Source organism: Pedobacter alpinus, from assembly GCF_042684645.1.
Taxonomy (GTDB): Bacteria; Bacteroidota; Bacteroidia; order Sphingobacteriales; family Sphingobacteriaceae; genus Pseudopedobacter; species Pseudopedobacter alpinus.
Genome location: NZ_JBHULV010000051.1, coordinates 57,672 through 158,217 on the forward strand (window position 1 = coordinate 57,672; position 100,546 = coordinate 158,217).

Here is a 100,546-nt window from a genome sequence, read left to right on the forward strand (position 1 = left end):
CTTTATCGTTTGTTAGTTCGTTTCCTTTTAAAATTATTTTATTGATGGTGTATTGTGGACCTTCGTAAATTCTAATCTCTAAATCAACAGTATCATTATATATACGAGTTTGAACTGGGTCTGCGTTAAAAGTTAAATAACCATCATTCAAATAAATGGAAGAAACATCATCACTTGATGGGCTGCTTCTTAAAGTTTTTTCCAGTTTTGCTTCAGAAAAAACTTCTCCTTTTTCAATTTTTAATATTTGCTTAAGTAAAGAAGATGGATATTTAGCATTACCCGCAAAGGTTACATTACCAAAATAGTATTTATTTCCTTCGTTAAGTTTAATGTCAATATTTATAGATTTTTCATCGTTTTTATAAACAGAATCTTTAATTATCTCCGCATCACGATAGCCTTTTTCTCTCATTTTGGCTATCATTAATTCTTTGTCTTCTTCGTATTTGTCTCTTAAAAACTTACCCGAACCAAAAACTTTATACCATGCTTGTTCATGAGTTTTTTTCATAAACTTTTTAAGCTTGGCGTCGGTAAAATCTTTATTGCCATCAATGTTTATAGCATTAACTTTTACTTTGCTCTTTTTATCAACTTTTATATTTACAATTCTACTATTTGCATCAGATGTATCATTTACAGCATCTATGTTAACAGTTGTGTTTAAAAATCCTTTTTCGTAAAAATGTTTGGTAATAATGGAGTTAATATTATTGTTAAGATTTTCGTTAACAATTTTGCCTTTCTGGTTATTCAGTTTTTCTTGAATATCTGTGGTTTCACTTTTACTTAAGCCTTTCAATACCACCTTAGATACTCTTGGTCTTTCTTCTAAATTCAAATCAAAGAAAATAGTATCGTTACTGGTGCGGTTAATTTCTAAAGAAACATCATCAAACAAGCCTTGTCCCCATAAGTTTTTAACAGCATTTGAAGTAGCATCTCCAGGAACCATAATTCTTTCGCCAACTTCAAGTTTAGCTATGGTAATTAAAACAGATTTATCTAAAAATTCAACTCCTGTTATATTTACACCTCCAATAACATATTCTTTAGGATTTAAATAATCTAATTCCTTTTTGTCATTTACTTCTGATGAATTTGAAGTTCTTAATGTTGGTCTTAATTGTGAAAACCCTTTAAAACAAAGGGTTAAAAAAAATATAATTATAAAAAAATTCTTCATTTACTTTTTTAAAGGCGCTAAATTACTGCTATTCTTTGTTAATTTTTGTTAAAAGTAAAATTAGCCTAATTGTTCGCTGGTTAAACCAAATCTGCGTTCTCTGTTTTGATAATTAAAAACAGCTTCGTGTAGGTCTTCTCGTCTAAAATCTGGCCATAGTTTTGGTGTAAAGTACAGTTCGGCATAAGCCAATTGCCATAACAAATAATTACTTATACGGTGTTCTCCACTGGTTCTGATCATTAACTCAGGGTCGGGTAGGTTATGTGTAGATAAGTAAGATTCGAATAGTTTTTCAGTAACATCTTCTTCTTTAATTTTATTGGCAGCAACATCTTTAGCTATATTTTTGGTGGCATTTAAAATCTCCCAACGAGAACTATAAGACAACGCTAAAGATAATGTTAAGCCTGTATTGTTTGCTGTTTTAGCTATAGCTTCTTGTAATTCATTATAGCATCTTTTGGGTAAGGACGCTAGGTCTCCAATTGCATTTAACCGTACATTGTTTTCCATTAAAGTTTTAGTTTCCTTATTAATAGTACTTACTAAAAGTTCCATTAATGCAGTAACTTCTAACTTTGGGCGGTTCCAGTTTTCTGTTGAAAAAGCATAAAGTGTTAAAAACTTGATTCCCAGTTCTGCTGCGCCCTCTACGGTATCTCTTACAGCAAGTACACCATTTTTGTGTCCAAATACTCTGAGTTTCCCTTTTTCTTTAGCCCACCTGCCGTTACCGTCCATTATAACAGCTACGTGTTGTGGTAATTTATCAAGATTTAACTTTTCTTTAAAACTCATGTATTGATTAGGGAATTTTTTATTTAAAAATAACAGTTTTGGCTCACAAAGGTATAAGATAAGGTTATACCCACAAATACATAGCTGTCCTTTTTTCTAAAATCGCCCCGTTGAGTACCAGGAACGCCAATATTATTAGCAGATCTATCTGCCAAAGCTAATCTTAAAGCTGTTTTTTCTGGTGTATTGTCTTGCAAACTGACTGCAGAAGCATATACTCCGCTAACATCATCCAAATAATCTGTATTTGTATTTCTATATCCAATTTCTCCAGAGATGTTAAAATATCTACCAAAATTATATTTTACACCTGCTCCAAACGGAATAGAATAAGCTAATGTTTTGTAATCGGTTTGCCCTTCGGTTAGGTAGTTTTTAAGTTCGTAAATTCTACCACCAAAGTCAGTTTTAGGATTAAAACCTGTAAGCGTTACGCCGGTAAATAAATAAGGTGTAAATCTTTTTTGTGAGTAATCAAACCCATAGTCGAAAAAATTAAATTCTACAATTAAACCACCTTCTGTTATGGGAGAAAAGAAGCTTAAATTTCTATCAATTTCTTGTTGATATTTTGATTTAGACTCGTCTGCACTTATTTTACCTTGAAGTGCTGAAAGTTTTAAAGACCAATAACTGTCGAAATTTCTTTTCACAGAAAAACCAAAAGCTGCTTGATTTAATTTTAGTGCATTATTCTGATTTAAATCGCCCATATAACCCATTGCGCCAGCTGTAACTCCTACCTCCCAAGTTTGGGCATAAGAATTAAGTGTTGTTCCTAATATCAATAATATAAATACTTTGATTTTTTGAGTCATTAAGATGGCTTAGTAATTTCTGGTATCTATACCCCAAAGCAATTTATTTCTTAACGTAGATAAATAAGTTTCATTGTTTAGCCTAACTAAATTGATATCAAAATCAGATCTGCTGACTTTTAGTTTTATATCTGGGCCTATAACTTCGGTACGAGAATCACAGCTTACTAAATATTTAGAACTACGGCCTTCTATCTCAAAAGTAAGTTCGTTTTCATCGGAAATAATTATTGGCCTAACGTTTAAATTGTGCGGAGATATTGGTGTAATTACCATATTACCAGAACGAGGAAAAATAATTGGACCACCACAACTTAAGGAATAAGCTGTTGACCCTGTGGGTGTTGCAACAATTAACCCATCTGCCCAGTAAGAGTTTAAAAATTCTCCGTTTAAATAACAGTGAATTAAAATCATGGCAGAAGTATCTCTTTTTAAGATTGTAATATCGTTTAAAGCAAAGTTTAAATCGCCAAATAAACCAGAAGTGGTTTCTATTTTTAACAATCTTCTGGTATCTAAAGAAAATTTACGTTTTACTAAACATTCAATGGCACTTTTAATTCCGTCTTTATTAATACTTGCTAAAAACCCCAACCTGCCAAAATTTATACCTATCATTGGTATGCCAGAATCTTTCACTAAAGTAACGGTATCTAACATGGTACCATCGCCACCAAGGCTAATCATCACTTCTACTTCTTGGTTTACTAAATCTTGGTGAGTTTTAAAAGAATTGAAGGTGTGCGGTAAAAAAAGTTTGTCTTTTAAGAAATCGTAAAAATCCTGATAAATCAAAACTTCAACATCCCACTCTACTAAACAATCAAAAACCTGTTGTATGTATGGTATAACGGTATTATTAAATTGTCTGCCGTAAACGCCTATTTTCATTAGTTTGTTTTAAAAGCTAAGATAGTTCATTAAAGAATCGTACCTATCTGCGTTGCCGTTATTGTTATTTGTGGTGTTAAAAGTAGCAACTACTACATAATCATAGCGTAAAAAAGATGCTACAATTTGGGTAATATCTAATTTATTAACCTTAATGGTGATGTTTAGTTTAGTAGAATTAGGCTGAGTATCGACATAAGAACTTAAAATTTGCGCATTATCAGATTCAACAATTTGAGCTATATGAGCCAAAGAATTATCTCTGTTATTAATTTCTAAAACAATAATACCACCAAGTGAATTTACTGCGGTAATGTTTGCAAAATAAGCTACAATACTATTGATGGCAATTAAGCCCAAATAATTCATTTTAGCATCAAGTACTGGTAAAACAGATACCTTTTGCTCATAAAATGTTTTTATAACATCGTAAATATGTTGATTTTCTAAAACGTAGGGATTTATTAAAGACAAGCTTAAAGAACCAACTACTGATGAATGATCAGAAATCTCAATGAGATCTTCTTCTGAGAGTAAGCCAAAAAACTGTTCTTCATTTACAATTGGCAAGTGGTCAACTTTAAAATCTGCCATACGCTCTAAAACCTTCTGTACAGTATCAGAGGTTTTTAGGGGCGGAATTACATCAGATATGAGTTCACTTGCAATCATTAACCTTTAATTTTCAATAAAAATTTTTCAAGAATTTCATTAAATTGTTCAGGATGTTCCATCATAGGAGCATGTCCACATTCGTCTATCCAGCTTAATTCAGAATCTGGCAACAATTGATTAAACTCTACAGCCACTTCTGGAGGTGTAATTTTATCGTTTTTGCCCCAAATTAATGCTACGGGCACTTTTATTTTAGAAAGGTCTTTACCCATATTGTGTCTGATAGCAGATTTTGCCATAGCCAATATTCTAATCACCTTGTGTCTATCATTTACAGTTTCAAAAACTTCATCAACAAGTTCTTTTGTAGCTGTTTCTGGATGAAAGAAGGTGAATTCCACCTTTTCTTTTATAAAATCATAATTCTCTCTTTTTGGAAAAGAACCTCCAAAAGCATTTTCATATAAGCCAGAGCTTCCGGTTAAAACCAAAGATTTAACATATTCTTGATGAGCCAAAGTATAAATTAACCCTACATGGCCTCCCAAAGAATTACCCAATAAATTAACTTTTTGATACTCCTTAAATTTAACAAATTTATGTACGTATTTAGATAATGTTTTTACGCCTGTGGTTAATAAAGGTAAATCATAAATGGGCAACATTGGTATTACAACGGTATAGCGTCCTTTAAAAGCTTCTATTACACCTTCCCAGTTACTTAAGGCACCCATTAAACCATGAAGCAAAAGTAAAACCTCTCCCTCACCTTCTTCAATGTATCTGAAACCTTTTTCTTCTTTTATTATATATTCCATAAAATATTACCAGCAATGTTGTGCATTAGTTATGCTAAATTAATAGTCTGTTTTGATATTGAGTACAAAAACCGAACTATTTATCAATTAAAATGAATTAAATATTCAAAGAGCCTGTTTAAAATTTATCTAATAATTTGTTTATGCTTCTTTTTGGCTAAAACTTCGTTAAATTTTTCAAGATAGCTTCCGGCTATCTCTACAAAATTTGCCTCGTTTCGCTCAAAAATAAGCTAAAAACATTTTTATAATTCAAATTTAAACAAGCTCTAAGATAATAAGCTTTTTATAGTTTCTGATATTGCTTTACCATCTGCTTTGCCAGAAAGTTCTTTGTTTGCAAGCCCCATAATTTTACCCATTTCTTTAACGCTTGTTACGTTTAATTTTTCGATTAAGCCTTTAATATAAGTGTTTAATTCTTCTTGAGATAATTGTTGGGGTAAATATTTTTCAATTACCTTAATTTCATCAACTTCTATTTGATATAAATCTTCTCTTTGTTGGCTTTTATAAATATCTGCCGATTCCTTACGTTGCTTTACTAATTTTTGTAAAACTTTAATCTCCGCATCCTCAGTAATTTCTTGCGAGGCACCTTTTTCTGTTTTTGCTAAAAGCAAAGCTGCTTTAACTGCTCTTAAACTTCTTAAAGTTATTTCTTCTTTAGCCAACATGGCTGTTTTTATATCTTGATTGATAATGTTTTCTAACATAATATTTTTTTCAAATTAATGGTTTTTAAAGTTAAAATTTCATAAATTCTATATCTAATTATCTTTATTCCAGTAAAATGCTGATGCTTGCGCAATAGGCATTATTACTAAATCATTAATATTTACATGTACTGGTCTGCTAGTTGTAAAATAGATGGTTTCTGCAATATCTTGCGCAACTAGAGGTTCATAACCTTCATAAATTTTCTTTGCCTTTTCTTTGTCTCCGTGAAACCTTATGTCAGAAAACTCTGTTTCAACAGCACCAGGATGAACTGCTGTAACTTTAATGTGATGAGCACCTAAATCTATACGCATGGCTTTACTTAAAGCATCAACCGCATGTTTTGTAGCGCAATAAACGTTTCCGTTTGCATAGACTTCTTTACCAGCAATAGAACCTAAATTAACAATATGTCCTTTTTTGTTTTTAATCATCCAATTTGAAACAATTTTAGATACATAAAGTAAACCTTTAATATTGGTATCAATCATAGTTTCCCAATCATTCAAATTACCATTTTGTAAGCTATCTAAACCTAAACTTAAACCAGCGTTATTAATTAAAACAGCTACATTTTTATATTCTGGAGCTAAATTTTCTAAATTATTACTCACCTCTTCTTTATTTCTTACATCAAAATTAAGAGTGGTTACTTTTATAGCGTGTTTACTTTCTAAATCGTTTTTTAATTCATTTAGCCTTTCTAATCTTCTGCCTGTAATAATAAGATCGAAGCCATTTTGTGCATAAATAGTTGCGCAAGCTTTACCGATTCCCGAAGTGGCACCCGTAATGAGCGCTATCTTTTGATTTGATAACATTTTGTGAAATTATAAATTTTAAATGGAAGCGTTATTCGAAATATAAACTAAAAACAAAATTTCTTAGGTATAGTTTTTCAATTGGGCTGGCATAAGGATGGTCTTCTCTTTTTAAGATATTATTTACAGAATTGCTTAATTTAATTTCGGGAGAAAGCTTAAAAAATTCAAAATATAAATCGAAGCCAATCCCCGCTTCATAAGATAAAATTCCTTTATTATTTTTTAGTGTCCTGCTAATTGCTATATCGCCTAAATCATCAGCATTTTTTTTTGCTGCAATATCAATCCCGTATTTAGCACCACCAATAATGTAAGCTCTAAAATTATTTCTTCTGTCTGATTTAATCTTTATAGACAATGGAAATTCAAACATGGTGGAAGCAACTGTTCTTCTGGTAAAACCTTCGGGAGATTGTACGCCACCTCTATCGTATGATTCGCCATCTGTAAACTCGTAATCAATAATTCTATCTGCAAATACAAAAACTGGTGTAAAACGGAGGTTAACATTTGGGGCAACATACAAATCAGATACAAAACCAATTCCGAAGCCAGGGTTTTGAATGGATCTGATACTTTTTAAGCCTTTTGTTACTTCAACACCGTTTTCTACAAATGGGATTTGCCAATTGGTAAATTTTTGAATTTTATATTCTGAACTTAAATATTGAAACCCGAAACCAAAGTGAAGATTTTCATCATCAACACCTCCGCCATAATTACCTTGTGCAAAGGAATTTATAAAACAACTTGAAAGTATAAAACAAATAAATGTTTTTATTTTAATCATTTAATGCCTGTGTATATAGAACAAATTCCAAACGCTAAAGGCCTACATTTGGTATTTTTATAGCCAACTTTATCCATTAAATCTACAAATCTTTGTCCATCTGGAAAAGCGTTTACAGATTCTGGCAAGTAAGAATAAGCACTTGCATCTTTTGAGAAAACCTTACCAATTGTTGGGGTAACATAATGAAAATAGAAATTATACAACTGTTTTACCGGGAAAACTTTAGGTTTAGAAAACTCTAATATTACGGCTTTGCCACCGGGTTTTAATACCCTTAACATATCGGCAATACCTTTTTCTAAATTTTCGTAGTTTCTAACGCCATAAGCTACGGTTAAGGCATCAAAAGTATTATCTTCAAACAATAGTTTTTCAGAGTCGCCTAAACGCACTTCAAAAACATCGCTTTTATTTCTTTTAGTAATTTTTTCTTGGGCAATGGCTAACATTCCCTCAGAAATATCAACACCTATAATTTTTTTAGGTTTTAAAATCTCTAAAGCTTCAAAAGCAAAATCGCCAGTGCCGGTGGCAACATCTAAAATGGTTTGAGGTTTATCTTTTAACAGTTCTTTGATAGCCATTTTTCTCCAAACAATATCAATCCCTAAAGACATAAAGTGATTTAAAAAATCATAAGTTTTTGAGATATTATTGAACATGGTGGCTACCTGTTCTTTTTTTGAAAGCTCCTGATTTTTGTAGGGCGTAACGTTTTCTGACATCATTGGCGCAAAGATATATTTATTTTTATGAGATTTAAGCAAAAAGCTTAAGGCCGAAGGCTTAAAACATAGAACAACTTACAATAAAAATGGTTTTTATTTTATTGCTTAATCGTTTGCTAAAACATCGCACCAAATAAATTTTTTGGTCATTATCCCTCTTGGGTGCTCCGCTCCTATTTTAAAACCGAACCAATTTTTTGGGGCATAAACCATATTGTTTTTTGGAGATAAATAGGTTGCCCACCAAGCAAATGTGCTGTTAGAAATGATGCTTATATCGGCATTTTGGATGATTTGAAAATCTATGATTTCGTTATTTGAAGAAAAAGTATAGTTGTCTTTTTCTGGAAAAACCTCTTTAACATGCGCAATATCATCACTCACAAAAATCACCTTATAGTTTTCTAAATTCTCAATAGCCTCTAACCTAGTTTTGAAATAAGCCATTGGTAAAGAAATATCTCTTTTTCTACGTTCGCCGTAATTCATATAATCTGTACGGCGTATGTGGACTACCACTATTTTATTTTGCTGATATAAATTACCATAAAGTGCATTAAATTGTTCTTTAAATTCTTTTTTAAGGTTGAAACTTGGTTTGATTTTTAGTTGTTGGTAATAATAATCAGATTGAAAGTAGCCAATATATAAAGACCAGTTTTTAATATCAAACTCTTTTGGGATAATCCAATTGTGAATGTAAATGCTTTTAAAACGTAATATGCTGGGTAAAAATCTGGTAATTGCCGAATATGCTTTAGAACCCATTAAATAATTATCAGCATCTTCTAAATCAAAATATTTATGGATGTAAGCATGGTGTGGATTTGTAAAAAACACCAACAATTTGCCGTTACGCTGTTGTAGATATTTCAAAAAAACATACTGAAATAACTGATTACCTAAACGTCCATCAAATTTTACCGCTATCATGCTTTTGATTTGTTTTTAAATTTTAAAATCTGAGGTTTTACAAAATGAGAATAAAACTCGGGATAAAAACGATAAGCGTAAACAAAAGTGTGATAAAACTTTACACCCAACTCTTTTCTTAAAATATATTGAGCAATAATAAACCCTACAATATTTGAAATTAAGGTTGCGTAAGCGGCACCCAAAACACCAAAATTTACTATAAAAATATAGTTTAGTCCCAAATTCAAACTCGCTGTTATAATTACTATATAAAAAGTGGTTTTCGTTTTTCCGATAGAATCTAAAATAGTGCCGAATTGGCGACCAAATGGGATTAGCAAGGTATATAAAAGGGTTAATCTTAATAAAGGCGCAGCATCTTCGTATTTATCTCCAGCTAACAAATACAATACAAATTCCGGAAAAATATAAATAAAAATTACCCCTGGAATTAATATGGCCAAGATGGTTCCTACAGATTTTTCGTACAAATATTTAATAGCATCTTTTCCTTCTGTTTGAATGCGGGCAGCACTTTGTGGAAATACAATATTTGCTACTGCGCTGGTGGGAATATCTATTAAATTAACCACTTTAACCGCCACATTAAAAACACCAGAAACATCCGGAGATATGATGCTAGATATCATCATTTGATCTACACTTCCTGATAAAATAGAACTTATTGAGGTACCAAAAGCATATTTACCGTAATTAAAAAGCTTAACCATCCACTCTTTATATATACCTATTGCAAAATTAAGGAATGGTTTGGCGTAAAAGTAGGCAATAATCATACTTACTAACGAGCCGAAAATTTGCACAAATACTAAGTTTTTTAGCTCAATATTTACTTTAAAAATGAAACAATAAAATACGAATGCAAAATAAATAGCCTGAAAAACTGTATTAGAAACAAATACACCTTTAAATTTAAAATGAGCTTGTTCTATACAATTAAACTGCGTTAAAAAACCATTTAATATGTAAACAATATTGAATAAATAAAAAAGGTTTATGAGCTCGGGAGAGTTTAACAATTTGGCTAACAGTGTACCTAAGCTTAGGTTTAGTATAACTATAACTGCCGTAATTATAATATTAATGGTAAATGCTGCCGACATTATCTGTGGCTTTTCCTCTTCTTTGGCACCTGATAAAAATTTGATTAAAGCATTCTTAATTAAGCCGTCTCTTAAAATATTTAGAATGGTTATGGTGGTCATATAAACCGTCCAAACGCCAAATTCTCTTATTGTTAAAGAACGAACTAAAAAGAAGAAACTACCAATACCGAATAACACGCTTGCCATGTTTTGCAAAACGTTTATAAAGCCCGATTTTAACCAGTAATTATCTTTCATTTAATTTTAAGGAATGTAAAAATGCTGTACATAATCTTTTACATCATCATCATTTTTTGCATGATGTATTTTTGCTCCTGAAAGCTTTGGAAAAAGTGTTTGGAAACACCCAAAATGATGCTCAGGTCCTTGTTTTGATAAAATGATATTTTCGCCTTTAAAGCAACTTGCTAAAGCAGCTGTGCCGCCATGTATAGACATAAATTTTGCAGCATTTGCATAAACACTCATTTGGAAATGATTAAAATTATTGGCCTTAATCTTATTTTCAGTCCATAAATCTTCCATTAAAATTACTTGAGGATAATCAGTTTTTATTAAATCATATTCGTTTAAATCGTTTACCTCGCTGGTATCGGAAGTAATTTGATGCGGACGAGGTCTGTTGTATATTATACTATAATATGGACTTAAATTATCGAATATGAATTTTAATATTTCTATGCTAAAAAAGCTAATTGGTGGCCCATCCCACTCGGTATTATACCTATTTGCAATTACTAAAATGGTTTTATCGTAAACATAAACATTGTTTGCAAAATGTTCTTTAAAAGGAACTTGTTCCCACTTTTTTATATCGTAATTATGGCTATACAATATGCGTGGGGTTTCGTAATTATAATTTCCTTCGTTGGTTCTTACATCGTATACTTCTTCATGGTTTTTTGAAAAGAAGTACATTTCTTTGGTAAACTTAGCTCCTTCCGTTTTTAATAAAGTGCCGTTTTTATAGTGCCAATAAGCAAACGGAATTACAAATTCCAACTCGGGTGCAAACTCGCCGTCAAAAGAAATTACCTTATATTTTTTCTTAAAAAAGTAATCTTTAAAAATGTATTTTAATTGAATAAACTGGCAGTAATAAGTATCTCTGTAATAATATCTTACATCCCAGTGGAGTTTACCAAATTTTAACCTAACATATAAACTAATCAACTTGGTTATGATATTACTGGGAACTTTATGCTGTTTCAAATTTTTTTACCGGTTAAATACTCTGAAATTCTTTTGGTGTGCAATTTAAATCTGAATTTAAATGCTTTTACAATTCCTCCCTCAGCAATCAATCTTCTTGATGATGTAAACACCCTAGCTTTAGGAGTTGAAATTAATTTTAGTTTACCTGTTTTCATTAGGTTTACTGCCATTCTACCATCCTCAGATTCATCTACAAAATAATCGCTATCAATGGCATTATCAAATTTTCTTACTTCTTTAACCTTAAAACCTCCATTTGCTAAGCCAATTTCGGCAATAAAACCCATATTAAAACCTAAAAAGTTGATATGCTCTCTTCTGCTTTTACGTAATCTGATAATTATTCCTGCCATTCGTTCATACATCCAAAAGAAAATTCTTTCGTAAGAATTTTCTGGTATAAATGCATAACGACCGTAAACACCAACTATATTATCATCATTTTCTAATGGCTTAACCATCGCATCTATCCAACTTGGTGGGTAAAATGTATCAGAATCGGCACATAAGTGATATTTTCCTTTAGCTTTTTCCAAACCTAATTGGCGGGCAAATGTAATGCCTTGCTTTGGCTCAAAGTAACTTTTTACACCCAAAGTATCTAAAACCTGTTGTGTTTTATCTGTAGAATTATTATTAATTACAACAATTTCAATTTTGCGTTGGGTATTTGTAAAAGATAAAGAAGATAAAGTTCTGAAAATATTATTTTCCTCGTTCCAAGCTGGTATAACAATAGAAACTTCTGGTTTTGGGTGTTGTACGTTTTTAATTTTTAACTGTAAATCTTTAATTTGTTGTTCAGATAAATCAACAAAAAGTTTGTTAATAAACAAATGCTTTTTTAACCAAAAAGGTAATTTTAATAAGGCTACCGGCATTATTTTTTTGGCTTTATTTTATAAATAATTAATTCTAAATTAAACCTTAAATATCTATAAATTGCTCTTGCTACATGTGCATAGGCTGCATCATTGTTGCGAAACATATTTCTTTTAATCGTACTTGGTTCAATATCTGTATTTACCTGATCTAATAGTTCGTTAATGTTATCATAAAAATAAGCTTTAGGATTTTGAGCTAATACTTTCATCATCATATTATACTCTGTTCTATCTGGCTTTACTCCTTCATCATATCTACCAAATCTATCAAAAAAATTAGCTCTTCTTAAATGAGGATGGTCACTATAAACATAAAACTTACGGTAACCTTGCCAAAATTTTAAATGGCTGAAACTCATTTCAGAAAAACCATCACTAATTTGTTTAAGGTTTGGAAACTTGTAATAAGCATAAAACCTTACAAAGTCTAACTCCTTGTTTTGCTGCATAAATTGATGTGCAACTGCTAATTTTTCTACAAATAGTGGGTTGGGGACAAAATCTTCTTGAATATATAAAGTGTATGGCGTTTTTATAACATCTTGCCCTTTATTAATATTATTACCTAATCCTTTATTTTTTGGGGCTTTTAGAATGGTTAAAGGATATATTTTCCCTAGGTTTTCTAGCTGTTTAATATGTTCAGGATTACTACCGTCATCAGAAACAACAATTTCACGAAATTGTAGGTCTAGTTTTTTAACTCCTTCTAATAACCTAGATAAAGATACCGTTCTGTTGTAATTGGTAATTAATAAAGAGATTTCACTAAAAACGGGCATATTATTTTGAAGCTAATTTATTTAACCTTAGTTAAGAAACTAAGCTAATAAATTTCTTCTTAAATTTAATAATTGCTTTACCTAATAATCTACTAAAATCACTTTTTAAGGAAATTCCTTTCCAAGGAGTCATTTCGAGGTATTTAAAAAACTCTTTTTGTAAAACAATATCTGAATTATATGATTTGAATATTGGCTTAATGTCTAAATAATGAATACATTTTGGATTTGGATGATAAATATTAGCAAACCAGTTCCAAAGCGGATCAATAGCTAACCATTTACCAGTAAAAACTACGTTTAAACCATATTGATCTGCAAAGTTTACATGTTCTATATTATCTCTCATGGCTTTAAAAACCATTTCGGGGATATTTTCATTTCTCCACTTTTCGCAATCAATAATCATCATGCCCGAATTGAAGTATTTAGCATTTGCATCTATTCCTAATTGTTTATAATTTGGAATACCGCCCCAAGGTGTACCTGCTGTTTTACCTACATCTAAAACAGCTGCCATGGTGTAGCCTTGCATATTCATGTTCCATAATTCTGAAACATCTTTACGCACCACCATATCAACATCAAAATAAATTAATTTTTTAACGCTTTCCTCTACTACAAAAGGTGCAAACAATCTTAAATAAGCGGTAAATGGAAATGCAGAATTATCCATCGGGAATTTAACATTTTTGGGAAAAACACTATCAGCGTTAATCCATTTGATGGTAATTTCGGGAGAATTCTTTATTAATGAATTTATTTTATCTTGATTGGAAGATGATATTTTATCGTTTAAAACATAAAACGTGATATCTTCATCTGTGTGATGATTAAAAACAATAGATTTTATTAATACCGCCATTAAAATAGCGTAATTGTTATTACTTGCTACTGCTATTGAAATCATTAATTGTTTTTAAAAGATAATTAAGTTCAAAATTAGAAAATAACCGTTAAGTTTTTAGGAATAAAATGAACGCTAACAAAACCAACTACCTCACCTGCCCATTACCAATTACCACCCACTTTTCAGTTACTAATTTCTCTAAAGCAAATGGTCCTCTGGCATGTAATTTTTGGGTTGAAATTCCTATTTCGGCACCTAAACCAAAAACGCCACCATCTGTAAAACGAGTAGAAGCATTTGCATAAACTGCTGCGGCATCAACTTGGTTTAAAAATTCTTCAATTTTAGCTGCATCTTCACTTACAATAGCTTCAGAATGCTTTGAACTAAACTGTTTGATATGATTTAGCGCTTCCTCCGTGTTTTCTACTACTTTAACAGAACACTTTAATGCTAAAAATTCTCTTCCAAAATCTTCCACATCGGCTTGAGCTAAATATGGATAATTAATGGATTTTAAAATCTCAAATGAAAAATCATCTGCAAACATTTCTACTTGATATGCTCCTAACAAAGTTGCTATTAAAGGCAAAGCTTCTTTTGCTATTTCTTTATCTAAAACAATGGTATCTAAAGAATTACAAACAGAAGGACGAGTTACTTTTGCATTACAAACTATTTTAGCGGCTTTAGTTAAATCGGCAGTTTTTTCTATATAAGTATGGCAAACCCCTGCACCTGTTTCTATTACAGGTACTTTAGCGTTTTTTCTAACAAACTCAATGAGTTGTTGCGAACCACGAGGAATCAAAATATCTACATACTTTTCTGCAGTTAACAATTCTTCCACATGTTTACGGTCTATAGGTAAAAGCTGTACAATATTTGGATTTAAATTATGTGATTTTAACACATTCTGTATCATATTTACCAAGCAAATATTTGTAGCATCCGCATCAGAACCGCCACGCAACAAACAAACATTACCAGAGCGAATGCACAATGCAGCAACATCAACCGTTACATTGGGGCGGGCTTCATAAATAACGCCTACCACACCTAAAGCAACCGTTTTCTTTTGTATAAATAAACCATTTTCCATGGTTCGCTCTAAAATTATTTTACCAGTTGGGTCTTCTAATTGTGCAACATCTCTAACGCTAATTGCCAAACCAGCAATTCTTTCTTCGTTTAATAACAACCTATCCTTTTTAGGGTCGCTATCATTCATTCTATTTAAATCTTTTAAATTTTCTTTGATGATGTGCTGCATATTAGCCAACAAATCATCAGCTAAAGCATTTAAAACAGCTTGTTTTTTTTCGGCCGATAAAATCCTGATTTCTGAAGTGGCGTTTGAAGCGTTAATTAATAGCTCTTGTATATTATCCATATTCATATTTTTGATGCTGATGTTGATATGTTATATTAAAACAATATCATCTGCATGGGCAATTTCTAAATTTTGTTTATTGTCTTTTTTGAACGATTGCGAATCGATTTTTGATTTAGCGACAGCTATAACCATTTGATTTGCATCTAAAATTTCAAAAACTTCACCAGCCTCAAAATCTCTAATGATTTTTTGTACACCAACGGCCAATAAGCTGTGTCTTTTTAGCAAAGCTTTTACGGCACCATCATCAACCTGCACTTTTCCTTTAATTAAGCTGCCACTTGCCAGCCATTTATTACGAGCAGATATATTGCTAATTTGTGGTAAACAAACTGTTCCGGTTTCGCCATTTACGGCATTAATAATGGCGTTTTCTGTTTTTATTCCGAAGATGATGGCTTTAATTCCCATTTGTGTGGCCAAACGAGCAAATGTAAGTTTTGACGTCATTCCGCCTAAACCAACACTTGATTTTTCTTTTTTAGCTAATGACAATGCTTGTTTATCAATTACATCAATTTGTTTAATGATAGTTCCATTTGTATCATAAACACCCGGAACGGAAGTACAATACAAAATCATACTTGCGCCAAAACCAACAGCAATTAAGGTAGCGAGTTCATCATTATCAGAAAATTTAATCTCTAAGTTACTTACCACATCATTTTCATTAGCAACCGGAATAATGTTACTTTTCCATAATTCTTCGTAGGTTTTTTTTAATTGTAAAAACTGGTTACGGTTGCTAAAATGATGTCTTTCGCACAAACTTTGCGCTATTGCAATACCATAAGGCGCAAAATATTGAGAATACGTTTGTAATAATAGTGGGTTACCGATGGCTGCTGCTGCCTTTTTTTCGCTTAAAGTTCCTTTGTAGTTAAGTAGTTTTTTTTTGCCCGCAGCTACTGCACCAGATGATACCAGTACAATATTGTATTGTTTACTTAATGCAGCTACTTGTTTGGCAACAGTTGCAATCACATTTTCATCAATTTCGTGATTTGCTGTGGTTACCGAAGCCGAACCAAATTTTATAACGAGAATAGGTTTTTTCAAAATTTTCTATTAAAGCCCTAAATTATGAATAGCAGACTGAAATATTAAATTTATTAAGGTATTTATTGATTTTACTATTGTTTATCTATTGATTTTAGAAATAAATTATTAGCGTGTTTTTTTTTAAAAAAAATGGTTAAACTTATACTTTGATAAATTATTAAGGATAGAAAAAGAGAAATAACCACAAGAACTACAATTATCTATGGATAACAAATGAGGGGTTGTAATTTTAATCACTTATCAATTTTATACTTCAATAAAGAATTAGATAGATGCCCTAAGTGTTAAGTAAAATGGAACTTCATGATGTTCGCTTTTATGATTTTTAATCATATCTGCCGCTAAAATACCTATCCTTTTAAAATCAGTAGAAATTGTGGTAATGCCGTTTAGTAAAAGTTTCTTCAACGGAGTTTCATTATATGAAATTAACCCTACATCTTCACCTATTACTAAATCTAAAGATATCATACGTTCTATAAGTGCCACCAAATCGTCTTCCATTAAATTGATATACACCTCACCTTTTGCAATAGGTTCTAACTTAACATTACTTACCACAGCGTGGTTAAAAGCATATTGCTGACAAAACTTTTTAAACCCATGTAAAATTTCTTTTGGGAAATAACTTCTTTTTGGGAATACAATTTTTAAGGTATGATATTTTGATAACCTTTCTTTTGCCTCTGTTAAAGCGTTGTAGATATCTTTTTCAAAGTTTTCATAAATAGCAGCGTAATCTCCATTTACTCCTGGTAATTTTTTATCTAATAAAATTAATTTTTCTTTAGGTATGGTATTAATAACTTCGTAAGCATTTTCTCCGCCCTCAAAAAAATGCGGCACAATTACATAATGAGAATACTCTGTTTGTATATTTTGAATAAGTTTTTTAAAAATGGTGTAATCATTATTATAGATGTAAAAATCTATTGCTGCCTCAGTGCCTAACGCTTCAACAAAATAATCGTAAATGATTTTTTTATGGGCAGATAGCTTGTTGAATAACAAAAAAACCTTAATTTTCTTTTTAAATTCTGCATTACCAACATAATAACCCCTACCCGGCACAGAAAGAATTACGCTCAATTTTTTTAAATATTTATATCCTTTTTCAGCGGTATCTCTAGAAATTTCAAGCATATAACTTAGCTCGTTAATGGAAGGCAATACATCGTTTTTCTTTAAGTGACCACTTTCTATCGCTGAAATAATAGAATCTCCAAGTTGTAAATATTTTGGAGTTGCCGAGTATTCATCTATCTGTATAAACTTAAAAAAATCGCTGGATTTCATAATATTAAAATTAAGAACAGTAAATTAAAGCATTAAAATTGTATTTATGCTTCATTTATCAAATTCTACTTCATAAAATTTAAAAAACCCTTAAACCCTCATGAATTTAAAAATTCATTTATTAATGTGTAAACCAAAGCCACATTAAACGCTTAAGAGTAAAATCATCAGTTTACACTAATAAGATTTTAATTATTAGTTACTGATGAAATTGCATAGGATAGAAGCTGTTATACAGCTTATGTAATTTGTGAATTTTCGCCTTTTTTAAATTAATAACTATTTTTTTAAGCCCATTGCATATTTAATACCTCCCAATAAGTGTTCAAGAAATAAGGGTTCTTCGTAAGATTCATCCGTATGTCCTAATGCAGTATTAAAGGATCTACCACCATCAAAATCGTGATACCACGCCATAGGATGATTAGCGCCCATTTTCTTAGGTCCAGCATCATAACTGGTTTCATCAATGGTTATCAGCACATTTAAATTGGGTGCCATCCATTTAAAGTTATACCATTCATCAAACCTTTTCCATTCTTTAGGTAAGTTTTTTGTTGAGAGGTGGTTTTTATCTACTACATTTAAAATAGCATTTTGCTGTTTTGGGTGTGCGCTAAAATACGCACCAACCAAATTACCGTACCATTCCCAATCAAATTCACAGTCTGTAGCAGAATGTATGCCTACAAAACCACCTCCAGTTTTAATGTATTTTTCAAAGGCTTTTTGCTGCGTATCATTCAATATATCGCCAGTTGGGCTTAAGAAAATGACAGTTTTATATTGCTTTAAATTACTTTCTGTAAAAAATTCTGCATTTGTTGTAGTATCTGCTATAAAATTATTTTCTAAAGCTAATTTTTTTATTGCAGCTATACCTGCCGGTATTGATTTATGTTTAAACCCCTTCGTTTTACTAAAAACTAAGACTTTGTTGGATTGCATGGCGCTTACGCTGTTGGTAACAGATAGCAAGATGATAAAAACCAAACTTAAATGCAGAATATTAAAACTCTTTTTTGCTTTCATTTTTTATTTTTAAAAATTTTAAACCTTTTTTTCTTTATAACTGACTAAGGATAAAAAACAGGTTGTTAACTCACCAAATCCTTTAATATTTTTTTAACCAACCCTGGTCCTTCATAAATAAAGCCAGTATAAACCTGTACTAGGCTTGCTCCGGCAGCTATTTTTTCTTTAGCGTCTTCAGCCGAATGAATACCTCCTACTCCAATAATAGGGAATGATTTATTTGATTTATCAGCTAAATATTTAATTACTGCGGTTGATCGTCTTGTTAAAGGCTTACCACTTAAGCCACCCATTTCAGCTTTTAAATTTTCTGGCGATTGCAAATTATCCCTAGATAAAGTGGTGTTACTAGCAATTACACCAGCTATTTTTGTTTCATTAACAATTTCTACAATATCATCTAATTGCTCGTTTGTTAAATCTGGTGCTATTTTTAATAATATAGGTTTTGGACTTTCCTTTTTTAAATTGCGTAGCTGCAAAGTGTTAAGAATGTGCATTAAAGGTTCTTTTTCTTGCAAAGCCCTTAAACCTGGTGTATTAGGAGAACTTACATTTACAACAAAATAATCAACCACCTCAAAAAGCACATCAAAACATTTAATATAATCATTTACAGCCTCTTCATTTGGGGTATTTTTATTTTTACCAATATTACCACCAATAATTAAACCATCACGGTTAACTGTTTTTAGTTTACGAGCTAATACCTCAACGCCTTTATTGTTAAACCCCATTCGGTTAATTAAAGCGTCATCGGCTTTTAGCCTAAACATACGTGGTTTATCATTACCGGGTTGTGGTAAAGGAGTAACTGTACCTACCTCAATAAAACCGAAACCAAAATTTGCTAACTCCTCAATATATTCTCCATTTTTATCAAATCCAGCTGCTAAACCTACCGGATTTTTAAAATTCAAACCAAATACATTGCACTCTAAACTTTTATGCTTAAAGCCATAAACAGATTTTAAAAGACCGGGTAAGCCCCAAAATTTCTGAACTATTTTTAAAGAATCTGTAACCGTATAATGAATTTTTTCAGGGTCGAATTGAAAAAACAGAGGCTTAATTAATTTATACATGCTGCAAATTTAATATTAAAGCTTAATAGGTATAAAATTTGTAGTGTTTTATTTAAACTAAAATATCATGGAAACATTTTTTGAAATTACTATACATTTAATGGGCGATGTAAAGCCTACAAAAGCCCATGTAGCTTACATAAAAGATATTAATGAATTTGAAATTAATATCGCTGACAAAGAAGAAAAAATTAGGGTTAAACTTTTTGATAATGGAAGTTTAGTACAAACTGTTGGAACCCCATTAGATAGTAATACCATGCATCACATTAATGATGAAATAAAATCTAAACATCATATTAACCGATAAAATTTAACGATATGACATTTCAGGACAGAAAAGACAAAGGGAAAGATTGGAACAAAGTGAAAGAAAAAAGGGAAGAACTACATGAACGAGACGAAAAACTAGCTAACCAACCTGATGCTGTGTTAAAGCAAGATCAAGAAACTGCGAAGGCTAAAAAAGAAGAATAATTTGTTCGCTATAATCAATTTAATAATAAACACATTTAATTGAATGAAATCATAAGGTGGGCAACTAGTAAACTAATCGTTGATAATTGCTACCTTTGCGCCCAAATGATTGCAATAAACGACTTAACATTCTTAATTGGCTCTAGAGCCTTATACGAAGACGCTAACTGGCATATTAAACCAGGAGAGAAAATAGGATTAATTGGTGCTAATGGTACTGGAAAATCCACTTTATTAAAAATAATTGTTGGTGAATATGCCCCTTCTTTGGGTACTATTTCAATGGCTAAAGATTTAAAAATTGGTTATTTAAACCAAGATTTGTTGTCTTACGATTCTCACCATAGCATTTTACATGTGGCCATGGAAGCCTTTGAGCGCCAAAATCAACTGCATGACGAGATTGAAATTTTATTAAAAAAGATTGAAACTGACTATTCTGAAGAGATTTTAAATAAACTGAGCGATAAGCAACAAGAATTTGAAGCTTTAGATGGTTATAGTATTGAATACCGAGCGAATGAGATTTTAGCCGGTTTAGGTTTTAGTACAGAAGATCAACATCGTCCGCTTAATACCTTTTCTGGAGGTTGGCGTATGCGTGTTATGTTGGCTAAAATTTTACTGCAAACACCTGATATTCTTTTACTGGATGAGCCAACCAACCACATGGATTTACCATCTATTAAATGGTTAGAAGCTTATTTAAATGGTTTTGATGGCGCAATAGTAATTGTATCTCACGATAGGTACTTTTTAGATAAAATTGTTAACCGTATTGTAGAATCTAGAAAAGGAAAACTGACGATTTACTCTGGTAACTATTCTTTCTATTTAGAAGAAAAAGCTTTAAGAGGAGAAATTCAGAAAGGCGAGTTTAAAAATCAGCAAGCTAAAATTAAACAAGAAGAACGTTTAATTGAGCGTTTTAGAGCCAAAGCATCTAAAGCCAAAATGGCACAATCCCGTATGAAAGCTTTAGATAAAATGGAGCGTGTGGATGATGTGGATGATGATAACCCAACGGTAAATTTCAGATTTAAATTTAGCAAACCTTCTGGAAGGCATGTAGTTAGAATTGAAGAAGCTTATAAAAAATATCCTGCAATTGATATTTTAGAGAATGCAGATGGTGTAATTGAAAAAGGCGATAAAATTGCTTTAATTGGTGCAAATGGTAAAGGTAAATCAACACTTTTAAGAATTATTGCTGGCACAGAAACCTTTAAAGGAATGTGCGAAACTGGGCATAATGTAACTACAACATTTTTCGCACAACATCAGTTAGAGAGTTTGCATTTAGACAACTCTATTTTAGAAGAAATGCAATCTTTTGCACCAAAACATAGCGATACTGAATTACGTTCTATTTTAGGCTGTTTCTTATTTACTGGAGATGATGTTTTCAAAAAAATTAGGGTATTATCAGGAGGCGAGAAATCAAGGGTAGCTTTGGCAAAATCATTAACCACTGATTCTAACTTTTTGATTCTGGATGAGCCTACCAACCACTTAGATATTCAATCTGTAAATATATTAATTCAGGCTTTACAGCAATATGAGGGTACTTTTATTGCCGTTTCTCACGATAGGTATTTCTTAGATAACGTTGCCAATAAAATTTGGTTTATAGAGGATAAAGACATTAACGAGTATCCAGGCACTTATGCCGAATACGAAGAATGGCAGGCAAAAAGAGAAAAAGCTGGTGAAACAGGTGGAATAAAGCCTGCAAAGGTAGCTAAACCTAAAAAAGAAGAGCCAAAACCTTCTGAAATTGAAGAAAAGAAAAAGCAGCTAAAAAAACTTAACCTGCAATTACAGGTCCTAGAAGATGAAATTGCAGAAAAAGAAAAAGCGGTAAAAACTTTAGAAGCAGATATTGCTAAAGAGGAAATTTATAGCAATCCAACAAAACTTAAAGAAGTAAACGAGCGTTATAACGTAGCTAAAGAAAGCTTAGGAGCAGTACAATTACATTGGGAGCAATTGGCAGAAGAAATAATGATTTTGGAAGGATGATTTGGTGGTTAGTTTGTTAGGTGTTTAATTGTTGGTAATAGAATTTATGAAATAATAATTTTATAAATATGTAAGTTAAAATAGAAATTATGAAGAAAGGGAGTGTTTTAAATAAATTACAAGTTTCTATAAATATAGTTCTTATTACTTGCTGCCTATTATTTGTTACATCTACTATTCACGCTCAAAAAAAGCAGAAAAAACAAAAGAAAGAACGTGAAGTTGTTGTAGTTGCCCCATCATCTGAGTTAATTTATGACGATGTAGATTACATTCCGGAAATTAAGACTGTTACTTTTTTTAACGCACAAAAGGAACAATCTTTCCCCATCTTAAATTTAGGAAGTTCGGAACAATTGATTTTGAGGTTTGATGATCTACGAGGTGGAAGACACAATTTGTATTATACGATTGTTCATTGTAATGCAGATTGGACGCCTTCTCCCATTACATCAATTGATTATTTAGATAGTTATAATGAAGAGTTTGTAAATAATTATAGAGTTGCCAACAATACCTACCAAAACTATACGCATTATCAAATAAACTTACCCAATTTAAGTATTATCCCTAAATTATCTGGCAACTACTTGGTTAAAGTTTATGAGAACGGAGACCCTACAAAATTGCTATTATCGCGTAGGTTTTTTATTGTAAATACAAAAGTAAATTTGCAAGCAGAAACAGTTTTCTCTAACGCTGTTTCTGAAAGAGATGCTAATCAAAAAATAAACTTTACCATATTTCATCCTAATTTAAATATTCAAAACGTTTATCAAGAAATTGTGGCGGTGGTAATGCAAAATGCAAGAACCGAAACAATTAAAAGAACAATCAAACCGCTTTTTATAAGAAAAGACCAGTTAGTATATACAGATATTCTGACTAATGATTTTGCGGGCGGAAATGAATTTAGACGTTTTGACACAAGAAGTTTTAGGGTAACATCTGAAGGGGTTTATCAAATTATAAAGGATTCTCTTTTTAGGGTTAATTTATTTACAGATTTAGATAGAAGTAAAGCTAAATACACCTTTCAGTTTGATGAGAATGGAAACTTTTACACCCTTAATCAAGATGGTTTTGACCCACGTTATGATGCCGATTATGCAAATGTTGGTTTTGCATTAAAAGCCACTCCACCAGATGATAAAGGTTACGCTTATGTTGTAGGTAAGTTTAATGCTTATCAACGTAATAAAATAAACAGAATGCAATATGACGCTACAAATAATATATTTAGCTTAAACACACTTATAAAGCAAGGTGTTACAGAATATAAATACGTTTGGGCTGATGAAAATGGTAAAGTGATTAAAGAAAACGCTTTTGAAGGTGACTTTTTCCAAACGGAAAACGATTATCAAATTTTGATTTATTACAAAGCACCCGGCTTCCGTTTTGATCAATTAATTGCTTTTACAGAATTAAATACGGTAAATAATCCTAAGAATTTTTAATTTATCTAATTGGTTTTGTGAAATAATTAGAATTTATTTTTTTTTAGACTTATCTATAATAACGTTTTTAATAACCTGAAACACTTGTTAAGAACAAAAAAAATCAACTAATCAGTGGGTCTTTTTCTTTTTTAAAATGATTAAACACCATTTTATCTAAAAATTTGGGAATAAATTTTTGAAGCGTTACTGTTAATTTACCTTGGCCAGTCATAATTAATTGTCTTTTTCTTGCTTCAACACCATCAACAATTCTAATGGCCACCTCTTGGCTACTCATCATTTTCTCTTCTACCATTGAAGACTCTCCTTGAGGTTGAGCACTGTTGTTTAAAGCAACATTTCTAATATTTGAAGCTGTAAAACCCGGACAAGCAACCATTACATGTAAATCGTTTTTTAGGTTTTCTATCCTTAAAGATTCAAAAAAGCCATTAACTGCAAATTTAGATGCAGAATAACCCGTACGCCCTGGTAAACCTTTAAAACCCGCAATAGAAGAAATACCAACAACAGACCCACTCCTATTTAAAAGTTCGTTTATTGCATATTTTGTGCAATAAACAGTTCCCCAAAAATTTATATCCATCACTTTTTTCAGCACTTCTAAATCCAGATCTTTAAACAAAGCCCGCATAGAAATACCTGCATTGTTTACTAAAATATCAATTTGCCCAAAAGTGGCAATGGTTTGTAGCATTAAATGCTTACAATCATCCTCAACACTTACATCTGTTTGTACAGCTAAAGCTTTCACTTTATATTTTTGGTGAATATCTTGTGTAATTTCGCAAAGCTTAACGTACTGCCTTGCCGCTAAAACTACATTTGCACCCCTTTTTGCAAATTCATAAGCACAAGCCTCTCCTATTCCGCTAGATGCGCCTGTAATAACTACAACTTTACCTTTTAAACTCATGTTAAAATTTTAAAAAATGCTTTCTTACAAAAATGAACATTGATCCGTAGAAACTCTGCAAATATTTGAAACTAAATTTACGCGTACTTTGTCCTTTGAAATGTGTAATGTATGTTTCGGGGAAATAATAATTTTTAAATCCTGCTAATTTTAAACGATACGATAAATCAATATCTTCTCCATACATAAAAAAATCTTCATCAAACAAACCCACTTTTTTTAAAGCTGATGCTCTTAAAAGCATAAAAGCTCCCGCAATAACATCAACCTCTGCCGTTTCAAACTCGTTAATATAGCCCAGATAATAACTATTAAACAGTTTAGATTTTGGAAACAAACGGTTTAAACCAGATAATTTACAAAAGGAAACCCAAGGTGTTGGTAAACCTCTTTTTGATTCGGGTAAAAACTCACCTTGTCCGTTTAACATTCTTACACCTAAACAACCTACATCTTCTCTGTTATTTAAAAAATTAATGGTTTTGCTTAATGTATCTTTATTTGTAATGGTATCGGGGTTTATTACTAAAATATATTTGCCTTTTGCTTTAACTATTGCCTGATTGTTAGCCACAGAAAAACCTTCATTTTTGGCGTTTTCAATTAAATTCACCTGCGGAAAAAAGTTTTTAACCATTTCCACGGATTTATCTTTAGAACTGTTATCTACCACAAAAATCTCAGATTTTATATCCTCAGCTGCAACCAATAAAGAACTGATTGCCTGCTGCAATAAATCTTTAACGTTGTAACTAACAATAATGATAGATAATTCCAAGGCTATTTAGTAAGAGAGTTTTGATAAGGTACTCTTGTGGTAATAGATCTACCCAAAGTTAATTCATCGGCGTATTCAATTTCTCCACCAAAAGCAATCCCTCTGGCTAATGTACTAATTTTAATGTTTTCTGTATTTAGCTTCTTGTTTAAGTAAAAAATGGTGGTATCGCCCTCCATTGTTGCACTTAGTGCAAATATGATTTCTTTAACATCCGTGTTTTCTGCCCTATTAACCAATTGGGCAATAGTTAAATCGGCAGGGCCAACGCCATCCATTGGAGATATTAAACCATTTAAAACATGATATAAACCGTTATATTGATGCGTGTTTTCTATAGCCATAATATCACGACTATCCTCAACCACGCAAATAATACTTTGGTCTCTTTTATGCGATGTGCAAATTTCACACAATTCGGCATCAGATATATGATGACAATTTTTACAAAATTTAATATTGTTTTTTAGTACAGTTATACTTTCGGTGAATTTAGAAACTTGGCTATGTTCTTGATTTAATAAATGCAAAACCAAACGCAAAGCAGTTTTTTGCCCAATTCCGGGTAGTTTTCCAAATTCTGTTACTGCATTCTCTAATAATTTAGAGGAAAAATTCATTTTGCTAATTTAAAAATTAAATGCTAATTAGCGATTGGTTTTAAACCGAAGCTATTATAAATTACATAGCCATTAAATTTGTGTTTATTAAAAAATAAAACAAAATTATATTTAGAGTCTTTTATTAAATAACAGATTGGTTACATTTAATAGAAAATACATAATCTACCATAGAAAAGCATAAATTGCTTAATTAAATAAAAGAGTATGACGAGTGAAGATAAAATAAGAAGTGCGTTTGAGAACAAAACTTGGCAAGAAATTAAAGTAACAGATTCTTGGCAAATTTTTAAAATAATGGCCGAGTTTGTTGATGGATTTGAGAAGTTGGCTAAAATTGGTCCTTGTGTTTCCATATTTGGTTCTGCCCGCACAAAAAACGAAAATAAATATTATCAAATGGCTGTTGATACTGGTCGTTTATTAACAGAAAGAGGTTACGGAGTAATTACTGGTGGTGGCCCTGGAATAATGGAAGCTGGAAATAAAGGTGCTTTTGAAGCTGGTGGAAAATCAGTTGGGTTAAACATTGAACTACCTTTTGAGCAATTTCATAATAGATATATTGATAGAGACAAAATTTTAGAATTTGATTATTTCTTCATCAGAAAAGTGATGTTTATGAAATATTCTCAAGGTTATATTGTATTGCCAGGAGGTTTTGGAACTATGGATGAGCTTTTTGAAGCCATGACATTAATACAAACTGGTAAAATTGCTCGTTTCCCTATTGTTTTAGTTGGTGTTGATTATTGGAAAGGCCTAATTGAGTGGATTAAAAATACCATGTTAGAATCTGAAAGAAATATTAACCCCGAAGATTTAAACCTTTTTAGATTAGTAGATACTGCTGAAGAAGCTGCAGAACATATTTTTAGATTTTATGAGAAATATGTGCTTAAACCTAATTTTTAAGATTTATGATAAAGCCAGTTAGTCTTACTTAGCTGGCTTTTTATTTCAGTATTATCCGGTTCTAAAATAACGTTACTAAAAAAAATTCAATAAAGTCTTTAGGAACTTTAAAGTATATTTTATCTACTCCTCTAACAAAATCTCAACTTCTACCTTTAATATTGGAATATGCTTATTCACTATTCCCCAAATTGTTTCGTCCGAAACTGAATCGTAACCATGTATAACACGATTTCTTACGTCAACCAATTTTCTTGAATTTGTTATTGTAAAGTCTGGATTTTTCTTTAAAATTCGGCTCATAGCTTCACCAATAATCTCTATGTTTCTTTCAACAGCTCTTTTGGTTCTAATATCGGCTTGATTGACCTTAAAATCTTTTGGTCTATCCGCAAAGAAACTTTCAATTTCAGAAATAGCTGTTAAAATATCAAAAAGCCAACTTTTGATTTCAATGTCCATAAATCAGTTGCTTATGTTCGCTAATATTTTTTTTGAAATAAGGGTTTTTAATTGCCTGCTCTTCCAATAAATCAACCTGCCTATTTAAAACACTTTGTAATGCAAACTTAAATTCAAAGTAATTATCGGCATATTCTTCTAATTGAACGTTTTCAAAATCAACAATTAAATCAATATCACTTTTGGCGGTAAATTTATTTGTCAAAACAGAACCAAAAGCATAAAGAGACTTAACGCTGTAACTGCTACATAACTTTTTAATTTCGGGAATATGTCTCTCTAAAAATGTCATTCTATAAATTTATTAAAATTAGTAAAATTCATTCATATCAACGCTTTTGCTATTAAAAAGTATTTTTTAACATTTTTATAATTAGATTGAAACATATCTTCTATCAAAAAATTCATCGTAATTCAAAAACTACCCTGCCTTCATTATCGTTTATTTAAAACAATGACTAAAAAAACTATCCTCGCTAATTTTATTATATTTTATTCAATAAGTTCATTTGCCCAAGCAAACGATTCGCTCAACTTACAATTTATAGAACGTTACAAAGAAAACAGGCAATTATCTTACACATCGCCTTTAAGCGAAATTGGAGCACCATCTAAATATATTTTATCGGGTAAATTAACAACTACTTATATGCTGTTAGCTTCAAAAAAATTGCCTGTTGCTTTTGCTGTTATTCCCGATTTTACGGTAAGAGTAAGAAATGAAAAATCAGCCGGAGTAAGAACACCAAGTTTTAGATTAGGCGGAGCAACTTATGTAAGATTGAATAACAACTTAAATAACTATAAATACGCAGAAATTGGTTTCACCCATCACTCTAACGGACAAGATGCAAACGCTATAAATACAGATGGAACAATAAATACTTATAACGGAAACTTTAGTACTAATTATTTAACAGCTTCTTATAATTTTGGGAATTTCACAAACCATGCAGCAGGTAAAAATTATAGTTCTTACAATCATAAAGTTGGATTAGAGTGGCATAAATGGTTTGCTTATGAAAAAGCATTAGAAGATAATTACGGTTTTACACGCTTAAATTATAATTTTTCTTTGAGAAAGTATACTTTTTATAAACCAAAAAGCAAAGAAAAGACTCAATTAGAAAAAGAGTATTTAAGGTTAAATGCAGATGTATCTTATGCTGTAAACTCTATAAGCAATAGTCCAATTAAAGGAATAAAAAAGAGGTTAAATGCAGAACTTACCGCTAATTATAGTTTGCCATTTATGCAAAATGTTTTTTTAATGGCTACAGCCGGATATTATGGAGAAGACCCGTATAATATCTATTTTTCTGACCATTATGGCTTTTTACGCTTTGGTATTTCTACCGGATTTTTAAAGTATAAGGTTAAACCTTAATGTATAGAACTCACCCCGCCAGACACAATAAACTTCATAGCCTGTGCAGATGAAATATTTAATGGCTTCACTTGTTCTGCCTTAACAATATAAACTTGCCCTGCAAAAGAATAAGACCAAGGAAAATATACAGCAACATCGCCCTTTAGGCCGAAAGAACTCATATCTTTTTGCGTTAAAAAACCTATTCTTTTAAAGCCATGACTATCTTCAACCAATACAGGTTCGTTTAGTTTTTTCTCGTCCCCAACAAAAGCTTCGGTTAAATCTTTAATAGACGAGTATATGAATGTGAACAATGGTAGTTTATTTAACCATTTGCTAATCCAGTTATAAATAGGCTCTGTTATTAAATAAGTTACCACAATACCTGTAATTAGGATCAAAACAATAACAGATAATATCCCAAGTCCTGGAATATATAAAGGCTGCCCTGTGTAAGGATTAATCAAAAACCTTTCACTTAAATTTAAAGCCTCATCAACAGATGAAAATGCCCAAAACATTAAGAAAAAGGCTGCTCCTAATGGCAAAACCACTAACAAACCTTTTATAAAGTAATTAAGTAATGCTTTTAAAATCCTTTTCATCTTCTTATTCGTAAAAATATATTCTTTTAACCCTTTGCGATATGTTTGTGATTACCTCATAAGGAATGGTATTTAATTGTTTAGCAACATCATAAACAGATAAATCTTCTCCAAAAACAATCACATCATCGCCTTCATTTGTATCAATCTCACTTATATCCAACATGGTCATATCCATACAAATATTGCCAATTGTTGGTACTAACGTATTATTAACAAGCATAAAACCTTTTCCGTTGCCTAAAGCTCTAGGGTAGCCATCTGCATAACCAATTTTAACTGTAGCTATTCTGCCATCATGCGTCATTACACCAGAACGGCCATAACCAACAGTTTCCCCTTTTTTTAAATCTTTAATTTGAGATATCGTAGTTTTTAATGTTGCAACGTTTGCTAAAGCTTGCTTCTCTTCTTCTACACTTTCAATTCCGTATAATCCAATTCCCAACCTCGCCATATCAAATTGTGCAGTTGGCCATTTTGTAATTGCCGATGTATTAGCCAAATGCTTTATAAAAGGATATTTTAAATTTGATTCTATTTGAGCAGCTATTTGTGTAAAAGTACTGATTTGAAGTTCAGTAAATTCTTTATGTACATCATTATCACTAGCTACCAAATGAGAAAAAACACTTTTAATCTTTAAAACAGATTGTTTTTTTAAAAATGACCCTAATTTTTCTATCTCATTTGGATTAAAGCCTAAACGGTGCATCCCGGTATCTAATTTTATATGGACAGGATATTCTTTGATGTTTTGATTTTCTAAGTATTCTGTAAAAGCCTCTAAAATTCTGAATGAATATAATTCGGGTTCTAAATTATATTTAACTAAAGCCTCAAAAGAAGAAACTTCCGGACTTAAAACCATTATCGGAATTGTAATTTCAGCCTGTCTCAAAGCTACTCCTTCATCGGCGTAAGCTACAGCTAAATAATCAACCCGGTGGTGTTGCAATAAATTAGCAACCTCATCACTTCCACTACCGTAAGCAAAAGCTTTAACCATTGCCATCATTTTAACACCCGGCTTAAGTTTAGCCTTATAATGTTTTAAATTATTAACTATCGCATTTAGGTTAATTTCTAAAACGGTATCATGCACTTTTTGAGTTAATACTTTACTTATTTTTTCAAACTCGAAATCTCTTGATCCTTTTAATAATACCGTTTGGTTTTTAATATTTGCTGTATTAAAATTCTTTAAAAAATCATCAGTATCTTTAAAAAACAAACTATTTGTACTAAACAAATTTTGATGTTTCATAATTTGCCCACCAATACCAATAAATTGGTGAACCCCTTTGTTTAAAAGTAAACTTGCTAATTTTTGATACAATTGAGAAGTTGAAATACCTGATTGGTAAATATCGGATAAGATTAAAGTTTTTTTAGGATGCTGATTTTGCTGATTTAAAAAATCGAGTGCAATATCTAATGAAGAAAAATCTGAATTGTAAGAATCATCTATGATAGAAGATTGGTGAATGCCTGTTTTAAGTTCTAAACGCATTTTAACCACCAATAGCTTTTCCATTCTTTTGGCAATAATATCTTGCTCAATCCCTAAGCTTAAAAGTGTAGCCCAGCAAATGATGGCGTTTTCTACAGAAACTTGATTTGTAAACGGAATTTTAATACTTACAGATTGCTGCAAATAATTGGCTGTAATAACAGTATGGGATAAAGAACTTTTTATATCGCTAATCTTTAAATCAGCTATTTGCGTTAAACTCCATGTAAAAACATTTTTATCTTTAAAGTCTGTATGGTTATATTGGCTGTTTAAGATTAATGATTCGGAATCTTTAAAAAGTAAAAGCTTTTCTTCCAGTTTTTGTTGTCTGCTTTCAAAACCTTCATCATGTGCAGATGCTATATTTGTTAAAATTCCAATATTTGGTTTGATGATATTAGCCAAAGCTCCCATCTCCCCAACCTTAGAAATTCCTGCTTCAAAAATTCCTAAATTATAATCATCTGTCATTTGCCAAACAGATAAAGGCACACCTATTTGTGAGTTATAACTTTTCGGACTTCTTACTATATCAAAATCTGGTGAAAGCAATTGATACAACCATTCCTTAACAATGGTTTTCCCGTTACTTCCTGTTATTGCAATTACAGGATAGCTAAACTGCGCCCTATGCTTTGCCATTAATTGCTGCATTGCCTTTAGGCTATCATTTACCCAAATAAAGTTTGCATTTGGAAAAGGCGATGTATCAAAATCTAAATTGGTTAAAACAAATGTAAAAACACCTTTACTGTAAACAGAAGAAATGTATTGATGAGCATCTTTACTGCCTTTTAAAATAAAGAAAACAGATTCTTTGGCATCGGTAATTTTCCGACTATCCGTTAACAAATGTTTAACAATTTGATTTGGACTATTAAGTAAAGACTTAGTAGCTATATTTTTTGCTAACTCTTCGGCTGTAAAAGAAAATTGAGACATCTTTCGCAAAGTTGATGATTATTCGTGAATATCACTAATTTTATGGCTCATGCAAGAAAAAAATGAAACACCTTTAAGTTATCAGGCGGCATTATTAAAAGCCGAAGCTTATTGTGCATACCAAGAAAGAAGCCAATACGAGGTAAGAGGCAAGTTAATTACTTTGGGAATAAGAGGTTTAGAGTTAGAAAACATTATAATAGAGTTAATAGAAAATAACTATTTAAACGAAGAGCGTTTTGCTTTGGCTTATGCCCAAGGTAAATTAAGGATAAAAAGCTGGGGAAGAAATAAGATTTCTCAGGGTTTAAAATTCAAACAAGTATCAGGTCCTTTAATTAAAAAAGCTTTAAAAAGTTTAGACCAAGATGAATATTTAGAAATACTTAAGAGCTTAATAGAGAAAAAACGCCCAACTATAAAAGAAAAAAAAGATTATCAAATTACTTATAAGCTCGGCCAGTATGCAATCAGTCGTGGTTTTGAAAGTGATTTAGTTTTTTTCTTACTGAAAACTAACGATTTATAAGAAAGTTTGATTTTTTTTTAATTCACCTCTTGCAAAGAATAATATTCTGTCTATATTTGCAACCCGCAAGGGGAACAAAGTTCTTTAAAAAATAAGCGAAAGTAGCTCAGTTGGTAGAGCACAACCTTGCCAAGGTTGGGGTCGCGAGTTCGAATCTCGTCTTTCGCTCGATAAATATCTCAGGATATTTATTAGTAAGCGTTAAGCTTGCTCAGATGGTGGAACTGGTAGACACGCAGGACTTAAAATCCTGTTCCTGTTAAGGGAGTGCGGGTTCGATTCCCGCTCTGAGTACAAAACTCGAGTCAAATCGAAACAAAAACCCCTCAAATCAATGATTTAAGGGGTTTTTTCATTTTGAGCCTAATCAAATTATCTAAATAAACGGATCAAGCGTAAAATATGGGGAGGATTATTTTTTAATTTTTTAGAAATCAATATTTTGGATTCTACATTACTATCACTAATACTTCCTGAAGGGCTTAGCGAGTACTTTGATATTTTTTATTTCGTTAAGCTCATCACATAACTATAACTATAAGTTTTGTCCTTAAGCAGGTATTGCTCATGCGGGTAAGCTCCCCAGCTATTATCGCCACCTAATCCCCTTTGTTTTAAATCGATATGAATATAAACTTCATTCCTTATTTTTAAATCAGTAGGATGTTGTTGTCGTTTTTGTAACCCAGGATCTAAATCTTCGGTGCTATAATTAATTGCACTAAAACAAACAGGTTGTATACCAACGATTTTCAAACCTTTGCCTGCTGCATTAGTAAGAGAAAACCATCTTACATCTGTATGATAACCACTTTCTTGTGGCCTAATATAGGTTGTGGCATATTCATTTTTTATGTTATTACTGTAACTACCTATAAATGATGCAGATTTACGGTCACTATAATTCTCATAAGGTCCACGACCATAATAATTTAAATTTTCAAATTCGCCAGGTAACTGCATTCTCATCCCAAAACGAGGTAGCTCGGCAATGTTTTTACCTTCCATATTAATGGATGCAGAAACTTCTACAGAACCATCATTTTTAATATTGTAAACAATGCTGTACGGTACATCAATGTCGTTTAAAACATAATCAACTTTAATAGACTGTCCGTCTTTAGTTTTATCAGCAACAGTTACTTTCTTCATAGTTTTATTGGCATGGGCGGTTCTCCAAATGCCTAAACGCTCTGGCATTCTATTACCAAAATCATTATCAGTTGGTGCTCTCCAAAAGTAAGGTTCGGGCATTCTATTAATCATTCTCCTATCTCCATTAATGCGGTAATATGTCCAATTTCCATTAGTCTTATTAAAACTTCCTTCTATATCGCCAGAAGAGAAATTTATCATGTTGTCTTTTTTGCTAACAGTTAAATTGCCTAATGACGATTCTGTATTGACAAAATATTTGCTATTTAAAATAAACTGCTCTTTTGCCACCTCATGTCCAGCGTCTAATAAAGGCTCTGCTCTTATTAAAGTGGCACTAAAGTTTAAAGTATATTCTTCTCCGTTTTTACTAGATAATTTTGGGATAGGTAGCGAAACTACTTTTGATTGGCGAGCATTTAACGCAACTTTAAATTCGCCTTCTTTTTCTATAATTCCGTTTTTGAACAAACTCCATTTGAAGTTATAATTATCTAAATTTCTAAAGCCAAACTGATTCGAAATGGTTATTTGATTTTTATCTTGATTAAAGTTTGAAAAGAAAATATCTTGATAAACTTTTTTTACTTCATACAAACCTGGGTGAGGAATTCTATCTGCAGAAACCAATCCATTTGCACAAAAGTTTTCATCGTTTTGAATGTTAAAACCACCTAAATCACCTCCATAAGCAAAATAATCTCTACCATAAGGTGTTTTAGCTTTTAAGCCTTGATCTACCCAATCCCAAATAAAACCTCCTTGCATTTTTTTGCTAGAATTGATGATATCCCAATATTCCTGAAAATTACCACTGCTGTTTCCCATTGCATGTGAATATTCGCACATAATAAAAGGGCGATTTTTATCGGATTTAGCATAATATTTCATATGATCTATACCAGGATACATTGGGCTAACGATATCTGTATTCCAATCTTCTCCAGCTTGTTCAAACTGAACAGGACGTGTTTTATCTTCATTTTTGATCCATTTATAAGCATCATGAAAAACATCTCCGTTCCCGCACTCATTTCCCATAGACCAAATAATTACCGAAGGATGGTTTCTATTTGTTTTTACCATTCTGTAAATTCTATCTGAAATAGCTGGTGCCCATAATGGTAAATAAGCTGGGTGAACACTTTTATCAAAATTACCTTGCAAAGATGCCCCCATACCATGAATCTCTATATTTGCTTCATCTACAATGTACATTCCATATTCATCACACAGTTTGTACCATAGTGAGTTATTTGGATAATGGCTATTTCTTACTGCGTTGATATTAAATTGTTTCATCAATTTAATATCTTTTATCATAGATGCTCTATCCAAAGCATGACCTGTGTTCATGTCATGTTCATGCCTATTGGTACCATGAACAATTAGCGGGACACCGTTTACCATCAATTGGCTATCTTTAATCTCTACTGTTCTAAAGCCGATTTTAGAACCTGTATAAGTAGTTTCGCCATTGTTAGTAAAAGCTAAAATCAAACTATATAAATAAGGATGTTCGCCATTCCATGGTTTAACATTTTTAATTTCCTGATTGATTTTTAGCATCACAGAATCGGCATTTAGCTCATTTACAGGTAATTTTTTATTAAAAATTGTTTGACCACTAGCATCTTTAACCATCACATTTAATGATGTGTTTTTAAGTTTTGCATCTTCAAATTTTCTAAGATTTACTGAAAGATTTAGTATCCCATTTTTGTAGGTTTTATCCAAATTTGCATCTGCCACAAAATCCCAAACTCCAATTTTTGGTTGTGCATAAATAGCAACATCTCTTTCTAAACCGCTTAATCGCCAAAAATCCTGATCTTCTAAATATGAGCCATCATGCCACCGGGTGATTTGAACAGCTAATAAATTATCTTCTTTTTTAAGGTAAGGAGTGATATTGAATTCGGATGGAGTTTTTGCCGCTTTGCTTAAACCTACCTCTCTTCCGTTTACAGTAATAGTTGCAAACCCAGATATCGAACCAAATCTTAGAAAAACCTCTTTACCGTCCCAATCTTTTGGAACATTGAATTGCCTCCGATAAGTTCCTACAGGATTATCTGGACCAACAAAAGGAGGTTTTTTTGGAAACACATAAGTAACATTGGTGTATATAGGAATACCAAAACCTTCTATTTCCCAATTAGACGGTACTCTTATTTTTTTCCAATCACTATCATCTAAATCTGTTTTAAAGAAATTTTGATTCCTGTCTGCTACTTTAGCTACATAGTTGAATTTCCATTCACCGTTCAATGATTGATAAAATGGAGATTGGGATTGATCATCAATCTTTAATTTCTGCTCACTATCATAAGTTGTAAAATAAGCATGAGGTTGTTCCATATTTTTTTGAAAAACAGCTGGGTTTTCCCAAATATTTTGCTGTGCAAATAAAAGTGTGGAGCTTGTTAGCAGTATCAAAAAAAGAAATTTCCTCATTTTATTATTTTAAAATTATTAAAATTTAATCGTTTATAAACATGTCGTAATCATCATAGCAAAATCTTATTCGGCAGTAAATACTACTTTATAAGTTTTTACAGTACCATTATAATCAAAAAGTACCGTAGCAGTTCCTGATTTTGAATCGCTTTGAGTAATTGCTATTTTAACAGCACTATTACTAGAAGATGCCGAGACAGTTGGAATGGTAGTTAAACTGGAAGGAATTTTATAGTTAGCTTCATAAATATCAACCCCTAAAATACCATTAGTATTTGTTGATCTTACCGGATGATTAGGTAAATCTAAATCAACTCCATTAACTTTAACACTTACTGTAGGTGAAACCGGACGTACAATTTTCTTTTTATTGGAGCTAAATCCTAAACCAATTAAATCAAAAAGATTTTGTGAGTCAGCACCCTCTGCAACAAGATAAATAGCGTGTTTTTTATCTAAATTATCTACAAATTTAGAAACGTCTACAGTAAACTGAGTTGTTTCTTGTGTAGCGTTGGCAGGAACATTGATGACTCCGATTTTTTTACCTTTCCATGTCGTATTATCCCATGGCCCGTCTAACCAAACGTTTACTTTAAATGCGCTTTTAGTTTTTGGCGTTATAAAAAGGTTAAAAGCTGTTTCATTTTTTGGTTTTACTCCCTCAAAACTTTTCAACCCTTTTTTATCTTTGTCAAGTCCTCCAAATCCAAAATATTTATATCCAACAATGTTTCCATTTTTTACATTGGTAATTGGCATATTATTATCCCAAATATCCCAAGAATCCTGTTGGCTGTTGATGTCGGAAAGGTAACTTGCGTATCCGGCTGAATAATACTGATAAGGATCAAGTCCGTAAATGTAAAAACCTTCTGAAGTTACTTCTGCGCCAGTGTATTCTTTTCCTTGGCTATCCTTAGCTGTCCAAGCGTTATCTTTAGCATAAGGGTCGTATGCACCAATTGTAACCTTACCGCCATCTGCCACAGATTTCTCATCCCATTTTATGGTTACTGGTGCTACGGTAGATTGACGAGCATTTCCAAATCCTCTTGGCGCTCTGTGATAAAACACATACCATTGATCGTTAATTAACTGTACACTACCATGTGTGTTATGCCCGGCATAGGTTGTCTGCAATTTGGTTCCGTTTTCATTAAGCACCACAGCTCTTGAATCAACCAACACACCTCCACTTTTCCATGGGCCCAATGGCGTATCGCCATAAGCGTAACGTAATGCGGAATTGGTACTACTTAATCCATATTCAGGACCTGAATAGCCGCTATAAACCCATATAAATTTATTGCCAATTTTTCTGATAGATGCAGCTTCAAAAAAATTAAATGAACCCAAATCCTCACCTGGAAAAAGGTTAGGATAAGTTGTTCCTTCCGGATCTTTAACAACACCGTATCTAGAACTTGCAGGAATAAAATAGCCAATAGATTCTGTTCCCGGTCTAATCGAATACATTGTTTTCTGATCTAATTGCCCAGCTGAAGACCTTTGGAAACCCCAATAACCATAAGCTCTAAAACCTTTATCATAATCAGGGTCTTTAGAATCTGTGATGTAATCAATATAAACTGAAGGATCAAAACCCATAATACTTCCTGGGAGTGTTTTTGTTCCGTCTTCATTCATGTTAATTGGTGTAAAGGGCCCGTCAGGACGGCTTCCTTTAACCACCATTTCTAATCTGTTTCGACCGCGACTATGTGGATATAGATAATACTCTTTTTTACCATCTTTTCCTTTAACCTCCACCAAATCAGGAGCATACATTACATCCCATTGTCCATTTATTGGATAGGTGAAAATAGCTCCATCATCACGCCAGTTTGATAAGTCTTCCACTGGTGCAGACCAAGCTCTAATATCGGGTCCGCAATAACTTGTGAATCTAACATCATGAGATCCTATAATATAAATTCGATATTTCCCCGGACGATCTGGATCTTCAAAAACACGTGGCTCTCCATCAGGTAAATGCTCCCATAATGGTAAATATGGATTAGCTCCTCCTACATAGTTTGATGGTGCAACCCATGGGCTTTTTTTAGGTTGATTGACCTGCCCTTTTGTTTCAACAATAGAAAAAAGAAACATCGCTATAAATAATAGCATTACATGTAATCGTTTAGAGAAAAAAATAATCTTCATCTGTTATTTTTATTATTAAAATTTATAATTTTTTAAAAAATAGTGATTGATTTAACTATCAAAATTTAAAATCATCCTCGTATTTGCTTATCTACCGATATAAAAGTGTAATTCTGTTGTGTTGAACTTTTTCCAAACTTTCTTAGCTCTAATAATTAGCTGAACAAAACATGATAAAGCAATTATTATTTAGTCACGCTAGCCTCAATAACTGCTTTATAAGCAGGTTTAGGGTTCAAATCTCCATCAAACAAAAGTGCATCTTGCCCCCTACGCCATGATCTGGTATCGCTTAAACCCCAAAAAGTTACGCGGTCTATTACGTCTGAATGACGCATAAAAATTTCGAACAGTTTTTTATATACATCAGCCTGTTTCTGGTAGTTTTCTGCAGGAATTTTTCTGTCGCCTTGATTTACACCCATAGCACCACTATTATCACCTGTTGCTGTAACGTCAAGTTCAGTAATAGAAACTTTAAGGCCAAGAGATGCATAATTTTCAATAGCTTTTTCAACATCTGCAAGGTTGGTATTTAGGTGCCAATGTCCTTGAATTCCCACACCTGAGATTGGCGCACCTTCGGCAATAAGTCGTTTTAGCAATAACATGGAACTAGCATGTTTACCTTTATTCTCCACTGCACCTTGCTCAATATTGTAATCGTTATAGTATAGCTGAGCTTTAGGATCGGCTTCATGTGCCCACTTAAAAGCCATCGTAATTACTTCGGGACCAACTGCTTTGTACCAACTAAAAGTCCGAAGATTCTCTGTTTTACCATCGCCACCGTCCGCAATAGATTCATTAAAAACATCCCAGCCAACAAGACGTCCTTTGTATCTTCCCGCTACAGTCATAATATGATTTTTTAAACGTTCTAAAACAACTTCTTTACTTGCTTGAGGGCTTGTATCTACTCCGCCTCTATTACCTCCCCAATTTGATCTTGGCGGATTGCTTGTTGTTGTTGGTGGTGTTGTTGGTGGTGGTGGTGGTGGAATAGTCGGATTTGAAAACGATGTTTTTACATTAGCGTTTTCTCCGATAGATGCACTTTTTTCCTGAAAAAACCATCTTGGAGTTTGACCATGCCAAGCTAATGTGTGCCCCCAAACCTGTAAACCATTTTTCTCACACCAATCAACCATTGCATCTGTGCTTACAAAGTTATATTTACCCTCAGTAGGATGAACTGATTGAGGTTTCATAGAATTTTCTGGCGTAACGATATCATACTGGGTTTTAATACTAGACTGATAGGCCTCATTATTAATTCTTAAATCATCGGCACATCCTATCAAAAACTTTCCTGCAAATGCTTCTTTTAAAGTCATTTTTGATAAAGAATTATTACTTTCTTGAGCGAAACCGCTTGTGGCCAATACTCCAATAAATAAAAAGCTTGTAATCAATTTATTTTTAATCATAATTTTATTGTTCTACTAATAATTTTTTATGGTTTGTTCAAAACAGTAATTCCTTTATTACTACAACTGAATATTAATTTTTGTATAATACCTTTAATTTCAATGCTAATTTTTAAAATATGCAATAGAGACCTCGTTACTTATATCTTAAATAACTTATCACCATTAGTTCAATAGATTTGGCTCATTTAATCCTCAATATTCATTTTAAACAAACCAATATGATGGTAGTTTCACTTTAACCAATGAAGCATTTTGAATAATTATGAACACCTCTATTCCATTATCCGTTATTTGTTATCACGTGAACCACAACTTCAATTTTACTAGATTTCCATTTCGACGACTTGTATAGTATTTTTCAAATAATTGTTTACGAGAAGTACCCAGCTCTGTATGAAAATTGAAGCCTAATTACTCTAATAATCAATTGAAGGTTAATGTTTAATTTTTAAAATTGGTTACTCTACGAAAGTACGTTCAGGCGTGTAAACAGAAAAGCAACTTTGTGCAATTTTACGAGACAAATGTTCATTCTGATAATAAAATTAGTTATGCGGTAAAATAGAGGGTAAAAACAAACCTAAACAACTCAAAAGTTATAATTAAATGATTGTGTTTGGTTTGCAATTAATAGCTCTACCTAAAAATTTCGATTTCAAATAAAGTATTGGTTATTTATAAAAACAAGATTTAAGCTTGATGTAATTACCGAGAAGCAAACTAAGCGAAAGAAAGAAAAATCTAAATATTTCACTAATAAAAATCGGCTAGAAAAATTTCCTAACCGATTTTTTTATGGAATTTAATTATATAAGTTTTTTAACCCAACAATTGATCTTTTTGTATAGCTTACTTGTTTAACTTAATAGAAACTACAGTTTTTGCAGGTAAACTTATCATCACCGATTTTTTATCTGCACCGATATCAACATTTGTTGGTTCCATGTTTTGTGTTTCTGAAGTAATTACGCCTTCACCGCTTTTAACTGCTGTGGTCAAATTAATTTTAACAGAAGGAACCGCTGAAGTTCCGTTGTTAACAAATACTAATGTAATATCATTTTGACCGCTGTAAGCAGTTATATTAACGTTAGCATTATTAGCGATTTTACCAATTTGTATCCTTTTTCGGCCGGTTGCGTATTTGGCATAATGAGAAAGTACATACCCTCTTTTCAAAATTTCACCCATTGTTGTTCCCTTTTCGCCATCTCCTAACATGCTATAATAACGTTTTAAATACCACCAGAAATATGCATTAAAATTGCTCTCCATACAGTCATTCAATTCTTTTGCAAATACCAACGCTTGTGGCCAGCCCATACCACTGTTTACTTCGTTCAACAGGTGTTCTGTCATCCAAATCTCTTTACCTTTTTGTCTGGCTAATGGATAATCCAGTAAACCACCACCATATAAATGCCCTCCTGCTATGTCTAAATTATTTACAGCAATAGGATCATTTAAAACTGGATCTGTGTACATTTTCTTGAAATTTACTGCTTCTGCAGCAACAACTTTAGCATTAATATTACCTGCGTAATTTTTTATAAAATCTAAAATCTGTTCGGGTGACCATTCGCAACCATCGTATTCCGGACTCCAGTCTGGTTCATTCTGGATGGATATTGCTTCAATAATAATTCCCTTATCTTTCATAAAAGCGATAAAATCATTTAAATGCTGTACGTAATCTCCGTATTTAGTAGGAAGCAAATATCCATGGAGATTGCTGTTGCTGCTTTTCATCTCAGATGGAGGTGTCCAAGGGCTAGCTAAGATTCTTGCTCCTAAAGATTGTGCTTTAAGTATGCTCGCTACATCAGTTCCCCAATCAGCCTTTTTTGGGTAAATCATAACTCGCATCATATTGTATCCTAAGCCATTTGAAGAATACATCTTTTCTACATCTTCTACAGTAATTTTAGGCCCCCAACTGGTGTTCATCCCACCAAAACCTGTTATATTTTGATACTGGATAGATGCGTCTAATGTAAGTTCTACAGGAAGCGGAGCACTTTGAGTGACTGTTAACACTGTCTTTTCACCAGTAGTTTTGTTGGTAAGTGTTATATCCTGCTTCCTTTCCATAGAAGTAGGGTTGTCTGTATAGTTAAAACTAACTCTGGTAGCACTGGTGTGATTTAAACTTCCACCTTTTAAAAAGGTAAAGCCAGAAATAAATCCATTAACATCGGTTGAGATTTCCCATTCAGCAAACTCCCATTTTATAGTAAATTCCGCTTTTCCAGATGAATTTGGAATTGTTAACACATCTACATTAAAGCCGGAAGAAGCGTCTTTAGCTATATTTTTATCTTTTTTACATCCTGTAAAAAGAATGATTAAGACTAAAAATGAGTAAAGTTTATTTTTCATAAATTTTTTATTTTAATGTTAAACACGGATAGCACTTTCCCATCACATAGAAATGGCCAATAGAACAGAAGATTTTTAGGTAAAATCCCAATATGTTATTGATTTATAATAATATATTGGGATATTTTCAATCAGCATCAAAACGAGATGACTTTAATGATTATAGGTTAGTAATAGCGCTTAATTACAGAAACTTTGGAAAAAAATACCAGGAGATTAGACAACCTCCCGGTATTCACTACTTAAACCAAACTGTACTAAATTTATTTCTATTTTCCTTGTAATGCTTCTAACACGCCTAGGTATGCAGGTTTACGTTGTATACCCACATTAACAGTGCTTCCACTTTTTACATTTGTCCAAAGACCAACTGGCTCATTGCCTCTCCAGCTATCACCACTAGCTCTATCGATAGCGCTTTTAAATGTAATACCTGCTCTTTGAGCTGCAGGAATTTTAGTAAAGTATGCTTTCACAAACCATTTGTACATTTCTGCTTGTTGTTGGTATAACGCTGGAGTCGCATTTGGAGTAGTGCCGCCAGTGCCGATATCTAAAGCTCTTATTTTGATGAGCTTTCCACTAGTTGCTAATGACTGAAGCATTGCTTCAATTTTACCTTTATCTGCATCAATATTTAAGGCTAATTCTGTTGCAATTCCATCAACCTGACCGCCTTTTCCGGCAGTGTAAGTAATAAAATCTTTTAATCCTTGGATTTTTGCTGGATTATCTACTAAATTAGTTTCAGTAAAAAATATTTTATCAGTTGGATTAGCATATTGTTTTAACATACCTATTGCAACTGCTGCATAATCTTTACCCAAATAATCTTGCCAGTAGAAAACGTTAGCAGGTTTTGGATTAATTGAAACTCCACTTCTAAGATTAGCAGGGGTAGTTTCATCCATAGGTTGATAAACAACACCCCAAGATTGAACTTTATCTTTACCTGCCTCACCAACAGCCTTAATCCACTTACGCAATTCTGCTGTGATAATTGTTCTTTTCTCCTCTGGCGTTTTTACTATAGGTGGTGCTAGTATTACCCCTTTCAAAGTTAAATTATCCAATAAATAGTCAGGAGCTCCGGTATTAGAGCCAATGGTTACGTAAAAAGTGGTTAATGCCTTTTCCGCTGTGGTCAAATTTAAATTTGAAAGTGACAAATTGATTGTCCCTCTGCCCCAAACATTATCAGCTACACCAAATGATGAGGGACCACCGTATCCTTTAATGTTAGCAGGAGTACCCAGTTGAGTTGATATCCCTAACTGCATTCCACCACCGAATAATCCACAACAACCAGCTCCTTTAAAATCAATAGAAACTGAACTGTATTGACCCAATGTACGGCCTACTGGCAATGTTACTAATATTTGAGGATAATTATTACCTCCAGTATTTCTTAATATACGCAAAGCGTTGCCACTTCTACCATCAGGATCTGCCACAACAGTTGCTCTTATTGCGGCACTGGTAGTTGGATAAACTTTTCCAAGAGCGTCAGTGTTAAAATCCGCTACAACATCATTAAGTATTTGTCCTGGGACCGGAATATCAGCTATCAGACTATTCAAATACGCAGCTTGTTGCTTTTCATGCCAAACTAAATTTCCAGCATAAGCACCCATGCCTACTGCTTTGTTGGTATCTAAAGCAAGAGGAAGATTACCCAAAGCCACAACGCCATCAGTCCCAACAAAGTCCATGTGGTTAATGCTGAGGGCAGCTTGATCAAAATGAGTTTGCATCAAACGATAGAATACACCATTGTTAATGATGTCATTTATCGTAAGTTCAACTCCAAGCTTAAAATTTGGTTGGCTAGCATTATCTACAGCTGTTTTAAGCTTAACGTAACCGTCAAGTACTTCCTGATCTATGATGCTTTGCGGTTTATCTACCACAATATCATTGGTTTCAAACTCTGTACAAGCAGAGAGCAGAGAAGATATCATGACACAAGCCATGATACCTCTATTTATTTTTCTATTGATTTTCATCATTATTTATTTAAGTAATTATTGAGGTACAGGAGTAAACACTTCATAATTTACAGCTCTATCACGCATTACCAAAGTATCTTTAGTTGCAATAGAACCACTTATATTTGCGGTATTTGTTCCGGAACCTACCGTAACTCCGGCATAAGTTATCTGATAATCTAGGTAAAGTGCGTCGCGGTCTTTGTTACCCCAACTCTTTTTTTCTCCTTTTTTCACAAAAGATCCTGTTCCAGTAGCAGTAAAATTAGCGGTGGTTGTGGTGATTATACACTTACCATCGCTGTCAAAACTTAGCAACAGTGTGCATGAAAACAACCTTCCTTGAGCATCTCTAAACTCAACCGGAAATTCTGTTTGGTTAAGCGACTTGGTATTCAATTTGTTTACCTGATCACTCTCTACATAAACAGCATGTCTTTTTACGTTGCGGCTTGTTGCACCACTAGTCATTACATCTAAACCTCTCCGCAAATAAAACCCATGCCATGGATTGATAAACTTTATTGCATAAAAAACAAAATCTTTACCTGCTAAAATTGAGTCAACATTTTGTACACTTCTCATTTTTAAAGGAAGAACGTATGTGTTTCTTATTGAAAGTGGATCTGCAAAGAACGCATCTGTAAGTTGTACCAGTACCCCACCATTAATATTGCTTTGAGCAATATTAATTTGATTGGAAGCTAAGCTGTAATAATTTGTTGGCATTAAAACAATATTGCCGCCATTAGCAAATTTCAAGTTGCTTAAAGATGGAGCATCAACATCAAAATTTATAATAACATTGTTTTTATTATCTCTTGTACCACCTAACGTAGCCTTTATCTCTACTTTCCGCTCATTATCTAATGTGTTATTAACTGTTAAATCCTCTCCTAGTACAATGGTACGTACTGGATATTGATAAGGAAAATATACAGTTTGGTAGTCAAAGTCGGGATGATCAATATCATTGTTTTTTAAACACCCTGTAACAGTGGCCAAGACAACCGCTAAACCTATAAATATTCTATATTTTTTCATTTTCATCATTAATTTTAAATTAATACATGGTGTATTACCAGTTTGCGTTTTGAACTAGTTTGTTATATTTTAAAACCTCAGAATTTGGTATTGGCCCGTAATACATGTGATCTTGATACGATCTAGTTTCTACAGTGATTGGTGTATAAACAGTACCGTTTACATCCATACCTCTAGCAGTTTCGTTCAAGTTCTCTTTCCAACGTCTAAGATCCCAAAAACGGAAACCTTCAAAACACAATTCTAACCTTCTTTCATTTTTGATTAGCTCTCCCATCTTAATCTTATCTGCAGCACATTCCTCTAAATAAGCATGATTATTAGTAGTACCTACACCTGCTCTCGTACGGATGGCTTTGATTACATCATACGCTGAAAAACTATTTGGACCTGTACCTTTTGGTCCCCAAGCTTCATTTGCAGCTTCTGCATAAGCCAAATACATTTCTGTGTAACGGATACGTGGAGTGTAACGGTTTCTTCCTAATACAGCTCCAGGGGTTAAACTTACGTCCCAACGTAAAAGCTTTCTCATGTAGTAGCCTGTACGTGTGGAATTTGTTCTCACGTTTATCCCATCAATAGAACCAGATTGACTTCCTGTTCTAAAATTAGCAAGATCTGGGTGCCCATTGTACATGATATAGCTTCTAAGCCTTGGATCTCTCCCTGAGTAAGGGTTGTCTATATTAAAAGCAGCGTTAGAATTATTAATAGGATACCCATTTGCCATTGGAAATGATTCTACTAAATTTTGTGTAGGATTAATTAAACCATTTCCGAATAAGCTTGGAGGAAAATTTTGAAGTTCCCTATCGCTATTGTTTGTCTGGCGATTCTCCCTCCAAATAATTTCAGATGGATTTATACCTTCTGAAATACCGTCAATATCTGTTCGGTTGTCATAAAATGTATGTCCACCGGCAGGTAAAGCATTTGCACCACCTTTATACCTAATAACTGCTGCTGCTGCATTTGCTGCCTGCTCCCATGTTGCAGTATTGGTTGGACTCTGAAAAGCCTTGCTAGCAGCAAGCAAAGCAGTTCTTGCCCTAAAAGATTTCGCAATTAGTCCGTTAAATAATTGTCTGTGTAATTGGCCCATTGCCCTATTATAAACTGCAGGGTTTTGAGTAATAGTTGCAAACTGGGCTGGAATTTGACTGGCATTGGCTATATCTACATATTCCATAGGCAAATAGAATTCTGCACTATCAAGGTCTAAATATATCTGTTTTACACAGGCATCAAAAGTAGCCCTTGGCTGGTTAAAATCTGCTGAACTAACCTCTAAAAATTTTGTAACAATAGGCACACCCATTAACTGCCCATCTGGGGTAAAGCCCGCATGGTTACGCAACAAAAAATACAAATAAAGTCCACGTAAGCCAAACGCCTCGCCTCTCATTCTTAAGTTGAATAATTTGCTTACCTCATCATCATTTGCCCATTTTACCTTATTAGATTCTTCTAAAAACTGATTAATGTACATTAAAGCAGAGTAGGATTGATTCCACACGCTAAAGGCGCCGTTTGATGGTGTCCAAGAGCCAGTGGCAATCTGTGTAAAGCCATCATTAACATTACTAGAGACAGCTTCATCAGTTGCTACGCTACTGTTATTATAATAACCTGGAATTACACGATATGCTGTAGTAACAAAGCCTTGTGCATAGCCTGGATCGGTATACATTTGTTCAACAGTTTTCAAATTTTCGGGATCTGCGTCTAAAAATTTCTTACAACCCGTAAAGGTTAGTACAATCAACCCTAAAATTAATAGCTTTATTTTCATGATTTCTTTCATTTTTTATCAGTTAAAAAGTAGCTTTTATGCCCAAATTGTAAAAACGATTCTGTGGAGCTGAACCAAAATTAGTCTCCATCATTTCACGCTCTTTGGACACTACAAGTAGATTGTCACCATTTGCGTAAATGCTCATTCCTTGAATAAATGAAGCACTCTTAAAGACTGCTTGATTAACATCATAGGTGAACTGAACCCTTGTTAGGTTAAAGCGATTGTTTTTGTAACTCCAAAATGTAGAATTTTGGAAGTTATTGTTCAAACTATTTGTACTTAAACGTGGGTAAGTAGCCGTACTAGCCGTTTCTGGGGTCCAACGCCCTAACACTGCATCAGAATATTTACTGGCACCCCTTACCCAAAAGTAAGCGTTGTTTTTATACTCAATAGCACCCATTTGGCCTGATCCTAAAGCAAGAAAAGTTAAGTTTTTCCACTTTAAAGTTAAATTTAAACCGTAGGTAAAAGGAGAAACTCCACCACTGTTAGTACCTAACTGTACTTGGTCTCTGTTATCAATAATCATATCATTGTTTTGATCTTGATACTTAATATCACCCGGTTTTAAAGCACCACCAAATGTTTGTCTGGCGTGTGCATCAATTTCTGCTTGGTCTTGAAAGAAACCTTGTGCTACATAACCCCAACTAGCATTTAATTCTTTACCCACTCTGTATTGATAGTCATCTTGAAAAACTTCATCTCTTTTGGTAGCTTCAGAATTGTAAACCATTCCAACAAATCCTAAAGAATAGCTAATTTGACCAACTTTTTGATTAAAATTAGCAGAAAAATCTATTCCTGTACGCATATCATTGTTAAAGTTTAGCCAAGGTTGGAAATCACCATTTCCGGTAAGATACGATGGATAAACAGTTGCTAAACCTTGAGAAAGAAGCCCGTTAATATTCTGGCGGAAATAGTTTGCATTTAAGCTCAAAGATTTCTTTAAAAGCGTTGCATCTAAACCTACCCTAAATTCTTTTCTATCAACAAAAGTAAGGTTTGGGTTATCACCACGTCCTGAAATAACAGCGAAACCACCAGCTACTCCATCACGCCATTGGTACCATGCATCATTTCTCCAGTTGCCTTGGTGTAAATAATAGTCTGATGCAGCAGTTGTGATATCCAAATCTTGTTTAATAGATGAATAAGTAGCTGTAAGTTTCAAATCATCTATAAAGGAAATACTATTTTTAAAGAAATCCTCTTCACTAATACGCCATCCTAAAGTACCTGTAGGAGAAAATGCACTACGATTGCCCTTTCTGAATTTTGCGGAATGAATTACGGAACCTGTAAAATCTGCATAATACTTGTGGTTAAAATTATATCCTCCTTGTATACCTATATTGGTATTTCTTATCTGGTGATAATCGCTACCTGCATCTGTGTCCGGATCACTTGAAACCTGAGTCATGTAACCCCAGCCAATTAATGCCCCAGTAAAATTATGCTTTTGATTAAAGGTGCGCTTATAATTAAGTTGCGGATTTAAGGAAATAGTTTGGTTATATAACGAAGTGCCTATAAATTCATTAGTACTTACTCCATCATTTCCGAATTGTTGTAAAGAGGTGATCACTTCATTACCATCTATTGTTTCCCAATTAGGCTGATAGGTTGCATAACCTACTGAATATCCTACTGTGTATCTTGAAGTATAATCCAAACTAAAACGAGTACTAAATGATAGTCCTTCTGTAATACCCGCTAAATCAGCTTCTGCACCAACATTAAACATAAATGAACGTTGCTTGTTTTTTATGTAACCAGATGCAAGAATTTGTGATAAATCGTTAGTTTGACGAGATGACAAACCACCAAGAAGATATTTACCATCAATTATCTGATTACTGTTATCAACAATGTTCTGTAAAGATGGATTGGTAAGATCTAATTTGTCTATTGGAACCAGATAAGAGAACCAATCGTCATTAGGACGCAAAGAAGCTGCTGCTCCAAAGAAATTTCCTCTTGCAGAATAATTATTATCTACAACGATGGCAGCATCTGTGGTTGCTTTAAGCCACTTGGTAACTTTCATATCCACGTTGGCCCTAATATTAAGATTTAGGTCGTTATTGTTCTTTGCTTCTCCAAGTTTCAAAAGATTATTATTGTAGCCAAAACCTATATTGGAATAATAGGTGGCATCCTCAGTACCTCCAGATATTTCTGTAAAAACATCTGACCTGAAAGTTGTTTTCTTCAAAAACTCTGACGAAAGCAAGTTTAAATCAGGATAACGAAATGGGTTAGTGCCTAAACTTGTATTATACATCTCCTCAGAAGTAAATCTTTCTGGCAATCCATCATTACGTAAAGCTTCATTATACAATGGCATATATTCATTAGCATTTAAATAACTTGCATAACGCTTTGGTACAAGCAAACCTGTATTTGCTCGCACATCAATGCTAAGCGGTTTGATTGCTCCTCTTTTAGTAGTAATTAAAATAGCGCCTTTAGATGCTCTACTGCCATATAACGCTACACTACTAGCGTCTTTTAAAACAGTGATAGACTGTACCGCTGACATGGTTACATCTGATGCCCGGCGTGGAATTCCATCAACTAATATTAAAGGAGCTTGCCCCCATATATTACCGTTATAGCCCCCAACAAAACTCTGCAAGTTGTCTAAACTATTGACACCATAACTTTTTTTCATTAGCTCTACTACATTAACTGAAGTAAAAGCACTTAACACGTCACGAGATGCCACTTTCCCAAATGCTACGTTAATGACACTATCTTTATTTTGCTTTTGCAAACTATCTATAGATTGCTGCGCTTTTGTTCCCAGGGCACTTAAAGAAATGGCCAAAAGGATACAATAAGCTTTTATATTTTTTTTCTTCATTTTTTACAAAATTTAAAGTTACCAGCCTGGATTTTGCTTAAATCCACTGTAGATACTAATATCTGATGTTGGGAAAGGAAACCAATAATGCCTATCGGAAAAGTTTCTCGTAAATAATGTTCGCTGTCTGAAATTTTGAACTCTGGCATTTTTTGGATCAGCGTAAACTTGTGCATGTGGCGTAACACGATCAAACTCAATAGCTGTTTTAAGCGTATAAGGAGCTTTATCCAATAATTTCCATCTACGTAAATCTACAAATCTGTGTCCTTCGTACGCTAATTCTACAGCTCTCTCCCTTCTGTACTCATCACGAAATAAATCTTGCGAACCAAGGAATTTATCGGCTACATGACCAACACCCAAACCTGGTCTGTCTCTTACCGCATTTACTGCTTCAACTGCAGTTTTATTAAAGTTGGTTGATTTTGCTTGTGGAGAATTATAACCTTCTGAAGCGGCCTCTGCATACATTAAATATAAATCTGGTAATCTTAAAAAACTAAGTACCACGGTATTATTTTCTCTAAAAGGCTCCCAGTTATTCAATAATTTAGACGTAAACTTTGAAAGCATATAACCTGTGAATACCGCTTGAGTTGGATTATCTGTTCTATATAACCCATTGGTAAACAAACTAGCATATTGCCTAAATGGATCGTTACCAACTTGACCTGGGTTACTTACTGTCTTTTCACCATCAAACAAAATATCGTGATAGAACCTAGGATCTCTATCTCTCCAAGGATATTGCGGGTCATAACCAGATTGCGCATCAGCTTGTGAAATATTAACAATAGGATACCCGTTTTTCATCCCATAATAATTGATATAATTTGCGGCTGGATACACTTTTAAACCGGTAGAAAGAATTGTAGAAGGACGATAATCATTTACCTGATTCCAACGAAAACGATAAATGTCTAACAAATTTTCTTGAAAAATAGCCTCAACATATCTATGACCACCATCTATAACTGCTCCGGGAGTAAGACCGCCCTTAGCGTGAGTATAAAATATTTCAGTGTACTTAGAAAATGGAACTAATTCATATCTCTTTGTTGACTCTATAATCTGTAAAGCTTCCCCAAAAACTTCTGCCGCCTGCTTACAGTATGCTATATTGTATGAATTATTGCCAGTTGATTCTTCGTTCATTAATGGACTACCTGCCAAAAGAAGGTTTTTACCTAAGAAACCAAGTGCCATAATTTTATTGATACGACGGTCATTGTTTCCCTTTGTAGCGGCACCTGCTGGTATTTGGTCCCAATCAAGAGGCAATAGGTCTGCTGCTTTTCTCAAGTCTGCAGTAACCTTATCTGCGGTTTGATGGTAATTTAAGCGTGGAACACGAGGAGATTCATCAGCTGGTAATTCTATATCAATATAAGGAAGACCTCCCCAAAACTGCATCAGCATAAAGTGATACCATCCTCTAAAAAAAAGTAGTTGACCTTCTATCAAACGCTTCTCTTCTGGTGTCGCATCTGTAAGCTTATCTAAATTAGCCAAACCTACGTTAGCTTTGCGTATGCCATACCATGCAAGCCCGTAAAGATTTCCCTTATCACCTTTTTGATTATTTGAAGGGTTTCCGCCTCTTCTAAACCAAGAGCCAAAGACGATGCCTTCCCATGCTCTATAATCTCCTTGATCTATTGCATTAGATAATATCCTGTTATCAGGTACCCAAACTTCCTCTTCTCCAAAGTTCCAGTTATTATGTGACCCGATACCTGTAACAACAGGAATTGAATTATACAACTCCTCGGTAAATCCCTGAAAGTTTCTGAAATTTTGAAATGCTTCAGTAGGTGATATAGAAGCAGCTGGTGCTTGATCAAGATACTTTTTGCATGAGCCCAAACTTATAATCACTATTGTAATAACCAAAGGGCATACTATTTTTTTATAATACTTTTTCATCTCTATTGTTTAAAAAGTTAAATCTATACCTATATTATAACGTCTTGAACTTGGGTAAGCACCATTAGAAGAGCCACTTGCAAAGTTTGATTCACGATCATCTGGCATTTTAGTCCATAACAACAAGTTATTTCCGTTAAGAAAAACTCTGCAAGCCTTTACGCCTATCCGGTTTACAGCTTTACCACTTAAAGTATAAGCCACCTCTGCATTTTTTAACCTGATATAAGACCCATCATATTGATAACGAGTACCTTCAACTCCGCCCGGCAAAGCTCCCCAATGTGGCAACGGCACATCACCTGTTCCGGTTTCTCTATTCCAATAACTACCTTCTATATAGGCAGTATTTGAATTAGAATAAGTATCAAAAGTTGGAAATGTAACGTTACGAGTTACGTTGTTTACTCCGTAAAACTGTACGAATACGCTCAAACCTTTCCAATCTGCTCCAACTGAAGCCATATAGGTGTTTTGAGGAGCATCAGAATACATATAAGGTGCTGTATCAAAACCATCAATAATACCATCTGCATTAAAATCTATAATATTATAATCGCCAGCAAGTTTAAATTGATCATTTTGGTTACGGAATGTGCTTCCGTAAATGTCATCCCATGATTGTAAATAGCCCTGATCAAGGTATGATCTTGTTTGTCTTAATTGCCAACCTGCTTGTTTTTGATAATCTGGAAGTAATTCTAAGTCATCACGAGACAATACATTATTCACTGCCCTTGTAATGTTAGTATTAGCCCATGCTCTTATTCCATTTTCAAATTGATAATTAAATCTCAAGTCAAGTTCAAATCCTTTTCCCTCAACGCTTCCTAAATTTGCATTTGGTGCTTGTTGCCCAAAATAACTAGGTATAGCTCTTCCGTTACCATTAATGATGATATCAGTTCTTAAATCTCTAAAAACATCTAAACTTCCAGAGATGAATCCTTTTAGAAGATCAAAATCTACCGCTATATTTGTCTTTTCTACATTTTCCCATCCTATGTTTGGGTTACCAAGTTGATTGGTTCTGAAAAAAGTATAAGGAGAATTTTGAGCTTGAGTACCCATTGCTGAATTTCCTCCAAAAGCCCACACGTCTCTGTAAAGCCAACGAGCACCCACCCTATCAGACCCTATTCTTCCAAAACCGCCACGTAGTTTTAATAAACTAATAAAACTTAAATCTTTCATGAAATTCTCATTACTAATTACCCAACCTGCAGATACAGATGGGAAGAATGCAAAACGCTTATCTGGACCAAATTGCTCTGAGCCGTTATAGGCACCGTTAGCTTCGAATAAATATTTAGAAGCAAAGGCGTAGGTGGTACGAAAAACCCAATCTTCTCTAAATGCAGGAAACTGGCTTCCTCTAGCAATTTCTTCACGCAGGAAAACACCTGTTAATCCAACGTCATGTTTTTCAAAACTACGGTTGTAATTTAACTGACCTGAATAGTTTTGTCTGCGAAAGGTTTGCTCCTTATCTACTGAACCTGCTACTCCTGCCCATGCAACAGTCTCATAGAAATCTAACTGTGTACCTGGATTTGTTAGCCTTTCGTAAATTACGTTACCGTTTGCTGGATAAATGTATTTACGTTGTGGCCCATTAAATAAATCGTTAATACCACGATCTATCTCAAGAAAAGAATTATCATAAGAGTAATTAGCTCTAAAACTTAGTCCCTTTGTAATCATATCCAATTGTTGATTGATTATAAAATCTGTGGTAAGTTGTGTTGCCGTATTTTGTTCTGATCCAGAATTAGCTAAAAGTGCAATAGAGTTCGGCACATCAAAGTTTGCCGGTTCAAAATAACCATAAGTTCCATCAGAATATATAGGGCGCATAGCGTCTGGAGAGGATCTATAAGCAGCTGTCCAAGCACTATTGTCATTATTTGAAGGACTATTCCATGGGAATTGACGTACACCGTTAGATCCGAAAATTTTAGTAGATAGCTTTGTTGTTTTTGTTAAGCTAAAATCCAAATTACTTCTAACGTTAATTCTGTTGTAAGCATAATTTGATGAATAGCCTCTATTATTTTCAAAGGTTTTCAATAAATCACCTTCTCTAACATAATCAGCAGATGCAAAATAAGTTACTGCTTTTGTTCCTCCTGAAATGCTGGCATTAGCACCATAAGACATTGCGTAGTCTCGAAACAATTCTTCTTGCCAATCTACGTTTGGATAACGATCCCACTCTGCATCATTTGCAGGAAAACGATATTTTAATAAAATATCTTGTGGGGTCATATTGCTCCAGATAGAATAATCCCTTGCTAGCTCATGTTCAGTTACTGTATTTCTAAGTGATAGCGCATCATAAGAATCGTATTTTGCTGGTAGCTTAGAAATGGTTTTTACAGTTGTATTTACACGTCCTCTAATCACAGCCTTACCAGCAGTACCGGTTTTTGTGGTTACAAGTATTACCCCGTTTGCGCCTTTTACTCCAAAAACCGCAGTAGCAGAAGCATCTTTAAGAACAGAAATACTTTCTACTGATGAAATATCAATACTTCCTAAAGGACGCTCTACTCCATCAACTAATATTAATGGAGAACTTTCGTTCCATGTTGTTTGTGCCCTAATAAGAATTTGTGGATCTTCACCACCTGGCATACCAGAAGAAGAAACAGTTACAACACCAGGTAAATTACCGGTTAATGCCATTCCTAAGTTGGTAACTCCACCGGTACGTTCTAAAACTTTTGAATTTGTTTGTGAAATTGCTCCTACAAGACTTTCTTTTTTCTGAGTACCATAACCTACTACAACCACTTCTCCAAGTTGAGCCAAATTGTCTTTCATTGTTATGGTAATATTATTCTTGCCAGAGACGTTAATCTCCTGTTGCAACATTCCAATGAAATTTACAAGAATGGATCTGTTATCTGGTACGTTAATTGCAAATTTTCCGTCTAGATCTGTTTGTGTTGCAATTTGTAAACCTTTTACTGTTACAGATGCACCAATAACAGGTTGCTTATTCTCATCTAGAATAGTTCCTCTTACTATTCTATCTTGCTGGCTAAATGCAAAAGTAGCAATCAAAAGAAGTGAGAGGGTTATTTTTAAAAATTTAGTCAATAATCGACCTTGGCAGAGATGAGCCGAGCAGTCGGTATTGTACACTTTGTTGTTTTTTTCCATTATAAAAAATAATTTAAAAGAGAATTTTAATTATCCGTGAGTTCTTTCTTAGTTTTTACTAGCAGAACACGAAATTAAATTTATTAGATACTTAGTGACAAAGTGGGTTGGTGGCAACCATTGGTAGTAATAATTTTTATTCATAATTTATTTTTAGGTTAGTTATTATTCAATACAGTTTTTATTTGCAAAAGCAAAAACGCACAAATTAACATGATTAAATTGGTGGTCTCATTTAAAATTGGTTTTGGTTTATTGCCAGCCATTAAGGAAGACTAGCAATTTTGTTTATCAAATGTAATTGGAAACAAATATTATAGATAGCACTGATGTACAAATTTAATGAGGGATTTGTTCAATAGCTGTTTAAAGCATAATTAAAGGGGTTTTGTAGTAAAATAAGTAATAAAAAATCGTCATAAACATGTTTTTATAAAACAATTTATTTTGGTTAACATAACTCCAGTTTTTATCACCAATTGGGTGCTAATGGAGCGAGTTCTATATTTAGGATTGTCACTTGTACAATTAAAAAGAGAAAGCTTAAAAGTTTTAGCTCTTGTTTTGTATTAAAAAAATTAATAGCTGTTAGTGGAAACTGGTTTAAGCGAGACGTTTAACCTATGGACAAATATGCTTTTTCCATAGATTACAAAGTTTACACTGCTTGCATATCTTTCAGTATGTTACTTTCTGCTGTAGAAAAGACTGCTGATTAGGTTTGTCAAATAAAAAGATAGGAGCTTGTGAAATTTGGATAAGGAGTAACAATTGAAATAGGGGTCTAAATCCATATCAATTTAAATAGGTTATTGTTCTTTCTAAATCAAACTAAAGCATTTATTCAAATTTCTTTTTGGTTTTTATCAGCACTTTTACTGTTACGTTTGAATACCATATACTCTGAGGGTAACATGTTAAATTTCCCTTTAAATGCCCTCGCAAAATAGTTAGGTGCAGCAAATCCAACAGCATAGCTGATTTGAGATATATTCAACTCACTTTTTTCAAGAAGAACTATTGCTTTATCCAATTTGATAGAACGGATATAGTTAACCGGGCTTTCGCCTGTAAACTCAAGGATTTTTGTGTATAAAGACCCCCTACTCATTCCTAAATGTCTGCTTAATTCTTCGACAGAAAGTTGTGAGTTAGTAAGATTAGTTTCCACATATTGAATTACTTTATTCAATAGTTTTTCGCTTTCCAATTCAATCTCAATCTCTGGAGTATCAACTTTTATTCGTTTACTATAAGTAGTTTTTAAACTTTCATTTAGGGTAAGTAGGTTACGGATTTTTGCATTCAAAATTTCTAAATTGAATGGCTTAGACATATAATCATTGGCTCCTTTGTTTAAGCCCATTAATTGGTCTTCTTCTGCGGTAAGCGCCGTTAGCAAAAGTACAGGAATATGGTTAGTTCTTTTGTCTGATTTTATTTTCTCACAAAGTTCTGTGCCCGAAACAAATGGCATACTAATATCGCTCACAACCAAGTCTGGATGTGATGAAAGCACCTTTTGCCAACCATCTTTTCCATCAGTTGCCTCCACAATTTTATAAGATTTCTTGAGGTTGTCTTTAAGATAAATACGAAAATCCTCATTATCTTCAACCAACAAAATCACTGGCTGATTAAGATTTTTGTCAAAATTGTCTTCATTCTTTGTTTGTTCAACTTTAATATCCTCTGGGCTAACTTCTGAATAAGAGTTTACATCAGCTTCTTGTACTAAAACCTCATTCTCTTGTTTAATTAAAGGCAAAGAAATGGTAAATGCCGACCCTTTACCTGTTACGCTTTCTACTTCTATAGAGCCTCCATGTAGCCTTACAAATTCTTTGGTAATTGCCAAACCAATGCCACTTCCTTGATTGAGGATTTCTGTTTTTGAATCATCTTGGAAAAAACGTTCGAAAATGTGTGCTGTTACAGACTCATCCATACCAATTCCAGTGTCCTTTAAAATAATTTTTATTCCGTTTTTATCCTCATTTTCATCTATAGATAACAAAACATCGCCTTCTGGCAAAGTAAATTTAAACGCATTTGAAAGCAAATTAAAAAGTATTCGTTCCAATTTTTCATGATCAAATGAAGTTGAATAAACCATTAAAGAGCTCTTAAAATTAAAGTTGATCCGCTTCCGATCTGCAAGGTCTTTGAAAGAATCTGCAACATCCTTAGCAAAGGAAATAAAATCTCCATCAGTTGCATTCAGTTTCTGTTCTTTCTGCTTAATATTCCTGAAATCCAACAATTGATTTACTAGGTTCAACAGTCGCTTGGCGTTGCGCCTAACCATTTTTAACTGACCTGATTTTTCAGAACTCGCTTCTTCTTGCAATAACTGATCTACCGGCCCCATTATCAACGAAATAGGCGTACGGAACTCATGACTGATATTGGTTAAGAAATTGATTTTTAACTGATCAAATTCATGCTGACGATCTGCTTCTCGCCTTTCCTCTTCTATCAATTGCTGCGCTTTATTTCTTTCCTGTTCTACCAAAAATTTGGCTTTCAACTTTTGAATACCTAAGTACCTGATAACAAACAAGGTACCTACCACGATTAAAAAATATAAAATATACGCGTAGTAAGTAAGCCAAAACGGTGGTTTTACATAAATTTTAATGGTGGTTTCCTTAGAACTCCATCCTCCAGAATCGCTAGATGCTCGAACCCTAAAGGTGTATTCTCCGGGGTCAAGATTTGTATAAACGGCAGTATTGGAATTCCCTACACTGTTCCAATCTTTGTCAAAATTATCTAGTTTATAGAAGTACCTATTTTCTTGAGGCGAAGTATAATTGAGTGCAACATAACTTAACGAAAAATTCTGTTTATAATCAAGATTGATTTCCTTTGCAACAGAAATTTCTGCTTTAAGCTCTCCATCCTCAGATGGTTTAATGCTTTGGTTAGCTATTTTTAAATCAGTAAGCACCACTAAAGGCACATTTTTGTTGCCATAAAGTAGCGCTGGGTTAAAATAATTAAATCCATCTGTACCCCCAAAAAATAATCGTCCATCAGAAAGTTTAAGACCGGCGCCCAAAACGAACGGACTGCGTTGCACCCCATTGTGGTAAAAATAATTTCTGAATTTTTTAGTCTCGGTGTCAAAGCTGCTAATGCCTCTGTTTGTACTTAACCATATTTTACCAGAATTGTCTTCCAATATTTTATAAACAATACTATTGGCTAATCCATTTTGTTCTGAGTAAGTTGTAAACTTGTTGGCCCTGTGATCATAAACAGTTAATCCGCCTCCTATACTCCCAATATAAACCATTCCGTCTTTAGCACAGTTTATAGTTATCACATTATCGTTAGATAATTCACCAGAACCTTTAGAAAGCATTTTTGTTTTTCCTGTTACCGGATTATAGACTGCTATTCCAGAACCACTAGTTCCAATCCACATATTGCCTTTACTATCCTCTTCAAGAGAACGTATATATCCGTTTATATTTATTTTGTATTTCCCAGTTGCACTGTTATTAAAATACTCAACTTTGTTAGTGGTTAAGTCATAACAATTTACACCTTTTCCATTTGTGCCTACCCAAACATTGCCACGGCTATCTTTTTTGATACAAAAAATATTATTGTCATTTAAGGATTGTGGACCAGCATTACTTCTAATCTGTTTACTAGCTCCTGTTTTCGTGTTATAAATAAATAGCCCCTCTAAATAAGTTCCAATCCAAATTTCTGAGCCAACTTTCTCCATTGCTAGAATGGAAAATTTCGCATCCTTTGTACTGGAAAGCGGAATACGACGGAAAATTCTTGTAGGGATATCAAACAAGCTCAATCCTCCTCCGTCCGTCCCAACGTAAACACTATTTTGATCGGCCTGTATAAAAGAAGTAACTACAGGCGCATTTAGCCCTAGTGGGTCATAACGATTACTTGATACCAGATTAAAAAACGCTAGATTTTTATCATACTTACTTACGCCACTTCTATAAGATGCTACCCAATAAATACCCTGCTTATCTATTAGAATGCTTTTTACGGCCTTCCCTCTTAAACTATAATTATTACGACTACCACGCTCTACCCGTCGCACAGTTTTAGTTACGGGATCAACAATATTTAATCCTTCTTCTGTACCTACCCAAATTTCTCCATTTTTATCTCCGGCAATGGTGTAAACTATATTACTGTTTAAGGTGTTTTTATTATTAGGATCAAATTTATATTTATCTGAACCTTTCCCATCAGATCGCAACATAGTTAGCCCATTATTGGTAGCTAACCATAAATTGCTTTTTTCATCCTCGTAAATATTATTTACTGTATAATCAGTCAAATTTTTAAACTCCGAAAACCGTATAACTGTGCCCTCCTTGTAAAAATATTGAAATAACCCTTCGGTAGAACATATCCACATTCTATCTAGTTTATCTCTAAAAATCTTTATAAGTGGGTTTGTAAGTATCTTTTTTGTTAAATTATTCTTTATTCTTATTGGTTCTAATCGATTCGTTTTCGTATTTAGAATACTAATCCCATCGTAGGCGGCAATCCAAATTCTTCCTTCTTTATCGCTAGACACAGAAATAATTCCCGTTTTATGCTCAGCAGAATAATCAATAAAAGAATCAGTGTTTCGGTCATAAGACATTAAACTAGCAGCAGTAACTACCCAAAGTGTACCTTTTTGATCTTCGTAAAGATCTATTACTTCGTTTGAGGATAAACTTTTTGGATCCGTAGCAATATGACGATAAATGGTAAAATGCTGTCCATCAAATTTGTTCAATCCATCGTCTGTAGCAAACCACATAAAACCATACTCGTCTTTAAGCATGGCGCTCACACTGTTAGATGAAAGGCCTTCTCTACTACTAATGTTCAAGAAATTTAAACTCCTATCTTGAGCTTTAACTTCTATTGCAGTGAAAATAAAAAAAGTTGCAACTAGGTATAATCTAAGTTGTTTTACAGACATCTTTGATGAAATTTTATATAATAAGTGTTGATATTAAGTATCTTAAGTAACGATTTTTTTTCTCAAACCAAAGCTGCTCGAAATAAATTGGCTTTAAAGGTCTAATATAATAAATAGGGTGAACTTTATTGTGAAATTGTAGTAACTATGGCCTATATCGATTTACAGGTTTATTAATTTAAAAATCCACTTGCGGAACTTCTTTTACACCCTATAAAAAAATAAAAGAAGTTAAAGCAGTTTGCCTTCGATTTCGCACACCTGTGGTGAGCTGTAATTTTTTATTTTTTTTGATTTACGATGGCTTTCGTTTTCCCGTTGTTTATAACAGTTGAATGAGTTCCGTCTGAATTTACGATTGTTTTCGTGGTTCCATTGTCAATAACTGTTGAATGAGTTCCGTTTGGATTTACGATTGTTTTTGTCGTTCCGTTGTCAATAACTGTTGAATGTGTTCCGTCTGGATTTAAAATTGTTTTCGTCGTTCCATTGTCAATAACTGTCGAATGGATTCCGTTTGGATTTACGATTGTTTTCGTGGTTCCGTTGTCAATAACTGTCGAATGGGTTCCGTCTGGATTTACGATTGTTTTCGTGGTTCCGTTGTCAATAACTGTCGAATGGGTTCCGTCTGGATTTACGATTGTTTTCGTGGTTCCGTAGTTAATAACTGTTGAATGAGTTCCGTTTGGATTTACGATTGTTTTCATCGTTCCGTTGTCAATAACTGTCGAATGGGTTCCGTTTGGATTTACGATTGCTTTTGTCGTTCCGTTGTCAATAACTGTTGAATGAGTTCCGTCTGGATTTACGATTGTTTTCGTGGTTCCGTTTTCAATAACTGTCGAATGTGTTCCATCTGGATTTACTACAACCGTTTGGCTTTGTGCGCTATGAAATATAGCTAAAAATGTCAAAATCATCAATGTCTGTTTCATAATTTATTTATCAATTGTGGTTGATCGTTTTTTGAAATTACAGCTAACATTTAAAAAATACAAGCCTTTCTAAGGTAATTAAAATCTTATTGAAAGAGAAAACTGTTAACTATTTGATAACTGTTTTCTCTTTGATAGTTATTTATTGTTTTATGGTTTGATGTCGTTACCACTTGTTGCGTAAAGACCAATCAATGTACCTGTAAATCCTCCTGCCACATTTGTTGAAAGTATATCTCCAGACACAACGCCACCTAAGTTTTTAAATTCGCCATCATCTTCTGCGTAACTGAAACTGTAATTATCGCCCTTTGCCGAAACCTGTAACTTAATTGGTTTACCAACGTTAATTTCTTGTGAAGCTATTATTTTTGACTTTCCGCGTTCTGTTCTTTCCAACACCAAATAATTGTTTTTTCCTTTTTTGGTTATGCCAAAAACGTAATTAAAAGTTTCGCTTTGTAAACAAGTTATACCTGCAAAATCATTTTCAGAATTTGGCTTATAACTCATAGTCACCGTTGCAGAAAAGATATTGTGTTGTTGCCTGTAAAACAGCGTTGAAGTAGCTTTTATTTCTTTAATATTGGTATTAAACGGCTTTATCTCTAATCCCTTCTTTGCTGTTTTTATAAAATCTTCACGTGGTCCTCTTAATCCAATCCATCGGTAATCTAATTTAGAGCTGGTAAAATCATCAGTAAAAGTAAAATTACCGTTAGGGAAGAAACCGTCTGTACCTGTTTTATTAACTACACCTTTAGGCATTTTAAGCTTAGCTGCTAAAGGCAATAATCCGTTCTCAAAAACAGGGAACTTACCGCTCCAATCAACAGGCAAAATAAACGTTTCTCTTCCAATATTCATTCTGTCTTTCTCATTTGGCCTTACACCTAGGAAAACACCATAATATTGTCCTTTTGGTCCTTCCACCAAATCTGCATGCCCCGCCCAATCTACTTTATCTCTCCTACCATTAGGTAAGTGTCTCTGACTCAAAATTGGGTTATTTGCTGCTGGTATGTACGGTCCTTTTACATTATCACTCACAAAAATAACTTCACTATGGTTATCTCCAGTTCCTCCCTCTGCACACATTAAATAGTATAGTCCATTCTTTTTATAAATATGAGGAGCTTCAATCCAGATAGGGTTTTTTGAAAGATCTATTCCGCCGTCAACAATAATCTTAGCTGTTCCAGCAATAACTTGATCTTTTTCTACATCATATTCCCAGATTTTAATTACTCTATGTCCAGAATATAATTCTTTACCTTGGTCCGGCGCATCGTTATGCACCACATAGCCTTTTCCGTCTTCATCAAAGAAAAGTGAAGGATCTATACCTTGGAACTTCAAACTATAAGGATCGCTCCAACCTTTCATCGGGTCTTTCGTTTTTACAACCATGTTTCCCATACCCGCGGTAATTTGCGTAGTAATCATATAAAAAGTCTCATTGTTTTTATTATAGGTTATTGCTGGGGCATAAATTCCCGCACTAATACCCGAAGTTGCAACTTTAAGTTGTGATGTTCTATCCAAAACATGACCAATTTGTTTCCAGTTTACCAAATCAGTAGAATGGAAAATGGGCACACCTGGAAACATCGCAAATGAGGAGGTTACTAAATAATAATCATCTCCTTTACGCGTAATACTCGGGTCAGGGTAGCATCCTTGCAAAATAGGAGTATAAAACTCGTCTGATTTTAGAGGTTGATTTTTATAAATCTGATCCTCGCCGGTATAAACAAAATTGGTGAATTTTGGCGACACGCTTTTTTTTTGTGCAACTACGTTGTTATTTACAAATAAAGAGACAGCAAATAACGCAATGTTAAAAGTAGTTAGTAATCTATTACCTAAAGAAGGTAATATCCTCAGTTTATTTTTTTTCACTTTCAAGAAATGGTTTTAAGGCTTATAATTTATAAACGAAAGTAGTGCGATTAAACAAGTAAAAAGGGTAGCAATGTTCAGGATTATAGTACATATGTAACATTTTAAGCTATTATTGCATTCATTTTAAACAAATGTGTCTTATTCATACTCATAAATGATTATCAATAATTTTAAAACTCCTTAATTTTATATTATAAATAATTTAGATCCCGTACTATGAAATTTTTACTCCGCATAAGGTATTTTACTTTTCTTTTATGTGCAATCGCGATGCTTGTATTTGCCTCAAATCCAGCCTATTCGCAACAAAAAGGATTAAAAGATTATTATAAGAATTATTTTGACATTGGTGTAGCCATAAGACCGAGCGAACTAACAAATGAAGATGAAGCCAAATTGGTAACGAAACAATTTAGTAGTATCACAGCGGAGAACGCAATGAAGATGGTCTCTTTACAGCCTCGAGAAAACAGGTTTTTTTGGAAAGATGCGGACGCTATTGTGGATTTTGCTGTAAAAAACAAAATGAAGATTAGGGGCCATACTTTATGCTGGCATACGCAAGCGCCCGGTTGGATGTTTAAAGATTCATTAGGGAACGATGTAAGTAAGGAAGTTTTATTACAGCGTCTTAAAACCCACATTAATACAGTGGTTTCTAGATATAAAGGTAGGATTTACGCCTGGGACGTTGTTAATGAAGTTGTTCCTGATGATTCATCATTATTTAGAAATTCTAAATGGTATCAAATTACAGGTGAAGATTTTATTGCGAAAGCTTTTGAATATGCTCATGAAGCTGACCCAAACGCTATTCTTTTTTATAACGACTACAACACGGAGATTCCTGCTAAACGCGAAAAGATATACAATATGCTCAAAGGTTTATTGGCAAAAGGCGTACCTATTCATGGAGTGGGTTTACAAGGACATTGGTCTGTTAATAATCCGTCGAGGGAAGAACTTGAAAAATCTATCGAAATGTTCTCCTCATTAGGACTACAAATTCAGATCACAGAACTAGATGTTTCCGTATATTCTGGAAGACAAGGTGGACAAATTGGTAATAACCAACAGGTGGAAAAAGTGGTGTTTACTCCTGAAATGGAAAAAATGCAAATGGAGAAATATAAAATGATTTTCGATGTATTTCGCAAATACCGTAAAGAGATTACAGGAGTAACATTTTGGAATTTATCAGATCGTTACACGTGGTTAAATATGCGAGGAAGAAAAAACTTTCCGTTGCTTTTTAATGAGAATCTAGAACCAAAAAAGGTTTATTGGGAAGTGGTTAAGTTTTAAAATCATAACTATAACAGTAACTTCCTTTATCAAGGAAGTTACTAGTTTTCAATAGTTTGAGATTATGGTTTTAGGTATCTTATCGAAATCTTAGCTATGTCAGATATTCTCTGTCTGATATTATATTATTTAAAACTTATCCAGTCTATTTCAACAGATTTGTTTTCGACGTTTTCTACTTTTAAATCTTTTATTCCTGATTTATTGATTGAAATAGGAAATTCTAAAACACCCCAGCCCTCAGTTTTAGGAACGTTGATTTTAGCAAGTATTTGATTGTCCTTTTTAGATTTCACGACTACCTCACTACCGCTACCAGACTTTACTTTTATTTGGATGGTGTTCAACTTTTGCTGCCCGAAATCTACATTATTGTAGCTAACCCAATCATTTGATCCTTTAAGCTGAACTTTCCAACCATCAAATTTTTTAAGTGTTGTATCAATAAAACCCACAGTTGCGCCTGCACCGCTGACCTCACTGTAACGATCTATCTGAATTTTATCGGTAGCCTTTGTTATACCAATCCCTCTTAAGGTAGGTTTAACCTTTATGATGGTACCGTCCTCGTTAAAAGAAAGATAATCTGCCCTAATGGATCTGGCTTTATCAAAATTTGGCGAAAGATCATTAGCGTGATAAAATAAAATCCATTCATTTTTGAATTCAAGGATGGAGTGGTGGTTTGTCCAACATCCAGGAGTTTCATCCATAATTACACCGGCAACTTTAAATGGACCTAACGGACTATTTGACGTTGCGTATTCCAATCTTTCTGTTTTGTTTTCTACGTGAGGATAAGTCAAATAGTAAATTCCATTACGCTCAAATAAGTATGGTCCTTCTTTTAATCCTTTTGTAGGAAGATTTTGAAATGCAACAGGATCCGAAGCTAGCTCAGTCATATTTTCTTTCAGCTTAGCTCCGTAAATATTGCCTTGCGACCAGTATAAATAAGCTTGCCCATCTTTATCGATAAATACATTCGGATCTATCCCTCTTACTCCTGCAATGGGCAAATCTTGAGGAACGAAAGGCCCTGTAGGTTGATCTGCGATAGCTACTCCAATTCTAAATCCTCTGCCACCACTAGTATCTGTTGGTGTGCTTGGAAAATAAAAGTAATATTTACCGTTACGTTCAATGCAATCGGGCGCCCACATGCTATAACTATCGGGTTTAACCCAAGGCACTTTATTTTGCGTTACAATTACGCCATGATCTTTCCAATCTGTAAGGTTTGCTGAAGAAAAAACATGATAGTCTTCCATGCAAAACCAATCTACACGACCTCTATCTTTATTTGCGAGAATATCATGAGAAGGATAAACATAAACCCTATCTCCAAATACTCTTGCAGATGGATCTGCGGTAAACTGATTTGTAATTAAAGGGTTTTGCGCAAATATTTGTGTTGCCGTTAATATAAATAGCAACAAAATAGTCGGAAAAAACCAATTAGTCTTAATGGGTTTTGCTCTTAACATCGTGTGATTTTATAAAACTTAATTCAATTTATGTTTTAACTTATTCTATACTATCAGAGATATGAAAAAAATCAAAATCAACCGATCCTCCCGAACTTTTTGTTGCATAATTGAACAGCGTAAATCGGTATCCAATAAAATGTGGAAGCGTATAAGCCATTTTCAACGGTGTCCCGATTGCAATCCAATTTTTACCGTCCAAACTGTAGAAAAAGTTGGCAGTGTCTTTTCTATTTCTAAAATCACAGGAAGCCTTAAAGAAAACGGTTGTCTGTGTAAACGGAATTTGAGCAACTTCTTCAGGCTTGCCTGTGCTCGCATTCACCATTATAATTGCTTTGTTATTTCCATCAACTTTAATACCTACTAAGCCATAATTTTTCTGCAACAAGGCTAAACCTGCGATATCGCCGTCTTTCATATTAGATACGTCTATTGATGTCGCACCGCTACTCACTGGCCCAATAGCTCGTTGTGTTAGCGAGTTTTTAGCCATTAAAAAATCATCTGTAATTTTTCCAGTAGTCAACCGTAAATATCCCTTACGGGCTTTAATAGACCACAAACTATTATCCGGATTATGGTTCCACTGCCAAACTAATGGCAAAGCTGCTTCTCTTTTCTTTCTCGAAAACTCATCTGAATTAACAATTCCAGGAATAAGGCTTTTATTGGCAGGTAAGTCAAGAACTTCTGGAACTTTTCCATTTATGCCCAGTATAGGCCAACCATCTTCCCATTTTACAGGAACCAAATAGGGAATTCTTCCCACTGCTCCATAATCCCGAAACAGATAAGCGTACCATTTTCCGTCTGGCTGATCTATCAATCCTCCTTGAGCTACACCCAAATCCTGTAAGCCAATTTTTCCTTCCCAAGGACCTGTAATTTTATCTGCCCGATGAATCAAAACCGTACGCATACTGTTAGGCGGCCAAGAAATATTAAATAAGTAATACTTTCCGTTGATTTTATAGAGTTGAGAGCCTTCTGCTGGCAACCCTCCTTTTTTTCCATCAATTTGGCTAGGTGCAGTGGCATTTTCTATTACCACTTGGTTTATCCCGCCTTCCTTTACACCAGACAAATCTTCGTTTAACTCGATTAAAGTTAATTTACCAGCTCCGTATAGCATATAAACTTTTCCATCATCATCAAAAAACAAAGAATGATCATGATAGCTAGGTTTAAAAGTTACCCGTTTCCATGGTCCTTTTTCAATGTCTTTTGTACTGTAGATGTAGGTTTGTCCGGTAGTATTTGCAAAAGTGGTGACGTAATAAGTTCCTTTATGGAAACGGAGGCTACTCGCCCAAGAACCTCTTCCATAAGTGCTTTGACCGTTCGTTAAATTCATGGCATCCAAATTAGCTAATGTATCATACGCATAGCTTACCAATTTCCAGTTGACCAAGTCTTTAGATTTCATAATGGGCACCCCAGGAGCCATGTGCATAGTAGTGCTACTCATGTAATAAGTATCTCCTACTCTAATCATACTCAAATCGGGCACATCAGCAAAAATTAATGGGTTATGTGCTTTATTATTTTCTTGTGCTTTTAATGGGTTTGCAAACGCCATACTTAAACCTAATAGCGCTACAATCAGTTTTCCTTTTTTCTTCATTACCTTTAGATTATTTGATTGGTGCAACACCTTCTTTAGTTTGAACAATTTTTTGAATAGTCCCATCAGGGTTATAATACATCTCATCTACACAAATAGACCGGCGGTAGCTTCCGCCTGTTGGTAAACTGCCGTTATGATAAAAGAAATAGGACTTTCCTTTATAATCTATAATCCCCGGATGAGTAGTGAAACTGTTAGGAACGTTATCCTGAATTATCCCTCTATATTCCCAGGGTCCATTTATGTTTTTTGCGGTACAATATTCTATCATTTCTGGCTTTGTGCCAGCACCCGCATAAACTAAATAATAAAGATCATGACGCTTGTAAACCCATGGTCCTTCAATAAAATTCTTTGGTTTAAAGGCTGTGATTTCCCCATCTAACTCCATCATGTTTTCTTTGAGTTTTACAACTTTGCAGCTTCCGTTACCCCAAAACAAATAAGCCTGACCGTCATCATCTACAAAAACAGTTGGGTCAATATCATCCCAAGCGTGTTTATTGTCTTTAGTCATCTCATTAATGATTAAGGCTTTCCCCAATAAATCTTTAAATGGACCAGTAGGGCTATCAGAAACAGCTACACCAATTGCAGCTCCTCCCCCACTTACACTGTCTTTTTTATGAAAAGTAGAAACAAACCAGTAAAACTTCCCGTTACGTTCAATACATTGCGCTGCATAAGCATCGCCTGTTGCCCAAGAAAAACTAGCAGGCGAAAGTGGTGCGCCGTGGTCTTTCCAAGTCGCCATGTCTGTAGTAGAAAAAACATGCCAATTGGCCATTTTGTAATTTGTGTCTTCAGTAGTTGCCACATCATGACCCGTATATAAAAAAAGCGTGTCGTTGTGAACAATTGGTGCTGGATCAGCGGTAAAGATATGGCTGATAATAGGGTTTTGTGCTTGCAATTTTAAAACTGCAATACTTAAAATAAGACTGGTTGTTATAATCTTTTTCATAGATTTTAATTTATTTTATATTAGAGTTTAATGATAGTCTTCTTTCCCGAGTAATCTATTTGTTTACTAGTTTTTAAAGTGGAAGAGCTACTTGTTGCGCCAACAAGAACAATATTGAATTTTCTTTCAGCCAGCATCCCTAGGAATGCGCCTTTTCTTTCTGATATGGTTAACGCTTTCTGCTCATCATTCCAAGTAAAGCGGATAGTTGTAAATACGCCTTTTTCGTAATTATAGTTATCGTTCTCATCTTCGTACAAAACGAATTCTCCGTTTTGGCCAGGGTAAACACGTATTTCTAAATTGTCCCATTTCTTCTCTGTAGCATATTGTACTGACGGCCCAAATGGAATAATTGCACCTTCTTTTACGTAAAGTGGTAAAATATCTAGTGGTGTTTCTTTAACGGTATTTTCACCTCCAGCTATTTTTTTTCCCGTCCAGAAGTCGTACCACTGCGTACCTGCAGGCAAGTAGGTTTCTTTTGTTTTGGTCGAGCTAAAATCTTCAACTTGAAACTTGTTCCCATTATTTGAACTTGGCTTTACGTACATAGCTTTGGTAACAGGACTTACCAATATTGATTTTCCAAACATAAACTGATCGTTAATATCCAACGCTTTTTCATCAGCCGGGAAATCCATTACCAAAGCCCTTATCATACTTGACTGGTTAGTGGTTACGTCCCATGAAGTGGAATAGATGTAGGGTAAAAGACTGTATCTTAAATTGATATATTTTTCAATGGCATCATAAGCCTTTTCTCCACTCTTTCCGAATTGATAGATTTCCCTTGGTGCATCAGCTCCGTGAGAACGCATCATAGGACAAAAAGCGCCAAATTGTAACCATCGCACATATAATTCTCTGTACTCCGGGTCTTCTAGTTTTCTTCGGTAATTGTTTAAGAAAAAACCGCCGATATCACTATTCCAATAAGGCATTCCGGTAAGGGAAAAATTAAGCCCGGCAGAAATCTGGTTACGCAGTGCTTCCCATGAAGCGGTTACATCCCCCGACCAAGTATTTGCGCCGTATCGCTGTTGGCCTGCAAAAGCGGAACGCGTTAAAATAAACACGCGTTTACTATCATCAAGTTTTCTTTGGTGGGTGTAAACTCCCCCAACGGTCATTAATGGATAAGCATTTCGCACCTTTCTGAATGAACCTAAATAGGTTTTAGTATCAAAATCTTCGGGTTTAAAATCGAGGTGGTCAGGTTCTGTTGAATCCATCCACCAACCATCAATCCCCACTGAACGAAGTCCTTTATTTAAATAATCAGAATAAATATCTCTTGCTTTAGGATTATAAGCATCGTAAACTCTCACCCCAGAAGGATAATCACGATTAGGAGGCCATTTTTCGGAACCAGATTGTGGCCAAGTACCAAATTTAAATAATGCATTAATACTATCTAGATCACGGTATTGCTTGGTTTGTGGTCCAAAGGAACTCCAGATGGAAATTACCGCATGTGCATTTAAACCATGGATATCGTCCACCATTTTCTTTGGGTTTGGAAAATCAACGTTTAAAAAGTCCATTGCGTTCCACAAATAGTTGTTTCCCCAATATTGCCAATCTTGTATAATTCCATCGAGTGGGACTTTTAAATCACGATATTTTTTGACTACGCCAACTAATTCATCTTGACTTTTGTAACGTTCTTTACTTTGGAAAAAGCCGTAAGTCCATAAAGGAAACATGGGCGCTTGACCCGTAAGATCACGCATTTTAGCGATTACACCGTCAGCATTTCCACCGTACATGAAATAATAATCAATACAATCTCCAACATCCGACTTGAAAAAAGTGCTTTCTGGACTGTCTTTAAATTGTGTGGGCGAATAGTTATCCCAAAACAAGCCATAACCTTTAACCGACTGGAAAAAAGTAACATAATCATCTGTGTTTCCCTGCACCATGTTCAAGCTTAGGTTACGTTGAACCATTTTGCCTCTTTGTTGTTGCCCGAGACCATAAATAGCTTCGTCCTTATCTAAAGTAAAAGCTTGTTTTACGCTGAAGGTTTGACTTCCAGCATCGTTAAACGGAACAAACGAAGCGCTTTTATCTTGCTCACTTAACAGTTTCACTCCCTTTGCTGTATAATAACTAATTTCACCAGTTTTTGAATCTACCGAAACTGTAAGATTTCGGGATTTTAAGGTGACTTTTTGTGCGTTCTTTGCAACGCTGAAGCTCGTTTTTTGAGGAGTTTTAATTACTGACAGACTCTCCTTTTCGAATTTTTTTTCCTTCGGTGATTTCAAAATTCTAACGATATCTGGACTGTAGAACTGGACTTTCACCAGAAAGGAATCCGTAATTATATCTGCACCAATGGCCGTTTTCTGGTAAGACTGTGCTTTGCTGCTCAAAGACAATCCTACAAACAATAATATCAACTTAAAATCCCTCATCATCAGTATTTTAATTTTTAATAGTTATATTTTTTGATTGATAAACAACTTCTTTTTTAACTTCACTTTCTTCAATTCCAGTTCCAGTTGTTTCGCTCACAAAAACAACGTTAAAAACTCTCTTTTTCAAACTGTTTGGATAGCTACCTTGAAGTTTTCCAATAGTTAAAGATTGTTTTTTATCATCCCATTTAAATGGAATAATGGTATAGTTACCTTTTTCGTAGCTGTAATTATCTCCCTCATCTTCATATAAATCGAAAGAGCCATCAGCACCTTTATAAACTCGGACTTCAATGGTATCTTGAAGTTTTTGAGCTGTTGACTGCATGATTTTACCCATAGGAACAATTGATCCTGCCTTTACAAAAAGAGGAATTTTATCAGAAGGTGCTGCGGTAGTTACCTTTTGTCCACCTTTAAAAGATTTGCCGGTCCAGAAATCAAACCAGCCTTCGCTTTTTGGTAAATAAACATCAGTTTCTATAACACCAGGTTGTGTAACTGGAGCTACCAAGAAAGATTTGCCAAACATATATTCAAATGGTTGCGCAATTGCAGTGGCGTCATCTTGAAAATCCATTACCAAAGGACGCATCATGGTAGAATTATTTTTAGAAATCTGCCATCCTTCGGAATAGATGTAAGGCATTAAACGGTAGCGTAGATCAAGCATTTTACGCATATTGTTTTCTACCTTTTCGCCATATTTCCAAGGCTCAGTTTCTGATTGATAACCGTGTATGCGGAAAATGGTATTGAAAGCTCCCCATTGGAACCAGCGGGTTAAAATATCATGGTATTTTTCATCAGTATACTGACCTCTTCCTGGACGAAAAAACCCACCGATATCGGTTGTCCAGTAAGGCATTCCCGTTAAAGAAAAGTTTAATCCTGCCACAATCTGTCTTTTGTAGGCATCCCAATCCCAACCGATATCGCCAGACCAATTGATGGTCCCGTAACGTTGCTGACCAGGGAAAGCAGATCTTGTAAGTGTGGTGACTCTCTTTTGAGGATTGGTTTCCCGCTGACCTTCATAAACTGCTTTACTAACAAATAAGGGATAGGTTAGTCTGTAAAAATCGCCCAAACCAAAATAAGTATTTTTACCAACCAAAGCATCATTTTCAGGCTCTGTAGCGTCCATCCACCAAGAATCTACACCATAGGTAAATAAGTTTTTGTTTAATGCATTCCAGTGAACCTTTTGTGTTTCAGGATTATAAATATCAATCCAAGGGCTATCTTTTATAAAAAGGTTCTTATCTAGGTAGGCTTTGGCTATCTCTGATTTCTTATCTAAATTCTCCCATACAGAAATTGAAAAATGTGCATCCAAATCATGCAATTCTTTAATGAATTTTTCAGGATCTGGATAATTAGCTTCATCAAATTTAGGGACTCCCCAGCCATACTTACCCCAATACTGCCAATCTTGCACAATGACATCTACCGGTAGGTTTCTCTTTCTAAACTCTTTAATTGTATTTACCAAATGATCTCCTGAGGTATAGCGCTCGCGACATTGCCAAAAACCATAAGCCCATAAAGGCAACATTGGCACATTACCAGAAAGATCTCTATAATTTGCAATTACTTCATCAGCATCATCTCCACGAAAAACCACATAATCTAGAGATTTTGCATTTGGAGATCGGAAAACAGTTTCATTACCCGCTTTTTTATAAGATAACTTCGGCGTGTTTTTAGCACCACAAACCACCTGAACACTGTGTTCTCCTGCTTTTAGCTTTAACAGTTTACCAGCGGCTGGTGGTAGCCATAAATTGCTCTGATCTATGAAAGGCACTCCGTCAATAGTTACCAAGTGGCGGCTATCCATATTTCCCAAATCAAGCATGATGCTATATTCTCCGTCTTCGCCAATATTGAACTTCCCGGCGTAAAGAGATTGTTGTTGAGAAACTTTTTGAGTACCAGATGTTGTGGTTACTTCCACTAAATTATCTTTGGAAGCAACATCAGACTTGGTAAGGTTAATTTGATTGTCTGCTGGGTTGAATGTAGTGAGGCCATACTGATGCCAAAGAATTCCGTAGCCTTTACTTGAATAAAGAAAAGGAATTGCTATTTGTGAATTTACCTGAATAAGTTTTCTGCTGATGTTACGCAAATCAAAATTTCCATCTTGAAACTGTCCTAGTCCAAAAAGGTGTTCATCTACCGGAGAATCAAATCCCTGCTCTGCAATGAAACAAGGTTCGCCGTGAACTGTACTTGCAACAAGCTTTCTACTCCCACTCTTCTCGCTCAAAAAAGGCTTCCCTTTATTATCGCTGTAATCTATGACGCTAGTTTTCTTATCGAAGGATATGGTCATGCTATTGGTTATTAAGCTCAGCTTTGATGCCGATTCTTTAAATTTAAATGCTGGAACATTCACCTTATTTACCAACACAAACTCTTTGTCTTCTCTAATGCCGTCTTTCTCCCACTGTACCCTAACAGCTTTATCAGTTAGGGGGATAATATTTAATACACCTTCGGAGAATTGTATTTTAAGTCTGTCTTTCAGTAGGTCATGCTTTTGATAAATCTGAGAAAATGAGGTTAGCGGTAAAAGAAATATAAATAGAATGAGTTTAATTTTCATTGTCATATAAAATTATTTAATCTTTAAAAGAAATTAACGAGGCTACAATACCTCCACGACGAAGCAATTTTACCTGTACTGTACTGTTTTGATCTACGACTTATTTTGTATTAAAGGCTTTGTCATAAGCACCGTCTGTAATTAATATGAGTTGATACTTTCCATTAACCGGTAAAAAGCTGAACGATATTTTCTTGTATTGACTTTTCCATCAGTTAGATTATTCGTTTTTTTTTTCTTTAAAGATTTGTGAAATTTTAGTAAAATTTCCACCAATCAAAATTGAATAATTCTCCTCCTTCGCCTTTAAAAACGAAGTACACATCATGTACTTCTTTAGTCTTTTTCAGTTTGGATAAGCTGGTTGACCATTTGTTTAAATCGCCACTTGGTTTTACTTTACAAACCGAGATTAAAGGACCGTTTAAAGAATCAATACGGATTTCTATTGTTGAACCTGCTTTTACCGAAGCCAAGCTTGCTTCAAATTTCTTAGCGCCTTTTCCAAAATCAACCCCTCTAACTTTTAAATAATCATTGTTATCAATATTAGTAACATACATTCCGCTTACCGGATTTCTCTCCGTTTTTAAACCCTCAGCCCAAGCGATAGTTTCTGCTTCTACCCGTCTGAAAGGATTAAAATTTTCCACTTGTGCAACTCCCTCTGGCAACCAAAATGGTAGTGTTTGGATTGTGCCATCTGCGTTATAAGTCATTTCTGCGACAGAAACTGACCGCCTTTCAGAATGTTCTGGAGATATTTTTCTCAGTAATTCATAATTGAGGCCGAACGTATATGATTTGCCTTTATAATCTATGATACCCGGGTGGTTTCCATTTGACCTTTTTGTAGCATCCATCACCATCCCTTTATATTCCCAAGGACCTAAAGGAGAAGTACTCATTGCGTAACCAATTCCTTCTGGGCAACAGGTGGAAGCATAAGCTAAGTAATAATGCCCTTCTCGTTTCCACACCCAAGGACCCTCCTGATAGTTTGCTGGTTTGCTGGCTACTTTTATTACTTCACCAGAATAGGAAATCATATCCTTATTCAGTTTAACGCAATACAAATCCGGGTTTCCCCAATATAAATAAGCTTGCCCGTCATCATCAATAAAAGGACTTGGATCTATATCATTCCAAGTATGGTCTGTTTCTATCAATTTCTTGTTCAGTGGGTCTTTAAATGGGCCGTAGGGATTATCAGCTACTAAAACCCCCAGTCCTTTACCATGCATTGGACAATACATATAAAATTTCCCATCACGTTCTATCACTTGAAGCGCCCATGCACCATTGCCTTTAGTTCCCCAGCTAAAGTCATCTAAGGAAGCCACTATTCCGCGGTCTGTCCAATTTGCCATATCTGTAGAGGTGTACAATAACCAGTTTAGCATTTTAAAGCCCTTCGCATCATCCTCATCATGGGTGGTGTATAAAAACACGGTGTCTTTATAAACAAATGGAGCTGGATCTGCAGTGTACTTTGTTTGTACTACAGGGTTATTTTGTGCGAAACAAATATTTCCTAATACGGAAAACAATAAGGCTAATTTGGTCGCTCGCCATCGATTGCAATTTTTCATAATCTTTTAATTTCTTATTTACTAAATCTCCAATAATCGAAATACATTAAATCGGTTTCTGCCTTACTTTTAAAAACAAAATAGAGGTCGTGAACACCTGTTATTTTCGGCATATCCGCAGATACTATGCTCCACCTATCGTTACCGCCAGTTCTTGGTATTTTTATGGTGGCAACAGTTTCGCCATCGGCACTGTCCAGATGTATTTCCATCGTAACTGGTGTATTGTGGGTAGTACCTACCCGAGCAGTGAATTTTTTAGGGCCGTTTTTACCGAAATCAGCGTCTCTTACTCGTGTGTATGCACCATTTTTCTTAGCAGTGATGAAAACTCCAACCTCTTTGTTTTGCGATGCTTTTACGTCTTTTGACCAAGCAATAGTCTCAGCCTGATTGATGATGTAAGGATTAAGCGTTGTTAAACTCTTAGCTATCCCAGTTGTCATTTTCATCGGCTTTATGGTGCCGTCTTTATTAAATTCGGCTTCCTCAACCGCAACGGAACGGTTAAATCCTCCGCCTCCTGGTAATGAACCGTTGTGGTAGAAGAAGTAAGTTTTCCCTTTATAATCAACCATCCCAGGATGATTGGTAAAACTCCCACCTTCTTTAGCCATCAAAGTACCTTCGTATTTCCACGGCCCGATTGGACTTTTACTGGTAGAATAACCGATATGCTCTGGTAAAGGACCACCTGGCCAAAGTAAGTAATACAGTTTGTTCCGCTTGTAAAGCCATGGTCCTTCTTCGTATAAAGTTGGTCGTTCTGGATTTCCATTCCGTTTTCCGAAAGAAGCTTCCGTCATGGGCACTAAGTTTGGCTCTCCATCGATTGAAATCATATCCTCATTCAGTTTAGCATATTTTAGTAATGGATTTCCCCAATATAAATACGCTTGTCCGTCATCATCAATAAAAGCAGTTGGATCAATGTCTCCAGCATTCATTTGCACTAGAGGTTTCCCCAGCGGATCTATAAACGGACCGTAAGGACTATCAGAAATGGCAACTCCAATAGCTGGTCGGTTATTTTCTTTAGCTGTAATTGGAGCGTATAAATAAAATTTGCCATTTCTTTCTACCACCTGAATTGCCCAAGCGTCTCCTTTAGCCCAATCAAAAATTTTGTACGATGCTATAGCGCCATGATCTGTCCAGTTCACCATATCCTCAGTGGTGTAAAGTTTCCAATCGTTCATTACAAACCATGTGGAATTATCTTCATCATGGCTGGTGTATAAAAACAATTTTCCGTTGTGCACCATTGGCGCCGGATCTGCTGTGTAATTAGTTTGCACAATAGGATTTTGCGCTTTTACACTTATTACATGGGTCAGTACTAAAAACACAATTAACGATTTAAGAAGAGTCTTATTCATCATAAATTTTTCATTTTTGCTTCCGCGGAAGCGCAGTTGTTTTAATCTTTTTGAACCAAAATAAATCCGCCGTTTGGTTTAAGTTCTATTTCTAGTTTATTGTCTTTGATAGTTACATTTTTCATTTTAATTACATCAAAAGTTCCGTTCTCGAAATCTTTAAAAAGTTCCAAATCATTTGTAGAAAATCCTGAAAGATCTATAGTAACTTTTCTTGATTTATTTTCGCCGTTAATTCCAGCAAAATACCACCTTCCATCTCCTTTTCTGGCAACTACATAATACTTTCCTGGAAAACCATCAATAAACTTTACCTCGTCCCAATGCGTTGGCAATTCTCTTAAGAAGCTCTTAACATCTTCTGGGACATGAGTCATCCCGTCTGGAGTTTCGGCAAAATGTTGTATTCCAGATAAAAAAACCACTGAAGTAGCCAGCTCAAACGTTTGGGTTGTTATCCTTTTTATTCCTGGTATTTGATAGAGTGCCATTGGCGTAAAATCCATTGGATCATAAACATTACGAATCATTGCGCTATTTACTGAATGTGAGGGAGCCTTATTAGCAGCATCTTGACTAAACGTGATCATTTCATAACCAAAAACGGCTTCTGCAGTTACGAAATTTGGATAAGTACGCTGAAGTCCTCTAGGTAAAGTTGCGCCGTGAAAATTCACTAATAAATGGTAAGTGGCTGCATCTTCTAAAATATCTTCGTAATAGTTGATCATGGACTGTCCATCGCCACCAAAAAAATCTATTTTAACACCTTTAATCCCCATCTTCTCTAGAAGAGAAAACTCTTTTACTCTGCTTTCATGCGTGAGTAATTTGTTTCTTGGTGTAAACTTTACGGTATTCCAGTCTCCCGCAGAATTGTACCACAAAAGCAATCCTACATTCTTTTCCTTAGCATAATCTGATAATACTTGTACAGAATCATACCCGATTGTTTCATCCCAATTTGCATCGATCAAACAATATTGCCAGTTCATATCTGCTGCGTAATCGATATATTTTTTCTGTACCGGAAAGATGGTGGCTTTGTCTTTTTCTAACACCCAGCTCCATGATGATTTACCTAGCTTTATAAAATATGAATCCATTTTCTTTGCTGGAAAAGCTAAATCAGTTCCCAAGGTTGATTCCATAATGGTTTTCAAGCTTCCTATTGCAATAATTCTCCATGGCGTTTGCCAAGGAAGTTCTGATTGTGGATTTAAAGCGCCACCTTCAATTTTTTCTTGTGCTTGAGGAAAGCCAATCTTATATTCACCGTTCGGAGAATTTTTCTGTAACGCTGTTCCGCTATACGTTCTTCCTAATGATGCCTCAGTTAACAATAGCCATTGATTGCCATACTTGAATAATGCAGGATAAACCCATCCGTTTGAACTGTTGGACGGAGTTCCTACCGGAATATCCATCATGTAATGTGCTTCATAAGATGGATTGGTATGTTCGAAACCAGTTTGTGCATCAGCTTTTGGTTGTAACCAAGCTTTTGTGCCCTCGAAAAAATGAAAGGTTGAAGCTTCTGAAGTGATATATTTTATTTCAGCTAATTTGTCTGGAAATTTGTAACAGAATGCAACACCATCATTAGAAACCCTAAAAATGATATTCATCTTCTTTCCGGATGAGTTAATAGTTTCAAAAACACGCTCCATCGCTCTATAAGAAACATTTTTCTTTTTAGCATTCAATATCTGGTAATCATCTTTTACAATTTTTGAAGCAGATGCTTTCACTAGCTTCAAGTTTTTAGTAAAATCTTCGTCTTTCCTAACCAAACCCAATTTGGAGGTATTTAACAATGGCTTTCCAATATAGCTAATAGCGTAAGTCATTTCTGCCACATTAAAATTGACAGTAATGCTTTTATCCGGACTTTGAATTTGATAGGTGTTTTGCTGTGCTTGAGTTAAAGCTGAAACAGCTAAAAAACAAATCAGTAAGATAAATTTTCTCATTTTTTTTTAATTCTATGATACGCTTAAAGCATCAATTCTATTTATTAGTTAATAATCTCACGTAATAAACCGCACCTGCTGTACTGTCAGGTAAAGCTTTAAACTTTACGCGAATGCTTTTTTTTCCTTTCAACATAGTTTCAGGTATTTTGTACTCTTCGCTTTGGAAAAGGGAAAGCTCCCACCTTCTTGTATTCTTTACAGTTGTGAGTTTTTCATCATCTATGTACAACTCAAAATCCCTATTCCCCCACTCTGCTCCCCAATAACGAACGTATAAAGAAAGGTTAGTCAACGAGTTTGTGGCCATGCTGTAACTAAAGTATCCGCCTTTATTAGCTTCTCTAAAGAATTGATCATGTGAAACACCTTTACGAGAATTTTCCGTTTGCATGGCATGGTCCACTTCCGGCTGCTGCTCTCCTGGAGCTACAAAATCAACCGTACGATTTTGAAGTTCAAGTTTCTCTTTTTCTACAGACGAGACAGAATCTAGATAAGAACCATATTGTTTGTTACTCAACATCATCCAATACATCATATACCTAGAATCATGGATTTTGTAAAACGGCTCTAAAACCAATTTCTCCGGATTGATGATTTTCTCATTTACAAACTGAAACTTCATATTTTCTCCTTTTAGAGGAGCAACTCTTTCTGAAATTTTATCTGGATGATCATCAACAATAATAGGTGCTTTATCTACCGCAAGTTTTTTTCCTCCTGCAATATGCCCCCAGCGACTATCATCCGCAACTAAACCTTTTAATTCATCTTGACCAGTTTTAGCACTTAACAATATTGGTCCTCGCATAATAGATGCATAAACAGGAATGTTTGGCATGTGCTCTACGGTTGTTTGCATGGGCAATTTCAACTCTACTACATCGCCTTTTTTCCATAACCTGTTAATTGCTACATAAGAAGAAGGACTTTGGCTAATTTTGATTGCTTTTCCGTTCACAGTTATCCCTAAAGTTCCAGCTTTTACCCAATTCGGATACCTTATCATTAATGTAAACTTAGATTTACCTCCAGTAATTGTTAATTTAGATTGCGCTTCATCTGGGAAATTTGTTTCCTGCTTTAAAGTGATTCCTTTTTGGGCCCAGTTTAATTTAGAGGCAATGAAAAGGTTTAAGAATAATGAATCATTTTGGTGTGTGTAAATAAATTCGTTGTATTTACCGTGATTTTCCATCCCACTGCCTACACAACACCACATTCCTTCATTTGGTGCAGAATAAACTCTGTAATGGCGTGGGCGAGCCGGCGTAAAATAAACGTAACCACCATGTTCTGGATGTTGGGTTGATAGAATATGGTTATATAATGCTTTTTCGTAAAAATCAATATATTTTGCGGAAGGATCTAAACGGAATAAATCCTGAGTAAGCTTTAGCATATTGTAGCTGTTGCAAGTTTCTGGACCCTCTACATCATTCACAAAATCAATGGAAGAGGCTACACTTGGGAAAAACTCTCGACGGCTGTTTCCACCAAAAGCTAAGGTGCGGTTCTTGGTTACCGTTTCCCAAAAGAAACTCCCTGCGTCCTTATACTGTTGGTCTCCGGCTAATTCACCAATACGCTCAAAACCAATGGCTTTAGGTACTTGTGTATTTGCGTGTTTATTATCCAAATTATCAACCCCTTTAACCAATGGATCTAAAATGGATTTATGCGAAAAACGTTTTGCAGTAGTTAAGTATTTTTTATCTCCAGTAATTTGGTAGGCATCGGCAAACATTTCGTTCATACCTCCTGGTTCTACATCCAATATTTGTTGCATCTGCTCCTCAGATAAACCTGCTGTAACATCAATACTCCAGTCGCAAAATTTGATAAATATATCTTTTGCATCGTTGCTTCCACCATATAGCCAAGCATCCCGCAATCCTGCGTACATTTTATGTACATTATACCAAGGCACCCAACCACCACGATAAGCCTTAAAATCTCCCTTTTTTAGGGTTGACCATATTTCAGCACTATTTGGCGCACCACCAACATACCCTTTCCCCCATTCTCCGTGGTTTTTTGTATTCGCATCTTGACACGCCTTTAATTCGGTAATCATATAATCCATCCGGCGTTTACATTCAGCATTATTGGTCGCCGCATAGTTCATCGCTAGTGCCGCTAAATAATGACCACCGATATGTCCGTCCAAACCTTCCCAATTTTTATAGCTTTCGCCCTTAGGAACCAAACCTGCTTCTTTTAAATACGGCGCAAGCAACCTATCCACATCATATTTCAAGAGTGTTTGAATATTCAAATCTCTAGCATGTTTAAAAGGACCGTTTAACAGACTAACATCTTTTAAAGGGAACATGTTTGGGTACAGCTTTTCTTGTGCTTGCACTGTAAAACAAATTAAAAAACTAATCAGCATTAGTGCTGCTGAAATTTTGGATTTGTGGAAGTGATATATCATTTTGTTATTATTATTTTTTTCCAGGTGTGAAAGCTTCTTTTTAAAAAAGTAATTAGTTTTTAAATAAAAGTGCGGCATATTCTTTTAAATTTCTCCTCCATGTCTGCCATTCATGGGCCGTTTTCGGAGATTCATAATACACGTACTTAATCCCCTGCTTGTCTAACATGTTTTTAAACGCCCCTATAGACGCGGGGAAAGGGCTACCTTCTTTTGTACCTAAGCCTAAGAACAGAACCCTTATTTTATCATTGATTAGCTTTCCTTCTTTAAAGCTTCCGTTTAAAAAAGTTGCCGGATCAATTGCGTCTGAACTGGGGTAATTTGGCGTACCACTAAAGCCACCGTAACTGGAAAACTTCTCCAAATTGTTCATGATGATCCTCATGGTTTGGTTTGCGCCCATAGAAAGACCTGCAATTGCCCGGTTTTCTCTATTGGCGATGGTTCTGAATTTAGCATCGATCATAGGGATTACTTCGTTCATTAAAACTTCTTCAAAAACAGAAGCTTTATCATTTCCACCATTATTACCATCAGGCTTGGTTGAATAACCATTGTCCATTACGATGATCATTGGTGTTGCTTTCTTATTGGCTATTAAATTGTCAAGAATAAGGTTGGCTTTTCCTTGTGCAGACCAGCCAGTTTCGTCCTCAAAACTTCCATGTTGTAAGTACAATACCGGGTAACATTTTTTGGTATCCTCGGTATAACCCGGAGGAGTATACACAAAACAGCGTCTTGCTGCTTTAGTTATTTTTGAGAAATAAATATTCTCGCTTACTAAGCCATGCGGCACATATTTTAGTGCATAAAATTCTTGATCAGGAGCCGGAATTTCAATACCACTACCCCAACGACCTGCGCCATAATAATACATACTTCCCGGATCAGGAACGGAAGCACCATCGATATTTAACTGATAATAATGAAAACCTGCATCTTGTGGTTGAGATTGACCTGTCCATACTCCTTTTTCGTCTTTAACTAAATCGTATTTTACACCACCTAAGTCAAGTTGAACTTTGGTTGCGTTTGGAGCTAAAATGCTGGCTCTAACCTCTCCTTTGTCATTCACTTGCGGAAAGTTTTTACCTAGTTGGGTGGTAGTTGATCGCTTAAAAACATCTGAATCTTGTGCAGAACACACAAAAGATGTCAGCAAGACACTTAAAAAAACAGACAGACTTTTATTTTTATAATTCATAAGTAGCTGATTAATTATTTTTGGAAAAGCATTGGTGCAAGTTCACGAAGACTTCTTCTCCATGTTAAGAATTCATGAGCTGTATTTTCAGAAACGTAAGAAACCGCATTAATTCCGGCTTTTTTCAATTCCTCAGCCGCTGTTTTTACTCGGTTAGGATTTTCTTTGCTGCCGCAACTCAAGAAAATAAGTTTTACTACATTTTTGTCTTTAATTTCAGAAGAATTATAAGTTCCTCCGCTCAATAAACCATAATATGCAAATACATCTGGTCTGTTTAAAGTAATCGTATGAGTTTCCATTCCTCCCATAGAAAGCCCCGCCATTGCTCTGTTAGCTTGATTTGCTACTGTACGGAAGTTCGCGTCGACATAAGGAATCAACTCCTCAATAAGTACCGTTTGAAACGGAACAATGCTAAATTCTTTCATCTTACCCCATTTCACTTCATTGGTCATACCGTAAGTGTTTACAATAATAAACGGCTTCGTTTTTCCTTCTGCAATTAAATTATCCATAATTAAATTTGCGTTCCCTTGATTCATCCACGCGGTTTCATCCTCGCCCCAACCATGCTGTAAATAAAGAACAGGATAGCGTGTGGAGGTGTTTTTATTATATCCTGGAGGCGTATAAACAAAAGCTCTACGTGAAGTATTGGTGCTTTTAGATGGAAAAAGTATTTGCTGTACATTTCCGTGAGGAACATTTTTCAAAGCATAAAATTCTGCATCGTGGGCAGGTATTTCTATACCACTTTCCCAGCGAACAGATCCATAATAATTTAAAGCACCCGGATCATTAAAAGTACCTCCATCAACTGTTAGATGATAGTAATGAAAACCTTCATCCATTGGACCTTCGGTAGTACCAGTGAAAAAACCTTCTGAGTTTTTAGAAAGTTTTGTCCCGCCTCTACCGCCCAAACCCAAACTTACTTTAACACTATCTGATTTAGGAGCAAAAATTTTAAATCTGGCATAACCTTGTGAATTAACTTGCGGATATTCTTGCCCCGGCTGGTTTGAGCTGGATGGTTTAAAATCGTTTTTAATTGAACCTTCTTGAGCTAAACAAACTGAAGTTAATAATAACGCAAATACGCCCGATAAAATGACATTCAATTTCATAAGTTTTATTGGTTTAAAATAAGGGTGTAAATTTTGTCTTTATTGGTTGTTACATCATATACAAAGGTTTCCTTTAGATTTAGCGGTGTAATTATTGCCTTATCTGATATTATAGGTGCTTTTACTTCTTCGGTTTGATAAAATAAATTAGGATTATTTCCTGAAGCTATTTTTAATAATTTATTGTTTATCAATTTCATTTTATTAGGAAGCCTTAACCTTAAATTACCACCAAGCGTAGATTTTATTTCCGCTTTTATTACTTTTCCGTCTTTCCACTCCATGTTAATTAATTCAAAACCGCCTCTTGCTCTTAAGCCCGAAATATTTCCTTTGGCAAGCCATAAATCAGGCAAAGCTGGTAATAGGTTAAGATCTCCATCCGAACTTTGCATTAGCATTTCTGTTATGCCGGATGTACATCCAAAATTTCCATCTATTTGAAATGGAGCGTGTGCATCAAAAAGGTTATTATATGTCCCACCTCCGCCTTCATTTGTTCCCACAGGTGTTAGCTGATTTTGAATCAGTTTGTAAGCATGGTCTCCGTCTAACATTTTTGCCCACCAGTTTACTTTCCAGCCCATACTCCAGCCGGTTGAAACGTCTCCACGTTGTAACAATGTATTTTTTGCAGCACTGTACAATTCTGGCGTACGGTAAGGAGATATTTGGTTAGAAGGGAACAAACCGTACAGATGTGAAATGTGCCTGTGATTATCTTTTGGATTATCCACATCATCTAGCCATTCTTGTAGTTGGCTGTGCTTTCCAATCTGCATAGGCGCTAAATTGCTTCGTTTCTGCTTCAAAGTATCGGCGAAAGCCTTATCTCGATTTAAAATTGAAGCTGCTTGTATTGCATTGGAAAAAACATCAAAAACAATTTGATTGGTCATTGTAGTACCTACATCAATGGATGACCCCTGATGTGCTGCAGGTGCGTTTTCTGGCGACGTATCGGGTGACATTACAGACCATTTATACTTTGGATGGGTAATCAAATAATCTGCGTAAAACATTGCAGCTCCTTTTAAAACCGGATACACCGATTTTAGATACTCCTTGTCGCCACTATAAAGGTAATGCTCCCAAAGGTGCTGACTTAGCCAACCTCCACCATTGCTCCAAGCGCCCCAAAAAGCACCGTCTACAGCGCCAGTTATACGCCATATATCGGTATTGTGGTGCGCCATCCATCCTCTTGCACCATACATATCTTTTGCTGTTTTTTGCCCGGTAACCGAAAGCTCTTGAACCATTTTAAGCAACGGTTCATGCATCTCTGCCAAATTTGTTTTTTCGGCAGGCCAGTAATTCATTTCTGTATTGATATTGATAGTATATTTACTATCCCATGCCGGCCTCAAGCTATTATTCCAGATACCTTGTAAATTGGCCGGCTGCCCACCAGGTTGCGAAGAAGATATCAATAAATAGCGACCATACTGGTAATATAATGCAGCAAAAGACGGATCATTAACCGAATTGAAGTTTTTTAAACGCTGATCTGTAGGTACATTAGCAAATTTCGATTCTCCTAAATCAAGTTTGACTCTGTTAAAAAACTTTTGATACGCAGCAATATTGGCACTTAAAACATCAGAAAACTTTTCAGTTACTGCTTTTCTTAAATACGAGTTTGCTCTATCAATTTCGTTACCGCTTATATCATTATAGCTATTGAAATTTGTGGCAACGGAAATGTAAATGGTAACTTCATCTGCGTTTTTTACCGAAATTGTAGAATCAGTATTGGTTAAAGAACCGCCCTTAGGTATTATTTTCGCAATACTTTCAAATTTAACTTTTCCTTCTACGCCTTCGTGGTTAATAGTAGTACCTGAAAGAATTAGCTCGCCGTTGTTGGAAGCTTTATGCTTTACTTTTGGTTGTGGGGTTGTGTAAAGTGCCGTAAAACTTAAACTATTTGATTTGCTTGCTGTTAAATGAATGGCAATTACCCGATCTGGAAAAGAAGCGATAACCTCTCTTTTGTAAGTTACGTCTCCTACATTATAAGTTGTAGTGGCAAGGGCATTTTGTAAATTTAAGTCGCGATAATAATTGGTGTAATTTTCATGACCTAAAAAATCAAGTTTTATGCTCCCCACCGGCTCAAACATTTGTCCGTGTGATTTTTTGGAAACAATTACCTTATTGATCAGGCGTTCTGCATCCTTCTGTTTGCTGTCAAAAATCAATTGGCATATCCTGTTTAACGAATCTAACGCTAGCGGATTATCGTTTCTATTAGGACTACCGCTCCAAAGTGTATGCTCATTTAGCTGAATATTCTCGCTCTCCACATTTCCGTAAACCATTGCCCCTAACCTGCCATTTCCTACAGGCATGGCATTCTCCCAAACTTTGCCTGATGGTTTATCATACCATAATTTTAAATCCGCTTTTGAAGATTGCGCCTTTAAATTTGTAAAGCACATCATTACAAAACAGAAAATAAAAAATATTAATTTTTGATGCATTCCTTTTAACATATTGATGATATTAAAACATGATAATTTTAAAGCGAGTAATTCCTGCAATAGTTCATAGATATAAACTTTAAAACCTCGTATTTTCTAATTAAAATTTTAGCAACGCTAACATTTGATCAGCATATCGCCTTCCTAACTCTCTATAGCCAGCAGCATCAAAATGCAGGTTATCTGGGCCATCTGTACATCCTTTAGAAGAAATCACATGTGCTGTTGGTATTACTGTGGGTAAAGTGGCAATTATTTCGTTCATACTTGCACATACCCCGTTCTGGTCAGCATTTACCACTTCGCCGGCTAGAAGCGGTACATTTTCAGCCTTTAGATTTAAATCGTTTAAGAGGTTACTGTAAACGCCTTTTACTTTTGTTGGCCAATTAGCATCGCCCGTATTTGACTCGCCCTGATGTAATAATATCCCTTTAATTACTCCATCTTTTTGGGCCAGTTTTGCTAGCTCAACCAATCTTCCGTAAGGATTTCCGTTATAGGCTTTAATCATGCCCAACATCCAATCTGGTGCAGTTGCAGTGTAAGATTGATAATTATCTTTGTCAAAAAGTTCGATTTTACATCCGCCAACGGCCACGTTAATTACCCCAACCGTTACATCTTCAGGTAAATTTTCAATTAACTTTCTTCCAAAATAATCTATTGGAGTTAAACCTGTATTGCAGCGGGTAAGAGGTGGAACAGCAGTGTACCAAGTATCAGCTTTACGGTTAATTACTGGGCAATCCAATGTTTCTAATACCTTGAAGCGGGGATTTATATTTACAGTATCTTGAGCTTCAATTTTGGCGCTGCCCTCCATATTGGATTGCCCAAATGCTAAAAAAATATAAAACTTTTTGTTTTGACCGAATACGCTGGAATTCGTAAGCACCAATAGCGCAACGATAATTACATTTTTGATTTTCATCTGGTTAATTATTTCTAATTTAATTTTGTTAGACCTGTTTACTTAAAGCTTATCCCATTTTTAAAAAACGAGTTGTAAGGGTAAATGACACTAATTGGACTGAAGATAATTAGGGAAAAGATCTTTATTTACCGGCTTAAAAATAAGCTGAGCATACATAAATAAACCATTTTTCCACACTTTAAAGTCATGTCCTCCCGGCTCGATATAATAGATATGAGGCACACTTTTTTCGGTTAAGTAATCATGCGTACGCTTACTGACATTTAACAAGCCGTCACTAGCACCGCATGAAATCCATAAAAGTTTGAGCATTTTTTTTGCTTTATCAGCATCTGGAACTAACTCTTCCGGTTTCTTGGTATTTGGTGCAGAAGAAAAGCCACCAACCCAAGCAAATTTATCCAAGTTACCTAATCCAAAATTCAAGGATTGTCCGCCCCCCATAGAAAGTCCGGCTATTGCTCTATGTTCACGGTCTTTATAAACAGAATAAGTTTTCTCTACAAAAGGAATCAAATCATTCAATAAATCTTGCTCAAACGTAGCGAAAGCTTCCACTTTATCTTTTGCCATTATATTTCCGGTAGCGCTGTCATCTTTCATAGCTCTGCCATTTGGCATTACCACAATCATTGGCTTCACTTTACCCTGAGCATATAAATTATCCAATATAACCTGAGGTTGTCCACCGTTTAACCATTCTTTCTCATCTCCACCAATACCATGTAAAAGATATAGTACTGGGTACTTTTTGCTTTTTGAAAAATTTGGGGGTGTATAAATGGTTACTTTGCGATCTGTACCAACGGTTTTTGAACTGTAAGTTAAAGCTTCTATTTTTCCATATTGTATATCAGATTGAGGAACATCAAAACCTGCTTTAGCATGCGATACTACCTCCTGAGCTGTCGTTAAAAAAATAGTACAGCATAACACAGATAGAATTACTAATAATTTTCTCATTGTTTAGATTTCTTATGAATTTAGGTTTAACAGATTTACAGCAAGCGCCATAAATCAAAAGATAAAGTTAAGATCATACCCTGATTTAAGAGGGTACATTTCGTTAATTTTATAAGATTAATGTTCGATTAAAAACACGCTAAAAATTAAATGGATGGGTTTTTACCCCAAAATATACTTATATATAAACCGTAAGGATAAAAAACAAGAAATAACATTACGGCAAACTAATAGCCGAATGTTTAATGGTTGAATACTAATTATGGTTTATCTGTTCTGAACGGCGAAGCTGGTAAATTTTCTGTATTATAAAGGTTTGGGTTTACCGGATTATCTGCCCAAGCGTAGCGTACATACATAGGTTCTTGAACTTCATTAGAAAAAACCTCTACTGTTTTCCCAACAATCTTTGCATTTGCCAAACCAAACTTTTTATCTGCACCTGCGATAGCAAAACTTGACAATTCTCCTCCGTCTATTGTGATTAGCCCTTCGGAAATGTGACTAAAATTGATGATGATTTTATTCCCTTTTATCTCTGAGGATTGATAAAGAGGTCCGCTATATTCTAAATCTTTTTCACCGTAATTAAAATGACGAGCAATTAATGCCAGCCTATCACCTACTTCTTTTTTCCTATCGGGATGGATATCGTTCCACTCGCCAACATCAATAGTAACAGCCATGCCTGTGTTTGGAACTGACAAAGTTTTAAGGAAAGCTTCACGAACGATAGCCGAACCACTTTCTGATGGTAAATAATTATAATCGCCAAAACCAGGAAGTTGCACATAATAAAATGGCAACTCGCTATTTTTAAATTTAGTGCGCCAATCCTTAATTAACGCAGGAAGATATTGTTCGTAATCATTCGCATTTCCGGTATTGCTTTCACCCTGATACCATAACACGCCTTTAATTTTATAATCGATAAAAGGTGCAATCATGGCATTGTATAAAGCCGTTGGTTGGTTTTGAGCACTAATAGGACCCTTTTTTCCAGTAAACCGAGAAGGACGATTTACTTGCCCAACTTTATAATCCCAATAACCTTTAAGGTCAATTTTTTCATCACCAACTTCAATGAAGTAAGGTTTATCTGGCACAAAGCCTCCTTTTCCAGAGTTGTTTTGCACACGAACTACAACTAAGTTTTCGCCTTCTTTTAATACATCTGGTTTTATACTATATATTCTTTGTGGATATTGGTACGACGTACGCCCAACTTCTTTTCCATTAACGTAAACCACATCTGCATCCACAATCCGTCCCATAAATAATCGGGCGGGCTTACCAACCATCGATGCGGGAACATTTATTACTTTTCTGTACCAAACTACCCCATCCAAATTTCTGACACCTTGATCTTCCCAATAGCCAGGAACATTAATTTGTTGCCAGTTTTTAGGGCTATAATTAGGGGCAAACCATTTAACATCTTCACCTAAACCTTTATCTGGGTCCTGTTTTGAATTCACAATGGAAACTTCTTTGCTTCTTTGGTTAATATAAGCAGTATCCTTATTCTGTTGAATAATTTTATGTATATCATTAAAATCTTTAAAACCTTCTTCGCTTGTCCAAGCTTCAATTGGTGTTCCGCCTACGCTTGAGTTAATGATTCCAATAGGAACGTGATGTTTTTCGTAAACATTTTTAGCAAAAAAATAAGCCACAGCCGAAAATTCTTCCACATTTTTTTGGTTAGCCCACTTCCAAGAACTTACAGGCAACACTTTGCTTGGTGCATTTAAATTGGTAGCAGTTGGCACCCAAAATTGTCGTATTTCTGGGTAATTTGCTTTCGCGATGTCATCTGCATACCTTATAGCATGCAAACGCATTTGATGCACCATATTTGACTGACCTGAACATAACCAAACGTCACCAATTAAAATTCCTTTTAAAACCAATGTGTTTTTACCTTCCAGTTTCATCTGGTATGGCCCACCAGCTTTCATGGCCGGAAGTTCCATCATCCACTTTCCGTTATTATCTGTAATTGCGGAAGCTTTTTTACCGTTGAAACTAACTTTCACCTTTTCACCTTTAGATGCCCAACCCCAAATTTTCAGATTTGCGTCTCTTTGTAATACCATGCTATCAGCTATAAGCTGTGGGAGCTGTATTTGGGAAAAGACAGTATTTGAAAGGAAGAACAAAAGGAAAACAAGTAGATTTTTTTTAGTAAAGCACATAGATTTATTTGTATCTCTTTTTTTGGATAGGCTGAATTTCAGTATTAAAAAAAGAAAATCGGGAGAAACCAAAACTCCCGGTATTTTCCATTTAAACCAATTTAACCAATTAAATTATTAATTCAGGATCTTATTTTAAAACGGTTTTTTCGTTACGATTTAACATTTTAAAAGTAGGTAATTATCTACTATTTCTAATTGCACAATTGTTTAAAATACTAGCCGCTTTGTACAAAACATAAGCATAAGAAAATCTTTAATGAAAATTCTGAATAAAATATAACAAACCCTTCTCTATTTAATATTAGTGTTATTTTGTACTGGTGCACCTAAATAACTTGTAGCCAATCCGCCACTATCAATTACTATTTTTTGTAAAACTACTCCCGCATCTATCCGCCAAAACTTAAGCGTATGCTTCCCTGCAGTTTTGAAATCGTGTTTAACATTAATTTGTTTGATACTATTAGCCAATAAACGATCTCTTGTTCGTTCGTTGTCGTTTTCGTTTAGATTGATTATTTGCGGTTTTTCATCATCAAACGAAATGGCAAACAACAAGCCTCCTTTATCTAAAAAATCTATAGTGGGTGATAAATATAGGTTCAGGTTAATTGGCCCAGCATCCTGACTGTTAATTTCGTAAGCTACATACGGAGAATTTGCATCTAATGGTTGTGATGGTGAATTTACCGGCACTGCTGTAATTCCAGAGTTTGTTCTTCCGTAATGAGGCAAAATTTCCCATCCTCTTTTTGGCGAAGAAGTAGAGAAATTTTCTGCATCTAAACTTAGGTAAGCATTTGATGGAAGGTAATTAGGTTTGCTCTCAACCGCTGATGGAGCTTTATTAACTGCAGCATAAACAGTAAAGCTTTTATCCATTGCTTTAACAGTAATTGGAACTAAATGTTTTCCTTCTGGAATTTGATTCCAATCCGCTTCAAACCAAATCCTTTTTTCATCATTAATTTCATCTTTTTTAATGCTCGCTTTTAGCCATGGTTCTTTAACATCGACTTCAAAATCAAACGCCTTAATACTTTTATTAAAAATTTCTACATAATTCTTTTGGGTATAGAAATCAAACTGTAATTGTTTTTGAGCACTGTTGCCCAAGGTAAGGTCATCTACACTTCCAACAATTGCAATTCCAAAATCAGGTGTAGCGGAAAGGGTAATGGTTTTTACCTCTGGCATGATATCTTCTCTTGGGTTATCCCAACTGGTGTAACCAATATGCGTTTGATCCATCATGTGAGGCCATTTTCCATTTGCCGTTTCCTCGTTATACCTAAAAGCAATATCCTTATCATTCTGAAACAATATTTTTGCTTTTTGTGCCATTGTATTGGTTGCAGTACGCTTTTGCGAGGCGTATAACTCGTTTTTAGCAACAGTATAATACATTTCATTTAAGTTAGCGCAAGCTTGAACTGGGTGAAGCACCAACTCAAAAAATGCATCTTTATAATTTTCTGGTAGTTTCGCTTCAATCGATAATGCACTACTTAATAAGTGATTGTAAGTAACAACAACATTTTCAAACTCGTTATAGTTGACTAAACTATAGGAAGTTGGAGATAACAATTCGGGCTTTCTACGACCGTTAATTTGTGTATAACCATCAATAATTTCTGCTATTTCTTTTACATATTTATCTCCAAACTGAGCCGAAACCCATCTCTCTGTATAATTTTGTATTTTATCAGCCGGCCATTTATCGGGATCTAGAGCGTAGTCTAAGAAAAATTCAGTGGGAAATTCCATTGGTTTTAAATCTCCCACGTTTACAATCCAAATTTGATCTGCACCATATTTATAAGCTAGGTTCATTTGTTCCCTTACTTTGCTTATTGGGTTTGTATTTAACCATCTGTAACTTCGAGGCCCTCCTACATAATCAAAATGATAATAAATGCCATATCCGCCTTTTCGTGGTGCAGCATTTAATTGAGGTAACTTCCGAATATTCCCCCAATTATCATCGCATAAAAGTAACGTCACATCATCTGGCACACGCATTCCTTTATCATAATAATCTTGAACTTCTTTATACAAAGCCCAAAGTTGTGGAGTTTCTGATGCAGGTTTTTTGGTCACATCTGTTATAATCTCTCGTTGATCTTTTACTATTCTTTCTAACAGTGCTGTCGCAGTACCTTCTGTCATCGGCTCATCGCCATCTCCACGCATGGCCAAGGTTACAATGCTTTCATGGTTACCCATATTAACGATACCATCTCGCCAAAACTGCTTTAAATTAGCTTCATTAGTTTGGTAATTCCATTCACCCTTACCAAATCGTTTCCACTCTTGTTGTGCTCTCTGCATAGGTTCGTGGTGCGATGTGCCCATCACTATTCCGTATTCATCAGCTAAAATAGGGTTCAGCTTATCATCATCATTGAAAGCGTTGCCCCACATGGCCGGCCAAAGATAATTTCCTTTTAAACGAAGAATCAGTTCAAAAACTTTTTCATAAAACTGATGATTTAAACCCCCAAATTTCTCTCTAGCCCAACCTGTTAATGCCGGAGCTTCGTCGTTTAAAAAAATACCACGATACTTTACCGCTGGTTCATTAAAAATGTGTTTCCCAGCAGAAACATAAATTTGGGAGTTCTTTTTTGCAGGGACATCTGCCCACCAATACCACGGTGAAACACCCATTTGGGCTGATAATGTGTAAATGCCATAAATTGTTCCACGCTTATCACTCCCAGCAATTACCAAAGCATATGCTACTCCTGGTAAGGGATTACTAACCACTTGGGTTAAGGAACTTTCCCACTTACCGTTAACGCCACTTACATCTATTTTCTTTAAGCGAATTAGTTCATCTATCACTTTATTATGACCAATTGTGCCTGCAATAATCACTAATCCTTTAGCATTTTTAGCCTCATTTATCCAAAAAGGTTCGGTTCCAGAAACCTGCCTTAAATCTTCAGCAAAACTTTTAAAAGCTCTGATAACTCCAGGCCATTCATTCTCTGCGGTTAATAAAGAAGGTGTTTTACCATTATCATTTAACGGAAAGGCACCCTTTGTTCTAGAAAAAGAAACATACAAATCTGTCTCCACCGCTTTTGCAAAATCTGTTTTAAATAAAACAGCAACTAATAAAATACTTGATAAAAGAACTTTCATCTATTTAAAATTTACAACTTCCCAGTATGCCTTTTTAGGCATTAAATCAGCATCAAATAACAACGGATAATTTTTTCTTCCCGGTACAGGATAATTATCTAACCAAGTAGAACGATCGGATATATTCCAAAAGGTAACACCTGTAATGTTTTTGCGGTATTCTCTGAAAATTTTAAAAACCTTAGTGTATTGTTCTATTTGCTTTTGTTCTAATTCTGGGGTAAGCTCGTCAGATTCCCCAACGTATTTTGCCCTTCTTTCTTTCTCCCATTTGTAAATAGACATATCCAGTTCTGTAACCTGAACATCTAAACCCAAAGAAGAATATTGCTCAATAGCTTTGCGAAGTTCGGCTTCTAAAGGTTCGAAAATTGACCAATGGGCTTGAATTCCTACACCATCAATCGGCACTTTAGCATCCACTAATTTTTTCAATAAGCGATAAATGCGTTCCCTCTTTTCTGGACGAACAGCGTTATAATCGTTGTAAAAAAGCTTTGCATTTGGGTCTGCCTCATGGGCATATTCAAAAGCTTTTACAATAAAATCTTCTCCTGTAATTTGATACCACAACGAGCTTCTTAAAAATTTTGTACTGTCATCGTCAATGGCTTCGTTTACTACATCCCAAGCATAAATTTTTCCTTTGTACCGATTAACGACCGTAAAGATATGTTCTTTTAATCGCTTTAAAAGCACTTCTTTAGAAACTTGTGTTCCGTCTGCGTTTTTAAAAAGCCAGTCTGGCGTTTGTTCATGCCAACAAAGCGCATGTCCTCTAACTCTTAAATTATTTTTAACAGCAAAAGAAACAATTGAGTCTGCATCTCTCCAATTGTAATAATTTTCTCTGGGATGAATTGGACCCATTTTCATGGCATTTTCTGGTGTGATGCTATTGTAGTTTTTTCGTATAAAATCTGCATTAGCGCCGGTTAAATCTCGGGCATTTACAGCAACTCCCATCGGGAAAAATGGTTGGTAATAATCTTTTAAACCTTTCTCTGAATTTTTGGTATCGGATGGTTTATTTGTAACACACGCTAGTAACATTGAACCCGCAAATGCGAAAAGGATGTAATTAAGTTTCTTCATTTTTAAAATTTATGCTTTAATTTTTTTCTTACTTGTAACCAAAATAGTTAAAAGCATGGCTGTGAGTTGCTATTGTCAATATTGGATAAAATGTTAGGTAACTTATAATTGTTGCTGGTAAATTTAAGCCGATGATTTGGTTGGGGATGCTTAATTAGTCTCAAAAAATAGTACAAATGTTCAATAATGCAGTAAAAAGATTTTTTTGCGCATTATACTATAAGGCTTTTAAAACAATATAGTGTTTCATACGAGATTACCATGCTTAACCTCAATTGATAATAAGGTTTAAGCGCAATAAAAGAAAGTTGTAAATTTCAATTCTCAAAAAGGCATATTAGCATCTATTTGAAAGAATTTATTTTTATAAAAACAGTAAACAGCATCAATTTTTATATAAAAGTTTGTTTAACAGCAAGATATACTCAAGGTCAGCGATGGAAATTCATCATTTGAAAAACCTTCTCCTGTAAAGTTAAACGGCCTACTAAATTATCTAATCGTACTTCCAAAGATTTTGTGTAATCATCAAAACGATATTTATGTTCCTGTGCTGTTGATGCTTTTTGAACAAATCGCAAACATCAATATTGTCATAAGTACTTTGCAACAGAAAGATTTTTCATCATAATAGAAAAAATTAGTGTTGGGTTTTTAAGCTGTTAATTTAATTATTTCTTTGATGTTACGTACGGTGCTATCGGCAAGATTTTACCGTCAGCATCATAATGAAGTTCTGTAACCTTAACGTTTCTTAAATGAGTTGTACCACCAGAAATTTGTGTATCGTGGTAAAATAAATACGATTTTCCTTTAAATTCTACGATAGAGTGATGCGATGTCCAGCCGATAACAGGTATTAAAATTACACCTTGGTAGGTAAATGGGCCGTAAGGATTATCACCAGTTGCATAACAAACTAGATGCGTATCGCCGGTTGAATAAGAAAAATAGTATTTTCCTTTGTATTTATGCATCCAAGACGCTTCAAAGAAACGACGGTCATGATCTCCACCTAAGATTGGTTTTCCATTTTCGTCTAAAATCACAACATCTTTTGGCGCTTCAGCAAACTCTTTCATACTAGAAGCCATTTTTGCAATTTTAGCTGTCAATGCTGGCTCTTTATCTTGCTTTAAATCTGTTACAGAACCATTAGCGTCAAATTTCCCAGTTGCCCACTTCTGTAACTGACCACCCCAAATGCCTCCAAAATACATATAGCTTTGGCCGTCTGTATCGGTAAAAACTGCGGGATCAATGCTAAAACTATTTTCAATTGGCAGGGGTTGCGCTTTAAACGGCCCTTGTGGTTGGTCACTTTCGGCTACTCCTATTCTAAAAACACCTTGCTTATCTTTGGCCGGAAAGTAAAAATAATATTTGCCATTTTTAAATGCTGCGTCTGGCGCCCACATTTGTTTAGCTGCCCAAGGTACATCTTGCAGCGTTAAAGCTACTGGGTAATCCTTAACTTTTCCACCCACACTATCTAAAGAATAAACATAGTAATCTTTCATAAGGTACTGATCACCGCTGTCATCATCAGCAATACCAGCATCATAATCATGTGAAGGATAAATAAAAATCTTTCCGTCAAACACATGAGCAGATGGGTCTGCGCTATATCTCTCTGTAATCAAAGGTTGAGAAATGGCGCCCTCAAATAGATTGTTGCTTGTTTGTTCCTTTTTATCTGTACTGTCAACAGAACTAGTCGTTTTTCCGTTTTGTGCGCAAGCGGAAGTAGCCAAAACTATGGCTGATAGAATGATATATTCAATCTTCATTTTGTATTTCTTTTTAAGTTCATCTTAATTCATCTCATTATTATTACAGGTGTAATAAACAGCTAAATCTTATTTATTGGCAATAGCGCTTCCAAGCGTATTTATTAAACAAATACGATAACCAGAGCTAATATGTATTTACTGTAAATGTAGCGCCAATGAAACATTTAGGATGTTAGAATTGTAGGGATTTGTGGTATAAATGTTCAAAAATGAATAAACTGATGTTTTTTATTTTTTGAAAACTTTGTTTTTAAGAGCCTGTTTAAAATTTATTTAATAATTTGTTTATGCTTACCTACAAAAGTTGATTTGTTTTTTTGGATACAACTTTGTTAAACTTTTTCGTTTTATTTTTTATTTTCCTTAAAAGGGACTCAAGAGTACTAAAGCAGTTTTCAAAATAGCTTCCGACTATCACTACAAAATTTGCCTCGTTTCGCTCAAAAATAAGCAGCCACAAACATTTTTTACAATACAAATTTAAACAGGCTCTTATACGCTCTTAAAAAAAGAGCTTATGCTACAAGCTGCTCTTCAGATATTTCCTACATGGAAACAAAGAAATATTCATCAGCACAGCAAGGAGAAAATCTTATTATCTTTAAAATGTTAAAAAAGCATAAATTATCAATTTAATATTCGCTTTTTTAATTAAAACCCTAAATTTAAGATTTCCGAATTAAAAATACATGAACATCAAAAAAACATTAATTTATTGCATATCATTTTGTCTATTATTTGCTTTAGCAACAAAAGCGCAAACACAAAACATTCCTCTAAGTACCCTAGCAGAAAAAAAAGCCAAACTTGCAAATGAATTTCCTTACGAAAAAGTACACCTGCAATTTGACAAACCTTATTATGCCGTTGGCGATTCTATTTGGTTCAAAGCTTACGTAACTACGGCACTAAATGTACCCTCTCCCATCAGTAAAATTTTATATGTTGAATTAATTAGTGATAAAGATTCATTAGTATCAAGCTTAAAATTAGCAGTTGAAAACAGTGTAACTACCGGTAGTTTTATACTTCCTTATCCAAATTTTAAAGAAGGTAATTACCGTGTAAGAGCGTTTACAAAATGGATGCTGAACAAAGATGTAGACAATTTTTTCTCGAAAAACATTTATGTTGGGAATGCTTTAAGTAAGGATTTAATGACCCACATTAATTTTGATGGAACAGTAAATGATAAGGGGCAAAATGTTAAAACTAGAATAGTTTATACGGACGATAGTGGAAAACCATTAGCCAATAAAAAAGTAAGTTGGGAAGTAAATGCAGATTTTCAGAAAATTGGCCGTGGAAAGGAAACCACAGATGCTAATGGCGTAATAAATATTGAATTTAGCAGCTCTAATAAAGTAGCTTTAAATAGTGGAGAATTAAAGACTTCTTTAGAAATGGGTGATAAAAAGGTACTCAATAAAAATTTTAGTTTAAAAACAGCTACACCAGAAAATGACATTCAGTTTTTTCCAGAGGGCGGTTTAATGTTAGATGGGATTAATACTAAAGTAGGATTTAAAGCTATAAATTCTAATGGCTTAGGAATAGCTGCTAAGGGAATTATAACAAATAAAAGCGGCAAAGAAGTAGCAAAGTTTAATTCTGAACATTTAGGAATGGGAAGCTTTAATTTTATACCAGAGTTTGGCGAAACTTATACAGCCAATGTAACATTTGGAAATCAGGCTCAAAAAAATGTTGTTTTACCTCCAGTAAAAAACGAAGGACTTGCCTTGCAAACAAGAATAGAAGCCGATAGTTTGTATATTGATATTGCTACCACCCCAGATTTTTTAAATAAAAACAGAAACCAACCTTTTTATATTGTTGCGCAAAACGGTGGTTCATTATTTTATGCAGCTCAAAGTATTTTAAGAATAGCAAAATATACTATTGTAATTCCTACAGATAAATTACCCAACGGTATTTTGCAAGTATCTTTATTAAATACAGATTACGTACCATACAGCGAAAGGTTAACTTTTATTGAAAGGGCAGATTTAGCTAAAATAGCTATTAAACCAGAATTACCTAGCTATAAGGGTAGAGAAAGAATAAAAATAAATTTAGAAACATTAAATGGTTTAAATCCAACCAACGGAAACTATTCTGTATCTGTTATAAATGCTGCAAAAGTGCCGTTTGATTTAAATAAAGAAACAACCATTTACAGTAATTTATTGTTAACATCAGACATTACTGGGTTTGTTGAACAACCCAATTATTATTTTAACAAACTCAATACAAAAAGGTTAACTTTCTTAGATAATTTATTACTTACACAAGGCTATAGAACGTTCTCTTATAAAGATATAGCAGCAGATAAATACCCAAAAATATCAGTTTTACCAGAGCAAGGCATAGACATTTCAGGCACAATTAGAAAAAGTAACGGTATGCCTTTAGAAGGTGGTCGTTTACTTTTTCAAATACCAGACAAACATTACAGCACAACTGCTACAACCGATAAAGAAGGTAGGTTCAATTTTAGAAATCTGATTTTCAAAGACTCATCTGAGGTGGTGATAAACGCAAGAAATAATGTAAACTCAAAAGATTTAAGAATTATGGTTGACGGCGAATCGTACCCTGCAATTACTAGAAACATAAACAGTCCTGCCAACATCATAAATTTAGATAGTTTTTTAAACACCTATTTAAAAAACAGTAAAATTGAACATAGAGGAGAATTTATGCTACAAGAAGTTGTGGTTAAGGGAACAGCAACGGTTAAAAAACCAAGTCATGCAGACCATAGTGCTTTAAGTGGTTTAAATATGATGGCAGATAGACAGGTGCAAGGCGACCAACTGGTAGGTTGTGCAATTTTGACAAATTGCCTAACTTCAGCAGGTTTAACATTTGTAGATCAGCAATTATTTCTTACAAGAAGTTACAACCAAGGTAACAGAACACCTGTAGAAATATATGCTAACGGTATGCCTGTTGATGTAAACTATCTTTTTAGTATTTCGCCAAGCGGGATAGAATCTATTGAAGTTTTTAATACTGATGGAATTTCTGGAATTAACCAAAGAACCAATACTTTGGGAGTTGTTGTTATTAATATGAAAGAAATTGTGAAAGTAAAAATAAGCAAAGACCAACTGAAAGAATTATTTCCTCCAACTAATGTACTTACCTTTAAACCCAAAGGTTACGATGCCGAAAGAAGATTTTATGTGCCTAAATATAGTGGTCCAAAAACTTCTTTACAAGTACAAGATTACAGAACCACAATTTATTGGAATCCTGTGGTTTTAACAGATAAAAACGGAAAAGGAAGTTTTGAGTTTTACAATAGTGATGATAAAGGCCCTTACGATGTGGTTATAGAAGGGGTAGATAATAGTGGGAACATTAGTAGATCAGTTTATCAATATCAATTAAAATAAAATAAAGAATGCAATACAGAATATTAGGAAAAACTGGTTTCAAAATTTCTGAGATTAGTTTAGGAACATGGCAAGTTGGTGGTAAATGGGGTGATGATTTTAGCCATAAAAATGCCGACGAAATACTTAACAAAGCAATAGACGAAGGAATTAATTTTATTGATACTGCTGATGTTTATAGTGATGGAGAGAGTGAAAAAGCAGTTGGCAGAATTGTTAAATCTCGTTCTGAAAAAATTTATGTAGCTACAAAATGTGGCAGAAAACTAAACCCTCATGTTAGCGAAAGTTATACTGTTAAGGCATTAAGAAATTTTGTTGAAGACAGTTTAAAAAATATGGGTTTAGAAACTTTAGACCTTGTGCAATTACATTGCCCGCCAACCGATGTTTTTTACAGACCAGAAATTTTTGAACTTTTTGATAGGTTAAAAGATGAAGGTAAAATTCAGCATTTAGGGGCAAGTATTGAAAAAGTTGAGGAAGGACTAAAAGCCATGCAATATTCAAATGTTTGTAGTTTGCAATTAATATATAATGCTTTTAGACAACGCCCAAATGAATTACTTTTTGAACAAGCTAAGAAAAATAACATAGGTATAATTGCCCGTGTGCCGTTAGCTAGTGGTTTATTAACTGGTAAATTTTCAAGCTCAAGTTCTTTTGGTAAAAATGATCATCGTAATTTTAATAGAAATGGTGAAGCTTTTGACAAAGGCGAAACTTTTTCGGGAGTTGATTACGAGAAAGGATTAGCAGCTGTAGAAGAATTAAAGAAACTTTTTCCTGATACTTCACTTCCACTTATTGCCTTAAAATGGATTTTAAAGTCAGATGAAATTTCATGCGTAATTCCTGGAGCTTCAAACATAAATCAGTTAAGTCAAAACATGGAAGCATCATCGGCTACTGAATTAACTGCAAATGAAATTGCTTCAATAAATAAAATTTACGACAATTACATTAAACCCAACGTACACCAAGTTTGGTAAATAAATGTTAGCTAAAAGAAATTTTTAAATTAATTTGCCAAAAATTAAAAGCTTAAAATTAAAATGAATAACAGACAAAATTTCACATCAGGTTCTCCCTGGGAAGATATTATTGGTTATTGCCGAGCAGTAAAAGTTGGTAATACGATTGAAATTGCAGGAACAACGGCTTCAAAAGATGAAGATGGCAATAGCTTAACTACAATGTACGATCAAACCAAAGCTATTTTAGATAAACTGAATTTAGTTCTACAAGACGCTGGTGCGTCATTAGAAAATGTGGTAAGAACCCGTATGTTTTTAACTGATATAAGCCAATGGGAAGAAGCGGCAAAAGCACATGGCTTATTCTTTAAAGATATTAAACCAGTTACTACAATGGTTGAAGTATCTAAACTCATTGACCCTGATATTTTAATTGAAATTGAAATAACGGCAATGCTGTAAAAAAAAAAATAGCTAACCGAAATATTTTTCGGTTAGCTATCTTTTAAGATTTCAATTAAAATCGTATTTTTTTTAAAATAATTTACTCTAATAGAAACACCAAATAACTAAAGCCCGAAACAGTAGGTATTGTGGTATAATATTTTATACCAATTAAGTTTTATAAAGCCGTATATATTTTGTATTTTAGGGCATGGGAAAGAAAGCACAATTAGAGATCACGGAACCATCTACGGAGCTAAAGAAGT

The 100,546-nt window shown here is 34.4% G+C and carries 70 protein-coding genes and 2 tRNA genes (1 of these 72 running past the window's edge); 13 read left to right on the plus strand and 59 right to left on the minus strand.

Annotation, left to right across the window (positions count from 1 at the left end):
• From bamA to ACFSSE_RS15210, 21 genes are all read right to left on the minus strand, one after another.
• Window positions 1-1,189 carry the start of an outer membrane protein assembly factor BamA gene (gene bamA, locus ACFSSE_RS15110; protein ID WP_379041612.1) on the minus strand. It extends 1,340 nt beyond the left edge of the window, so 1,189 of the gene's 2,529 nt are visible here — the first part of the coding sequence; its start codon is at window positions 1,187-1,189; its stop codon lies off the left edge, out of view.
• A 60-nt stretch (window positions 1,190-1,249) separates the two neighbouring features.
• A complete protein-coding gene (locus tag ACFSSE_RS15115) occupies window positions 1,250-1,990 on the minus strand; it encodes an isoprenyl transferase (RefSeq protein WP_379041610.1) in 741 nt (246 codons plus the stop codon).
• 23 nt (window positions 1,991-2,013) lie between these two features.
• Window positions 2,014-2,808 (minus strand): type IX secretion system protein PorG, encoded by a 795-nt coding sequence (gene porG, locus ACFSSE_RS15120; RefSeq protein WP_379041608.1) that lies wholly within the window; start codon window positions 2,806-2,808, stop codon window positions 2,014-2,016.
• Window positions 2,809-2,817: 9 nt separating this feature from the next.
• A complete protein-coding gene (locus ACFSSE_RS15125; RefSeq protein WP_379041606.1) occupies window positions 2,818-3,702 on the minus strand; it encodes an NAD kinase in 885 nt (294 codons plus the stop codon).
• A 9-nt stretch (window positions 3,703-3,711) separates the two neighbouring features.
• Window positions 3,712-4,374: a CBS domain-containing protein gene (locus ACFSSE_RS15130; protein WP_379041604.1), complete on the minus strand. Its 663-nt coding sequence runs from the start codon at window positions 4,372-4,374 to the stop codon at window positions 3,712-3,714.
• Window positions 4,374-5,135, minus strand: coding sequence for an alpha/beta fold hydrolase (locus ACFSSE_RS15135; RefSeq protein WP_379041602.1), 762 nt, complete (start codon window positions 5,133-5,135; stop codon window positions 4,374-4,376). Before ACFSSE_RS15135 ends, ACFSSE_RS15130 begins: the two co-directional genes overlap by 1 nt.
• A 269-nt stretch (window positions 5,136-5,404) precedes the next feature.
• Window positions 5,405-5,851, minus strand: coding sequence for a GatB/YqeY domain-containing protein (locus ACFSSE_RS15140; RefSeq protein WP_379041600.1), 447 nt, complete (start codon window positions 5,849-5,851; stop codon window positions 5,405-5,407).
• Window positions 5,852-5,905: 54 nt separating this feature from the next.
• A complete protein-coding gene (locus tag ACFSSE_RS15145) occupies window positions 5,906-6,676 on the minus strand; it encodes an SDR family NAD(P)-dependent oxidoreductase (RefSeq protein ID WP_379041598.1) in 771 nt (256 codons plus the stop codon).
• Window positions 6,677-6,707: 31 nt separating this feature from the next.
• Entirely contained in the window at window positions 6,708-7,469 is a 762-nt protein-coding gene (porT, locus tag ACFSSE_RS15150; RefSeq protein WP_379041596.1) for a type IX secretion/gliding motility protein PorT/SprT, read from the minus strand.
• A complete protein-coding gene (ubiE, locus tag ACFSSE_RS15155; RefSeq protein WP_379041678.1) occupies window positions 7,466-8,197 on the minus strand; it encodes a bifunctional demethylmenaquinone methyltransferase/2-methoxy-6-polyprenyl-1,4-benzoquinol methylase UbiE in 732 nt (243 codons plus the stop codon). The genes porT and ubiE overlap by 4 nt, the downstream gene beginning before the upstream one ends.
• Before the next feature lie 108 nt (window positions 8,198-8,305).
• Window positions 8,306-9,133: an alpha-1,2-fucosyltransferase gene (locus tag ACFSSE_RS15160; protein ID WP_379041595.1), complete on the minus strand. Its 828-nt coding sequence runs from the start codon at window positions 9,131-9,133 to the stop codon at window positions 8,306-8,308.
• Window positions 9,130-10,479: a flippase gene (locus ACFSSE_RS15165; protein ID WP_379041593.1), complete on the minus strand. Its 1,350-nt coding sequence runs from the start codon at window positions 10,477-10,479 to the stop codon at window positions 9,130-9,132. The genes ACFSSE_RS15160 and ACFSSE_RS15165 overlap by 4 nt, the downstream gene beginning before the upstream one ends.
• 6 nt (window positions 10,480-10,485) lie before the next feature.
• Window positions 10,486-11,454: a hypothetical protein gene (locus ACFSSE_RS15170; protein WP_379041591.1), complete on the minus strand. Its 969-nt coding sequence runs from the start codon at window positions 11,452-11,454 to the stop codon at window positions 10,486-10,488.
• The gene (locus tag ACFSSE_RS15175; RefSeq protein ID WP_379041589.1) at window positions 11,451-12,338 is read right to left on the minus strand and encodes a glycosyltransferase family 2 protein; all 888 of its coding nucleotides are present in this window, start codon (window positions 12,336-12,338) and stop codon (window positions 11,451-11,453) included. Before ACFSSE_RS15175 ends, ACFSSE_RS15170 begins: the two co-directional genes overlap by 4 nt.
• Window positions 12,338-13,123: a glycosyltransferase family 2 protein gene (locus tag ACFSSE_RS15180; RefSeq protein WP_379041588.1), complete on the minus strand. Its 786-nt coding sequence runs from the start codon at window positions 13,121-13,123 to the stop codon at window positions 12,338-12,340. Before ACFSSE_RS15180 ends, ACFSSE_RS15175 begins: the two co-directional genes overlap by 1 nt.
• Window positions 13,124-13,154: 31 nt before the next feature.
• Window positions 13,155-14,033 (minus strand): glycosyltransferase family 8 protein, encoded by an 879-nt coding sequence (locus ACFSSE_RS15185; RefSeq protein WP_379041586.1) that lies wholly within the window; start codon window positions 14,031-14,033, stop codon window positions 13,155-13,157.
• 85 nt (window positions 14,034-14,118) lie between these two features.
• Window positions 14,119-15,372, minus strand: coding sequence for a glutamate-5-semialdehyde dehydrogenase (locus tag ACFSSE_RS15190; protein ID WP_379041584.1), 1,254 nt, complete (start codon window positions 15,370-15,372; stop codon window positions 14,119-14,121).
• A gap of 24 nt (window positions 15,373-15,396) precedes the next feature.
• Window positions 15,397-16,428 (minus strand): glutamate 5-kinase, encoded by a 1,032-nt coding sequence (gene proB / locus ACFSSE_RS15195; protein WP_379041582.1) that lies wholly within the window; start codon window positions 16,426-16,428, stop codon window positions 15,397-15,399.
• Between the two features lie 267 nt (window positions 16,429-16,695).
• Window positions 16,696-17,727 carry a GntR family transcriptional regulator gene (locus ACFSSE_RS15200; RefSeq protein WP_379041580.1) on the minus strand — a complete coding sequence of 344 codons (1,032 nt, stop codon included), beginning with the start codon at window positions 17,725-17,727 and terminating at the stop codon, window positions 16,696-16,698.
• A 279-nt stretch (window positions 17,728-18,006) separates the two neighbouring features.
• Entirely contained in the window at window positions 18,007-18,759 is a 753-nt protein-coding gene (locus ACFSSE_RS15205; RefSeq protein WP_379041578.1) for a ThuA domain-containing protein, read from the minus strand.
• A 65-nt stretch (window positions 18,760-18,824) separates the two neighbouring features.
• Window positions 18,825-19,847 carry a quinone-dependent dihydroorotate dehydrogenase gene (locus ACFSSE_RS15210; protein WP_379041576.1) on the minus strand — a complete coding sequence of 341 codons (1,023 nt, stop codon included), beginning with the start codon at window positions 19,845-19,847 and terminating at the stop codon, window positions 18,825-18,827.
• Between the two features lie 67 nt (window positions 19,848-19,914).
• Here ACFSSE_RS15210 and ACFSSE_RS15215 point away from each other — a divergent pair, with 67 nt between their 5' ends.
• From ACFSSE_RS15215 to ACFSSE_RS15230, 4 genes are all read left to right on the plus strand, one after another.
• Window positions 19,915-20,157: a hypothetical protein gene (locus tag ACFSSE_RS15215; RefSeq protein ID WP_379041574.1), complete on the plus strand. Its 243-nt coding sequence runs from the start codon at window positions 19,915-19,917 to the stop codon at window positions 20,155-20,157.
• Window positions 20,158-20,168: 11 nt separating this feature from the next.
• Window positions 20,169-20,324, plus strand: coding sequence for a hypothetical protein (locus ACFSSE_RS15220; RefSeq protein ID WP_379041572.1), 156 nt, complete (start codon window positions 20,169-20,171; stop codon window positions 20,322-20,324).
• 105 nt (window positions 20,325-20,429) lie between these two features.
• Window positions 20,430-22,346, plus strand: a complete 1,917-nt coding sequence (locus ACFSSE_RS15225; RefSeq protein WP_379041570.1) for an ABC-F family ATP-binding cassette domain-containing protein — start codon at window positions 20,430-20,432, stop codon at window positions 22,344-22,346.
• An 89-nt stretch (window positions 22,347-22,435) separates the two neighbouring features.
• Entirely contained in the window at window positions 22,436-23,806 is a 1,371-nt protein-coding gene (locus ACFSSE_RS15230; RefSeq protein ID WP_379041568.1) for a type IX secretion system plug protein, read from the plus strand.
• A gap of 103 nt (window positions 23,807-23,909) precedes the next feature.
• Here the strand turns inward: ACFSSE_RS15230 and ACFSSE_RS15235 are convergent, their stop codons facing one another.
• The 3 genes from ACFSSE_RS15235 to recR are packed head-to-tail and all read right to left on the minus strand — an operon-like array spanning window position 23,910 to window position 26,123.
• Complete coding sequence (locus tag ACFSSE_RS15235; RefSeq protein WP_379041566.1) at window positions 23,910-24,725, minus strand: SDR family oxidoreductase; 816 nt, start codon at window positions 24,723-24,725, stop codon at window positions 23,910-23,912.
• Between the two features lies 1 nt (window position 24,726).
• Window positions 24,727-25,503 (minus strand): glycosyltransferase family 2 protein, encoded by a 777-nt coding sequence (locus ACFSSE_RS15240; RefSeq protein ID WP_379041565.1) that lies wholly within the window; start codon window positions 25,501-25,503, stop codon window positions 24,727-24,729.
• A gap of 2 nt (window positions 25,504-25,505) precedes the next feature.
• Window positions 25,506-26,123 (minus strand): recombination mediator RecR, encoded by a 618-nt coding sequence (gene recR / locus ACFSSE_RS15245; RefSeq protein WP_379041563.1) that lies wholly within the window; start codon window positions 26,121-26,123, stop codon window positions 25,506-25,508.
• Window positions 26,124-26,330: 207 nt separating this feature from the next.
• On the opposite strand from recR, the gene ACFSSE_RS15250 reads away from it, so the two are divergent.
• Window positions 26,331-27,038: an LOG family protein gene (locus ACFSSE_RS15250; RefSeq protein WP_379041561.1), complete on the plus strand. Its 708-nt coding sequence runs from the start codon at window positions 26,331-26,333 to the stop codon at window positions 27,036-27,038.
• 123 nt (window positions 27,039-27,161) lie between these two features.
• Here ACFSSE_RS15250 and ACFSSE_RS15255 read toward each other — a convergent pair whose 3' ends face one another.
• Window positions 27,162-27,500 (minus strand): HepT-like ribonuclease domain-containing protein, encoded by a 339-nt coding sequence (locus tag ACFSSE_RS15255; protein WP_379041559.1) that lies wholly within the window; start codon window positions 27,498-27,500, stop codon window positions 27,162-27,164.
• Window positions 27,490-27,792, minus strand: a complete 303-nt coding sequence (locus ACFSSE_RS15260; RefSeq protein WP_379041557.1) for a nucleotidyltransferase family protein — start codon at window positions 27,790-27,792, stop codon at window positions 27,490-27,492. Before ACFSSE_RS15260 ends, ACFSSE_RS15255 begins: the two co-directional genes overlap by 11 nt.
• 162 nt (window positions 27,793-27,954) lie before the next feature.
• Here ACFSSE_RS15260 and ACFSSE_RS15265 point away from each other — a divergent pair, with 162 nt between their 5' ends.
• Window positions 27,955-28,887, plus strand: coding sequence for a hypothetical protein (locus ACFSSE_RS15265; RefSeq protein ID WP_379041555.1), 933 nt, complete (start codon window positions 27,955-27,957; stop codon window positions 28,885-28,887).
• Here ACFSSE_RS15265 and ACFSSE_RS15270 read toward each other — a convergent pair.
• The gene (locus ACFSSE_RS15270) at window positions 28,884-29,477 is read right to left on the minus strand and encodes a DUF502 domain-containing protein (protein WP_379041553.1); all 594 of its coding nucleotides are present in this window, start codon (window positions 29,475-29,477) and stop codon (window positions 28,884-28,886) included. The genes ACFSSE_RS15265 and ACFSSE_RS15270 overlap by 4 nt on opposite strands.
• Window positions 29,478-29,481: 4 nt before the next feature.
• Window positions 29,482-31,935, minus strand: coding sequence for a bifunctional UDP-N-acetylmuramoyl-tripeptide:D-alanyl-D-alanine ligase/alanine racemase (locus ACFSSE_RS15275; RefSeq protein WP_379041551.1), 2,454 nt, complete (start codon window positions 31,933-31,935; stop codon window positions 29,482-29,484).
• Between the two features lie 49 nt (window positions 31,936-31,984).
• Here ACFSSE_RS15275 and ACFSSE_RS15280 point away from each other — a divergent pair, with 49 nt between their 5' ends.
• From ACFSSE_RS15280 to ACFSSE_RS15290, 3 genes are all read left to right on the plus strand, one after another.
• A complete protein-coding gene (locus tag ACFSSE_RS15280; protein ID WP_379041549.1) occupies window positions 31,985-32,464 on the plus strand; it encodes a regulatory protein RecX in 480 nt (159 codons plus the stop codon).
• A gap of 95 nt (window positions 32,465-32,559) precedes the next feature.
• Window positions 32,560-32,632 (plus strand) — tRNA-Gly (locus ACFSSE_RS15285).
• A gap of 41 nt (window positions 32,633-32,673) precedes the next feature.
• Window positions 32,674-32,758, plus strand: a tRNA-Leu gene (locus tag ACFSSE_RS15290).
• Window positions 32,759-32,968: 210 nt separating this feature from the next.
• Here the strand turns inward: ACFSSE_RS15290 and ACFSSE_RS15295 are convergent.
• The 13 genes from ACFSSE_RS15295 to ACFSSE_RS15355 all read right to left on the minus strand — a co-directional run bounded on the left by ACFSSE_RS15295 (window position 32,969) and on the right by ACFSSE_RS15355 (window position 62,674).
• Window positions 32,969-36,076 carry a glycoside hydrolase family 2 TIM barrel-domain containing protein gene (locus tag ACFSSE_RS15295; protein WP_379041547.1) on the minus strand — a complete coding sequence of 1,036 codons (3,108 nt, stop codon included), beginning with the start codon at window positions 36,074-36,076 and terminating at the stop codon, window positions 32,969-32,971.
• Between the two features lie 66 nt (window positions 36,077-36,142).
• Window positions 36,143-38,248 carry a hypothetical protein gene (locus ACFSSE_RS15300; protein WP_379041545.1) on the minus strand — a complete coding sequence of 702 codons (2,106 nt, stop codon included), beginning with the start codon at window positions 38,246-38,248 and terminating at the stop codon, window positions 36,143-36,145.
• Window positions 38,249-38,433: 185 nt separating this feature from the next.
• Window positions 38,434-39,678, minus strand: coding sequence for an endo-1,4-beta-xylanase (locus tag ACFSSE_RS15305; RefSeq protein ID WP_379041543.1), 1,245 nt, complete (start codon window positions 39,676-39,678; stop codon window positions 38,434-38,436).
• An 852-nt stretch (window positions 39,679-40,530) separates the two neighbouring features.
• Window positions 40,531-42,060, minus strand: a complete 1,530-nt coding sequence (locus ACFSSE_RS15310) for a hypothetical protein (protein WP_379041541.1) — start codon at window positions 42,058-42,060, stop codon at window positions 40,531-40,533.
• 269 nt (window positions 42,061-42,329) lie between these two features.
• Window positions 42,330-44,069: an endo-1,4-beta-xylanase gene (locus ACFSSE_RS15315; protein ID WP_379041539.1), complete on the minus strand. Its 1,740-nt coding sequence runs from the start codon at window positions 44,067-44,069 to the stop codon at window positions 42,330-42,332.
• Window positions 44,070-44,084: 15 nt separating this feature from the next.
• Window positions 44,085-45,092 carry a DUF5627 domain-containing protein gene (locus ACFSSE_RS15320; protein WP_379041537.1) on the minus strand — a complete coding sequence of 336 codons (1,008 nt, stop codon included), beginning with the start codon at window positions 45,090-45,092 and terminating at the stop codon, window positions 44,085-44,087.
• A 34-nt stretch (window positions 45,093-45,126) separates the two neighbouring features.
• Window positions 45,127-46,899 (minus strand): RagB/SusD family nutrient uptake outer membrane protein, encoded by a 1,773-nt coding sequence (locus tag ACFSSE_RS15325; RefSeq protein ID WP_379041535.1) that lies wholly within the window; start codon window positions 46,897-46,899, stop codon window positions 45,127-45,129.
• Between the two features lie 10 nt (window positions 46,900-46,909).
• Complete coding sequence (locus ACFSSE_RS15330) at window positions 46,910-49,768, minus strand: SusC/RagA family TonB-linked outer membrane protein (RefSeq protein WP_379041533.1); 2,859 nt, start codon at window positions 49,766-49,768, stop codon at window positions 46,910-46,912.
• An 18-nt stretch (window positions 49,769-49,786) separates the two neighbouring features.
• Complete coding sequence (locus ACFSSE_RS15335; RefSeq protein WP_379041531.1) at window positions 49,787-51,697, minus strand: RagB/SusD family nutrient uptake outer membrane protein; 1,911 nt, start codon at window positions 51,695-51,697, stop codon at window positions 49,787-49,789.
• Between the two features lie 9 nt (window positions 51,698-51,706).
• Window positions 51,707-54,865, minus strand: a complete 3,159-nt coding sequence (locus ACFSSE_RS15340; protein ID WP_379041529.1) for a SusC/RagA family TonB-linked outer membrane protein — start codon at window positions 54,863-54,865, stop codon at window positions 51,707-51,709.
• Window positions 54,866-55,709: 844 nt separating this feature from the next.
• Window positions 55,710-59,834 carry a hybrid sensor histidine kinase/response regulator transcription factor gene (locus tag ACFSSE_RS15345; RefSeq protein WP_379041527.1) on the minus strand — a complete coding sequence of 1,375 codons (4,125 nt, stop codon included), beginning with the start codon at window positions 59,832-59,834 and terminating at the stop codon, window positions 55,710-55,712.
• A gap of 281 nt (window positions 59,835-60,115) precedes the next feature.
• Window positions 60,116-60,760 (minus strand): hypothetical protein, encoded by a 645-nt coding sequence (locus ACFSSE_RS15350; protein ID WP_379101002.1) that lies wholly within the window; start codon window positions 60,758-60,760, stop codon window positions 60,116-60,118.
• 162 nt (window positions 60,761-60,922) lie between these two features.
• A complete protein-coding gene (locus tag ACFSSE_RS15355) occupies window positions 60,923-62,674 on the minus strand; it encodes a glycoside hydrolase family 43 protein (RefSeq protein ID WP_379041524.1) in 1,752 nt (583 codons plus the stop codon).
• Between the two features lie 219 nt (window positions 62,675-62,893).
• Here ACFSSE_RS15355 and ACFSSE_RS15360 point away from each other — a divergent pair, with 219 nt between their 5' ends.
• Window positions 62,894-63,982, plus strand: coding sequence for an endo-1,4-beta-xylanase (locus tag ACFSSE_RS15360; RefSeq protein ID WP_379041522.1), 1,089 nt, complete (start codon window positions 62,894-62,896; stop codon window positions 63,980-63,982).
• A gap of 125 nt (window positions 63,983-64,107) precedes the next feature.
• Here the strand turns inward: ACFSSE_RS15360 and ACFSSE_RS15365 are convergent, their stop codons facing one another.
• The 18 genes from ACFSSE_RS15365 to ACFSSE_RS15450 all read right to left on the minus strand — a co-directional run bounded on the left by ACFSSE_RS15365 (window position 64,108) and on the right by ACFSSE_RS15450 (window position 95,452).
• A complete protein-coding gene (locus ACFSSE_RS15365; RefSeq protein ID WP_379041520.1) occupies window positions 64,108-65,469 on the minus strand; it encodes a family 43 glycosylhydrolase in 1,362 nt (453 codons plus the stop codon).
• A 40-nt stretch (window positions 65,470-65,509) separates the two neighbouring features.
• On the minus strand, window positions 65,510-67,096 hold the full coding sequence (locus ACFSSE_RS15370; RefSeq protein WP_379041518.1) for a glycoside hydrolase family 43 protein: 1,587 nt from the start codon (window positions 67,094-67,096) through the stop codon (window positions 65,510-65,512).
• Between the two features lie 10 nt (window positions 67,097-67,106).
• Complete coding sequence (locus ACFSSE_RS15375) at window positions 67,107-68,063, minus strand: glycoside hydrolase family 43 protein (RefSeq protein WP_379041516.1); 957 nt, start codon at window positions 68,061-68,063, stop codon at window positions 67,107-67,109.
• A gap of 20 nt (window positions 68,064-68,083) precedes the next feature.
• The gene (locus ACFSSE_RS15380; protein WP_379101005.1) at window positions 68,084-70,492 is read right to left on the minus strand and encodes a glycoside hydrolase family 31 protein; all 2,409 of its coding nucleotides are present in this window, start codon (window positions 70,490-70,492) and stop codon (window positions 68,084-68,086) included.
• A gap of 7 nt (window positions 70,493-70,499) precedes the next feature.
• The gene (locus ACFSSE_RS15385; protein ID WP_379041514.1) at window positions 70,500-73,106 is read right to left on the minus strand and encodes a glycoside hydrolase family 31 protein; all 2,607 of its coding nucleotides are present in this window, start codon (window positions 73,104-73,106) and stop codon (window positions 70,500-70,502) included.
• Window positions 73,107-73,363: 257 nt separating this feature from the next.
• Window positions 73,364-74,698: a glycoside hydrolase family 43 protein gene (locus ACFSSE_RS15390; protein WP_379041512.1), complete on the minus strand. Its 1,335-nt coding sequence runs from the start codon at window positions 74,696-74,698 to the stop codon at window positions 73,364-73,366.
• A 14-nt stretch (window positions 74,699-74,712) separates the two neighbouring features.
• On the minus strand, window positions 74,713-76,080 hold the full coding sequence (locus tag ACFSSE_RS15395) for a glycoside hydrolase family 43 protein (RefSeq protein WP_379041510.1): 1,368 nt from the start codon (window positions 76,078-76,080) through the stop codon (window positions 74,713-74,715).
• 38 nt (window positions 76,081-76,118) lie between these two features.
• The gene (locus tag ACFSSE_RS15400) at window positions 76,119-78,050 is read right to left on the minus strand and encodes a glycoside hydrolase family 97 protein (protein ID WP_379041508.1); all 1,932 of its coding nucleotides are present in this window, start codon (window positions 78,048-78,050) and stop codon (window positions 76,119-76,121) included.
• 37 nt (window positions 78,051-78,087) lie between these two features.
• Window positions 78,088-80,448, minus strand: a complete 2,361-nt coding sequence (locus ACFSSE_RS15405) for a glycoside hydrolase family 127 protein (protein WP_379041506.1) — start codon at window positions 80,446-80,448, stop codon at window positions 78,088-78,090.
• Between the two features lie 94 nt (window positions 80,449-80,542).
• The gene (locus ACFSSE_RS15410; protein ID WP_379041504.1) at window positions 80,543-81,700 is read right to left on the minus strand and encodes an alpha/beta hydrolase; all 1,158 of its coding nucleotides are present in this window, start codon (window positions 81,698-81,700) and stop codon (window positions 80,543-80,545) included.
• 14 nt (window positions 81,701-81,714) lie between these two features.
• Window positions 81,715-82,830, minus strand: coding sequence for an alpha/beta hydrolase-fold protein (locus ACFSSE_RS15415; RefSeq protein WP_379041502.1), 1,116 nt, complete (start codon window positions 82,828-82,830; stop codon window positions 81,715-81,717).
• Window positions 82,831-82,835: 5 nt separating this feature from the next.
• Window positions 82,836-85,316 (minus strand): glycoside hydrolase family 95 protein, encoded by a 2,481-nt coding sequence (locus ACFSSE_RS15420; protein ID WP_379101008.1) that lies wholly within the window; start codon window positions 85,314-85,316, stop codon window positions 82,836-82,838.
• Between the two features lie 100 nt (window positions 85,317-85,416).
• Window positions 85,417-86,250, minus strand: a complete 834-nt coding sequence (locus tag ACFSSE_RS15425) for a sialate O-acetylesterase (RefSeq protein ID WP_379041498.1) — start codon at window positions 86,248-86,250, stop codon at window positions 85,417-85,419.
• 90 nt (window positions 86,251-86,340) lie between these two features.
• Window positions 86,341-87,216 carry an alpha/beta hydrolase gene (locus ACFSSE_RS15430; protein ID WP_379041496.1) on the minus strand — a complete coding sequence of 292 codons (876 nt, stop codon included), beginning with the start codon at window positions 87,214-87,216 and terminating at the stop codon, window positions 86,341-86,343.
• A gap of 260 nt (window positions 87,217-87,476) precedes the next feature.
• A complete protein-coding gene (locus ACFSSE_RS15435) occupies window positions 87,477-89,315 on the minus strand; it encodes a sialate O-acetylesterase (RefSeq protein WP_379041494.1) in 1,839 nt (612 codons plus the stop codon).
• A gap of 393 nt (window positions 89,316-89,708) precedes the next feature.
• A complete protein-coding gene (locus ACFSSE_RS15440; RefSeq protein WP_379041492.1) occupies window positions 89,709-92,567 on the minus strand; it encodes a glycosyl hydrolase 115 family protein in 2,859 nt (952 codons plus the stop codon).
• On the minus strand, window positions 92,568-93,662 hold the full coding sequence (locus tag ACFSSE_RS15445; RefSeq protein ID WP_379041490.1) for an endo-1,4-beta-xylanase: 1,095 nt from the start codon (window positions 93,660-93,662) through the stop codon (window positions 92,568-92,570).
• A gap of 671 nt (window positions 93,663-94,333) precedes the next feature.
• Window positions 94,334-95,452: a glycoside hydrolase family 43 protein gene (locus ACFSSE_RS15450; RefSeq protein ID WP_379041488.1), complete on the minus strand. Its 1,119-nt coding sequence runs from the start codon at window positions 95,450-95,452 to the stop codon at window positions 94,334-94,336.
• A gap of 692 nt (window positions 95,453-96,144) precedes the next feature.
• On the opposite strand from ACFSSE_RS15450, the gene ACFSSE_RS15455 reads away from it, so the two are divergent.
• From ACFSSE_RS15455 to ACFSSE_RS15465, 3 genes are all read left to right on the plus strand, one after another.
• Window positions 96,145-98,859 carry a carboxypeptidase regulatory-like domain-containing protein gene (locus tag ACFSSE_RS15455; RefSeq protein WP_379041486.1) on the plus strand — a complete coding sequence of 905 codons (2,715 nt, stop codon included), beginning with the start codon at window positions 96,145-96,147 and terminating at the stop codon, window positions 98,857-98,859.
• A gap of 8 nt (window positions 98,860-98,867) precedes the next feature.
• Window positions 98,868-99,851 (plus strand): aldo/keto reductase, encoded by a 984-nt coding sequence (locus ACFSSE_RS15460; protein WP_379041484.1) that lies wholly within the window; start codon window positions 98,868-98,870, stop codon window positions 99,849-99,851.
• Window positions 99,852-99,914: 63 nt separating this feature from the next.
• Window positions 99,915-100,298 (plus strand): RidA family protein, encoded by a 384-nt coding sequence (locus ACFSSE_RS15465; RefSeq protein WP_379041482.1) that lies wholly within the window; start codon window positions 99,915-99,917, stop codon window positions 100,296-100,298.
• The last annotated feature ends 248 nt before the right edge of the window (window positions 100,299-100,546 follow it).

Bases quoted from the DNA above. Each gene is read 5' to 3' on its own strand.
- ACFSSE_RS15115 (WP_379041610.1), bottom strand. From the start codon at position 1,990: ATGAGTTTTAAAGAAAAGTTAAATCTTGATAAATTACCACAACACGTA.
- porG (WP_379041608.1), bottom strand. From the start codon at position 2,808: ATGACTCAAAAAATCAAAGTATTTATATTATTGATATTAGGAACAACA.
- ACFSSE_RS15125 (WP_379041606.1), bottom strand. From the start codon at position 3,702: ATGAAAATAGGCGTTTACGGCAGACAATTTAATAATACCGTTATACCA.
- ACFSSE_RS15130 (WP_379041604.1), bottom strand. From the start codon at position 4,374: ATGATTGCAAGTGAACTCATATCTGATGTAATTCCGCCCCTAAAAACC.
- ACFSSE_RS15135 (WP_379041602.1), bottom strand. From the start codon at position 5,135: ATGGAATATATAATAAAAGAAGAAAAAGGTTTCAGATACATTGAAGAA.
- ACFSSE_RS15140 (WP_379041600.1), bottom strand. From the start codon at position 5,851: ATGTTAGAAAACATTATCAATCAAGATATAAAAACAGCCATGTTGGCT.
- ACFSSE_RS15145 (WP_379041598.1), bottom strand. From the start codon at position 6,676: ATGTTATCAAATCAAAAGATAGCGCTCATTACGGGTGCCACTTCGGGA.
- porT (WP_379041596.1), bottom strand. From the start codon at position 7,469: ATGATTAAAATAAAAACATTTATTTGTTTTATACTTTCAAGTTGTTTT.
- ubiE (WP_379041678.1), bottom strand. From the start codon at position 8,197: ATGTCAGAAAACGTTACGCCCTACAAAAATCAGGAGCTTTCAAAAAAA.
- ACFSSE_RS15160 (WP_379041595.1), bottom strand. From the start codon at position 9,133: ATGATAGCGGTAAAATTTGATGGACGTTTAGGTAATCAGTTATTTCAG.
- ACFSSE_RS15165 (WP_379041593.1), bottom strand. From the start codon at position 10,479: ATGAAAGATAATTACTGGTTAAAATCGGGCTTTATAAACGTTTTGCAA.
- ACFSSE_RS15175 (WP_379041589.1), bottom strand. From the start codon at position 12,338: ATGCCGGTAGCCTTATTAAAATTACCTTTTTGGTTAAAAAAGCATTTG.
- ACFSSE_RS15180 (WP_379041588.1), bottom strand. From the start codon at position 13,123: ATGCCCGTTTTTAGTGAAATCTCTTTATTAATTACCAATTACAACAGA.
- ACFSSE_RS15185 (WP_379041586.1), bottom strand. From the start codon at position 14,033: ATGATTTCAATAGCAGTAGCAAGTAATAACAATTACGCTATTTTAATG.
- ACFSSE_RS15190 (WP_379041584.1), bottom strand. From the start codon at position 15,372: ATGAATATGGATAATATACAAGAGCTATTAATTAACGCTTCAAACGCC.
- ACFSSE_RS15200 (WP_379041580.1), bottom strand. From the start codon at position 17,727: ATGAAATCCAGCGATTTTTTTAAGTTTATACAGATAGATGAATACTCG.
- ACFSSE_RS15205 (WP_379041578.1), bottom strand. From the start codon at position 18,759: ATGAAAGCAAAAAAGAGTTTTAATATTCTGCATTTAAGTTTGGTTTTT.
- ACFSSE_RS15210 (WP_379041576.1), bottom strand. From the start codon at position 19,847: ATGTATAAATTAATTAAGCCTCTGTTTTTTCAATTCGACCCTGAAAAA.
- ACFSSE_RS15215 (WP_379041574.1), top strand. From the start codon at position 19,915: ATGGAAACATTTTTTGAAATTACTATACATTTAATGGGCGATGTAAAG.
- ACFSSE_RS15220 (WP_379041572.1), top strand. From the start codon at position 20,169: ATGACATTTCAGGACAGAAAAGACAAAGGGAAAGATTGGAACAAAGTG.
- ACFSSE_RS15225 (WP_379041570.1), top strand. From the start codon at position 20,430: ATGATTGCAATAAACGACTTAACATTCTTAATTGGCTCTAGAGCCTTA.
- ACFSSE_RS15230 (WP_379041568.1), top strand. From the start codon at position 22,436: ATGAAGAAAGGGAGTGTTTTAAATAAATTACAAGTTTCTATAAATATA.
- ACFSSE_RS15235 (WP_379041566.1), bottom strand. From the start codon at position 24,725: ATGAGTTTAAAAGGTAAAGTTGTAGTTATTACAGGCGCATCTAGCGGA.
- recR (WP_379041563.1), bottom strand. From the start codon at position 26,123: ATGAATTTTTCCTCTAAATTATTAGAGAATGCAGTAACAGAATTTGGA.
- ACFSSE_RS15250 (WP_379041561.1), top strand. From the start codon at position 26,331: ATGACGAGTGAAGATAAAATAAGAAGTGCGTTTGAGAACAAAACTTGG.
- ACFSSE_RS15255 (WP_379041559.1), bottom strand. From the start codon at position 27,500: ATGGACATTGAAATCAAAAGTTGGCTTTTTGATATTTTAACAGCTATT.
- ACFSSE_RS15260 (WP_379041557.1), bottom strand. From the start codon at position 27,792: ATGACATTTTTAGAGAGACATATTCCCGAAATTAAAAAGTTATGTAGC.
- ACFSSE_RS15265 (WP_379041555.1), top strand. From the start codon at position 27,955: ATGACTAAAAAAACTATCCTCGCTAATTTTATTATATTTTATTCAATA.
- ACFSSE_RS15270 (WP_379041553.1), bottom strand. From the start codon at position 29,477: ATGAAAAGGATTTTAAAAGCATTACTTAATTACTTTATAAAAGGTTTG.
- ACFSSE_RS15275 (WP_379041551.1), bottom strand. From the start codon at position 31,935: ATGTCTCAATTTTCTTTTACAGCCGAAGAGTTAGCAAAAAATATAGCT.
- ACFSSE_RS15280 (WP_379041549.1), top strand. From the start codon at position 31,985: ATGCAAGAAAAAAATGAAACACCTTTAAGTTATCAGGCGGCATTATTA.
- ACFSSE_RS15295 (WP_379041547.1), bottom strand. From the start codon at position 36,076: ATGAGGAAATTTCTTTTTTTGATACTGCTAACAAGCTCCACACTTTTA.
- ACFSSE_RS15300 (WP_379041545.1), bottom strand. From the start codon at position 38,248: ATGAAGATTATTTTTTTCTCTAAACGATTACATGTAATGCTATTATTT.
- ACFSSE_RS15305 (WP_379041543.1), bottom strand. From the start codon at position 39,678: ATGATTAAAAATAAATTGATTACAAGCTTTTTATTTATTGGAGTATTG.
- ACFSSE_RS15310 (WP_379041541.1), bottom strand. From the start codon at position 42,060: ATGAAAAATAAACTTTACTCATTTTTAGTCTTAATCATTCTTTTTACA.
- ACFSSE_RS15315 (WP_379041539.1), bottom strand. From the start codon at position 44,069: ATGATGAAAATCAATAGAAAAATAAATAGAGGTATCATGGCTTGTGTC.
- ACFSSE_RS15320 (WP_379041537.1), bottom strand. From the start codon at position 45,092: ATGAAAAAATATAGAATATTTATAGGTTTAGCGGTTGTCTTGGCCACT.
- ACFSSE_RS15325 (WP_379041535.1), bottom strand. From the start codon at position 46,899: ATGAAAGAAATCATGAAAATAAAGCTATTAATTTTAGGGTTGATTGTA.
- ACFSSE_RS15330 (WP_379041533.1), bottom strand. From the start codon at position 49,768: ATGAAGAAAAAAAATATAAAAGCTTATTGTATCCTTTTGGCCATTTCT.
- ACFSSE_RS15335 (WP_379041531.1), bottom strand. From the start codon at position 51,697: ATGAAAAAGTATTATAAAAAAATAGTATGCCCTTTGGTTATTACAATA.
- ACFSSE_RS15340 (WP_379041529.1), bottom strand. From the start codon at position 54,865: ATGGAAAAAAACAACAAAGTGTACAATACCGACTGCTCGGCTCATCTC.
- ACFSSE_RS15345 (WP_379041527.1), bottom strand. From the start codon at position 59,834: ATGTCTGTAAAACAACTTAGATTATACCTAGTTGCAACTTTTTTTATT.
- ACFSSE_RS15360 (WP_379041522.1), top strand. From the start codon at position 62,894: ATGAAATTTTTACTCCGCATAAGGTATTTTACTTTTCTTTTATGTGCA.
- ACFSSE_RS15365 (WP_379041520.1), bottom strand. From the start codon at position 65,469: ATGTTAAGAGCAAAACCCATTAAGACTAATTGGTTTTTTCCGACTATT.
- ACFSSE_RS15370 (WP_379041518.1), bottom strand. From the start codon at position 67,096: ATGAAGAAAAAAGGAAAACTGATTGTAGCGCTATTAGGTTTAAGTATG.
- ACFSSE_RS15375 (WP_379041516.1), bottom strand. From the start codon at position 68,063: ATGAAAAAGATTATAACAACCAGTCTTATTTTAAGTATTGCAGTTTTA.
- ACFSSE_RS15380 (WP_379101005.1), bottom strand. From the start codon at position 70,492: ATGATGAGGGATTTTAAGTTGATATTATTGTTTGTAGGATTGTCTTTG.
- ACFSSE_RS15385 (WP_379041514.1), bottom strand. From the start codon at position 73,106: ATGAAAATTAAACTCATTCTATTTATATTTCTTTTACCGCTAACCTCA.
- ACFSSE_RS15390 (WP_379041512.1), bottom strand. From the start codon at position 74,698: ATGAAAAATTGCAATCGATGGCGAGCGACCAAATTAGCCTTATTGTTT.
- ACFSSE_RS15395 (WP_379041510.1), bottom strand. From the start codon at position 76,080: ATGATGAATAAGACTCTTCTTAAATCGTTAATTGTGTTTTTAGTACTG.
- ACFSSE_RS15400 (WP_379041508.1), bottom strand. From the start codon at position 78,050: ATGAGAAAATTTATCTTACTGATTTGTTTTTTAGCTGTTTCAGCTTTA.
- ACFSSE_RS15405 (WP_379041506.1), bottom strand. From the start codon at position 80,448: ATGCTGATTAGTTTTTTAATTTGTTTTACAGTGCAAGCACAAGAAAAG.
- ACFSSE_RS15410 (WP_379041504.1), bottom strand. From the start codon at position 81,700: ATGAATTATAAAAATAAAAGTCTGTCTGTTTTTTTAAGTGTCTTGCTG.
- ACFSSE_RS15415 (WP_379041502.1), bottom strand. From the start codon at position 82,830: ATGAAATTGAATGTCATTTTATCGGGCGTATTTGCGTTATTATTAACT.
- ACFSSE_RS15420 (WP_379101008.1), bottom strand. From the start codon at position 85,316: ATGCATCAAAAATTAATATTTTTTATTTTCTGTTTTGTAATGATGTGC.
- ACFSSE_RS15425 (WP_379041498.1), bottom strand. From the start codon at position 86,250: ATGAAAATCAAAAATGTAATTATCGTTGCGCTATTGGTGCTTACGAAT.
- ACFSSE_RS15430 (WP_379041496.1), bottom strand. From the start codon at position 87,216: ATGAGAAAATTATTAGTAATTCTATCTGTGTTATGCTGTACTATTTTT.
- ACFSSE_RS15435 (WP_379041494.1), bottom strand. From the start codon at position 89,315: ATGGTATTACAAAGAGACGCAAATCTGAAAATTTGGGGTTGGGCATCT.
- ACFSSE_RS15440 (WP_379041492.1), bottom strand. From the start codon at position 92,567: ATGAAAGTTCTTTTATCAAGTATTTTATTAGTTGCTGTTTTATTTAAA.
- ACFSSE_RS15445 (WP_379041490.1), bottom strand. From the start codon at position 93,662: ATGAAGAAACTTAATTACATCCTTTTCGCATTTGCGGGTTCAATGTTA.
- ACFSSE_RS15450 (WP_379041488.1), bottom strand. From the start codon at position 95,452: ATGAAGATTGAATATATCATTCTATCAGCCATAGTTTTGGCTACTTCC.
- ACFSSE_RS15455 (WP_379041486.1), top strand. From the start codon at position 96,145: ATGAACATCAAAAAAACATTAATTTATTGCATATCATTTTGTCTATTA.
- ACFSSE_RS15460 (WP_379041484.1), top strand. From the start codon at position 98,868: ATGCAATACAGAATATTAGGAAAAACTGGTTTCAAAATTTCTGAGATT.
- ACFSSE_RS15465 (WP_379041482.1), top strand. From the start codon at position 99,915: ATGAATAACAGACAAAATTTCACATCAGGTTCTCCCTGGGAAGATATT.